The organism is Caulobacter endophyticus (assembly GCF_003116815.1).
GTDB classification, from domain to species: Bacteria; Pseudomonadota; Alphaproteobacteria; order Caulobacterales; family Caulobacteraceae; genus Caulobacter; species Caulobacter endophyticus.
The window spans coordinates 40,120-154,077 of the sequence record NZ_QDKQ01000023.1 but is presented as its reverse complement, the minus strand read 5'-3'; the positions used below and the strand labels follow the sequence as shown (position 1 = coordinate 154,077).

The window sequence follows — 113,958 nt, the reverse complement described above, 5'->3', positions numbered from 1 at the left end:
GCCGGTGGCGCGGCGCGAGATCGGGGTGTCGTCCTCGTCGTCGTGCGAATCATCGCGCATCAGCGCTTCGCGGTCGGCGACCGGGATCTGGTAGTAGTCCGGATGGATCTCGTTGAAGGCGAGGAAACCGTGACGGTTGCCGCCGTACTCGATGAACGCAGCCTGGAGGCTGGGCTCAACGCGGGTCACCTTGGCGAGATAGATATTTCCACGAAGTTGTTTGCGGGTCTGGCTCTCGAAATCGAATTCTTCAACCCGCGAACCGTCCACGACCACCACACGCGTCTCTTCGGCGTGGGCGGCGTCGATCAACATCTTCTTCGACATACAGGGAATCTCCACGGCGCGCGGCGGGCGCGAAGCCCGGGCGCCGATATGAAAGGAGGGCGCGCGCATCGCAGACCGCGACTTCGCCGGAGCGACGTTCGAAGGGCGGTTGCCAGAGGCGATCGGGTGCGGCGCAGCCCATGGGGTTTCGTTTGTTTCCTTTGACGCGCCGAATGGCGCGGATCGGATGACGCGTCGTCGCCGGGAACGGCCAGGACCCGACGCGGGCCCTTTTGGGCTCTGGCCGTCGAGACATCCGTCCCGCGCCGACCGTCGCCCGCAAACTCCAAAGTCCGGCGGTTCCGGCATGAGGGCGCTATGGACGCGTCCGACATTTGGGAACCACTCACGCAGGGCGCCATGTCTGACGACGTCGCTCCGCGCACGGCGCCACTTTAGCAACATCGGAAGACAAATGAAAAGCGCCGTGGAGCAACCGGCGAAATTGATGAAGTCGACGGTTTCCTTAACGGTTTCTCTACCCGCCCCGGGCGATATCCGTCATTGGTTTTTCAGGTAACGCCATTGGCTGGGCGGTAATGCGTAAGGTGGTCATCGGAGCAGCGAGAACGGGTTGGGCGAAGGCGGCCTTGATCGTCGGCGCGCTGGCGCTCGCCGGCGTGGCCGTCGCGACCGTCCAGGGCCCCGCGCCCGCCGCCGGCGTGCAGAAGGTCCGCTTCGGCGGCGACCGCGCCGAGACCCGAGTCGTCATCGACCTGGATCGCGCGGCCGTCGGCAAGCTGATCGGCGACGGCGCCGCGGCCAACCGGGTCGTGGTGGGCCTGCCCAATGTGACGGTTTCCGGCGACCTGCAGGGCGCGGGCCATGGCCTCGTCGACCGCTGGGTCATCGACGAGGCCGCCGGCGGCGCGCGCCTGTCGCTCGATCTGTCCTCCAAGGCCGTCGTCAAGCGCCGCTTCCTGCTGCCGCCCGCCGACGGCGCGACCGCCTTCCGCTATGTGATCGACCTGGCCGCCAGCGATCCGGCCTCGGCCGGCTCGGCCGTCATGCGCCCGACCACCGTCTCGACCCCGGCCAAGCCCTCGGCGCTGAAGCTGAAGAAGACGATCGTCATCGACGCCGGCCACGGCGGCAAGGATCCCGGCTCTGCCGGCGCCAACACCAACGAGAAGGACGTCACCCTGGCCGCGGCCAAGGCGCTGAAGGCCAAGCTGGAGAAATCCGGCCGCTTCATCGTCGTGCTGACCCGCGACACCGACACCTTCATCCCGCTGGAATCGCGTGTGCAGATCGCCCGCCGCTCCGACGCGGACCTGTTCATCTCTCTTCATGCCGACTCCGGGCCCGACGTCGGCACCCGCGGCGCCAGCGTCTACACCCTGTCGGAAAAGGGCGCCGAGCGCGCCGCGCGGGTGCTGGAAAAGGACGACTGGCTGATGAAGGCCAGCCTGCCGGGGCGTGACCGCGCGGTCGGCCAGATCCTGCTGGACCTGTCGCAGCGCGCCACCAAGAACCGCTCGGCCGCCTTCGCCGAGACCTTGCTGGAAAAGGTCGGCGACGAAACCGTTCTGCTGCGCCGCAGCCACCGCGACGCCGGCTTCATCGTGCTTCTGGCGCCTGACGTGCCAGCGGTGCTGCTGGAAATGGGCTTCATGACCAATCTCGAGGACGAGAAGCTCCTGAAAAGCCCTGCCGGCCGCGAACGCCTGATGGGCGCGGTCGCCAGCTCGATCGAAAGCTACTTCGCCGCCCAGACCCGGATCAGCGCTCGCTGAGGCCTTTCCTGCGCAACGCGGCAGCGGGAGATCAACAAGTCAAAACCAATCGTCATTCCGGAAGCCTCGAAGAGGCTATCCGGGACCCAGGGGGACCGGGCGCGGCATCTGGCCGCCCGCTCCATAGCGGTTGCCTGCGCGCTGCGGTGGCCCCTGGGTCCCGGCTCTGCGCTTCGCTGAGCCTGTCCTCGGGCGCGCTTCGCGCGACCCGGGGGGCCGGGATGACGATGTTTGGTGTTGGTCGAGCGGCCGGGTTCGGGGCGTACGTACGGAGCTTCGAGGTCGTGGTGCGGCGGGCAGGGGCGTTGGCGCCTCGCCCGATGCGGGTTACAGCCATCCTCTGGATGATTTGAGCGTGCGCATGTCGCGGCGCTCGACGGAGGCCGTGTGGACTTGAAGCCCGCCGAAAGATGGATCGCCATAGCCGGCGTCGCGGTGCTGTCGACGATCGCGGTGGCGGGTTTCGCCATCGCCATCTATGCCGCGTGGCTGTTCCACGACATGCCGGACGCTGGCGAACTGCAGGACTATCGTCCGCCGACCGCGACGCGCGTCTATGCCTGGGACGGCACCCTGATCGGCGAATACTCGAAAGAGCGCCGGATCTTCGTCCCCTACGACCAGATCCCGCCACAGCTGGCCCAAGCCTTCATGGCCGCCGAGGACCGCAACTTCTTCAAGCATGGGGGCGTCGACGTCGGCGGCTTCTCGCGCGCCATGCTCAAGAACGTCGGCAACGCCATGCGCGGCCGTCGCCTGGAAGGCGGCTCGACGATCACCCAGCAGGTGGCCAAGAACGTTCTGCTGACCAGCGACGCGACCGTCGGCCGCAAGTTCAAGGAAGCGATCCTGGCGCGGCGCCTGGAGCAGTCGCTCGACAAGCAGCAGATCCTGGAGCTGTACCTCAACGAGATCTGGCTGGGTTACCGTTCGTTCGGCGTCGGCGCGGCCGCCTACAACTATTTCGGCAAGTCGCTGCCGGAGCTGTCGCTGTCGGAAGCGGCCTATCTGGCGGCCCTGCCCAAGGGGCCCGACAACTACCACCCGATCCGCAACAAGGCCAAGGCCATCGCCCGCCGCAACTGGATCCTCGACCAGATGGCCGACCTGGGCTGGGTCAGCCGCGCCGAGGCCGAGAAGGCCAAGGCAGAGGACCTGGTGGTGCAGCCCGCGCCCAAGCGCGCGGCCTATGCCGACGCCGACTACTTCGTGGAAGAAGTGCGCCAGCGCGGCATGGCGACCCTGGGCGACCGGATCAGCGAGGGCGGCTATTACATGCGCACCACGCTGGACCCGACGCTGCAGACGGCGGCGCGGGCCTCGCTGATGGACGGCTTGGAAAAGTACGATCGCCGCCACGGCTGGCGCGGGGCCTGGGGCCATGTCGAGAGCCTCGACGAGGGCTGGGAGAAGGCTGCGGCCGCCAAGCGTCCGCCTTCGGAACGCCGGGGCTGGCGCGCGGCCGTGGTCACTTCGGCCGGCGGCGGGGTGCGTCTGGTCAAGGACGAGGGAGAGGGGAGCCTCACCGGTGAAGACATCGCCTGGGCCAAGGCCGGCAAGGGCCTGAAGGTCGGCGACCTGGTGTTCGTCGAGCAGGTGGCCGGAACCTCGTCCTACCGCCTCAAGCAGGTGCCGGCGGTCAACGGAGCCCTGGTGGCTATCGAACCCTATACCGGCCGCGTGGTGGCCCTGGTGGGCGGCTATTCGTTCTCGCTGTCGAACTTCAACCGGGCCACCCAGGCGATGCGCCAGCCCGGCTCGTCGTTCAAGCCGTTCGTCTACGCCACCGCGCTGGAGAACGGCTACACGCCCGCCAGCGTGATCCTGGACAGCGCCATCACCTTCAAGGGCGCCAACGGCCAGGACTGGAGCCCGGAGAACTACGAGAAGAAGTTCTACGGCGCCCTGCCGCTGCGCAAGGGCCTGGAGCGGTCGGTCAACGCCATGACCGTACGCCTGGCCCAGGGCGTGGGCATGAAGAAGATCATCGAGATGTCCAAGAAGACCGGCGTCACGCGCGACATGGCGCCGGTGCTGGCCATGGCGCTCGGGGCCGGCGAGACGACGCCGTTCAAGATCACGGCCGCCTATGCGCCGTTCGCCAATGGCGGCCGCCGCATCGAGCCGCACCTGATCGAACTGGTGCAGGACCGCGAGGGCAAGGTGATCTTCCGCGCCGACAAGCGCGACTGCCCGCGCTGCACCGCCGGCTTCAACGGCGACGAGAGCCCGCGCGTCACCGCGCCGGGCGAGCAGGTGATGGACCCGGTGACGGCCTACCAGATCACCTCGATGCTGCAGGGGGTGGTCCAGCGCGGCACCGCCGCCTCGGTCAGCCAGCTGGGCTATCCGCTGGCCGGCAAGACCGGCACGACCAACGAGTACCGCAGCGCCTGGTTCATCGGCTATTCGCCCGACCTGATCGTCGGCGTGTTCGTGGGCTTCGACGACAACCGCTCGCTCGGCGCGGGCGAGACGGGCTCGCAGGACGCCGTGCCGGTGTTCATCGACTTCATGAAGGTGGCGCTGAAGGACAAGCCCAAGACCGACTTCAAGCCGCCGAAGACCGCCAAGTTCGCCATGGTGCGCGGCATCCGCGAGGCCTTCCGCCCGGGCACCGAGCCCAAGGTGGCGGTCCCCACGCCGACTGGCGGGCCGATCTCCTATGGCGACGCCTGGCCTAATGGCGTGCCGACCGGCCAGCCTTCGCCGTCCGAGCCGCAGCCCAAGCAGCAGCCGAAGGCGCCAGACATCAGCGGGCTTTACTAGACCCGGCGCGGTTGCGCCGACGCCTTGTTGAAGTAGGAAGAAGAGCCGGCGCGGTTGCGCCGACTCCGGGCGCGGGCTATGTCCCGCGCCCTTCACCTTGTGTCACGGAGTTACGTGATGAGACCGGATGTCGAGGCCGCCGCGGCCGACATCGAGCAGTCCGTTGGACTGCTCAGGAGGCGTCTTTGACTGGGATGTCGCCCTTAGAAAACTCGATGAACTGAACGCGCGGGTCGAAGACCCGACGCTATGGGATCGCCCGACCGAGGCCCAGGCTGTGTCGCGCGAGCGCGCCAACCTGGCCGCCAAGGTCGAGGCCGTCCAAAGCATCGAACGCGACGTCAAGGACGCGCTCGAATACGCCGAGCTGGCCGACATGGAGTCCGACGAGGATTCCCTGAACGACGCCCGCGCCCAGCTGAAGGCCATCAAGGAACGCGCTGCACGCGCGGAACTCGAAGCCCTGCTGTCGGGCGAGGCCGACGGCAACGACGCCTATGTCGAAATCAACTCCGGCGCCGGCGGCACCGAGTCGTGCGACTGGGCCGGGATCCTGCTGCGGATGTACACCCGCTGGGCCAACGCCCACGGCATGACCACCGAGCTGGTCGAAGAGACCGATGGCGACCAGGCCGGCATCAAGTCGGCCACGCTGCTGGTCAAGGGTCCCAACGCCTATGGCTGGCTGAAGACCGAGGCCGGGGTGCATCGCCTGGTGCGCATCAGCCCGTATGACTCGAGCGCCCGTCGTCACACCTCGTTCGCCTCGGCCTGGGTGTATCCGGTGATCGACGACACGATCGAGATCGAGATCAATCCGGCCGACGTGCGCACCGACACCTACCGCGCCTCGGGCGCTGGCGGTCAGCACATCAACAAGACCGACTCGGCCGTGCGCCTGACGCACGCCCCGACCGGGATCGTGGTGGCCTGCCAGTCGGGCCGTTCGCAGCACCAGAACCGCGACGAAGCGTGGAAGATGCTGCGCGCGCGCCTTTACGAGGCCGAACTGCAGAAGCGTGAAGCCGCCCAGCAGGCGCTGCACGACCAGAAGACCGATATCGGCTGGGGTCACCAGATCCGGTCGTACGTCCTGCAGCCGTACCAGATGGTCAAGGATCTGCGCACCAACGTCGAAACCTCCGACACGGCCGGCGTTCTGGACGGCGATCTCGACGCCTTCATGGGCGCCTCGCTGGCCCAGCGGGTCGGCGCGACGCGGGACAGCGCCGAGGGCTGAAGCCTTTCGGTGACGCCTGAAACGACGAACGCCCCGGAGTGATCCGGGGCGTTTTCTTTGTCGGGCGGCTTCAGGAGAGGCGGGGCGGATCGCGGAAGAAGGCGTCAGCCGCCATTTCTTCGGGCGGGGCGCCGGGGGCGGGGTTCTTCACGCGGCTCGCCAGCCATATGAACAGCGGCGTTTCCAGCAGGAAAATCCCGCCGCTGAGGAGGTCCCAGGGCGGGGCGGTGTCGAGAAGCGCCATCCAGGCCCAGCCGGCGAGGCCCGAGGTGGCCAGGACTGTCACAAGCAGAAGCGCGATCCAGGCATAGGCCCGACCGCGCCGGAAGCGGCCGCGCCGCCGCAGAGATGCGCGCCATCCCATCTGCGGAGACGGCCAAGGCAAGGCCTTACCCGACCGGCTTGGCCGTCAGGGTCAGGTCGGCGACCGGAGCGGGCGCTACGGCCACCGGAGCGGCCTGCGGCGGGGCCTGGCGCTGGAACTTCAGGCTGCGGCCCTGGAAGAAGGCGCCGGTTTCCATGGCCAGCTGTTCGTGGGTGATGTCGCCGTCGACATAGGCGGTGCCGTAGAGACGGACCTGCTTGGCGGTGATCGCGCCGACCACGCGGCCGCGGATCTCGACGGCCTCGGCGTAGACGCCGCCCTCGACGTGGCCGGTCTCGCCGACGGTCAGGCGGCCGACGCGGACGTCGCCGCGCACCACGCCGTCGATCTGCAGTTCGCCGTCGCCGCTGACGCCGCCCTCGATGGTGATGTCCGAGGAGATCAGCGAGGCCACGCGCGGCGGGGCCTTGCGGATCTGGTCGACGGGGGCCGCGGCCGGAAGGGGCAGGGGCTCGATCTGGACGGGGGTCTTGGACCCCTTAGCCGGCTTGCTGAACATACTCGCCTGCCTTGAGGAAGCGGTTGGGGTTCTGGGCGCGACCGTTGACCCAGACCTCGTAGTGGAGGTGCGGGCCGGTGGAGCGGCCGGTGGAGCCCATGGCGCCGACGCGCTGGCCGATCACCACGCGCTGGCCGACGCGCACGGCGATGCCCTGCAGGTGCGCGTAGCGGGTCTTGAAGCCGCCGCCATGGTCGATCTCGACGGTGTTGCCATAGCCCGACCGCACGCCGGTGAACGAGATGACGCCCGGGGCGGTGGCCATGATCGGCGTATAGAAGGCGCCGGGGAAATCCAGGCCCGAATGGAAGGCCGGGCGGTGCGTGAACGGGTCGAAGCGGACGCCGTAGCTGCTCGACAGGGCCGGGTTGGCGGTCGGGCGGTTGAACGGCAGGCGCTGGGCCGCGCTGCTGAGCGAGCGCATGTCCGACATGTCGCTGGCGGCGCGATGGATGCGGGCGGCGAATTCCTCGTCGACGTCGAGCACGGCGGCCAGCGCGCGGGGATCCTTGGCCTCGATCAGCGGGCCGCCCAGCGAAGCGCCGCGGCCGGTGAAGCTTCCGGCGTCCAGGCCCGCCATCCGCATGGCCAGGCGCAGGCGCTCGGCCCGGCTCTTGGCGAAGCCCTCGGCGGCGTCGATCAGGCGCTCCTGGTCCATGCGGGTGGCCTGGATGCGCTCGACCGGCGAGGCGTCGGCCAGGGCGGGCTTGCTGACGGACAGGGCCTGGGCGGCGCCCGGCGCGCCCTTGAAGTCGCTGACCAGCATGGCAAGCGCGGCGTGGCGCTTCTCGACCGACATGGCCAGGTCGTCGAGCGAGCCGCTGGTGGCCGACAGCTGGGCGACGGCGCTGTTCAGGCGCGCCTGGCGGTCGGCGTTGAGCCGCTCGTAATAGGCCTTCTGCTTGAGGACGACCTGGTCGGTCTGGCTGACGGCCAGGGCGTTGACCAGCATGGCGGCCGTGCAGACGCCCATCCAGAGCGCCGCGGCGCCGACGCTGGCCGCGCAGGCCAGCTGCTTGTTGGTCGACAGGACGTAGCCGCGCATCTCGCCGCCGGAGCGGACATACAGATGGCGTTCGGGAAACAGACCTTCGAGGGTCTTACGCAGGCGGTGAAAATGCGCGATCGCCATACCCAGGAAACCCCCCAGTTTTCAAGGTCTGGGGGATATGCAACGAGAAAGCGGAAATGCGCAAGACTCTTCGCACCTGCGAAGGCGCGGATGGCCATGTTTCGACCATGAACCCGCGTCGATTAACCCGACACGAACGGGCTGGCTACACGTGACGCGCGAGAAGTGGCCGAAAAGCGAGCCTTTGCGGCTCCGGCGCCACAGTGGGGCTTGCACTCAGCCCTTCAGGCCCTGGGCGGCCTTCAGCACGGCCTTGACGTGGCCGGGGACCTTCACCTTGCGCCAGACCTCGCGGACGACGCCTTCGCGGTCGATCAGGAAGGTCGAGCGGTCGATGCCCATGTACTTGCGGCCGTACATGCTTTTCTCGACCCACGAGCCGTAGGCCTCGACGGTTTCGCCAAGCGTGTCGGAGCCGAGCTCGACGGTCAGGTCGTGCTTCTTGCGAAACTTGCCGTGGCTGGCGGCGCTGTCCTTCGACACGCCGATGACCACCGCCCCGGCCTTGGCGAATTCCTCGACCTCGGCCGAGAACTGCAGGGCTTCCGATGTGCAGCCGGTCGTGTCGTCCTTCGGATAGAAGTAGAGCACGACGTTCTTGCCCTTCAGCTCCGAGAGGCTGACGCGGCCGGTGTCGGTGGGCAGGTCGAAGTCGGGGGCCTTGTCGCCGGGGTTCAGCATCGAAGTTTCTCCAACAAGCGGGCCCAACATCACGTCACGGGCTTGGAACGCGTCATCCCGGAGCGGCCGCGACCGATCCGGGATGACGATACTCAATAGCTTCGCCGTCCGGTTAAACCGGTTTGACGAGCACGATCTTCTTCTTGCCCTGGCTGAGCTTGACGACGCCGTCGAGCAGGTCGGCGTTGGTCACCAGGCGGTCGCCGTCCTTCTCCTGAGCGTCGTTGAGGCGCAGGCCGCCGCCCTGGGCCAGGCGACGGGCCTCGCCGCGCGAGGCGGTCAGGCCGATGTCGGTGGCCAGCACGGCCAGGGCCACGCCCTCGGCCAGCACCGAGGCGGCGATCTCGACCGTCGGCAGGTCGGCCGACAGCTCGCCCTGCTCGAAGGCCTTCTCGGCCGTGGCGCGGGCGGTCTTGGCGGCTTCGTCGCCGTGGACCAGACGGGTGGCCTCGTCGGCCAGCACCTTCTTGGCGTCGTTGATCTGCGCGCCTTCGAGCGCTTCCAGTTCGGCGATCTTCTCCAGCGGCAGGTCGGTGAACAGCCTCAGGAAGCGGCCCACGTCGGCATCCTCGGTATTGCGCCAGAACTGCCAGTAATCGTACGGCGACAGGGCGTCGGCGTTGAGCCAGACGGCGCCGGCGGCGGTCTTGCCCATCTTGGCGCCCGAGGCCGTGGTCAGCAGCGGCGTGGTCAGGCCGAAGGCGGCCTTCTGGTCGACGCGGCGGGTCAGCTCGACGCCATTGAGGATGTTGCCCCACTGGTCAGAGCCGCCCATCTGCAGAACGCAGCCGTACTTGCGGTTCAGCTCCAGGAAGTCGGTGGCCTGCATCAGCATGTAGTTGAATTCGAGGAAGGTCATCGGCTGCTCGCGCTCGAGGCGCAGCTTCACCGAGTCGAAGGTCAGCATGCGGTTGATCGTGAAGTGCACGCCATAGTCGCGCAGGAACTGCACGTAGCCGAGCTTCGAAAGCCACTCGTCGTTGTCGACCATCACCGCGTCGGTGGGGCCCTCGCCGAAGGTCAGGAAGTTGGAGAACACCTTCTTGATGCCGTCGATGTTCGACTGGATCTGCTCGTCGGTGAGCAGCGGGCGCTGGGTGTCCTTGAAGGTGGGGTCGCCCACGCGGGTGGTGCCGCCGCCCATCAGGACGATCGGCTTGTGGCCGGCCTGCTGCAGGCGGCGCAGCATCATGATCTGGATCAGGTGGCCGACGTGCAGCGACGGGGCGGTGGCGTCGAAGCCGATGTAGGCGGTGATCGCGCCGGCGGCGGCCGCGGCGTCCAGCTCGTCCGGATGGGTGATCTGGTGGATGTAGCCGCGGCTCTGCATGGTCTGCAGGAATTCGGACTTGAAGCTCTGCGGCGCGGACATGGCTCGACTCTCTGTATCGCTGGCTCGCGCGTCTAGCACGGGCGAGGCGGTCTGTGGCGAGGGTTTCATCGATAGTCTCCTTGAAGGCTGCGGGCCGGAGACGTCGTCTTGGAGGGAGAAGGACGCATCGCCGGCCAGGTGGCGGTGCGTCGACATGACCGGTCGTGCGCCCGCTAGATCAGCGGGCGATAATAGGCGCGGGCACGGAGGGCCTTGGCGGTCATGGGGCCTAGCTACCCGAGGCGCGCCGTGGCAGTCAACGACCCCATGCGCATTCTCGGATTCATGACCGGCACCTCGCTCGACGCCGTCGACATGGCGGTGCTCGACACCGACGGCGAGGCGATCCAGGGCTTTGGCCCCAGCGGCGAACGCAAACTGCGCGAGGACACCCGCGCCGTCCTGCTGGAAGCCACCCGTCAGGCCTTGGCCTGGAAGCGGGGTGAGCCGGAGCCGGCGATCTTCGACTACGCCCGCTTCGAGGTGGCCGAGGAGCACTTCCACGCCGGCCAGAGCTTCCTGGCCGAGCACGGCTTGGCCTGGAGCGACTTCGAGCTGCTGGGCGTGCATGGCCAGACAGTGCTGCACGAGCGCCCCACGGCTGAGCGCGTAGGCCGGACGGTGCAACTGCTCGACGCCGAACGCCTGGCGCGGCTGACGGGAAGACCGGTGGCCTTCGACTTCCGCACCGCCGACGTGGCGGCCGGCGGGGAGGGCGCGCCGCTGGCGCCGATCTATCACGAGGCCAGGGCCCGGGCCTCGGGGCTGGCCGCGCCGGTGGCGGCGCTGAACATCGGCGGGGTGGCCAACATCACCCTGATCGGCGCGGACGGAAGCCTGCTGGCCTTCGACACCGGCCCCGGCAACGGCATGATCGACCTGATGCTGCAGGAGCGCGGGCTGGGCCGTTTCGACGAGGGCGGCCGTCTGGCGGCGGCGGGCGCGGTGGACGAGGTTGCGCTGAACAGCCTGCTGGCCAGCGCCTATTTCGCAGCGCCTGCGCCCAAGTCGCTGGACCGTTACGACTTCTCGCTGGATGCGGTGGCGCACCTGTCGGCGCAGGACGCGGCCGCGACCCTGGTGGCCTTTACCGCGGCGGCCGTGCTCAAGGCCTTCGACAAGAACGACGCCCCGCCCAGCGCCCTGATCGTCTGCGGCGGCGGGCGGCATAACCCCCAGATCATGGCGGCCCTGGCCGAGCGGATTCCAGTGCCGGTCAAGGCGGCCGAGGATTACGGCTGGCGCGGCGACGCCATCGAGGCCGAGGCGTTCGCGTATCTGGCGGCCCGCACGGCGCGGGGGCTGCCGATCAGCTTTCCGGGGACGACGGGGGTGGCGCAGGCGATGACGGGCGGGAGGATTGTGATGCCGTGATCCTTCTCCCTGGAGGGAGAAGGTGGCGGCCGAAGGCCGTCGGATGAGGGGTTAGGGACCGAGGATGGCGTGCCGGCACTCCGTCAAACAGCGTAACCCCTCACCCTCCCACGCTTCGCGCGGGCCCCTCCCTCTCCCTATGGGAGAGGGTAATCAGTGCAGCTTCAGCCGTCCCGCCACGCGCTGCTGCAGCAGCCGCGCCAGGGCCAGGGTGATGGTCTTGCCGACGCCGAGGATGGCCTTGTGGTGGGCCAGGTGCAGCGAGACGTAGAACCACTTGGCCACCAGGCCCTCGATGAAGAAGTTGGGGCCGCCGAGGCCGCCCATCAGGGCGCCGACGCCCTTGTTCTCGCCCAGCGAAACCAGCGAGCCGAAGTCCTTGTAGACATAGGGCTCCTCGACCCGCGCCTGACGCAGGCGGGCCAGCAGCACCTTGGCCAGGTAGCTGGCCTGCTGGTGGGCGGCCTGGGCGCGGGCCGGCACGAGCTTGCCGTCCTTCCACGGGCAGGCGGCGCAATCGCCCAGGGCCCATACGCCCGGCGCGGAGGTCTCCAGCCGGTCGTTGACCACGAACTGGTTCAGGCGATTGGTCTCCAGGCCAAGCTCAACATTGCTGTCGGCGGCCTTCACGCCGGCGGCCCAGACGATCAGGTCGGCCGGGATGTCGCCGACGCTGGTTTCCAGCCGGTCGGGATGGACGGCGATGACCTTGGCGCCGGTGCGCACGCGCACCCCCTTGCGCTCCAGGGCGACGGTCGCCTGGGCCGAGGTCTTCTCGGGCAGGCCGCCGAGAATGCGCGGGGCGGCCTCGACGATGGTGATGTCGAGACGGAAGCGCTGCTCGACGCCCAGACTCTCCAGCAACTCGCGATGGGCCTCCAGCAGTTCGGCCGACAGCTCCACGCCGGTGGCGCCGCCGCCGACGATGGCCACGCCCATGGTGCGCTCGGGCGCGAACGAGGCCTTCATGAAGGCGGCCAGCAGGCGGGTGTGGAAGGCCTCGGCGTCTTCGGTGCGCTCCAGCAGGTGGGCGGTCTGCGCGCCAGGCGTGCCGAACAGGTTGGAGCCGCTGCCGATGGCGATCACGCCCCAGGTGAAGGTGATCGAGCGCTCGGGAACGAGCACCGCGCCGTCCTTGCTGGTGATGGCCTTCAGCGTCAGGCGCTTGGCGACGGGGTCCAGGCCCGACAGCTCGCCAAGATGGAAGCTGAAATGGTTGGCGCGACCGAGGATCGGGTAGGACAGCCCTTCCTGGTGAACATCGAGCGTGCCGGCCGCCACCTCGTGCAGGCTGGGCTTCCAGATATGGAAGCCGGAGCGGTCGATCAGCAGGACGCGCTCCTTGCCCTCGCGGCGCCCGAGCTTTCGCCCGAGCTGGGCCGCCAGCTCCAAGCCGCCCGCGCCGCCGCCGACGATGACGATGTCGTAGTGCATGGCAGGCGATCTCCGCTGATAGCGATACCTACGGTCTTAGAACTTTGCGGCGGGGCTGTCTCGCAGTTGCGAAGGGGGCGATGGGGATTGGTAGGATTCTCTCCGCCTTCCCCGTATTCGCCTCCCTGGGCCTCGTGCCTAGGATCATGCCGGCAACAGCTCAGATCGTGGCCCTGCTTGCTCGATCTGAGCGGCGGAACGATGGGTCCTCGGCGAAAGGCCGAGGAAGGCGGAATAGGTTAGCCGGGGGAGGGGGGCGAGCGCCAAACAAAAAGCCCGCCCTCGTCGCCGAGAGCGGGCTCTTCGAACCTCGAAACCGTCCGGCCCTACGGGATCGGATTGGCTTCCAGGCGCTTGTCGATATAGCCGCCGACCGTCTGCTCGACGAAGGGGAGGTGCTCGGCCCAGAAGTGGGTGGCCTTGTCGACGACTTCGTAGTCGATGACGATGCCCTTCTGGGTGCGCAGCTTGGAGACGACGCGCTCGACTTCCACCGGCGGCACGACGGTGTCGGCGCCGCCCGTCAGGATCAGGCCCGAGGCCGGGCAGGGGGCCAGGAAGCTGAAGTCGTACATGTTGGTCGGCGGCGACACCGAGATGAAGCCGTCGGTTTCCGGACGGCGCATCAGGAGCTGCATGCCGATATAGGCGCCGAAGCTGTAGCCGGCGACCCAGGTCTGCGCGGCGGCGGGGTTGTTGGCCTGCAGCCAGTCGAGCGCGGTCGCCGCGTCGGCCAGCTCACCGATGCCGCTGTCGAACTCGCCCTGGCTGCGGCCGACGCCGCGGAAGTTGAAGCGCAGGGTCGCGAAGCCGCGCTTCATGAACAGGTGGTACAGCTGCACCGACACCGGATGATTCATGTGGCCGCCGGCCTTGGGGTGCGGGTGCAGGATCAGCGCGATCGGTGCATTGTCCGTCTTGCCCGGCGAGTAGCGGCCTTCGATACGGCCAGCGGCGCCGGTCAAAATCACGTCAGGCATTCATATCCCCGTCACGAGTTGGGGCGTCGGGGGCCAGGCCATTCGCCGCAAAGGGCGCATGGAATACTTGACCGCCGCGCTTGGTCTTCCTAAATCCGCATCGCGCGAAGCGCCCTTGCCGGGCGCGGCGCGAAGTCGCGGCTTGTAGCATACGCAAATGCGGTTGCGCGGGGAATCTGCAAGGGAGAGCGCGGGATGCGCCTGAGCACGAAGGGACGTTACGCCGTGATGGCCATGACCGACCTCGCCCGCAAGCAGGGCGAGGCGGAGGGCCGCGCGGTGGCCCTGGCCGAGATCGCCGCCCGCCAGCAGATCTCGCTTTCCTATCTCGAACAGCTTTTCGCCCGCCTGCGCCGAAAAGGCCTGGTGGTCAGCGCCCGCGGACCCGGCGGCGGCTATCGCCTGGCCGCCGAGGCTCGCGCCACCCGCATCTCCGACATCGTCATGGCCGTGGACGAACCCCTGCGCGCCACGCGCTGCGGCGTCGGCAAGAGCGGTCACAAAGGCTGCATGGCCGGCGGGGCCAAGTGCCTGACCCACGACCTGTGGGAGGAAATGGGCCGTCAGATCCATTCGTACCTGGCCTCGGTGACCATCGCCGACGTGCTGGAAGGGCGCCTGCGTCCGGAGGCGAAGGCCGCGGCGTGACCAGCAAGCCCGCCATCTATCTGGACTACAACGCCACCGCCCCGATCCGTCCCGAGGCGCGTGAAGCCGTGCTGCGCGCCTTCGAGCAGGCCGGCAATCCCAGCTCGGTGCACGCGGCCGGCCGCGCCGCCCGTGACGTGGTCGAGACCGCCCGCAGGCAGGTGGGCGAGCTGGTCGGGGTGGTCGCCGGTTCGGTCACCTTCGTCAGCGGCGGCACCGAGGCCAACGCGCTCGCCATCGAGAGCGCGGTTGCTTCCGGCGTAAAGCGCCTGGTGGTCAGCGCCATCGAGCATGACGCCGTGGCCGAGACCGCCGCCGCCGCCAGCGGTCTGCCCGTCGCCGTGCTGCCGGTCGACACGCAGGGCGTGGCCGACCTTTCCAGTCTTCCCGAGATGCTGGCGGGCGAGGACCGGACGCTGGTCTGCCTGATGCTGGCCAACAACGAGACGGGCGTCATCCAGCCGGTGGCGGAGGCTTCGGCGATCGTGCGCGCGGCCGACGGCCTGCTGCATGTCGACGCCGTGCAGGCGGCCGGCAAGATCGCCATCGATTTCTCGGCCCTCGGCGCCGACACCCTGGCGCTGTCTGCCCACAAGATCGGCGGGCCGCAGGGCGTCGGCGCTCTGGTGGCCGGCACGCGTGCCAATGTGGTGCGTCGCCAGCACGGCGGCGGCCAGGAGCGTGGCCGCCGTGCGGGCACCGAGAACGTCGCCGGGATTTCCGGCTTCGGCGCGGCGGCTGCGGCGGCCCTGCGGGACTTGCCCCAGGCGGCCGATCAGGGCATTTGGCGCGACGCCTTGGCCCAGCGGGTCAGGGACGCTGGCGGCGTGGTGCTCGGGGAGGGCGCTGGTCGCCTGCCTCAAACCCTTTGTCTGGCCGCCGAGGGCTTCGCCTCGCAGGTCCAGGTCATGAACCTGGATCTCGCCGGGGTGATGGTCAGCGCCGGCAGCGCCTGCTCGTCGGGCAAGGTCAAGGCCAGTCGCGTGGTCGAGGCCATGGGCCGTTCCGATCTCGCCCCGTTCGCGCTGCGCGTCAGCGGCGGTTGGGCGAGCACGGAAGCGGATTGGATTGTGTGCGGCGACGCCTGGCTCGCCGCCTGGAAGCGTATCGGCGCACGACGCCGGGAGGTGGCTTGATGGCCGCGGTCAAGGAAACGATCGACACCGTCGCAGCGCTCGAGAAATACGAGCACGGCTTTACGACCGATATCGACCAGGAGTTCGCCCCCAAGGGCCTCTCCGAGGACATCGTGCGCTTCATCTCGGCCAAGAAGGACGAGCCGGAGTGGATGCTGGAATGGCGTCTGGAGGCCTATCGCCGCTGGCTCGAGCTTGAAGAGCCGGACTGGGCCAAGGTCAGCTATCCCAAGATCGACTACCAGGACACCTACTACTACGCCGCGCCGAAGACCAAGGAAGGGCCCAAAAGCCTGGACGAGGTCGATCCCGAGCTGCTGGCCGTCTACGAGAAGCTGGGCATTCCGCTGAAGGAGCAGGCCGTGCTGGCCGGCGTCGAGGGCGCGCCGCGCTATGCGGTGGACGCGGTGTTCGACTCTGTGTCGGTCGTCACGACCTTCAAGAAGGAGCTGGCCCAGGCCGGCGTCATCTTCTGCTCTATGAGCGAGGCGATCCGCGAGCACCCGGAACTGGTCAGGCAGTACCTGGGCAGCGTCGTGCCGACCTCGGACAACTATTTCGCCTGCCTCAACAGCGCGGTGTTCTCGGACGGCTCGTTCGTCTACGTGCCGCCGGGCGTGCGCTGCCCCATGGAGCTGTCGACCTACTTCCGGATCAACGCCAAGGATTCCGGTCAGTTCGAGCGCACCCTGATCATCGCCGACAAGGGCGCCTACGTCTCGTACCTGGAAGGCTGCACGGCCCCGATGCGCGACGAAAACCAGCTGCACGCCGCCGTGGTCGAGCTCGTCCTGCTGGACGACGCCGAGATCAAGTACTCGACCGTCCAGAACTGGTATCCGGGCGATCCGGAGACCGGCAAGGGCGGCATCTACAACTTCGTCACCAAGCGCGCCGACTGCCGCGGCGATCGCAGCAAGGTGTCGTGGACTCAGGTGGAGACCGGCTCGGCCATCACCTGGAAGTATCCGTCCTGCGTTTTGCGTGGGGAAGGGTCCTCCGGAGAGTTCTACTCGATCGCCGTGACCAACGGCCATCAGCAGGCCGACACCGGCACCAAGATGATCCACCTGGGCGCCAATACGAAGTCGCGGATCGTCGCCAAGGGAATCAGCGCCGGCAAATCGACCAGCACCTATCGCGGCCTGGTTTCGGCCCACCCCAAGGCCAAGGGCGCGCGCAACTTCACCCAGTGCGACAGCTTGCTCATCGGCAAGACCTGCGCGGCCCACACCGTGCCGTACATCGAGGCCCGCAACGGCCAGTCGGTGTTCGAGCACGAGGCGACCACCACCCGCCTGTCGGACGACCAGCTCTTCTACTGCCAGCAGCGCGGGCTTAGCCAGGAAGAGGCCGTGGCCCTGCTGGTCAACGGCTTCGTCCGCGACGTGCTGCAACAACTGCCCATGGAGTTCGCCGTCGAGGCCCAGAAGCTCGTGGCGATTTCTCTCGAAGGATCCGTCGGTTAAATGCTTTCGATCAACAACCTCCACGCCCGCGTCGAAGACAAGCCGATCCTGAAGGGCGTCACGCTCGAGGTGCCAGCGGGCGAGGTGCATGCCATCATGGGTCCGAACGGCGCCGGCAAGTCGACGCTGTCCTACGTGCTGAGCGGCCGCGGCGGCTATGACGTGACCGAAGGCTCGGCGAGCCTCAACGGCGAGGACCTGCTGGAGCTGGAGCCCAACGAGCGGGCCGCCAAGGGCGTATTCCTGTCGTTCCAGTATCCGCTGGAGATCCCCGGCGTGCCGGCCCTGACCTTCATCCGCACCGCCGTGAACGCCCAGCGCCGCGCCCGCGGCGAGGACGAGATCGCCGCTCCGGCCTTCCTGAAGCTGGCCAAGGAAAAGGCCGCCTCTTTGAAGATCGACTTCGAGATGCTTAAGCGCGGCCTGAACGTTGGCTTCTCGGGCGGCGAGAAGAAGCGGATGGAAATCTTCCAGATGGCGATGCTGTCGCCGAAGTTCCTGATCCTTGACGAGACGGACTCGGGCCTCGACATCGACGCCCTCAAGATCGTCTCCGAAGGCGTAAACGCTTTGCGCTCGCCCGAGCGCGGCATGCTGGTGATCACGCACTACCAGCGCCTGCTCGACTACATCAAACCCGACCGCGTGCACGTGCTGGCCGCCGGCCGCATCGTCGCCTCGGGCGGTCCGGAGCTGGCCCTGCAGCTGGAAGCCGAGGGCTACGACAAGTACGTCGGGGCCGCCGCCTGATGAGCCTGGCCACCGCTCTCAAGACCGGCGATGTCACCGCGCTGCCGTCGCGCCGCGACGAGGACTGGCGCTGGACCGACCTGCGCGGCCTGATCCGCGCTCTGCCTGAGCCTGCGCCCAAGTTCGACGGCGAGGTTCCGGCCGGTCCGTTCGCGAACCTGACCGACGGCGAGATCCTGTTCGTAAACGGCCGCCATGTGGCCACCAGCGGGCAGGGCCAGGTCATGGGCCTGCGCTTCGTCGCGGCGACCGACAAGGCTTCGCAGGGCGCGTCCTACGCCCTGGTGGTCGAGCCGGGCGCCAGCCTGATCCTGCTGGAAAGCCACGAGGGTCGCGCGGGGGCCTATGTCACCGACGTCGCGCTCGACATCGCGGTGGGCGAGGGCGCGAGCCTGACCCGCATCGTGCTGGTCGAGGACGACGCCGAGGCCGTCAACGTGGTCACCGCCCGTGTCGACCTCGCCGCTGGCGCGATCTTCAACCAGACCGTCCTGACCGGCGGCGCGCGTCGCCAGCGGATCGAGACCCAGGTCGCCCACCCCGGCGCCCACGCCAATGTGCGTCTCGACGGGATCTATCTGCTCAGCGCCCAGCGCCACGCCGACCAGACCACCGTGGTCACCCACGGCGGGGTCGACGGCGTCACCAGCCAGCTGACCAAGGGCATGGTCGCGGACCAGGCCCGCGGCGTGTTCCAGGGCCGCATCATCGTCGCCGAAGGCGCCGACCAGACCGACGCGCGCATGGGCCACCATGCCCTGATCCTGTCGGACAAGGCCGAGATCGACGCCAAGCCGGAACTCTTGATCTTCGCCGACGACGTCTCCTGCGCCCATGGCAACACCATCGGCGCGCTAGACGAGGAGGCCGTGTTCTACGCCCGCCAGCGCGGCATTCCCGAACTGGAGGCTCGCTCCATGCTGACGGAGGCCTTCGTCGGCGAGGTGGTCGAGCGCATCGAGCACGACGGCGCCCGCGAAATCGCCGCCGCCTGGGTCGCCAGGCAGCTGGGACGCGGCGAATGAGCCTGATGTTCGACCTCGACGCGATCCGCGCCCAGTTCCCGATCCTGTCGCGGACGGTGCATGGCAAGCCGCTGATCTATCTGGACAGCGCCGCCAGCGCCCAGAAGCCCGACGTGGTGCTGGACGCCATGACCGGCCTGGCGCGGACCAGCTACGCCAACGTCCACCGCGGCCTGCACACGCTCGCCAACGAAACGACAGAAGCCTATGAAAAGGCTCGCGAAACCATCGCGCGTTTCATCAGCGCCGACGTCAATGAGATCGTCTACACCAAGAGCGCCACCGAGGCGGTGAACCTGGTGGCCGACACCTTCGGGCGTAGCCTGAAGGCCGGCGACGAGATCGTGCTGTCGGAGATGGAGCACCACGCCAACATCGTGCCCTGGCACTTCCTGCGCGAGCGCTACGGCGTCGTCCTGAAGTTCATTCCGGTGCTCGACGACGGCCGGCTCGACATGGAGGCCTATGCGGGCCTGCTGTCGGAAAAGACCAGGATGGTCGCCGTCACCCACATGTCGAACGTGCTGGGCACGGTCAACGACGTGGCCACGATCATCCGCCTGGCCCACGACGCCGGCGCGCCGGTGCTGCTCGACGGCTGCCAGGGCGTCGTTCACACCAAGGTCGACGTGAAGGCGCTGGGCGTCGATTTCTACGTCTTCAGCGGTCACAAGCTCTACGGCCCGACCGGCATCGGCGTGCTGTACGGCAAGGCCGAGCGCCTGGCGGCCCTGCCGCCGTACCAGGGCGGCGGCGAGATGATCGGCTCGGTCTCTCTGGACAAGATCACCTACGCCGATCCGCCGCACCGCTTCGAGGCCGGCACGCCAGCGATCCTGGAGGCCGTCGGCCTGGGCGCGGCCATCGAATGGCTGAACACCATCGACCGCGACGCCGCCCTGGCCCATGAGCATGCCCTCTACGAGCGGGTCGCGGCCCGGCTGGAAGGCGTCAACGGCGTGCGGATCCTGGGCACGGCCCCGGGCAAGGGCGCGGTGATGAGCTTCGTCGTCGAGGGCGCCCACGCCCACGACGTGGCCCAGGTGCTGGACCGCTACGGCGTGGCCGTGCGCGCCGGCACGCACTGCGCCGAGCCCCTGATGAAAAGGTTCGGGGTGACGTCGAGCGCTCGCGCTTCCTTCGCCCTATATAATACGCCTGCCGAGGCCGACGCGTTCGTGGACGCGCTGGACAAGGCCCGCAGCTTCTTCAGTTGAGCCGATGACCGACCAAGCCCCCGCCGCGACGGCCCTGTCCCAGGACGAGCTGAACCGCCTGACCGACCAGCTGATCGAGAAGCTGAAGACGGTGTACGACCCTGAAATCCCGGTCGACATCTATGAGCTCGGCCTGATCTACAAGGTCGACGTCAGCGACGAGAAGGACGTGGCCATCGACATGACCCTGACCGCGCCGGGTTGCCCGGTGGCCGGCGACATGCCGGGCTGGGTCAAGGATGCGGTCATGGAGATCGAGGGCATCCGGTCGTGCAATGTCGACCTGACCTTCGACCCGCCGTGGGACTCCTCGCGCATGAGCGACGAGGCCAAGCTGCAGCTGAACATGTTCTAAGGCAGGAGCCCGCCATGGAAGCCGCCGTCAGCCCCCGTCCGCGCCGCCCGCGTCCCAAGGTCGTCACCCTGACCGACGCCGCCGCCGCGCGCGTGAAGGAGATCATGGATCGCGCGGACCAGCCCTATGCGGGCCTGCGCGTGGGCGTGAAGAACGGCGGCTGCGCGGGCCAGGAATACGTCTTCGGATACGCCAAGGAAAAGGGCCCCATCGACGAGGTCGTCGAGGACAAGGGCGTCACCATCCTGATCGAGCCGAAGGCCGTGCTGTTCCTGATCGGCACCGAAATCGACTACGAGATCACCAAGCTGTCGTCGAAGTTCGTGTTCCATAACCCGAATGAAACCGACGCCTGCGGCTGCGGCGAGAGCGTGACCATCCAGCCGGCCCCCGAGGCTCTGGACGATTAGGATCTGGAGCGCGCCAGTACGCGCTCCAGCCGCCTCACCTGACTACTTCCTTTCGGCAGCCTTGGCTGCGTCCCACAGGGCGTCCATCTCGGCCAGGTCGGACTGGTCGGGCGTGCGGCCGTCCTTGGCCAGCTCGGCCTCGATGAAGGCGAAGCGGCGGGCGAACTTGGCGTTGGTGGCGCGCAGGGCGTCCTCGGGCTCGACGTCGAGCTTGCGGGCCAGGTTGGCGCAGACGAAAAGGATGTCGCCCAGCTCCTCGCGGGCCTTGGCCTGGTCGCCGGCGTCGATCTCGACCTGCAGCTCGGCCACTTCTTCGGCCAGCTTGGCCAGGACCTCATCGGTCGAGGGCCAGTCGAAGCCGACGCGCGCGGCCCGCTTGGTCAGCTTCACGGCGCGGGTCAGGGCGGGCAGGCCCGCCGGCACGTCGTCCAGCACGCCGCCCTTCTTCTTGGCCTTGCGCTCCTGGGCCTTCAGCTCTTCCCAGCCGGCCTTCTGGTCGGCCAGATCGTCATAGGCGTGGTCGCCGAAGACGTGCGGATGCCGGCGGATCATCTTGTCGGAGATCGACTGGGCCACGTCGGCCAGGCTGAACGCGCCTTGCTCCTGCGCCATCCGCGAATGGAACACGACCTGCAGCAGCAGGTCGCCCAACTCCTCCTTCAGGTCCGAAAGGTCGTTCCGCTCGATGGCGTCGGCGACCTCGTAGGCCTCCTCGATCGTGTAGGGGGCGATCGTGGCGAAGGTCTGCTCGATGTCCCACGGACAGCCGTCCCGCGGATCGCGCAGGCGAGCCATGATCTCGACGAGGGTGAAGAGCGGATGCTCCTCACTGGGCTGCAGAGGGCGCGGGGCTGGGGTCGGGGAGGCGGTCATGCGGGCTCGTCTGGGCGTTGGCTTCGGCCGCGTCGCGCGCGTCCAGTTGGGCGCGGATCTCGGCGTGGCGCTTGGCGTCCAGCGGATAGCGCACGATGATGACCGAGACCAGCACGCCCAGCGCGGCCGGGACCGCCGTGTAGAGCACGATCAGGGCGGTGTCGCCTTGGGCGCTGGGGATCTTCGGGTCGAAGCCCAGCTTTTCCAGCACCAGGAAGACGCCGATGGCCAGGGCGAAGCCCAGCTTCACCGTGCCGTTGACGATGGCGTAGAGCAGGCCGGTGCGGTCGACGCCCGTGTTCAGCCGCTCCTCGTCGCCGATGTCGGCCATCATCGAGCGCACCAGCAGCGGGGCCGCCGAATAGGGCAGGCCGGCCAGCACCAGCACCGCGACGCCATAGGCGTTGACGCCGTTGGGGGTGATCACCGCGGCGACCTGGAACACCGCGTACATGATCCCGGCGATCGCCAGCGAGGTGTGCTTGCCCATGGTCTTGGCGATCCACGGCCACAGCGGCGCGCCGGCCAGGGCGGCGACGAAATAGACCAGCAGCAGGATGCCCGCCTGATCCTTGGGGATGCCCTTGATGCGCTCGAAGAAGAAGAAGAACAGCGCCCCGCCGATGCCGGGCGCCAAGCCCATCAGCAGGTCGGCCGCCAGCAGCTTCTGGACCGTCGGGCTCTTCAGAAGGCCCAGATACTGCTTGAGGCCCGCTTCGTGGCGCTGGGCCGGCGCGGCCGGCTCGCCCACGACGACGCCGGCCAGCAGGGCGGTCAGCGGCATCAGCACGATGATGAACCAGCCCATGGCCTGCACGCCGGCGGCGTGGTCGCCCTTGAAGGCGAAGGCCACCAAAGGCGGCAGCAGCAGCACCAGGATCATGCCGACCACGTTGCCGGCGCTCCAGAAGCCGTAGATGCGCGATCTCTGCTGGTAGTCGGGCGACAGCACCGCTCCCCAGGCCGTCTGGGCCAGCACCGCCATCGAGAAGCCGATGTAGACGACGATCAGCCATGCCCACAGGAACACCGGGCCGATGCCGGGCTTGGCCATGAACAGCGCGTAGGACGCGGCCATCAGCAGCGGCACGCTGGCGGCCAGCCATGGGCGGAAACGGCCCCACTTGCTGCGGGTGCGGTCCATCAGGCCGCCCAGGATCGGGTCCAGGATGATGTCGGCCAGCCGCACCAGCAGGAAGGCCATGCCGACCACCGACAGCGAGAGGCCAAGCTCGCTGACATAGTATTCGGGCAGATAGACCACGAGCGGCAGGCCAAGCCCGGCCAGCGGCAGGGTCGGCGAGGCGTAGGCCGCCAGGACGGCGTTGGATCGTCGCGGCTCGGCGGCCATGTTCCACTCCCCGAGGAGCGTCTGCCGCTCCTTTTACTGAACGGCGATCAGACGCTGCGTCGAGGGTTCTGGCAAGCGACCGCCGTTCAGTCCTTGACGAACTGGCCGTCCTTGATGCGGCGGGCCAGTTGGTCGAAGGCGAGGCTGGCGTCGCTCCAGGTGGCCGCGTACTGGGCCTGCCAGACGTCGGTCTCGTACCAGCGATAGCGGATCGGCGTGCTGGCGCCGTCGGCCGACACGTACTCGCCCGAGATCCGCGCCCCGCCGTTGCCGAAGCTTTCCATCGACAGGCCGGGCTTGCTGGTCAGCTGCAGGGGCGTGGGGCGGTTGGGCACGGCGTCGTCGATCACCAGCCGCAGGCGGCCGCCCGAGGCGGTCAATCCGCCGGATCGCTTCAGCCGACGTTCGACGGTCCGCTTGAGGTCGCGCGCCAGGTAGTCGAACTCGCGCTGGCCCAGCTTGTCGACCTTGGCGGCGAGGTCGGGGCCGATGATCACCTCGACCTGCGAGACGGCGGGCGTGTCGGCCTGGGCGGCGCTCGCCGGCAGGAGGGAGGCCGCGGCGGCGGCGAAGAAGGCGAAACGCAGCAGGGCCAGCGCTCCTGATTGAACTGTTCGCTCTAGTTTGGACCCGTACCGGCCGTTGCGCCAGTCTTGCGATGCGAAAGCGCGAAGATCAGCCAGGCCAGCAGGGCCGAGGCCACAGAACCGGCCAGTACGCCGATCTTGGTCTCCTCGCGCAGCAGGGCGTCCTGGAAGGCCAGGTTGTTGATGAACAGGCTCATGGTGAAGCCGACCCCGCACAGCACGGCCACGCCATAGACCTGAGTCCAGGTCACGCCGGTCGGCCGGCGCGCCAGGCCAAGGGCGATGGCGCCGGCGCTGAACGTCATCACGCCGGCCTGCTTGCCGAGAAAGAGGCCCAGTGCGGCGCCCAGCGTGGCGGGCGCCGTCAGGGCCGAGGCGTCGAGCCCGCCCAGGGCCACGCCGGCGTTGGCGAAGCCGAACACCGGCACGATCAGATAGGCCACCCACGGGTTGAGGCCGTGCTCCAGCCGGTGTAGCGGCGAATGCCCGCCGCGCGAGGCGTCGAGCGGAATGGTCATGGCCAGCAGCACCCCGGCCAGGGTGGCGTGGACGCCCGACTTCAGGAACAGGAACCACAGCACGGCTCCCAGCAGCAGGTAAGGCCATAGCGTGGCGACCTTCAGCCTGTTCAGCGCGACCAGCACCGCCAGGACGCCGGCCGCGCCGCCCAGCGCCCACAGGGTCAGGTGGTCGGTGTAGAAGAAGGCGATGATCAGGATGGCGCCCAAGTCGTCGATGATCGCCAGGGCGGCCAGGAAGATCTTCAGAGCGCCCGGCACGCGCGGTCCCAGAAGCGACAGCACTCCCAGGGCGAAGGCGATGTCGGTGGCGGCCGGGATGGCCCAGCCGGCGCGGACGTCCGGCGCGTCGCGGGCCATGACGAGATAGACCAGCGCCGGCGCGATCATGCCGCCAAGCGCGGCGAAGCCGGGCAGGGCGCGGCGCGGCCAGGTCGACAGCTCGCCGCCCACGACCTCGCGCTTGATCTCCAGGCCGACGAGCAGGAAGAACACCGCCATCAGGCCGTCATTGACCCAGTGCTCGACCGACAATGGGCCGAGATAGGCGTGCAGGGCGTGGAAATAGCCGGACGCCAGCGGCGAGTTGGCCACCAGCAAGGCCGCGGCCGCCGCGATCATCAACAGCACGCCGCCGGCGGACTCGCTGCGCAGGAAATCGCTCAGGGCGGATACGGCGCGCGCCGGCATGGAGGCTCCTGGTCGGGATTCGTCAGGCGGCGATTTTGGCCGCTGGCGAAGCCTTGGGCCAGGAAAACCGGATCAGGGCAGTCCGGCGATGCGGGCGATGGCGGCGATATCCAGCGAGCGCTCCAGGATTTCGGCGATCTCGTCCAGCGCCGCGTCCACCCGCGCCGATTGGTCCTGGCCGTCGCTCGCCACGCCAAGCGGAGCGAGGAGGGCGGCTCGCGCCGAGGCCTTGTCGAACAAGCCATGGACATAAGCCCCGGCGATCCGGCCGTCGGCCGAAACCGCGCCGTCCGGGCCATGGCCGTCGATAGTCAGCAGCGGCCGACCGGTTCCGGGCCCGCTCGTGCGACCGACATGGATCTCGTAGCCCTCGAAGGCCGCGCCGCTCGCCAGGCGCCCCGTCACCGGCCGCACCGTCTTGTCGCCGGCCAGCACGGTCTCGACGTCCAGCAGGCCAAGGCCCGGCGCCGAGCCCGGCGTACCCTCGACCCCTTCAGGATCACTCACCGTGCGGCCCATCATCTGGTAGCCGCCGCAGACGCCCAGCACTCGGCCGCCTCGGCGGGCATGCGCCAGAATGTCGACGTCCCAGCCCTGAGTGCGCAGGAAGGCCAGGTCCGCCAGGGTCGCCTTGGTCCCGGGCAGGATCACCAGGTCCGTATCGGTGGGCAGCACGCCGCCGGGCGGCAGGAATTCGAGATCGACCGCCGGATCGGCCCGCAGGGGATCGAAGTCGTCGAAATTGGCGATCCGCGAAAGCATCGGCACGACCACCCTGGCCCGCCGGCCTTGCGAGGCCGCGAGCGGCCGCTCCAGCACCACGGCGTCCTCGGCCGGCAGGAAGCGCACCGGCGGCAGCCATGGAACCATGCCCAGGTCGCTCCAGCCGGTTCGGTGGAAGATATCCGTGCGCCCATTGTCGAACAGCGCCGGATCGCCCCGGAACTTGTTGATGATGAAGCCCTTGATCCGCGCCCTGTCGGCCTCGTCCAGGACGAGGTGCGCCCCGGCCAGGGCGGCGATCACATGGCCCCGGTCGATGTCGCCCACCAGGGTCACCGGAACGTCGGCGGCGTGGGCGAAGCCCATGTTGGCGATGTCGCCAGCGCGCAGATTGGTCTCGGCGGGGCTGCCCGCGCCTTCGACCAGAACCAGATCGGCCTCGGCGGCGAGCTGGCGATAGCTGTCCAGCGTGGTGGCCAGCAGGTCCGGCTTCAGTCCCTGGAACGCGCGGGCCTTGTAATTGCCGACCACCCGGCCCTGGACCACCACCTGGGCGCCGACGTCGCTCTGCGGCTTCAGCAGCACCGGGTTCATATGGACGCTGGCAGGCGTGCGGCAGGCGACCGCCTGCAGCGCCTGGGCCCGGCCGATCTCGCCGCCGTCGGCGGTGACGGCGGCGTTATTGGACATGTTCTGCGGCTTGAACGGCCGCACGACCAGGCCTTGATTGGAAAACAGCCGGCATAGCCCCGCGACAAGGGTCGATTTGCCGACGTCGGAGCCGCAGCCCTGGATCATCAAGGAAGCCATGCCCCCGCGCCTAAAGGCGTCAGCAGGTTCGGTCAATCGACGCCGCGACGCTGGCGCGCGGGCTCGGCGCGCTCTATATCGGCGGCCGCATGACCATCGATCACGACGCCCGCCTCCGGCGGCTGAAGTTTCGGGCCTGGCACCGCGGCTTTCGTGAAGCGGACCTCATTCTGGGGCCGTTCGCGGAAACGCATGGGCCGAGCCTGACCCCCGACCAGCTCGACGTGCTGGAAACCCTGCTCGAACAGTCCGATCGCGAGATCTACGCCTGGATCGTGGGCCAGGAGGCCACGCCCGAGGCGTTCGAAACCGAGATCATGGCGATGATCCGCAAGTTCCGCTTCGAGGCCCACGCCTCGCGGCCGCCCGGCGACGGCGCGTAAGGTCTTCGTCGGCGCCTGAACCCTTTGCATTCCGGCGGGTTGTTCCCCGCCAACAGTTGAAGAGCAGCATGGCCTACGACGCCAAACAGATCGCCAAGGCCGCCGGCGGCCTGACCCTGGCCGGCGCGCCCGAGGGCTTCGACGCCCTGGTGATGGCCGACATCGCCCGCGCCCGGGGCGGGCTGACGGCCTTCGTCGCCCGCGACACCGCCCGGGCCAGCGCCTTCGTCGACGCCCTGAAGTTCTTCGCCCCCGAGATCGAGGCGGTGCTTCTGCCCTCGTGGGATTGCCTGCCCTATGACCGCATCGGCCCCTCGGCCGGGGTGGCGGCCACCCGCATGTGCACCCTGCACCGGCTGGCCAATGGCCTGGGGCAGACCAAGCCGGCCATGCTGGTCGTCGCCGCGCCGGCCTTGCTGCAGCGCGTGCCGACCAAGGACGTCCTGCTGCGCGCCAGCTACGGCGCCAAGGTCGGCCAGTCGGTCGATATCAAGGACCTGGAGCGCTATTTCGCCGTCAACGGCTATGTCCGCGCCTCCACCGTCTCCGAGCGCGGCGAGTTCGCCATTCGTGGCGGCGTCATCGACGTCTATCCGCCGGCTTCGGAAGAGCCCGTGCGCCTGGACCTGTTCGGCGACACGCTGGAAAGCATCCGCGCCTTCGATCCGGAGACCCAGCGCTCGACCAAGCAGTTGAAGTCGATCGAACTGCTGCCGGTCAGTGAGGCCCTGCTGGACGCCGACGCGGTCTCCCGCTTCCGTGGCTCCTACGTGCGCCTGTTCGGCGCGCCGGGCGATGATGCGCTGTACGCCGCGGTCAGCGACGGCGGCCGCCGCGCCGGCATGGAGCACTGGCTGCCGCTGTTCTACGAGCGGATGGCGACCATCTTCGACTACCTGTCGCCCGGCGGCCTGGTCGGCGTAGACCACCAGGCCGCGGAGGCCCGCGACGAGCGCCTGGCGATGATCGCCGACGCCTACGACGCCCGCGCCGCCGCCGACCGCAAGTCGGCCTATCGCCCGCTGGAGCCGCACGCCCTCTACCTGACCGCCAAGGAGTGGGACGATGCGGTGTCCGACCGCCCGCACCGCCTGTTCACGCCGTTCCAGCCGCAGGGCCTGGACGTCGTCGATCTTGGGGCCAAGCACGGCCGCACCTTCGCCGCCGAGCGCGCCCAGGACAGCGTCAACCTGTTCGAGGCCACCGCCGACCACGCCAAGAAGCTGGCCGGGGAGGGGAAACGCGTCCTCTTCGCCTCGTGGTCGGAAGGCTCGTCCGAGCGCCTGGGCACGATGCTGGCCGACCACGGCCTGAAGAAGATTCCCTATGCCGGCTACTGGCAGGCGGCCAAGGCCAATGATCCCAAGGTTCCCCAGCGGGTCGTGCTGCCGCTGGACGCCGGCTTCGAGACCGACAGCCTGGCCGTCATCTCAGAGACCGACATCCTGGGCGACCGCCTGGCCCGCCCGCGCAAGAAGCGCCGCGCCGCCAATTTCCTCGCCGAAGCCAGCGCCCTGACGCCCGGTGACCTCGTCGTCCACATCGACCACGGGATCGGCCGCTACGAGGGGCTGAAGACCCTCGACGTGCAGGGGGCGCCGCACGACTGCCTCGACCTGATGTACGGCGGCGAGGCCAAGCTCTACCTGCCGGTCGAGAACATCGACCTGCTCACCCGCTACGGCGCCGACGGCGAGAACGTGCAGCTCGACAAGCTGGGCGGCGCGGCCTGGCAGGGCCGCAAGGCCAAGGCGAAGGAGCGCCTGCGGGTCATGGCCGAGGGCCTGATCCAGATCGCCGCCGCCCGCTCGCTGAAGTCGGTGGAAGAGACCGATCCGCCGTCGGGCGTGTTCGACGAGTTCTGCGCCCGCTTCCCGTACGAAGAGACGGACGACCAGCTCAACGCCATTCACGACGTGCTGGAAGACCTGTCGTCGGGCAAGCCGATGGATCGCCTGATCTGCGGCGACGTCGGCTTCGGCAAGACCGAAGTGGCCCTCCGGGCGGCCTTTGTGGTGGCCATGAGCGGCAAGCAGGTGGCGGTCGTCTGCCCGACCACGCTGCTGGCCCGCCAGCACTACAAGACCTTCAAGGAACGCTTCCAGGGCTGGCCGGTGAAGGTCACCCGCCTGTCGCGCCTGGTCACCGGCAAGGAAGCCGCCGACACCCGCGAGGGCCTGGCCAACGGCCAGCTGGAGATCGTAGTCGGAACCCACGCGGTGCTGTCCAAGCAGGTCGCCTTCAAGGACCTGGGCCTCGTGATCGTCGACGAGGAGCAGCACTTCGGGGTCAAGCACAAGGAAAAGCTGAAAGAGCTTCGCGCCGACGTGCATATGCTGACCCTGACCGCCACGCCCATTCCGCGCACCCTGCAGATGGCGCTGTCGGGCATCCGGGAGATGTCGATCATCGCCACCCCGCCGGTCGATCGCCTGGCGGTGCGCACCTACATCACGCCCTTCGACGCCGTTACCGTGCGCGAGGCCCTGCTGCGCGAGAAGTATCGCGGCGGCCAGGCCTATTACGTCGTGCCGCGCCTGAAGGACCTGGAGGACATCGAGAAATTCCTCCGCACCCAGGTGCCGGAGATCAAGTACGTCGTCGGTCACGGCCAGATGAGCGCCACCCAGCTCGAGGAGGTGATGACCGCCTTCTACGAGGGCCAGTACGACGTGCTTCTGGCGACGACGATCGTCGAGAGCGGGCTTGATATCCCCTCGGCCAACACCCTGGTGGTGCACCGCGCCGACATGTTCGGCCTGGCCCAGCTGTACCAGATCCGGGGACGGGTCGGCCGCTCCAAGGCCCGCGCATACGCCTATCTGACCACGCCCGCCGAAAAACAGATCACCCAGTCGGCCGAAAAGCGCCTGAAGGTGCTGCAGTCGCTCGACAGCCTGGGCGCCGGCTTCCAACTGGCCAGCCACGACCTGGATATCCGCGGCGGCGGCAACCTGCTCGGCGACGAGCAGAGCGGCCACATCAAGGAGATCGGCGTCGAGCTATACCAGCAGATGCTGGAAGACGCCGTGGCGGCCCTGCGCGAGCGCCAGGGCGCCGAGGCCCTGCTGGAGGACCGCGCCTGGTCGCCGCAGATCAACACCGGCGCCGCCGTGATGATCCCCGACGACTACGTGCCCGACCTGAACGTGCGCCTGTCGCTCTATCGCCGCCTGTCGGAAGCCGAGAAGGCCGCTGATCGCGAGGCTCTGGCCGCCGAGATGATCGACCGCTTCGGCCCGCTGCCGCCCGAGACCGACAGCCTGCTCAAGGTCGTCGGCATCAAGGGCATGTGCCGCGAGGCCAATGTCGCCAAGATCGACGTCGGCCCCAAGGGCGCGGTGCTGAGCTTCCGCAACGATGAGTTCGCCAACCCGCTGCCGCTGATGCAGTTCATCGGCAAGAACAGCCTGATCTGGAAGGCTCGCCCCGACCAGAAGGTCGTCGTAAAGGGCGAATGGGACACGCCGGCGCAGCGGCTCGACGCTGCCGAGAAGATCCTGACGCAACTTGTGAAGCTGGCGAAGGGGTAGGGAAGATGCTCCCCCTGAAGGGGGAGCTGTCGCGGAGCGACTGAGGGGGAAGGGACCGCGGTGTCAGCGATTGAACTAACCTGAGTAGTGACTTCCCCCTCCGGCCCTTCGGGCCACCTCCCCCTTCAGGGGGAGGATCTGAGGCGCCAGATTGTCGCAGCTTAACTACGGTTAACAGCTGATTAGGAATCGCCAGCCACAAACGAGGTTAACGGCTCGGGCTGCGGAGATTCTCTTATGAAGGCGTTCGGTCGGCTGACCATCGCGTGGAAGCTGGTGACGGTGGCGGGGCTGGCCATCGGTCTTCTGCTGATCGCCGCCGCCGTGGCGGTGTCGATGCACACCTCCAGCATCGTCGCGGGCCTTACGCACAACTACGCCGACGCCGTGGCCGACGACGCCATCGAGCAGATCCGCACCGAGATCGGCAAGGTCGAGGCCACCTCGCGCGCCACCGCCGGCTCGATCGCCGCGGCGCACATCGCCGGCGTGCGCGATCGCCGCGCCTACATCGAGATGCTGCGCCCGCAGGCTGACGCCACGCCGATCGTCATGGGCGCCTGGTTCATGGCCGCTCCCGATGCGCTGGACGGCAAGGACGCCGAGTTCGTCGGCCAGACCACCATGGGCTCGACCGCCCAGGGCAACTTCACCCCCTACTGGGTGCATAGCGACGGCAAGGTGATCTTCGAGCCCCTGAGCGAAGGCAACGAATACAGCCAGCCCTACTACACGGTCCCGCGCGACACCCGTAAGGCCGCGATCCTCGAGCCCTATCCCTATACCGTGGCCGGCAAGACGCAGCTGATGACCTCGGTCGTCTATCCGGTGCTGACCAACGGCCAGTTCCTCGGCGCCGAGGGCGTCGACCTGTCGCTGGACGGCGTCTCGCAGCGCCTGGAAAAGATGCAGCCCCTGGGCGGTGGCCGCGTGATGCTGCTGTCCTCGACCGGCAAGTGGGTGGCTCACCCGAACGCCGACCTGCGCACCACCGCCTATGCCGACGCGGGCGCCGACAAGGTCAAGGCCGTGCTGAGCGGCGGCGAGCCCGCGATCTTCGAAGGCGTCAAGGTCGGCGACGAGGAGATGGAGCGGATGGTCCGCCCCATCGCCATGCCCGAACTCAACACCACCTGGGCGCTGGTCATGGACGTGCCGCGCTCGGCCATCACCGGCCCGGCCGATCGCCTGGCCATGATCCTGTTCATCGGCGGCATGGCGATCACCGGCGCGGTGCTGCTGGCCCTCTTCCTGGCCAGCGCCAGCCTGGTTCGCCGTCCGCTGTCGGGCCTGACCCAGTCGGTCGACGCGCTGAGCGCCGGCCGCTACGACCAGCCGGTGCCCGGCGTGACCGGCGGCGACGAGATCGGCGCCATCGCCCGCGCCCTCGACGGTTTCCGCCACGACCTGGCCGACGGCCAGCGCCGTCGCGCCGAGCAGGAGGCCGAGCGCGCCGCCGCCGAAGCCGACCGCCAGCGCCACGCCGACGAAGCCGAAGCCTTCGCCAAGGCCCAGGCCGCCGCCGTCGCCACGCTGGGTCAGGGCATGGAGAAGCTGGCCGACGGTGATCTGATCTGGCGCATGCGCGAGGACGGCTTCTCGGGCGAGGCCCGCAAGATGCCGCGCGACTTCAACGCCGCCGTCGAGAGCCTGCAGCAGACCATGGCCGGCATCCTGTCGGCCGCCCAGAGCATCCGCGCCGGCTGCGCCGAGATCAGCCACGCCTCCGACGACCTGGCCCAGCGCACCGAGCGCCAGGCCGCGGGCCTGGAGCAGACCGCCGCCGCCCTCGACCAGATCACCGCCACGGTGAGGAAGAGCTCGGAAGGCGCCGAGCGCGCCCGTCTGCTGACCGAAAGCGCCAAGGCCAACGCCGAGAAGAGCGGCAAGGTCGTGACCGAGGCCGTACAGGCCATGGGCGGCATCGAGAAGTCGTCGCAGTCGATCACCCAGATCATCGGGGTCATCGACGAGATCGCCTTCCAGACCAATCTTCTGGCGCTGAACGCCGGCGTCGAAGCCGCTCGGGCCGGAGACGCGGGCCGGGGCTTCGCCGTCGTCGCCCAGGAAGTGCGGGCGCTGGCCCAGCGCAGCGCCGACGCCGCCAAGGAGATCAAGGGCCTGATCCGCGCCTCCACCGACGAGGTCGGCAAGGGCGTTCGCCTGGTCGGCGAGACCGGCGAAACCCTGCAGCAGATCATGGAGCAGGTTTCCGAGATCAACGCCCTGGTCGGCGAGATCGCGTCCTCGGCCAAGGAGCAGTCGGTCGGCCTCGCCGAGGTCAACACCGCCGTCAACCAGATGGATCAGGTGACCCAGCAGAACGCGGCCATGGTCGAGCAATCGACCGCCGCCGCCCACGCGCTCTCGACCGAGGCGAGCGAGCTGGAGCGCCTGATCGGCCGCTTCCAGGTCGGCGCCGAGATTCGCGAGCTGCATCCCCGCCAGGCGCCGCGCCAGCCCGCCGCCCCGCGTCGCGAGGCCTTCCGCGAGCGCTACGTCCAGGGAAGCAACGCCTTGAAGATCGCTCCGCAGTCGCGTCCGGGCGACTGGGAGGAATTCTAGGCCCGGCTTTGCCTCTCGCATTCGGCCATGGGCGCGCTATATCCGCGCTCATGGCTGAAGCTTTCAACGACAAGACCCTCTCCGCCGACAAGGCCGCCCGATATGCCGAGGTCGCCGAGGAGATCGCCTCCGTCCTCGACGGCGAGGCCAACCTGACCGCCCGCATGGCGACCGTGGCCTCGATGCTGGCCAACAGCTTCGACCACTACTTCTGGACCGGCTTCTACGTCGTCGATCCGGCCAAGGAGCGCGAACTGGTCGTCGGTCCGTACCAGGGCACGCTCGGCTGCCTGCGCATTCCGTTCGGCCGCGGCGTCTGTGGCGCGGCGGCCGCCACCGGCCAGACCCAGCTTGTGCCGGATGTGCACGCCTTCCCGGGCCACATCGCCTGCGACAGCCGCTCTGCCAGCGAGGTGGTGGTGCCGGTGTTCGACGCAGAAGGCCGCCTGCTGGCGGTGTTCGACGTCGATTCCGACCGTCCGGCGGCTTTCGACGAGGTCGATCAAGCCTGGCTGGAACGTATCCTGGGCGCAACTTTCGCCGCCTAGCGGCCCGGTGTCCGCCAGGCTGAACGTGACCTCAGCCTGGCCTCTCGATTGCAGCGAGCATTTCCATCATTCCCTAACCGAGCCGGTTTAGGACAGAGGTGGACATGTTGGACGTCGAGACCCTGCACCCCGCCGAACTGGCCCCCGCGGACATCGCCCTGTGGCAAGCGTTCGCGAAGGCCGATCCGGTCCTGGCCAGCCCGTTGCTGGGTCCGGACTTCGCCCTGGCCGTCGGCAAGGTGCGCGAGGACGCGCGGGTCGCGGTGATTCGTCGCGGCGGCGAGACGATCGGCTTCCTGGCTCACCATCGGCGTCCCGGCGGCGTGGCCCGTCCCATCGGCGCGCCGCTGTCGGACTATCACGGCCTGGTCGCCAAGCCGGGCGTCGTGATCGACGCGGCCCAGGTGCTGCGCGCCGCCGATCTGGCCGTGTTCCGCTACACCGGCCTCGTTGATCCCGCCAACGCCTTCCAGGCTGAGCCGGCCACGCCGGCCTATGTCATCGACACGCAGGGCGACGCAGCGGCCTATCTGGAGGCTGTCCGGGCCGGCAGTCCAAAGAAGATCAAGAACTACCGCCGCCTCGACAACAAGCTCGACCGCGAGATGGGCCAGGTGGTGCTGAAGGCCGGCGACGACAGCCAGGACGCATTCGACCAGTTGATCGCCTGGAAGCGCGAGCAGATCGCGCGCACCGGCGTGCACGACTTCCTGCGTCCGCAATGGACCCGCGATCTGTTCCAGACGCTGTTCGAGCAGCGCGAGGGCGATTTCAGCGGCCTGATGATCAACCTCTATGCTGGCGACCAACTGGTGGCGGGGCACTTCGGCATTCGCCAGGGGCCGATCTACCACCCATGGATCGCCTCGACCAATACGGCCTTCGCGGCCTGGTCACCGGGGCAGATCTTCTTTCTGCGCGCCATCGCCGCCATGCCGGGGCTGGGCCTGACCCGCTACGACCTGGGGCCCGGCGCTGACCACTACAAGCACTCCTATGGCCTGTCCCAGACCCTGATCGCCGATGGGGCGGCCACGGCCGCCAGCATGGCCGGCCGGGTGGCGGGATCGGTCGAGGGCGTCTGGGCCCTGGCCGGGGCCAACGGCGAAGGACCGGTTGCGCGCCTGCGCCGGCGCATGGACATCATCGCCAGCACCGAGCTGACCATGGGCGGCCGGGTGAAGGGCCTGGTCGACGCCGTCGCCGCCCAGGGCAAGCGCCGAAACGCGACGATGGAGGTCTGATGGCCAGCGTGACGATCATGATCCCGACCCAGCGTCGGCTCGGCGGCCTGGCCGTCGCGGCCCGCTCGGTGCTGGCCCAGACCGGGGTGGATCATTCCGAACTGGAACTCGTGATCGTCGACAACGATCAGGTCCCGTCCGCGCGCGATGTGGCCCAGACCCTCGCCGCCGAGGCGCCGTTCCCCGTCCACTACGTCCACGAGCCCCGCGCCGGGGTGGCCAACGCCCGCAACGCCGGCATGGCCAAGGCGTCCGGTGAGTTCGTCGCCTTCCTCGACGACGACGAAGAAGCGCCGACGGGGTGGTTGGCCGCGCTGCTGGCCGCCCAGCAGGCTTACGCCGCCGACGTGGTGTTCGGCCCGGTGCGCGCCCGCGCGCCGGAGGCCGTGACCAGCCATCGCGACTATCTGGAGCGGTTCTTCTCGCGCATCGGCCCCGGGCAGGCCGGGGTGATCGATCACTATTACGGCTGCGGCGACAGCCTGCTGAAGCGCGCGAGCCTGCCCGACCCCGTCGCCCCCTTCGCGGCCGAGCGCAACCATATCGGCGGCGAGGACGACATGCTGTTTGGCCACATGCGGGCCGCCGGCGCGGTCTTCGCCTGGGAGCCGGCGGCCTGGGTCTGGGAGGATCCCGTGCCCGACCGCCTGACCCTCGACTACACGATCCGCCGCGCCTTCGCCTACGGCCAGGGCCCCTCGGCCCACTGCGCCGCCGCCGTACCGCCCGACCGGGTGGGCGTGGCCCGCTGGATGGCCGTCGGCGTCGTCCAGGCCGCCCTGTTCGGGGCCGTGGCCGGCTTCAAGTGGCTGACCCGCGCCGGCGACCGCGCCGAATGGCTGGACCGCGCCGCCCGGGGCCTCGGCAAGACCCTCTGGTGGGGTCCCTTCAAGATCCATTTCTACGGACACTCGGCGTGAGGCTGGCGTCATGACCATCATCCACGACTGGACCCCCGAGAAGGCAAAGGCCTTCGGCAAGGAGAACCTCGTTTTCAAGCACGGGCTGCACGAGCGGCCGATGTTCGACGACGAAGGCCTGGCGCGCCTGCTCGACCGCTATCCGCGCGAGCTCCTGGGCGTCTTCACCATGGGCGAGGATCCCAAGGCCTGGACCACTTGGCGCAAGGGCTCGGCGGGAAACCTGTCGGGCGACCAGTTGCTGGAGGCCGCCAAGGCCGGCCGCATCTGGCTGAACCTGCGCCACACCAACGACCACGTCCCCGAATACGCCGCCCTGTGCGACGAGATCTTCGCCGAGAAGGAGGCGCAGGTTCCGGGCCTGAAGACCTTCAAGCGCGACCTGGGCATGCTGATCAGCAGCGCCAACGCCCAGGTCTTCTACCATCTCGACGTGCCGCTCGTGTCGCTGTGGCAGGTCCGCGGCGTCAAGAAGGTCTGGGTCTATCCGGTGGCCGACCCCTATGTGGGCGACCTGGCGCTGGAGAAGATCGTCCTGCGCGAGACCGCCGAACAGTTCGCCTTCGACCCCGCCTGGGACGCCGGCGCCCAGGCCGTCGAGATGACGCCCGGGACCATGGTCACCTGGAAGCAGAACGCCCCGCACCGGATCGAGAACGGCCCGATGCTGAACGTCTCGATCTCGATCGAATTCATGACCCCGCCGGCCCTGATGCGCGCCAACGTCATCTACGCCAACGGCGTGCTGCGCCGGCGCCTGGGCGCCAATCCCAAGGTGCAGGCTGGCTTCGGCCCGACGGCCCTGGGCAAGCTGGCCGTCGCCCGCGGCGCCAAGGCCCTGAACCTGCAGACCCCGCACGTGCGGCATCTACCGGTGACCTTCGGCCTGGACGCCGGGCGGCCGGGGGTGCTGGTGGAGCAGGCTTAGCGGGGCGACGACCCACGGGAGCGGGAAAAGCGCGTCAACTAACACTCATTCGCCTACCGCGCCGGTATTCGGGGGCAGTGCTGATCATTTCGACGGCAAGTGAAAAATCACCCGCAGCGCTGGCGATGTAGCGCTCGGCGTACGATATTTGAAGCGAGTTTGCGCGAACGACGTTGGCTTCCTTAAGGTCAATAGGCATCCCACTGTCGTAAGCCTCAAGAAGTGGAGTGACGGCTTCCATTGCTTTCTGGAGTACTTCTAAAAGCGCTCGCCCTGCGTCGGAGAGGCCGTTCGGCGACAACATCGCCATCGCATTAATCGCACGTATCCTGGACATCACTTCGTCGCGGTCCGCACGCGCTTTAGCTAAAATGGTTGGGCACCAGAAGTTCAGCTGAAAGCGGTTGGAAATGGGCAGGCCGATTTGAATGCCAACACAAGTAAGGCCAAGATTGCCGAAAAAATCGCTCGGTTCTAGGTTTTCTAAGGTGACAGGATTGTCGCCCAGAATAAATTGCTTTTCGATTGGGGCGCGGAAAAGTACTAGATCTTTTGTAGCGAAATGCCCGGCATATTCCGCCAGCTCAGTGGCAATTGACAATATTCCAAACCGCTTGCCATCGTCAGGCCTAATGTCCGAGGCCGCGTCGGATGTGGTCGCGCCGATCCGCGCGTTCACTGCTTCGGCGGCGGCGACCGCCATGGCGCGAGGTCCGGTACCGCGAATGAACTGAAGTGCTGCGAAGGTGGCTAGAGTTAGGCGATCAGCCTCGCTGAGCTGTGCTAGAGAACCGGTTTCCACGACACGCTCGATCAACGGCGCAGCCTTGGATTCAATCTCACTGATATACGCCTCAATCGACAACAGCCCTCCGGGCGTTTCCAATGCGTTGAAGTCTCCCTCCACCATAACGTCATTAATTGATGCGGCGAACGTGCGGCCGGAGTGTTTGTCAAAGACCTGAGTTTGAAAGCGACCTCGCTTCCGTTCGACGGCGAACCCTTTGAGGATGAAGCGCGGCACATAGTGGTGGCGGCGCGGCTGGGTCGCTGATTTCGTGTCTGGCATAGCTCGAGGCTAACATTGTTAGGGTTGGCGTGCCGCAGCGTCTAGCAATCCATTTGGCTCAAACTCAGCGAAAAGCGCCGCACCAGCCCTGTCTGATAAGTAAGCAAAAACTTCATTGCGATCTGGCGGACGAGCCGCGACCCACACCGCACACCATCCCGCCTTGCCCGCGCGGCCGGTTTGCCCCACAGCTTGGACACGATGAGTCAGGCGGTCACGATCGAACTGGGGGAGGGCGGCGCGCACGACGCCCGCGCCCTGCGCAATGCTTTCGGGTGCTTCACCACGGGGGTCACCGTCGTCACCACGCTGGGCGAGGACGGCCGCCGCGTGGGCCTGACCGCCAACTCGTTCACCTCGGTGTCGCTGGACCCGCCGCTCGCTCTGGTCTGCGTCGACCTGAAGTCGTCGAGCCTGCCGGCGCTGGACGCGGCCGGCCGCTTCGCCGTCAACGTGCTGCACGCCGACCACCAGGCCCTGGCGCGCCAGTTCGTGCAGAAGGGCACCGACCGCTTCGCCGGCGTCGAGACCGAGACCTGGCGCACCGGCGTGCCGATCCTGCCTGGTTGCATGGCCAATTTCGAATGCGAGACCCACCACGTCTTCGACGCCGGCGACCACCGGGTCTATGTCGGGCGGGTGGTCAAGCTGCGCTACGACCCCGACCACGAGCCCCTGGTCTACCTGCAGGGCCGGTTCCGCCGGGTGCACGTCGACGCTGAGTAGGGCGGGGAAGATTTTCCACGATACGCGCCGTTTATCGGATGCTAATGACGCCGAAAAACAGCGTTAGGGAGCGCATCATGCGAGATATCGCCCATTTCGTGAACGGCCAAGCCTTCAATGGCGCCTCGGGGCGCTTCGGCGACGTCTTCAATCCCAACACCGGCGAAGTCCAGGCCCGCGTCCAGTTCGCCACCGACGGCGAGATCGACGCCGCCGTGCAGGCCGCCGCCAAGGCGCAGATCGGCTGGGCGGCGACAAATCCCCAGCGCCGCGCCCGGGTGATGTTCGAGTTCAAGCGCCTGATCGAGCGCGACATGGCGAGCCTGGCCGAGATCCTTTCGTCCGAGCACGGCAAGGTCATCGCCGACAGCAGGGGCGACATTCAGCGCGGCTTGGAAGTCATTGAATTCGCCTGTGGAATTCCGCACATCCTGAAGGGCGAATATACCGAGGGCGCAGGCCCCGGCATCGACGTCTATTCGATGCGCCAACCGCTGGGCGTGGTCGCCGGCATCACCCCGTTCAACTTCCCGGCCATGATCCCGATGTGGATGTTCGGCATCGCCATCGCGGTCGGCAACACCTTCATCCTCAAGCCGTCGGAGAAGGATCCGACGGTTCCGGTGAAGCTGGCCGAGCTGATGATGGAGGCCGGCGCGCCCGAGGGCGTGCTCAACGTGATCCATGGCGACAAGAGCGCCGTCGACGCCATCCTGACCCATCCGCTGATCCGCGCGGTCAGTTTCGTGGGCAGTTCCGATATCGCCCATTACGTCTACCAGACCGGCACGGCGCACGGTAAGCGCGTCCAGGCCATGGGCGGCGCCAAGAACCACGGCATCGTCCTGCCAGACGCCGATCTCGACCAGGTGGTCAAGGACCTGTCGGGCGCGGCCTTCGGCTCGGCGGGCGAGCGCTGCATGGCCCTGCCGGTCGTCGTTCCGGTCGGCAAGAAGACCGGCGACGAGCTGCGCGAACGCCTGGTCGCCGAGATCGACACCCTGAAGGTCGGCGTCTCCACGGACGCGGCCGCCCACTACGGCCCCGTGGTCAGCGCCCAGCACCGCGCCAAGATCGCCGACTACATCCAGATCGGGGTCGCCGAGGGCGCCGAACTGGTGGTCGACGGCCGCGAGTTCCACCTGCAGGGCTTCGAGAAGGGCTTCTTCATCGGCCCGTCGCTGTTCGACGGCGTCACCAAGGACATGAAGACCTACCAGGAAGAGATCTTCGGTCCCGTCCTGCAGATGGTCCGCGCCGAAAGCTTCGAGGAGGCGATCGCCCTGCCGTCCGAGCACCAGTACGGCAACGGCGTGGCCATCTTCACCCGCAACGGCCGCGCCGCCCGCGAGTTCGCCGCCCGTGTGAACGTGGGCATGGTCGGAATCAACGTGCCGATCCCCGTGCCGGTGGCCTATCACACCTTCGGCGGCTGGAAGCGCAGCGCGTTCGGCGACACCAACCAGCACGGCGTCGAAGGCGTGAAGTTCTACACCAAGGTCAAGACGGTCACGGCCCGCTGGCCGGAGGGCGATGTGGAGGACAGCGCCTTCGTCATCCCGACGATGAAGTAAGGACAGGGCGGCGACGATGCGGCAGACCCGTCGAACCGTCGCCACCGGCTCCTCGCCAGCTTAACTCAGGCAAAAATCCGCGTGACTTGAGCTCGCCCACGAACCCGCCGGCCGCCGAACAGGCCCTACGGGCTTTCCGGAACGACGAGCGATAGGCGAGCGGCCCCAGCCTGCCTGCGCAGTTCCAGGGCGTCGCTCGTGGCCGCGCCGAACTTGGTGTTGTCGAAGATGCACCAAGTCTCGGCCGAGCCAATCTCGGATCGCAACTGTGTCGCAAGGTCTTCCAGCGCCTCGGGCGGATAAGCGCTCTCGTAGATCACCGGCGAGCCGTGCCAGCGGCGATAGATAAGGCCTGGCGCGCCGCCAGGCTCCGCCGCCCGCGGAACGATGGCGGGATCGGCCGCGACGCGAGCCACGGCGAACGAGGCCAGCAGGGTCTCGGCCTCCGGCGAGAACCATGTGGCGTGGCGAGGCTCCAGCACGGTCGCCGCATCGGTCCGACGGCGCCAATCGGCCAGGAACCGCTCGGCGGCGTCGGCGTCGAACCTGAGGCTGGGCGGCAGCTGGATCAGCAGCGGGCCGCGCCTAGCGCCCAGGCCGTCAGTCTCGTCCAGGAACCGCGCCACAAGGTCGTCGCAAGCGTGTAGCCGCTGCTCGTGGGTGATCGTCCTGGGCGCCTTTACCGCGAACCGGAAAGCCTCCGGCGTGCCGGCCGCCCAGCGCTCGTAGGTCTTGCGCTGGTGCGGCCGGTAGAACGACGAGTTGATCTCCACGCAGTCGAACACGGCCGCGTAGCGCTCCAGCCCGGTCCCGTTGGCCGGGAACGCCTCCAGGGCGCGCGGAAAACTCCAGCCGGCCGTGCCGATGCGGATGGTCATTCAGGGTCAGCGCGCGGCGCGGCGTTCAGGTTCAGTAGGTCCTTTCAGCCGGAGCGCGGCCGCCAGGCCAGCACCGTTGCGCCCTCTACGCCGATGCGTCGGCACTGGGCCTTCAGCGGACAGGCCCCGCATTTGGGGGCGTCGTGCGGGCACAGCATCTGGCCCAGGCCATGCTTCATCAGGCAGTGCAGTTCGAACAGGTCGTCGGCGGTCCAGGCGTCGGGCGCCAGGGCCATCAGGGCGTGGTAGCTGTGCGTGGGATCGCCGGGGCCAACCAGGCCCAGACGCTGGGCGGTGCGGTGGACGTGACTGTCGACCACCAGGTCGCGCATGGCGAGGCTGCTGAAGTTGAGCACGCTGGCGGCCACCTTCTGGCCAACGCCCGGCAGGGCGCGCAGTTCGTGACGGGCCTGCTCGATGGTGAGATTGCGTAGGTGGCTCAACGACAGCCAGCCAATGCGATCCTGGATCATCCTCAGGGCGATGGGCAGGCGACGGGCCTTGTCAGGCGCGTGTGTGACGTCGCCGATCAGGCCCAGCACCTCTTCCGGCTCGGCCGCGGCCAAGTCCTCCCAGGTGCGGAACGCCCCCTGCAGCCGCAGGAACGCCGCCCACGAGACGGCGTCCAGCGTGCGGTGGCTTATCGACGACTTGACCAGCTGCGAAACGGGGTCCATCCGCGCCTTGGGGCGCTGAGGCCCGAAAGCGGCCAGCAGGACGTCGCGCACGTCTTCGAGCGGCGACCGGGCCAGACAGAGGGACAGCTGCATGCGCTCGCCTCGCGTGAACATAATGAGAACATTATGTTCCTGGCCAGCGATTGTCGAGAGGGCTCAGCCCCGTCGGCGGGCGCGTCCCCACAGGACGGTGACACGGCGGCGCAGGCGCTGCAGGGCCACTAGCATGGGAGTCGGGGCCGGCGCGGTCTGCGGCCGCTCGTCGGCGGGAAGGTCGATCTGGGCGAAGCGGGCGATCAGGGCGCGCAACTCCGGCTCCTGCACCGCCAAGGCGGCCTCGACCGGCGTGACCCAGCGCAGAGTGCGCTGGCCCTTCTCGGGCCAGGTCGCGTGCTCGCCGGTGACCTTCATCGGATAGACGTCGACCTTGACGAGCCGACCCGCGCCGCTCTTCAGCCGCTTGAGGTACTCGTAGTCGCCGAAAGGGGTCTCAACGATCACCCCGTCGAGGCCTGCCTCTTCGTAGGCTTCCTGGGCGGCGGCCTGGTGGTCGAGCCGGTCCTTCATCGGCCAGCCCTTGGGGATCACCCAGCGCCGCGTCTCGCGCGACGAGACGAGCAGGATCTCAAGCCCGGCGCCTTGCGCGCGCCAGGGCAGGGCGGCGACCTGGCGACGCTTTCCGCCGCCTTTGGTCCCGCCGGTCTGCTTGACCGTCCCGTCCGTCACTGCATCCAGAACCCAAGATAGTAGAACGCCACGGCCATCAGCCCGGCCGCAGGGAGCGTGACGATCCAGGCCGTCACGATGTTCTTGGCGATACCCCAGCGCACGGCCGAAACGCGCCGCGATGCGCCCACGCCGACAATAGCGCCAGTGATCGTGTGAGTCGTCGATACCGGAACGCCCAGGTGGGTCGCAATGAACAAGGTGATCGCCCCGCCGGTCTCGGCGCAGAAGCCCTGCATCGGGGTCAGGCGGGTGATCTTGCTGCCCATGGTGTGGACGATGCGCCAGCCGCCGAACAGCGTGCCAAGGCCCATGGCCGCCTGGCAGGTGATGACCACCCAGAACGGAATGTAGCCCGGCTGGTGCGTCGCGCCGTGGGCGAACAGCAGGGCGGCGATGATGCCCATGGTCTTCTGCGCGTCGTTGCCGCCGTGGCCGAGCGAGTAGAAGGCGGCCGAGACGAACTGCAGCTTGCGGAACACCCGATCGGCCCAGAACGGCGAGCTCTTCAGGAAGGTCCACGAGACGATCAGCACCAGCAGCAGCGCCAGGGCGAAGCCGATCGTCGGCGAGACGATGATGCCCGCGGCGGTCTTGCCAAGGCCCGCCCACTGCACCGCGCCCAGGCCGCCGACCTTGGCCACCGAGGCGCCGACCAGGGCGCCGATCAGGGCGTGCGAGCTGGAGGAGGGGATCGCCGCCCACCAGGTGATCAGGTTCCAGCTGATCGCGCCCATCAGGGCCGCGAAGATCAGGCGGTCGCTGATGATGTGCGGATCGATGATGCCCGAGCCGACGGTCTTGGCCACGCCCAGCCCGACGAACATGAAGGCGATGAAGTTGAAGAAGGCCGCCCAGATCACCGCCCACTTGGCCGAGAGCACGCGGGTGGAGACGATGGTGGCGATCGAATTGGCCGCGTCGTGCAGCCCGTTCAGGAAGTCGAACGCCAGGGCGACGACCACCAGGAACACCAGGATGAGGAGCGTGGGGTCCACGGCGCGCGCTCTTTAGACCTGCTCGACCACGATGCCGCTGATGCGGTTGGCCACGTCCTCGAAGCGGTCGACGACCTTTTCCAGGTGACTGTAGATGTCGATGCCCACGATGAAGGCCATCGGGTCCTTGTCGCGGTGAGCCAGGAACAGCTCCTTGCGACCGATGTCGTACATCTGGTCGGCCTGTTCCTCGATCTGGGTGATCTTCACGGCCAGGTCCGAAAGGCGCTGGGCGTTGTTGCGCATCTTGGGCAGCAGCGACACGGCCTCGGCCGTCAGGTCGGCGGCCTGGACGATGATCTGGGCCATCGCCTTCATCTGCGGCTCGAAGGTGGTGACCTCGAACAGGCTGACCACCTTGGCGGTCTTACGCATCTGGTCGATGGCGTCGTCCAGCGACGTCGTCAGGTCCTGAATGTCGCTACGGTCGAACGGCGTGATGAAGCTGCGGCGGACGGCCTGCATCACCTGGCGGGTGACCTCGTCGGCCTCTTCCTCGTGCAGGTTCACTCGCGCGGTCGCGGCCTCGATGCTGTCGGCGCCGCTCATCAGGTCGCTGAGGGCCTTGGAGCCGGCCACCAGCGTCGCGGCGTGCTGAGCGAAAAGATCGAAGAACCGGTCTTCCTTGGGCATGATCGCCCGGAACAAACCCAGCATGTCGCTTCATCCTCTGTTCGAAGCGCGAACGAAAAACGCGGACGTCCGTACCGGGAGCATCCGCGCATTGGGCGGACCGGAACCACGGAAGCGGCGGGCTTTCAAGCCCTGCGTGAAACTTTTGTGACAAATCGCTGCTCGGCCGGGGCTGCGGCTCATCGCGCTCGGCAGGTTGCGAAGGTTGCGGCAAGATGACGCTCCACCTGCCGGAGTCGCGCGCATGGCCTACACCCTGACGGTCAACGGATCGGCCCACACCGTCGATACCGAACCCAGCACGCCCCTGCTGTGGGTGCTGCGCGACCTGCTGGACCTGGTCGGAACCAAGTACGGCTGCGGCGTGGCCCAATGCGGCGCCTGCACGGTGCATCTGGACGGGGTTCCAGTGCGCGCCTGCGTCACGCCCGTCTCGCGTGTCGGGACCAAGGCGGTAACCACCATCGAGGGGATCGCCGCCAATCCGGTGGGCGCCAAGGTGCAGGAGGCCTGGAAGAGCCTCGACGTGCCCCAGTGCGGTTACTGCCAGGCCGGACAGATCATGTCGGCCACGGCCCTGCTGGTCGCCACCCCCAAGCCGACGGATGCGCAGATCGACGCGGCGATGGACGGAAATCTCTGCCGCTGCGCCACCTATCCGCGGATCCGCAAGGCCATCAAATCGGCCTCCGGCCAGGCGGAGGCTTGAGCGCCATGAACGCCCCCGTGCTTTCCCGCCGTCTGTTCCTGGCCTCGTCCACCGCCGTCGGCGGCGGCCTCCTGCTGTCGTTCGATATCGGAAGCGAGGCCCAGGCCGCGGGCAGGGCCACGCTCAGCGCCTATCTGAAGGTCTCGCCCGACGGCAAGGCGACCATCGCCTCCAAGATTCCGGAAGTGGGGCAGGGCATGCGCACGGCCCTGCCGATGATCATCGCCGAGGAGCTCGACGTCGCCTGGGAGGACGTGGTCGTCGAGCAGGCCCTGGCCGACACCAAGGTCTACGGCCGCCAGGTCGCCGGCGGCTCGATGGCCACCACGCTGGAATGGGACGGCATGCGCCGGGTCGGGGCCGCCGGCCGCTGGATGCTGATCCAGGCCGCCGCCGGCCGGCTGAACGTTCCGTCCTCGGAGCTCTCCACCCAGCCCGGCCGCGTGGTCCACGCCAGCGGCCGCGAACTCTCCTATGGCGAGCTGGCGCAGGCCGCCGCCGCCATCGCCCCGCCTGATCCCAAGACCCTGACGCTGAAGGATCCCAAGGCCTTCCGCATCATCGGCAAGAGCCACGTCCAGACCGACAACGAGGCGATCGTCACCGGCAAGCCGCTGTTCGGCATCGACGTGCGCCTGCCCGGGATGGTCTACGCCACCTTCCTCAAGGCTCCGACCTACGCCGCCAAGGTCGCCGCCGCGGATCTCGCCGCGGCCAAGGCCGTGAAGGGCGTGCGCGAAGCCTTCGTGGTCGAGGGCGGAGCGGCTTTGGACGGCCTTCTGCCGGGCGTCGCCGTCGTCGCCGACAGCTGGTGGGCCGCCCGCCGGGGCCGCAACGCGCTCGAGGTCACGTGGGCCGACCACCCGACCAGCGCCCAGAGCACCGCCTCCCTGGCCGCGAAGGCCGCCGAGTTCGCCAAGGGGCCGCCCCAACGCACGGCCCGCGCCGATGGCGACGTCCCCGCCGCCCTGAAGGGCGCGGCCAAGATCGTCGAGGCCGCCTACGACTACCCCTTCATCGCCCACGCGCCGCTGGAGCCGCAGAACTGCACGGCCCACGTCAAGGACGGCAAGGTCGAGATCTGGGCCCCGACCCAGAACCCCGAGCCCGGCCGCGCCCTTGTCGCCAAGACCCTGAACGTCCCGCCCGAGAACGTCACCATCCACCTGATCCGCTGCGGCGGCGGGTTCGGGCGGAGGCTGGTCAACGACTACATGGTCGAGGCCGCCTTCATCGCCAGCAAGGTCGACGCCCCGGTCCAGTTGATCTGGACCCGCGAGGACGACATCCAGCACGACTTCTATCGCCCCGGCGGCTGGCACAACTTCACCGCCGGTCTCGACGCCAAGGGCGACCTCGTCGCCTGGCGCGACCATTTCGTCAGCTTCGGCGAGGGCGAAACCTTCGTGCGCTCGGGCGGCATGAATTCCAGCCAGTTCCCGGCCGGCGCGGTGGCCAACTACCAGCACGACGTCTCGGTGATGCCGCTGGGCATTCCGACCGGACCGCTGCGCGCGCCCGGCAACAACGCCTTCGGCTTCGTGATCCAGAGCTTCACCGACGAGGTGGCCCTGGCCGCCAAGACCGATCCCGTGGAGTTCCGCCGCAAGCTGTTGGGCCAGCCGCGCCTGATCGGTCCGCCCGATCAGAACGACAGCTTCCATACCGGTCGCATGCGCGGGGTGCTCGACCTCGTCGCCGAGAAGTCCGGCTGGGGCCGCAAGCTGCCCAAGGGCAGCGGGCTGGGCGTGGCCTGCCACTTCAGCCACCTGGGCTATGTGGCCGTGGTCATGGAAGTCTCGGTCGCGGAGGGCAAGGTCAAGGTCGAGAAGGCCTGGGTCGCCGCCGACGTCGGCCGCCAGATCATCAATCCCACCGGCGCCGACCACCAGGTGCAGGGCTCGATCCTGGACGCCATCGGCAGCACGCTGCACCAGAAGATCACCTTCGAGAACGGCGCGGCGGTGGAAAGCAATTTCGGCGACTTCCCGCTGCTGCGGATGAGCGAAGCCCCGCCGATCGAGGTGCACTACCTGCTCAGCGACAACCGCCCCACGGGCCTGGGCGAGCCGGTCCTGCCGCCGGCCCCGGCCGCCCTGTGCAACGCCATCTTCGCGGCGACCGGCAAGCGCATTCGCAGCCTGCCGGTCGGTGACCAGCTGGCCTGAGCCAAGGACCCGCGACATAGCGTCCCAAGGCCCCGCCTTGGCCTTGGGAGCCCTGTTTCTGAACGATGTTCTTAACCTTGTCGGCCGATCCTCGAAGCCTGATTTCGGGGAGCGGAAACATGGGCGAACACGTCGAGACGCTGGTGATCGGGGCCGGGGCCGCCGGGCTTTCGGCCGCCCACGCCCTGGCCCGCGCCGGCCGGACGGTGACGGTGCTGGAGGCGCAAGGCAGCGTCGGCGGCGCGGCCCGCACGCTGTCGTTCGACGGCTTCCGGCTCGACGTCTCGGGGCGCCGCCTGTCCTCGGCCGATCCCGCCATCCGCGCCTTCTGGACGGCGCTGCTGCCCGACGAGCTGGAAATCGCCCCCGGCGCCATGCGCCTGGAAGGCGAGGGACGCGCGCGCCGCGGCCAGCCCGGCGCGGCGCTCGGCGCCCTGATCAGCGCCAAGCTTCGCCCCATCGCCAGTTCCAGGACCCTCGGCGAGTGGCTGACCCGGCGGTTCGGCCGTCGCGTCGCCCGCCGCCTGGGCGCCTATGCCGAAAAGCTGTGGGCGCTGCGTCCGGAGGAAACCCCGGCTCAGCCGGCCTGTCCCAGCTTCCGGTCCGAGGCCGGCGTTCGGCCGCGCCAGGGCACGGGCCAGTTGTGGAAGGCCTGCGCCGAGACCATCGCCCAAGCCGGGGGCGAGATCCGTCTCGAGCGCCGGGTCGTTGGCCTGCGCCGTGACTGGACGACGAGCGTCTGGACGGTGTCGGCGCTTGGGCCCGATGGCTGCGAGGAAACCTTCACCGCCGACCAGGTGATCTCCACCATGCCGCTGCGCGAGCTGATGGGCGCCCTGACCCCGACGCCGATCAGCCTGTTCCATGCCTGCGAGCTGATGTACCGCGACCAGGTCACCGTCGCCTTCGCCGCCGAGCCGGGGCGCCGGCGCGCGCCGGCCCTGGCCGAGATTCACGGCGCGTCGATCAAGGCCGCGCGCGTGCGGGCGCTGGACGGCGAGGCCTTGGCGCTCGACTATTACTGCTTCGAGGGCGACGCCCTGTGGACCGCCGACGACGAGACCCTGGTCGCCCAGGCCTCGGCCGAGGCGGGTCGCCTGGGCCTGATTGCGCCGGGCTCTGTGCGCGCGGCCCGCGTCGTGCGCCAGCACAAGGTCCATCCGATCCATGACGAGGCCTGCGACGAGCATCTGAAGATGATCGGCCTGGACCTGCGCCTGCACTTCGCCGGCCTGCACTTGGCCGGACGGGCCGGAACCCACGGCGACAGCGCCGACGACCAGTCCATCCGCACCGGCCTCGCCGCCGCCGCCACGGTGCTGACCCGCGTGGTCGCCCCGGCGAGGATCGCGGCTTAAGGGGCGGGAAGGGGGAGCGGCTGGCCGATCGGGCCAGGTTCTCTCCGATGTTCCCACACCAGTAACGCCGCCTCCCTCGCCCCCGTGGCGAGGGCCCATGGGGGCAGATTCGCCGCCAAAGATCCCTTCCTGGAAGAGTGGTCGCCCGAAGGGCCGACAAGGGCCGCCGCGCGGCGGCTACGGCTTGGGCCGCCTGAAACCCCGCGCGCTCCAGCAGGCCAGATGCACGAAAGCATCTGCAAGGCCTATCGCGGCGACCATCGCCACCGCGCCGCAGACGATCACCACGACGATCGAAGACATGCCCGTTCTCCCAGCTTCGGCTCCAACGGCGTCGCATGTCCGGGGTTCCGGTTGATACCGGTCCCAATGGGGAGAAACCGGCTTTGAGGTTGACAACGTTGTCACGTTCGGCGCGACTACGCCGTACCGCGAAGACGGACAGGGGAGAGAAACACAGATGGCAGGCATGGGCGGCACGGCGCCGGCGAGCGGCGTCGGGAGCGGAAAAGGGCAGGCGCTGCTGCCCTTCGTGATTCTTCTATTCTTCGCCTGGGGCTTCTCGACCTGCCTGGTCGATCTCGTGGCCCCGGCGCTGAAGTCGCTGTTTTCGCTCTCCAACTTCGAGACGGGCCTCACCCAGTTCGCCTTCTTCATCGGCTATGCCGTCGTCTCGCTGCCGGCGAGCTTCCTGCTGGCCAAGGTCGGCTATCTGCGCACCGTCGTCGTCGGCCTGCTGATCATGATGGTCGGCTGCCTGATGTTCGCCCCGGCCGCCAACGCCGGCGTCTACGAGGGCTTCCTGGCGGCGCTGTTCGTGCTGGCTTCGGGCATCACCATCCTGCAGGTGGCCGCCAATCCGCTGGTCGCCATCCTCGGCAAGAGCGAGACCGCTTCGGCCCGCCTGACCTTCGCCCAGTTCCTGAATTCGGTCGGCACCTTCCTGGCGCCCTTCGTCGGCGCGGCTCTGATCCTCAGCCACATCGAGAAGGCGCCCGATCCGGCCACCCTGACCGCCGCCCAGCTGGCGGTCGTGCGCCACACCCAGGCCCAGGCGGTGCAGACGCCCTACCTGATCATCGCCGGCGTGCTGCTGGCGCTTGCAGTGCTGTTCTGGCTGCTGCGCAAGAATCCGGCCGCCCCGCGGGCCGAAAAAGCCGTCGGCGTAGGCGAGATGCTCGGCATGCTGAAATATCCACGCCTGGCCTTCGCCGTGCTGTGCATCTTCGTCTATGTCGGCGCTGAGGTGGCCATCGGCACCTACATGACCACCTACCTGACCCAGCCCAGCACCCTTGGCCTGACCCTGGCGAAGGCCGGCAGCATGGTCGCCTGGTACTGGGGCGGCGCCACCATCGGCCGCTTCTTCGGCTCGTTCATCCTGGCCAAGGTCTCGCCCGGCAAGGTGCTGACGGTGGCTTCGCTGGCCGCCATCGTGCTGATCGTGGTCTCGGCCTTCAGCACCGGTCCGCAGGCCGGCTACGCCCTGATCGCCATCGGCTTCTTCAACTCGATCATGTTCCCGACCATCTTCACCCTCGGCATCGAGGGTATGGGCCACCGCACGCCGCAGGCCTCGGGCCTGCTGTGCATGGCCATCGTCGGTGGCGCGCTGATCCCGCCGGCCACCGGCTTCCTGGGCGACCATTTCGGCCTGGGCCTGGCCTTCCTGCTGCCGGCGGCCTGCTATGTCATCATCGCCGCCTTCGGCTGGTCGGCCCGCAAGCCGGCGCCGGCGCTGTTCGCTCAGGATGAACTGGCGACGGCCCCGGCCGAGTAGCCGGCTCTAGAAACGGCCAGGCGTCCAACCGTCCGGCCCCGAGAGAAAGCGGCGGGGCGCCCAGCGCTCCGCCATTTTCGCGTCCAGCGCATGAGCGCTCGGCTCGCGCGCGGCGGGGTTCGCCCCGCGCCCGGTCGAGGCGTATTCGGCGTAGTAGGCCGTCTTGAAGGTGTCGGTCTTGCCCGGCGTCCATTCCCGCCAGCCCCTGGGCTGCAGGTCGGCGTCGATCCTGGTGCGCAGGAAGACGACGGTGGCGTAGGGGCGCCAGGCGCGGCCCAGCCACAGCTCGCCCACCTTCGGGTCGGCGGTGATCGTGCAGCGGTCGAAGACGTAGCCGCTGTCCTGTTCGGGGCTGCTCTTGCTCTGGGCGGTGATCATCACCGTGGCGTTGGCGATGCCATGAATCTGGCAGCGGTCGAAGACGGCCTTGCTGTCGCCGAAGATGAAGTCGACATGCCCCTCGATGTAGCAGTCGCGGAAGTACTGCCGGCTCGGCGGCCTGCCTTTGCGGCTGGCGGCGTAGAGCGTGTCCTGCGCGCCCAGCAGGCGCACCCTGTAGAGCTGGGCCCGATCGCCCATCAGCGCCAGGGCCACGGCCTGAGAAGGCTTGTCGTTATGGAGGTGGTAGTCGTTCTGGATGGTCAGGTTACGGGCCAGGAAATCGTCGCCCGCCACCGTGACGGAGGAGGATTTCAGCGTGCCGCCGACGGTGGCCGAGGCGTCGCCATAGACCAGCACCACGTCCTGCGGGCGCTTGCCCTTGCCGACCAGGCGTACGCGGTTGCGAGGAACTGACAGCTTCTCGCGGTAGGTCCCCGGCGCGATGGCGATCTCGCCGCCGGTGTCGGGCAGGGCGTCGATGGCGGCCTGCAGCGTGCGGTGATCGGCCTGGCCATCGGTCGCCACGGTCAGCCGTAGCGGCGCTGCGCCAATGAGAGCGGTTAGCGCCGTCGCGGCCAGCGTCAGACGTGCGACCAGACTTTGGTGGGCCATGCCTCTTCCTCCCGACATCTTTTCGCCAGGAGTATGACACCGGTAGACATCGCGCTAGTCGCGGCAAAAGAAAACGCCTCCGGCCCGGGGCCGAAGGCGTTTCTTCGTTTCGAATCTGGTCGTCGCTATAGCGCGCGGCGTCCGGCCAGCAGGTGGTAGATGGCCAGCACGATCACCGCGCCGACAGTGGCTACCAGCAGGCTGTAGAGGTTGAAGCCCGACACGCCCGAGGCGCCGAACTGGTTGAACACGAAACCGCCGACCAGCGCGCCGACGATGCCGAGCACAAGATCGACGAGCAGGCTGCCGCCGCTGCGGCTAACGAGCTTGCTGGCGATGAAGCCGGCCACGAGACCCAGAACGATCCAGGCGAGAATGGACATGAGCGCCTCCTGAACATTTCCTGGCGCGCCGCAGCGCGTCTGATGCAGAAGAAAGGCGCTTCCCAAGACTTCGTTCCGACACGATCGCGTGTATCGCCGGCGAATATAGGCCGGCCTCGCTTGGAACTTCTCAGCGCTTGCCGACGCGCTCCTGGATCACCGCCAGCAGCTTTTCCACCGGGCCGCGACCGAGCAGGATGAACAGGCCGGATCCGATGATCGCGCCGAACAGGAAGGAGAGGCTCATGGCGGCTCCGGAAGGTCGAGACAGGGAAGGGGGCGCGGTCACCCTAGGGAGCCCCCGCCGCGTTTACCATGTGACACGCCGCCGCCCCCAATTCCGACCGGACTGGTGGAGCTTGCAGTTTGGCTGGCGCCGGATCGCACAAAAACTGGTTCGACCGCCGCGCCCATATGCGCGAGCAGGAAATTGCAGTTTCGAAGCTAGGCGACACGTGTCGTCACCAAGCTTTCGGTGTTTCGTGAGTTGAACGGCGACTGATCACCGCCGAATGTGAGCAGGAACGACCCAATGGCCCAGGCGACAGCCCCCTCCAGCCGCTTCATCAGCGGCTTTGGCGTCCAGGTCCTCGCCGGCATGGTGGGCGGTCTGGCGCTGGGTCTGCTGGCCCGCCGGCTCGGCGTCGAGGACGGTCAGGCCGGCCACGCCCTGGCCGAGACCCTGCACCAGGTCGGGTCGATCTTCATCCAGCTTTTGCGCGTGCTGGTGCCGCCGCTGGTCTTCACGGCCATCGTCGCCAGCATCGCCAATCTGCGGGAACTGCAGAACGCCGCGCGGCTGGTCTGGAAGACGCTGCTGTGGTTCGCGATCACCGCCCTGATCGCGGTGGCCATCGGCATCACCCTGGGCGTCGTCCTGCAGCCGGGCGCCCATGCCGCCCTGGACGCCGCCACGGCGGCCGCCCCGCGCACCAACGGCTCGTGGCTCGACTTCCTGACCGGCCTGGCGCCGTCCAACATCCTTGGCCTCAACGCCTCGACCAAGGTCGGCGAGGCCGGCGCCAGCACCTCGCTCTCGTTCAACGTGCTGCAGATCCTGGTCATCGCCCTGGCGGCCGGCATCGCCGCCCTGCGGGTCGGTCCGGCCGGCGAGGGCTTCCTGGCCTTCAACGCCTCGGCGCTGGCCGTGGTGCGCAAGGTGCTGAGCTGGGTGATCCGCCTGACGCCGATCGGCACCGTCGGCCTGCTCGGCAACGCCGTGGCGCAATACGGCTGGACGACTCTGGGCCAGCTCGGCGCCTTCACCGGCGCGATCTATCTGGGCCTGGCTCTGGTCTTGTTCGTCGTCTATCCGATCCTGCTGACCGCCCACGGCCTGAACCCGCTGAAGTTCTTCGCCAACGCCTGGCCGGCCATCCAGCTGGCCTTCGTGTCGCGCTCGTCGATCGGCACGCTGCCGGTGACCGAGACCGTCACGGAAGGCGGCCTGGGCGTGCCGCGCGCCTACGCCGCCTTCGCCGTGCCGCTGGGCGCGACCACCAAGATGGACGGCTGCGCGGCCATCTATCCGGCCCTGTCGGCGATCTTCATCGCGCAGTTCTACCACCTGCCGCTGGGCCTGACGGACTACGCCCTGATCGTCGCCGTCTCGGTGCTGGGCTCGGCCGCCACGGCCGGCCTGACGGGCGCGACGGTGATGCTGACCCTGACCCTGTCGACCCTGGGCCTGCCGCTGGAGGGCGCGGGGCTGCTGCTGGCCATCGACCCGATCCTCGACATGGGCCGCACGGCCGTGAACGTCGCCGGTCAGGCCCTGGTGCCCACGCTGGTGGCTAAGCAGGAAGGCATTCTCGACCAGGCCGCCTACGACGCGGCGGCCGGCGTCGCGCCGGAAGGCGCCGTCACGCAGTCCTGACGAGTTCCGGGCGCGAACGAAGCCGCGTGGCGTCGCGCAGCGGCGGCGCTCCGAATAGTCGGCTGTACTCGCGGCTGAACTGCGAGGGGCTGTCGTAGCCGACGTTGTGTCCCGCCGTGGCGGCGTCCAGGCCCTGGGCCAGGATCAGTCGCCGCGCCTCCTGCAGGCGCAGCTGCTTCTGGTACTGCAGCGGGCTCATCGCCGTGACCGCCTTGAAGTGCTGGTGCAGGGCGGAGGGACTCATCCGAGCCTCGGCCGCCAGGATCTCCATGCGGAACGGCTGCTGGTAGTTCGTCTTCAGCCAGTGGATGGCGCGCGAGACCTGGCCAAGGCGGCTTTCGCAGGCGGCGATCTCGCGCAGGCGCGGTCCCTGGTCGGTGCGCAGCAGGCGATAGAGAATCTCGCGCTGGATCAGCGGCGCCAGCACCGGTATGTCGCCAGGGGTTTCGAGCAGGCTCACCAGCCGCACGACGGCGTCGAACAGTTCGGGCGTTGTGGCGCTGAGCGCCAGGCTGGGCGCCGGAGCGTTGCGGACGGGGCCCGGATCGATCTCGAGGATCAGCTCGTTCAGGCGGCGCGGATCGATGTCCAGGCGCACGCAAAGATACGGCGCTTCGGTGCTGGCCTCGATGACCTGGCCGACGACAGGCACGTCGACCGAGACGACGAGGAACCGGGCATGGTCGTAGATGTAGACCTCTTCGCCCAGCATCACCTGCTTGCGGCCCTGGGCGATGATGCAGACCGCGGCCTCGTGAACGCCGTGTACGGGCGGGCTGGGCTCGGACATCCGGGCCAGCCACATGCCGTGGATCGCGGTCGGGTGAACGCCGTCCGTCGCGACGGATCGTTCAATCGCCTCGGCCAGGGCCGGATGGCGAGGGCAGCCAGCCTGGGCCGGCGTTGACGTGATGAGCATGGCGGGAGGTTAGCGCAAACCCGCGCGGGCGCCCATGCGTGGGGCCTTGCTTTCGCAGGATCGTGCAAGAATTTCGGGCGATCATGCGCCCGGTCGCTGTCAGGGGTGGAGGATCAGCGACCGCGGCGTGGCTTCGAACCGCGACAGGCGGCCCAGATAGCTCATGCCCAGCAGCGAGGTCTCCAGGCCGCTTTCGATGACCAGGGCGTCGACATTGGCGACCTTTGCGCCGGCGATGGCGACGCTGCCCAGTTTCACGGAGGCGGCGCGGGTGCGGCCGTCGGCGGTGACGACGTCGTACTCGTAGTTCAGCTTGCTGAGGTCGATGCCCAACCGCTGGGCGTCGGCCTTGCTGAGCGAGACGGCGGTGGCGCCGGTGTCGACGAGGAAGCGGACAGCGCGGCCGTCGACCTTGGCCTCGGCCCAGAAGTGGCCATCGGGACCCTTGGTCAGTTGCGCGGCTCCGGCGTCGCCGAGCGTCGCGGCGGCCGCCGTGGCCGGGACGGTCTGGGGCGATTGGCGGAGCGTGCTGTCGAGCGTCGTCACGGCCTTGGCCGCGCCCACCGCCGACAGCGCACCGACAATCGCGATCGCCGTGAACTTGAACATCGAAGACACCCCGCCTTGCAGGCTTTTCGGCCGTTTCTACGACCCTTAGTCGCCACCATAGGCGGCAAGACGTTTGCAAGCGGTGAATCGAAAGTCGAATTTACTTGGTTAACAAGGTGTTGGCCATTTGGCCAATTAACTCGCCGTAACATTGCTGGGCGAACGTGTAATAAAGTTCATGGACTGAATTTAACTTCAAAGTCCAGGTCTCTGGCGGCATCTTTCTCTTCGTCGAACAGACGCTTCGGGGAGAACTTGGATGCAAACTCAGGGAATTCTTTTGAGAACCTGAAGTCCAATCAACTGCGCGCAACCGACTGGGCGGCCATCAGGCTTTCCATCGGATCGGGGCGAAGGGGCAGGGCGGCCATGATCGCCGCGCGCTCTTCGTTGCTGTAGCGCGACCAGCCAGCGATCTCCTGCAGGGTCCGCCGGCAGCCAAGACAGAAGCCGGACGCACCATCCACGGCGCACACCTTGATGCAGGGCGTGACGATGGGGCGGGGCGGTCGGCTTTCTGAAGTCATGACCGAATTTCGCCATCCGCGGCGTCGGGCGCAAGTCGCCAGACGCAATGCGGCCCTGCGCCCACACTTTTAATCCAGAGGGACACCGCCATGCGTATCGCCACTATTCTGCTCGCCGCCGCTTCGCTGACCGCCGCCGCCGCTCCGGCCCTGGCCGCCGAGCGCGTCACCGACGCCCAGTTCATCCATGCCAACCGCTGCCTGGGCCTGACCGAGGCCGAGGCGCTGGGCGAGGCCGATCCGGCCGCGCTGAAGCAGTTCATCAAGGATCAGCGCGGTGGCCGTCACACCTTCACTTCCGACCGCGCCGACACGGCCCGCAGCGACGCCAAGCGCGCCGCCTCCAAGGCCGACGAAGCGACCAAGGCGGCGCTGATCCAGGAACGCGACGTGACTTGCAAGGGTCTGATCGCCAGCTGAGGCGGCGCGAGGGGCGGTCTTCGGGCCGCCCCTTCGCACAATATCCGCGCCCTATGCGCTTGCATCGGGCGCGGACTGGCTTAAGTCGGCGGCCATGACCGCTTCCGCCGCCGCTTCGCCCTTCGCCGACATTCGCCGCCTGGCAGCCGATCTCCCGGCGCCGGGCGTTTTCGTACCGCCGGCCGACGGCGGTCGCCTGGCCGAGATCTCGGCCTGGCTGACCGCCTGGACCGGCCGCACCCCGCCGTCGGTCAACCGTCCGGTCGTGGCGCTGTATGCCGGCGCACGCCAGGGGATCGGTCCGCGCGGCTACGCCCGCGACCGGCTCGAGACCATCGCCGCCGGCGGCGCCAGCATCAGCCGCATGGCCGGGTCGCAGGGCGCTGGTCTCGAAGCCTTCGACCTCGCCATTGACCGTCCGACGCCGGACGCGCGCCAGAAGGCCTCGATGAGCGAGAAGGAATGCGCCGCCACCATGGCCTTCGGCATGGAGGCCCTGGCCAAGCAGCCCGACCTGCTGATTCCCGGCGTCATCGCCGCCGAAGCCCACCGCGACGCGGCCGCCATCGCCCTGGCCCTGTTCGGCGGCGAGGCTGCGGACTGGGCGGTGGGCGAGGTCGCCGCCGATGTCGCCGCCGCCGTGGAGCGTGCGCGCGGCGAGGGCGACCTTTCCGATCCGCTGGAAGCGCTGCGCCAGTTGGGCGGGCGCGAGACCGCCGCCGTGGCCGGCGCGATCCTCGCCGCCCGGGTGCAGAAGATCCCGGTGCTGCTGGACGGCTATGCGGCCAGCGCCGCAGCCGCCGTGTTGCATGCGATCGACCCCGACCTGATCGCCCATGCCGTGGCCGCGCACGTCGGCGGGCCGGGCCACGCCCGCCTTCTGGCCGCGCTGGGCAAGGCGCCGCTGGTTTCGCTGGAGATCGAGGACGAGGAGGGCGTCGGCGGCGTCTCGGCCCTGGCCCTCGTGCGCCTGGCCTGCGAGGTCCGCTAAGCGTGATGGGTGAACGACGTTTACGTTGACCTTCGCGTCATCTTTCCAAACGCTCGTTCGACCCCTATCATCCTCTCGAAACAACAAGACGCCGGCTCAGCCGGCCTGTTCGGGAGCGCGCTATGAACCTCGATTTTTCGCCCGAAGACCTGGCCTTCCGCGACGAGGTTCGCGCCTTCATCGCGCAGAACTATCCGGAAGGCCTGCGCGAACGCCAGGAAGAGGGCGAGGAGATGTCCAAGGAGGACTTCCTCTCCTGGCACCGAACCCTCGCCCAGAAGGGCTGGGTTGCGCCGGCCTGGCCCCAGAAGTACGGCGGCCCGGGCTGGACCTCGGTGCAGCGCTACATCTGGTCGGAAGAGACCGCCCGCGCCGACTGCGTGCCGATCCTGCCGTTCGGCATCAACATGGTCGGGCCGGTGATCTACACCTTCGGCACCCCTGAGCAGAAGGAACGCTTCCTGCCGCCGACCCTGTCGGGCGAGATCTGGTGGTCGCAGGGCTATAGCGAGCCGGGCGCGGGTTCGGACCTGGCGAGCCTCAAGACCAAGGCCGAGCGCTTCACCGGCGACGACGGCAAGGAATATTACCTGGTCAACGGCCAGAAGACCTGGACCACCCTGGCCCAGCACGGCGACTGGATCTTCTGTCTGGTTCGCACCGATCCCAACGCCAAGATCCAGGAAGGCATCTCGTTCCTGCTGATCGACATGAAGTCGCCCGGCGTGACCGTGCGCCCGATCATCACCCTGGGCGGCGAACACGAGGTCAACGAGGTGTGGCTCGAAAACGTCAAGGTGCCGGTCGAGAACCGCATCTTCGACGAGAACAAGGGCTGGACCTGCGCCAAGTTCCTGCTCGCCCACGAGCGTTCCGGCATCGCTGGCGTGGCGCGCTCCAAGCGCGGCATCGAGCGCATCCGCCAGATCGCCTCGACCGAGCTTGGCGACGACGGCAAGCCGCTGCTCACCGATCCGGACTTCAAGCGCAAGATCGCCGACCTCGAGATCGACCTGACGGCCCTCGAATACACCGAACTGCGCACCCTCGCCGGCGAGGCGGCCGGCAAGGGGCCGGGTCCTGAATCGAGCGTCCTGAAGATCAAGGGCACCGAGATCCAGCAGCGGATCACCGAACTGGCCCTTGAGGCCTCCGGCCACTACGCGGCGCCTTATTTCCGCGGCTTCCCGAAGGACGGCGACAACGCCCATCCGATCGGGCCGGACTTCGCTCACCGCGCCGCGCCGACCTATTTCAACGTCCGCAAGACGTCGATCTACGGCGGCTCCAACGAGATCCAGCGCAACATCATCGCCAAGATGGTGCTGGGTCTCTGATCCCTTCTCCCTCCTCGCCGGGAGGGAGGCTCGCAATCCTATCAATCATGCCCCTAGCAGGCCGAGCGGAACGCCGCCTCGGGGCCAGCAAGAACAAGGACTTCAGGGATGGACTTCAACTTCACCGAAGAGCAGTCGATGGTCCGCGACACGGTCGCGAGCTTCCTGCAGGACAAGTACGACTTCGAGACCCGGCGCAAGATCGTCGGCTCCGAGGCTGGCTGGCGGGCCGACTACTGGCAGGCCTTCGCTGAGGAGCTTGGCATCCTGGGCGCCTCGTTCAGCGAGGAGCTTGGCGGCCTGGGCGGCGGCGCGATCGACAACATGATCATCATGGAGGAGTTCGGTAAGGCGCTCGTCATCGAGCCTTATCTGGGCACCGTCGTCATCGGCGGCGGCTTCATGAAGCACTCGGGCTACGCGGGCGCGGCGTCGGTGATCGAGGGCATCGTGGCCGGCACGACCACCATCGCCTTCGCCTATGCCGAGCCGCAGGGGCGCTACACCTGGAGCGACCTGAAGACCACGGCCAGAAAGGACGGCTCGGGCTGGGTCCTGAACGGCCACAAGGCCGTCGTGATCGGCGCGCCGTTCGCCTCCCACCTCGTGGTGACCGCCCGCACCGGCGGCAGCCAGCGCGAGGCGTCGGGCGTGTCAGTGTTCCTGGTCGACAAGACCCTGCCGGGCGTCGTCACCCGCGACTATCCCACCGTCGACGGCGGCCGCGCCTCGGAAATCTATTTCGAGAACGTTTCGATCCCCGCCGACGCCCTGATCGGCAATGAGGGCGGCGGCCTGCCGCTTGTCGAGAAGGTGATCGACGAGGCCACCGCCGCCAGCCTGGCCGAAGGCGTGGGCGTGCTGCGCAAGCTGCACGAGGGCACGCTGGACTACGCCAAGCAGCGCAAGCAGTTCGGCCGCGCCATCGCCGACTTCCAGGTGCTGCAGCACCGGATGGTCGACATGTTCATCGAGCTGGAGCAGTCGGTGTCGATGACCTACATGGCCACCATCAAGCTCGAAGAAAGCGACGCCGAGCGCGCCAAGGCCGTTTCGGCCGCCAAGGTGCGTATCGGCCGGGCCCTCAAGTTCGTCGGTCAGAACGCCATCCAGATTCACGGCGGCATGGGCATGACGGACGAGCTGTCCATCGGCCATTACTTCAAGCGCGGCACGATCATCGAGGGCCTGTTCGGCTCAGTCGACCATCACCTGCGGCGCTACGAAGGCCTGTCGTTCGGCGCGGCGGCCTGACGCCGCCCACTGAGGATTTTGGTTTTCGACATGAGAGCGCCCGCGTCACGCCGACGCGGGCGGTCTTTCTCCTTGGAGCGCCACTTTCGCCGCCCAGCCGGAACGGGTGCGACCGTTCAACGCAGCAGACCACCCGATGGACTGCACGGTGAACACGATGCTCCGCCCCGAAATGCTCCTGGGCCTCTCGCCCGAAAAGCTGGCCGACACGCTGGAGGCGATGGATTCCAGCGCGCGCCTGCTGCTGGACCAGGCGCGCGAGGCCAAGGCCCGGGCCGACAAGCTGGAGACCGCGCTTTCGCTGCTGGTCGGCGTGGTGGCCAATGATCCCGGGCTGGAGGAAAGCTTCGCCCTGCAACGGATCGCGGGCCAGCTGCGGCTGTGCGCCGACCTGCCGGAACTGGCCGCCGAGCTGGTCGGCTGCGAGGCCGAGCGCATCGAGCCGGTGATGCTGCGCGCCGCCGCCAACATCATCGCCTCGGCCGGCAAGCCGGGGCAGGGCGACATAGTCCCGGCCGTCGATCTACCAGAGCGCGACGGTGCGACGCTGCACTGATCCATGCGTGAGCGGAGAGTATCCGAAACCCTCTTTCAGGTGCTCTTCAAGTCGATCGTCAGTGCGCGGACATCGTCCTGGTTCGGAATATTTCACTTGTCACGCAGCGGCGCCGGCGCATCCTTGCGGTGACGCGCTGACGACTAGGAGGGTGCGAGCCCGTGTAAGCCGCGCGCGTCTCTTTCTGGCTGGGCCGGTCGCGGAGCCGGTCCCGTAACACGTGGGGCGTCTTAGGAGGCCCCGGGCTGGTCAAGGAGACGCCGCCATGAACGTAACGAGATGAGCCACGCCATGCTGTCCTTCGCCCTGATGGGCGGGCTGCTCGTCGGGCCTCGGCCAGGCGTCGCCAAGCCGCCTCAGCAGTCAGCGCCGCCCAAGACCTCCGACAGGAAGTAGAGTGCAAAAGAAAACGCCATCCCGGACGGGCCAGGATGGCGCTGAATTCCGCGATTTGGAAGAGGCTTATGGCTTGGCGGCCGTGTTGCACTCTTCGACGCCCGCGGCGTCTAGCGCTTCGCCTCGCCAAGTGAAGGCCGAAACGGCGCCCAGCTCGGCCACCACCTTGCGGCAGCTGCGAACGGCGGGCAGGGCCTTCACGGTCGGAGCCTTGCAGACCGTTCCGGTGCAGCGCCACATCGCGCCTTCCAGGATCAGTTCGGCCTTGGCCGGCGGCGCTTTCAAAACAAGCATGGCGCCTTCCGAAGGCGCGGCCTGTGCCACGCCCACGAGGGAAGCTGCGGCGAGACCGCCGAGCAGAAGCATACGCATGGACATCTCCTATCCCCGCGTCCTAGTTATAAGTGGACGCTGATCACATTGTTCGTTGTTATTGAAAACTAAGTCAATCGCCGAACGTCGATCTCGCGGTTGCGATCAACGTCCAATCCCCAAGCCAGCAAGGCCGGCGTGACGTCTTCGGCGGCTTCCACAGACACCCAAGCGCTGGTCAGGGCGGGCGGGGTCAGGCCCCGATCGATGGTGTGCTTGAGCAGGGCGAAAAGCGGGTCCCAGAAGCCGTCCGGATTGTGGAACACGATCGGCTTGCGATGCAGGTCCAGCCGCCGCCAGGACAGCAGCTCGATGATCTCTTCCAAGGTGCCGATGCCGCCAGGAAGCACGACGAAGGAGTCCGAGCGCTCGAACATCAGCATCTTGCGCTCATGCATCGAGGTGACGATCACCGTCTCGACGTCGTCGAACGGCTTTTCGCGGCCGCGCAGGAATTCGGGGATGATGCCCAGCACCTTGCCGCCGGCCTCGTGCGCGCCGCGCGCGGCCTGGCCCATCAAACCCACGCCGCCGCCGCCATAGACGAGCTTGAGGCCCGCGCGGGCGAAGTCGCCGCCGATCTTGTGGGCGGCCTCCAGATAGGCCGGATCGGCCGTGTTCGAAGAGCCGCAGTAGACGCAGACCGACCCCAGGCGGCTAGACAGGTCGGGCATCGTCGTCCACTCCAACAAAAGAAAAGGCGCGGCTCCCGTCGGGAAAGGCGCGCCATGGCGTTTAGGGTCCAGGCCAGCTTGGCCGGCCCAGGATTTGGAAGGTCCATGATCGGGATTCGCAAGGCTGCTTTCAAGCCATGGCCGCTGGCCTTGATCCTCGTTGCGGTCCTGGCGGCCTGCGGCGAGGACGGGCGACGCGACTGGGGCCGCACGGCGCCCGCCGCCCAGCCGGCTCGCGACCCCGAAGCGGCCTATCTGGCGCCGCCCAAGGTGGTGACCGCCGCGATCCAGGGCGGGGGCGTGACCCTGACCGGATCGGCCGCCGCCGGGGCCACCGTGCGCCTGGGTTCGCCGAACGGCGAGGCCACCAGCGCCGAGGCCGACGCCTCGGGCCTGTGGCGCGTGGCGCTGAGCGGCGCCGCCGCGCCCCGGTTGTTCGGCCTGTCCATGACCCGTGAGGGCCGCACCGTGCAGGCCGAGGGCTATGTGCTGGTGACGCCGGAAGGAGCGGTGGCGCTGTTGAAGGCCGGGGGCGGCTCGGAGCCCCTGGCCGGCCCCTCCGATTCCCTGCGCATCCTGGCGATCGACTACGACCAGGACGGCGGAGCGGTGATTTCCGGCGTGGGACGTCCCGGCGCGGGCTTTGGCGTACGTATCGACCGCGTCACCCAGGCCGAGGCCAAGGTCGACGCCCAGGGGCGCTTCAGCTTCTCGCTGCCGCGGCCGCTGGCTCATGGCGAGCACGCGGTGCAGGTTGCCGGCGAAGGCGGCGAGGATCTGGTGCGGGTCGTCGTCTCGCCGTCGGGGCCGCTGACCACGCCGCCGCTGCATGCCGAGCGCCTGGACGGCGCCTGGCGGGCCGACTGGATGACGCCCGGCGGCGGCCTGCAGACCACGGTGCTCTATTCGCCCGGAGCGTCGCGGTGAGAGGCTTCGCCTCTGCCGGCCGCGACAGCGCCCGAACCGCCCCTGAAGCCGCCAAGCCCGTTTCCGGCTGGGCGGCGCTGGCCGAACTCCTGCGCCTTGTTCTGCGGTCGCGCGCGCCGGGCCTGACCTGGCGGCTGATCGCGGCGCTGGCCCTGACCTTCGCCGGCAAGGCGCTGGGCGTGGCCGCGCCGCTGCTGCTGGGCGCGGCGGTCAACAGGCTGACGGCCGGACAGGGCGCGGCCACGCAGGTGACCCTCTCCTTCGCCGCACTGGCGCTGGGCTGGGCCGGAGTGCGGTTCATCGCCGCCGCCGCGCCGCAGGCGCGGGACGCGGTGTTCACGCCGGTGGCCCAGGCCGCCCAGAACCGCGCCGCTACCGAGACCTTCGCCCACGCCCTGTCGCTGTCGATCGACTTCCACCAGACCAAGCGCACCGGCGCGCTCTCGCGGACCATCGACCGTGGCGCGCGGGCCATGGATTTCCTGATCCGCGGGCTTGTCTTCAACATCGCCCCGACCATCGTTGAGCTGATCCTGGCCGCCGCCGTGCTGGCGCGAGCCTATGACTGGCGGTTCGCGGCGACGGCCATCGTCACCGTGGTGATCTACGGCGTTCTGACCTTCTCGATCTCCAACTGGCGGATCGCCCATCGGCGCGAACTGAACGAGGCCGACGCCGAGGCCGCCGGGCGGGCCGTCGACGCCTTGCTGAACTACGAGACGGTCAAGACCTTCGGGGCTGAGGATCGGGCCGTCGGCGCCTATGAGCGGGCCCTGTCGACCTATGGCGCGGCGCAGATCAAGGCGACCAACTCCCTTTCGCTGCTCAACGTCGTGCAGTCGGCGATCATGAGCGTGGGCCTGGCCGTGATGGCCGTGCTGGCCGGCTCGGAAGCCGCCCACGGCCGCATCGGCCCAGGCGACATCACCGCCGTCGTGCTGATCCTCGTCAATCTGTATCAGCCGCTGAACTTCCTGGGCTTCGCCTATCGCGAGATCCGCCAATCGTTCATCGACATGGAGGCGATGATGGAGCTGCGCCAGCAGGGCGCGGACGTGGCCGATGCGCCGGACGCCGTCGACCTGCCGCCGGCGGGCGATCGTCGGGGCGGGGCGGTGGCCTTCGAGGACGTCTCGTTCCGGCATGGCGCGCGCTCGGACGGGCTGAGCGACGTCAGCTTCGCGGCCGCGCCGGGCCAGACGGTGGCCATCGTCGGCCCGTCGGGCGCAGGCAAGACGACGCTGGTGCGACTGGCGTTGCGGATGATCGATCCGCAGGGCGGCCGCGTCACGCTGGACGGCCATGACCTGCGCGCCATCAGGCAGGCCTCGCTGCGCCGGGCCGTGGCCCTGGTGCCGCAGGACGTGGCGCTGTTCAACGACACGATCGCCGCCAACATCGCCTTCGGCCGTCCAGATGCGACCGAGGAAGAGGTCTGGGCCGCGGCCCGTTCGGCCGAGCTCGGCGACTTCATCGGCAGCCTGCCGGAAGGCATGGAGACCAAGGTCGGCGAACGCGGCCTGAAGCTTTCGGGCGGCGAGCGCCAGCGGGTGGGCATCGCCCGCGCGCTGCTGGCGGATCCGCGCGTGCTGATCCTCGACGAGGCCACCAGCGCGCTCGACAGCCGCACCGAGGCGGCGATCCAGGCGACGCTGCGCAAGGCCAGGGAAGGGCGCACGACCCTGGTCGTGGCCCACCGGCTGTCGACCATCGCCGACGCCGAAGAGATCCTTGTTCTGCGCCGGGGCAAGGTGGTCGAGCGAGGCCCTCACGCGGCCCTGCTGGCCGCCGATGGCGAGTACGCGGCCCTTTGGCGACGGCAGACGCGCGGCAAGGTCGCGGCGACCTAGAACCTGCCATTGGCAGGCTCCAGGTTTATGCTGGGACGCGCGCCCGGGCGGGTTAGCCGCATGCACCTAACCCTGGCGCGCTCTAGCCGATCGGCTATACCGGCGCTTCGCAACATCTGGAGGCCGCCTTGCGCTATCTGCACACCATGGTCCGCGTGAAGGACCTCGACGCTTCGCTGCGCTTCTACTGCGAGGGCCTGGGCCTGCAGGAAATGTACCGGATGGAGAACGAGAAGGGCCGGTTCACGCTGGTCTTCCTCGCCGCGCCGGGCGACGCCGACAAGGCCAAGGAGAAGAAGGCCCCGCTGGTCGAACTGACCTTCAACTGGGACCCGGAAGATTATCAGGGCGGCCGCAATTTCGGCCACCTGGCCTATCAGGTCGACGACATCTACGCGGCCTGCCAGCGCCTGGCCGACCTGGGCGTGACCATCAATCGCCCGCCGCGCGACGGCCACATGGCGTTCGTGCGCTCGCCCGACGGCATCTCGGTGGAGCTGCTGCAGGACGGCCACCTGGAGCCGGCCGAGCCGTGGGTCTCGATGCCCAATACCGGCGCCTGGTAGAAAGACGAAGGCCCGCCGGACCGGCGGGCCTTTTCCTGGTTCAGCGACGCGAGCCGAAACGGTTGGCGCGGGCCACGTTGGACCTGAGGTCCGAGAAGCTGGCGGCGACCGTGGGGTAGTCGTCCGGCAGGCCCCACTTTGAGCGATACTCCTCCTCGGTGAGGCCCAGGCTGTTGAGGTGGCGCTTCAGCGAGCGATAGCGGCGGCCGTTCTCGAAGCTGACGATGGCGTCCTGGGTGATGCTGGCGGCGATCTCGTCGGCGTTTGGGCGCTCGAGGGGCTCGCTGGCGGGAGTCGAGAACACCGCCTCCAGCGCCGCATAGGTCCGGGCGGCAAGATCGGGCAGTTCATCGGCCGAGACGATGTTGTTCTGCAGGTAGGCGCAAAGCACCTGGGCCGCCACGTCGGCGGCGCGTTCCTGGGCCTTGTTCATCGAAGGTCTCTGAGCGTCTTCAAACGAAAAAGAACCCCGGGGCCGAGCGGACTCGGCCCCGGGGCGACTGGGTGAGGTCAGTGGGCGCCGGCGGCCCGCAGCCGTTCGCCGAACACGCAGGCGTTGGGCAGCTCGACCTTGGAGCCTGTGCGCTCCTTACTCTTGACCCACTCGCTCAGCACCTCGGTCGTGGTGTGGTCGAGCACGGTCAGGGCGCGGGTGTCCAGGCGGACGACGCCGCCGTCTGGAGCCGCGTCCAGGGCCTTGGTGATCTTCGGCAGCTGCACGAAGGTCGCCGCGCCCTCGAGGCGGATTTCCTGGTCCTTCTCGCCGACGTTCTGCTGGGCGATCTTGAGGCGCATGCGCTTCAGGTTCGGCAGCAGCTCGACGATGGTCAGGGCCAGGCCCACCAGCACGCCGGTCAGCAGGTCGGTGGCGACGACCATGACGAAGGTCGCGGCCCAGATCAGCGCCGGCAGCAGGCCGTAGCGGGCGAACAGGTGGCGGACGTGGTCCAGGCTGACCAGCTTCCAGCCAGTGACCACCAGCACGCCGGCGAGGGCGGCGCTGGGAACCTGACGCAGGACGAAGGGCAGCAGGGCGACGAAGGCCAGGATCCAGACGCCATGCAGGATGGCCGAGGCGCGGGTGACGGCGCCAGCCTGGACGTTGGCCGAGCTGCGCACGATCACGCCGGTCATCGGCAGGGCGCCGACGAGGCCGCACAGCAGGTTGCCGACGCCCTGGGCGCCAAGCTCCTTGTTGTACTTGGTGCGCGGACCATCATGCATGCGGTCGACGGCGGCCGCCGACAGCAGGGTCTCGGCCGAGGCGATGAACGCCACCGCCACGGCGGTGAGGATGATCATCGGATCGGCGAGCTTGGCGAAGTCGGCCATGCCCGGGATGGCGATCGCGCCGGCGATCGATTCCGGCACGGCGATCTTCTGCACGTCGAGACCAAAGCCCATGGCCACGAAGGTGCCGGCCAGCACGCCCAGAAGGGCGCCGGGAACCAGCTTCAGCTTGGCCGGACGGATCTTCTCCCACAGCAGGATCGAACCGATGGTGACCACGCCGACCAGCAGGGCGGCTTCGGCGGCGCCGAAGGTCGACACCGACAGGCCGGTGATCGCGCCCGGGATGGCCAGCAGGTTTTCCAGGCCGTTGGCGCGCGGCTTGTCGCCGAACAGCACGTGGAACTGGCCCGCGACGATCAGCACGCCGATGCCGGCCAGCATGCCGTGCACGACGGCCGGCGAGATGGCGCGGAACCACTGACCCATGCGCAGGGCGCCGGCGGCCAGCTGGACGAGGCCAGCCAGCACCAGGATCGGGCCGAGGGTCGACAGGCCGTGCTTGGCGACGATCTCGAACACGATGACGGCCAGGCCAGCGGCGGGGCCGCTGACCTGCAGGGGCGAACCGGCGAGGGCGCCGACGACGATACCGCCGATGATGCCGGTGATCAGGCCGCGCTCGGCCGGAACGCCCGAGGCGACGGCGATGCCCATGCAGAGGGGCATCGCCACGAGGAACACGACGATGGAAGCCGTCAGGTCACGCGAGAAGACCGCGCCGAACCCTTGCTTCGCGCCGTTCGGGGAGGAAACGGCGGAGTCGCTCATTCGGCCGCGATGCCCAGATGGTTGGCGGCGACCATGCGCTTGGCCGGACGCTGCGCGACGGGCAGGGGCTGGCCTTCACGGACCAGTTCGAACTGGCCGCTGTCGCCGTTGTAGGCCTGGATCTGGCCGGTCTCGATCTCGAAGAACCAGCCGTGCAGGGTCAGCTCGCCCTTGGCGATGGCGGAGGCCACCGACGGGTGGGTGCGCAGATGATTGATCTGGACCACGACGTTTTCCAGCGACAGGGCGCGGGTCGTGCCGTGCTCGTCCAGGCCGTGATAGGCGTTGCAGACCACGCTGTGGGCGGCGTGGGCGTGGCGCAGCCAGGCGGCGACGTTGGGCATCTTTTCGAGAGCGGCCGGGTTCGAGAACGCCTTCATGGCGCCGCAGTCGGAGTGGCCGCAGACGACGATGTCACGCACGCCCAGCGCCATGACGGCGTATTCGACCGCCGACGAGACGCCGCCGTTGGCCTGGCTGAACGGCGGCACGATGTTGCCGGCGTTGCGGCAGACGAACAGGTCGCCGGGATTGGCTTGGGTGATGAGCTCCGGCACGACCCGCGAGTCGGCGCACGAGATCATCAGGGCCGAGGGGCTCTGGCCATGGCTGGCCAGGCGCTCGTACAGCGCGCTTTGAGCCGGGAAGACTTGGCCGCGGAAAAGGGCGGCGCGTTCGAGAAACTGTTCCAAGAGGAACCTCCATGCGATGGCCGCGGCGTCCGGGGAAAGGGGTAACGGACGCCGCGGCGCGCGCGGCCTGAACCGCCACGCAACATGGAAGGTGGGTTTCCGTCTTTGCTGCGTCGCAGCGGGTTTTGTGACAAAGGGTTTCCGAGACGGGGCTTTCTCGTGGTGGGTCGGGGCGTGGGCTCGGCCCGTTCTCCCATGCGCTGCCCCTGAAGGGGGAGCTGTCGGCGAAGCCGACTGAGGGGGAAGGGACTGCGGCGTCGGGGATGTGCTGAGCGCATCAGGAACTTCCCCCTCCGGCCCGTCATCAAGATGCTCCCCCTGACGGGGGAGCTGTCGCGGAGCGACTGAGGGGGAAGTGCTTGCTGCCGCTGCGGATGTGCTGAGCGCATCAGGAACTTCCCCCTCCGGCCCTTCGGGCCACCTCCCCCTTCAGGGGGAGGATCTTTGGGCGCGACTTCGCAGTCTCCCGCGCGATGGCGCGTTAGTTCGGGGAGGCGCGGAGCGGCCGGGCGGAGCCCGGAGACCGTGTGTTTGTTTAGCGTTTCGGCTTCGTCGACCGCTCCGCCGCATCATTTGTCTCGGAGGGGCCAGAGGCGCGGGTGATGTTTCAACCCAAGGGCCAGCCTTTCCCCCGGACGGGCAGGACCAATAGCCCCGCGGTGATCCGGCGCGGCCTCGGCTGATCCTGTTAGGCCGGTTTGACGATCCCGGCCCTGTCGACCCGCAAGCTTGTCCAGGAAGGCTTCGCAGGGCCCCGGATCTATCCACGGACAGACCCTATCCCGCCTTCCCGATACGCGCCTTGCGGCCCCGCTCGATGCGGTCCTCGCCACGCTTGGGCCGGTACCAAGAGCCCTCCCCATGGCGGGGACGGCTTTTATTATGACCCAGGGCTGAGCGCGTCTGATAAGTTTGGGTGAGAAAGTTGCAAGGGTTTGGATTGGTTGGGTTCTTTGACGAACTCGCCGTGGATGGAGCGGCGTCTATCCCCGTCCGGCCCTCAAATCCGTCCAATCCCAGCGAAAGCGGGATTGGACAAGTGGGGGGGCGTTAGAGCGCAGGCAGCCGGATCTCCGCCCGCAGGCCGCCTTGCGGGCGGTTGCGGAGGACCAGTTCGCCGTCCTCGCGCTTGAGGATCTGCTGGACGATGGTCAGGCCAAGGCCCAGGCCCCCGGTGTTGCGGGCGCGGGCGCTGTCGAGGCGGTGGAAGGGTTCCAGCACGTGGGCGAGTTCGGCCTCGGGGATGCCGGGCCCCTTGTCCTCGACCGCGAGAATGACCAGCCGGCCCTCGCGGCTGAGGGTCAGGGCGGCCTCGCCGCCGTAGTGCAGGGCGTTCTCGACGATGTTGCTGATGGCGCGCTTGAGCGACAGCGGGCGGGCGCGCACCGGCAGGTGCTCGGGGCCGTCATAGGTGGCGATGCGCTCGGAGTCGGTGGCGTCGTCCACGAGGGTCATGGCGATGGCGGCGATGTCGGTGCGGCGCGGCGGCTCGGGATCCTCCTGGCCACCGAGGTAGGCCAGGAGGGAGTCGAGCATGCCGGTCATCTCGTCGACATCGGCCTCCAGCGCCTCGCGGGCCGAGGTCTCCGAGACGAAGCCGGCGCGCAGGCGAAGGCGCGCCAGCGGCGTGCGCAGGTCGTGGCCGACGGCGGCCAGGGCTTCGGTGCGGGCCTGAAGCAGGCCGGCGATGCGGTCCTGCATGGCGTTGAAGGCCTGGGCCACCAGCTTGAGGTCGCCGGCCCCGGTCTCGGCCACCCGCACCCGCGCGCCCTGGCCGACCTTGTCGGCGGCCTCGGCAAGCGCCCGCAGCGGACGGCTGAGATTGCGCAGCACCAGGGCTGCGGCGGTGATGACGCCCAGGCCCAGGATGAAGGCCGAGCCGACGCTGCTGAGCAGCACCGCCCAGGGCGCGGCCCGGATCTTGGTCTTCATCGTCAGCCAGGTGCCGTCGCGCATCTTCAGCGCCACCTTCAGGTGGGTGTCGCGCGGCAGGGTGCGGTCGATCTCGGCGTTCATCCGCAGGTCGCGGCGGGCCAGGCTGGGTTCTGCGGCGCGGAACTGGTCCTTGAGCTTGCGCTCGGCCGAGCGTTCGCGGTCGACCAGATGGGGCAGGGGCGTCCACTCCAGCTGGCTGAAGCGGCTGGAAAGCCCGGCGGCGCGCGCGGCGCGTTCGTTCTCGGGACGGGTCTCGATGATCGCTTCTGCGGTCACCAGCTGTTCGGCGGCGCGCTGAACCTGGTTGTCGCGATTGGGGTAGATGCGGCTGTTCTCGAACAGGATCGAGCTGCCGATGAATTCGAGAGCCACGGCCAGCATCAGGACCAGGGTGACCTGGCCGACCAGACGCTGCGGCCATAGCCGCAAAGGCTTCATCGGCGCTCCACCTGCGCGGTGAAGATGTAGCCGATCCCGCGGACCGTGCGCAGCAGCGACTCGGCCTGGCCGCTGACGGCCAGCTTGCGGCGAAGGCGGCTGACCAGCACGTCGATGCTGCGGTCAGAGGCGTCGGAGATGCGGGCGCGCGACATCTCCAGCAGGCGCTCGCGGCCGATCACCCGCTGAGGCGAGGACAGGAAGGCCAGCAGCAGGTCGAACTCGGCGCCGGACAGGTCGACGAAGGCGCCGTCGGGCGACAGCAGCTCGCGGCGCCCCGGATCGAGCTGCCAGCCGGCGAACACCATCTGCTGGGCGCCGCGCGGCTGGCTGGCCTGGGCCCCGCCTTGAGTGCGGCGCAGGATGGCGCGGATGCGGGCGATCAGCTCCTTCTTGCTGAAGGGCTTGCCGATATAGTCGTCGGCGCCGAGCTCCAGGCCGATCAGGCGGTCGCTCTCGTCGTCGCGCGCGCTGAGCATGACGATCGGCACGTCGCTTTCCTTGCGCAGGCTGCGGCAGAGCTGGAAGCCGTTGCTGCCCGGCATCATCACGTCGAGCAGGATGATGTCGACCGTGTTGGTCTCCAGCACGCGGGCCATCTCGCCGCCGTGCGCGGCGCTGAGCGGCTGGAAGCCCTCTTCGCGCAGCAGGCGCATCAGGAGGGTGCGCAGTGCGGGATCGTCCTCGACGATGAGCACGGTCGGGGCCACGGGCGCTGTCGCCAGCTCCCGCTGCAGGGCGTTCATACCGGAGCCTGAGGAATCCATACGACTGGGCTATCTAGGAACGAAGTGGCCGCTAGCAAGGTAGAAAGCGGCGATTTCCCACCGACTTCAACCCCTTGCCAGGCCAGACTGCATCGCTCTCTGAAAAAGGGACGCCCTCGCGCGCACTTCGGGGGAAGAGGACTCGCGCGAGGGCCGACCGCCGAAACGGTCGTCTTGGATGCCGGGCGCCCTTAGGCGGCGCGGCAGATGTCGGAAACGGCGGTGCGGACGGCGCTTTCCTGCGACGCGGCGGCGTCGACCGAGTGGAACACGACGCGGACCACGCCTTGCTTGGCCTTGGCGGTGGCGACGTCGTCACGCTTGGCGAGCTCGACGGCGGCCGGGGCGGCGCAGGAAGCGGCGGCGGCGATCTTCACGGTGCGCTTCTGAAGGTTCTTCTTGGCGACTTCTTCGGTGAAGGTCAGGCCGTGGCCGGCCGGACCGGCCAGGGCGGGGAAAGCGACGAGGCCAGCGGCCACGCCGAGAACAGCAGCGAACTTCATGATGGAAAACTACTCCGGTACGGGGACGCGACGGCTCAGCCGCCGGTAGCGGTGTCGGCTTGCGCCTGGACGGCGGGGAGGGTCGCGCGATAGGCCTCGACGCTGTTCAGCAGGCCCGTGATCTCGGCCTGGGTGATGGCCGTGCGGTGCTCGTAGCCCTTGGGGGACTTGAACTTGAAGCCCCAGGCCTGGGGCCTGGCGGCGACCTTGCGCAGTTCGTCCTCGCCGATCGAGAAGGCGACTTCTTCCGTGCAAAGCTCGGGCGCTTCGAACAGGAAGCATCGGCCGGCGTTGTCGCGGATCTTGATCGCCTGGGTCTGGACCGGCCAGGCCGAGGTCTCGTAGGCCACCGTGTCGTACTCGCGCATCGAGCCCTGGTACATCAGGGTCTGGCGGACTTCGTAGCGCGTCGCGCCCGTGCGCTTGTCGACGACGGCGCGCAGGTAGTTGTCGTTCGACGGATTGCGGAACAGGCCCTTGCCGGTCTGGAAGCCGGCCTGGGTCGAGACCACGGTCTCGACGTCGAGCTGGTCGTCGATGACCTGGGTCCTGGCCTGGAAGTGATCGACGCCGAGAGCGACCTGCTTGGCAGGCAGCTTCACGGTTTCGGCGACGGCCGCGCCGCCGATGGCCAGACCGCCCAGGGCGGTCAGGGCCAGCAGGCGATTGCGGGTCTTGGTCATAGTGTTCTCCTGTGAAGCCGCGGGCCGATCCCTCGTTCGGCGGGCGCTTCCGACAGGTTCAAAGGTGGAGAGCCCGCCTTGCGGCTGTGCATCTCGTTCGTGACAAAGCATTGCGGCGCGTCATTCGAGGCGCCGGCGCCTCAGAAAGCGGCTGATCCCAGGTAGCCCAGGCCCGTGGCCCGGTGGATCGCCTGCGCCCGTCCGGCCACTCGCAGCTTCAGGGCGGCGTTCTGGACGTGGAAGCGGACCGTGGGCCCGGAGATGCCGATGATCTGGCCGATGTCGGCGTCGGTCTTTCCGGCCGCCGCCCATTTCAGGCACTGGATCTCGCGCTTGGTCAAGCGGACCAGCGGAGCGTCGTCGGCCAGGCCGTCGCGATAGGTCGACACCAGGCGCAGGGCCGCGCCGAGCAACTGGTCGGTGCGGGCGGCGTAGAGAGCCGGCAGGTCGGGCAGGGGCTCGGCGCTGGCCCAGACCACGGCCCCGATCACCCCGCCGGTCAGGTAGGCGGGGGCGATGATGGCCGCGGCCACGCCGAAATCCTCCGCCGCCTCGGCCACGGGAATGGCCTCAAGCTTGGGCAGCGGCCGCCAACTGGAAAAGCGGCCCTGGTGGTAGAAGAACGGCTCGGCGGCGTAACGGGCGGCGAGGATGAAGGGCGCCCGCAGCGCGAAGGACCGGTCGCGCCAGTAGCGCAGGCCGGCGTCCAGCCACTCGAAGGTGGTCTCGGCCAGGGGCAGCCCGTCCGCGCCGAGCATCGGCTCCGGACTGGAGATGTCGGCGCTGGCGGCGATATAGGGCAGGCCGATCTCGACGCCGAGATCGCGCACGCGCAAGGCCAGGTCCATGACCCGCGCCAGATGATCGGCCGCTTCCCCCGTCGTCGCCGTCATGCGGGCGCTCTTTCCCTATCGGTTCCGATAGCTTGCGCACCGGGCCCCGGCTTTCGCAAGTTTCCCCGACGTTGGAGCGGAGCGTGCGCGTGGACCTGGAACTGTCGCCTGATGACCTGGCCTTTCGGGACGAGGTGCGCGCCTTTCTGGACGCCGAGCTGACCCCTGAACTGCGCGAAGCCGGGCGGCGGATGACCAGCGTCTTCTGCGACAAGCACCACAGCCTGGCCTGGCAGAAGATCCTGCATAGGCGCGGCTGGGTCGCGCCGACCTGGCCGGTCGAGTATGGCGGACCAGGCTGGAGCGAAATCCAGCGGCACGTCTTCCAGGCCGAATGCGCGTTCGCCGGCGCGCCGGGCCTGGCGCCGATGGGGCTGCGGATGGTGGCGCCGGCGATCATGCGGTTCGGCAGCCCGGAGCAGAAGGCGCGCTACCTGCCCAGGATCCTGTCCGGCGAGGACTATTGGTGCCAGGGCTATTCGGAGCCTGGAGCCGGCTCGGACCTGGCCTCGCTGCAGATGAAGGCGCTCGCCGACGGCGACGACTATGTGCTGAACGGCTCAAAGATCTGGACCACCCACGCCCATTGGGCCACGCACATGTTCTGCCTGGTGCGCACCTCCAGCGAGGGCAAGCCGCAGGCGGGCATCACCTTCCTGCTGGTCGAGATGGACCGGCCGGGCATCCGCGTCGACCCGATCCTGACCCTGGCCGGCGAGCACGAGGTCAACCAGGTGTTCTTCGACGACGTCCGCACCCCCAGGGCAGACCGGCTGGGCGAGGAGAACCAGGGCTGGACGGTGGCCAAGCACCTTCTGGAGTTCGAGCGGGGCGGGGGCTACGCGGCGGGGCTGGAGGCGGGGCTTGGCCGGCTGCGCCAGGCGGGCGTGGCTGACGATCCCGACCAGAGACGACGGCTGGCCGAGGCGGAGATTGCGGCCCTGGCCATCGACGTCACCGAGCGGCGCGTGCTGAGCGCCATCGCCGGCGGCGCCAATCCGGGACCGGCCTCGTCGATCCTCAAGGCGCAGGGCTCGGAAGCCTTGCAGCGGCAGGACGAGCTGGCGGTGGCGCATCTGGGCGCGTGGGCGGCCGTGCATCAGCCAGCGGCGCGCGAGGCGGGCTCGAACGAGGCGCTGATCGGCCCCGAGCACGGCCGCACCACGATGGCCCGCTACCTCAACAACCGCGCCGCCTCGATCTATGGCGGCTCCAACGAGATCCAGCGCGACATCATCGCCAGGCTGGTGCTGGGGCTGTGAGGCGGCGCGTCCTTCGAGGCCCGCCGCCTAGGGCGCCTCGAAGGACGCACAGCCCAGGACGTCGACCCTATCAGTTCCGATAGCTTGCTAGAGGGGCGGGCGACCCGCACGCTCCGATAGAGCCAGCGTCCAATGAAGGCGCGGCCGGAGGGAGGTTTCGCATGCAAGGACCACTGCGCCTGGCGCTGACGTTCGGGGTGTCGGCCCTGGCCCTGTCGATGGCCGCGCCCGTCTGGGCGCAGGCCCCGGCCGCCAAGCCCGCTCAGGAAGAGAAGGACAGCCTGGCCATCGAGACGGTCGTCGTCACGGCCCAGCGCCGCGAGGAAGCGGCCAACGACATCGGCATGCCGATCCAGGCCTTCAGCGGCCAGACCCTGCAGCAGCTGCGGGTGACCGATCCCAAGGACCTGTCGACGGTGACCCCCAGCTTCACGGTCAGCCAGAGCTACCAGGGCGTGCCGACCTACACGCTGCGCGGCATCGGCTTCAACACCATCAATCTGTCGGCCACCTCGACCGTCGGCACCTATGTCGACGAGGTCGCCTACGCCTATCCGTTCATGAACACCGGCCCGATGTTCGACCTGGAGCGGGTCGAGGTGCTGAAAGGCCCGCAGGGCACGCTCTACGGCCGCAACACCACGGCGGGCCTGGTCGACTTCGTGACCAACAAGCCGACCGAGGACTTCGAGGCGGGGCTGACGGCCGAGGCCGGCAACTATAAGACCCGCAACTTCGAAGGCTATTTCAGCGGTCCGCTGGGGCAGAAGGTTCAAGCCCGGATCGCCTTCCGGGCCGAGCACAGCGGCAAGGGCTGGCAGGTCAGCAACAGCCGCGACGAGCGCCTGGGCGAGGTGGACCGCCAGGGCTGGCGCCTGTCGCTGGCCGCCCAGCCGAGCGAGAAGGTGGATATAGATTTCTCCTACGCCGGCTGGCGCAACCGCTCCGACACGGTGGCCGCCCAGGCGATCGGCTTCACCCCGGCGACGGCGGCCAGTCCGTTCAACGCCGCGGGCCTGGTCAGCTATGTGGCCGCGAACAGGCCGACCAAGGGCAGCCAGGCCGACTGGGCGCCGCTGTCGGTGCGCGGCGCCGACGCCGGCACGGGCCTGGGAATCGGTGATCCGGCCGAGGAGGACGACCGCTTCGACGCGGCCAAGCTTCGGCTGTCCTGGCACCTTTCCGACGACGTCAGCCTGATCTCGCTGACCAGCTACAACAAGCTGCGGCGCGATGCGGTGTTCGACTGGAGCGGCGCGCCCTACGAGATCCTGGTGCAGAAGGCGCATGGCGACATCGAGTCCACGGCCGAGGAACTGCGGCTGGAGGGGCGCACAGAGAAGGGGTCATGGCTGGTCGGGGGCTATATCGCCCACGACGAGATCCTGGACATGAACCGCACGATCCTGGGCCAGAACGCCAATGTCGGCCTGATCAGGTTCTACGGATCGACCCTCCTGGCCACGCCCTTCAACAGCGGCGGCTATACCGCCCTGCAGATGAGCCAGGCGTTCCGCACCTACGAGGACGTCGGTAATATCGAAACCGACACCTGGAGCCTTTTCGCCAACGCCGACAGGGCTTTGACGGAAAGTCTGAAGCTGACCGTCGGCCTGCGCTACAGCCAGGACAAGCAGCACTATGTCGGCTGCTCGCGCGACTTCAACGGCAACATGCTGCCCAACGTCAATGTCGTGAACCGGGCGCTGTTCTTCAGCGTCTACGGCCTGGTGGCGCCGATCACGCAGGGCTCGTGCAACACCTTCGATCCGGCCACGGCCAGCTTCGGCTTCGTGCGCTCGACCCTGGACGAGGATAACTTCGCCTGGCGCGCAGCGCTGGACTGGCAGGCGTCGGACGACGTGCTGGTCTACGGCTCGATCTCGCGCGGGGCCAAGGCGGGCGCGACGCCGATCAACGCGGCCAACATCTCGACCCAGAACGCTCCGGCGCGGCAGGAGCTGCTGACAGCCTACGAGGTGGGCGTGAAGGCGGCGCTGTTCCAGCGGCGCGTGCAGGCCAATCTGGGCGTCTTCTACTACGACTACACCGACAAGCAGCTCAGCGTGTCGTTCGCCGACCCGATCTATACGGCCCTGTCGCGCCTGGCCAACGTGCCCGAAGGCATGGCCAGGGGCCTGGACGGCGACATCACCTGGCGCGCGACCAAGTCGCTTACCTTCCTCGCCTCGGCGACCTGGCTGCACACCGAGGTCCAGGGCTACACCGGCATCAACGGCGCCGGTCAGCCTCAGGACTTCGACGGACGGCCCTTTTTATACAGCCCGAAGTTCCAGGGCGGCCTGACGGCCCTGTTCGACCACGACCTGGCCAATGGCCTGAAACTGCAGGCGGCGCTGAACGGGCGCTGGCAGGGCAAGTCGAGCGCGGACCTGGAGGGCAATCCGCTGTTCGTCATCGACAGCTATGGCCTGCTGAACGGCAGCATCGGCATCTCATCGCCTGACAGCGGCTGGGAGCTGTCGCTGTGGGGCCGCAACCTGACCGACGAATACTACTGGACGGCGGTCAGCAGCAACGCCAACACGGTGGTGCGCTTTGCCGGACGCCCGCGCACCTGGGGCGCGGCGCTGAGCTGGCGGTTCTGAAGGGAAAGGCGCGACGCCGGCGGTCGATCGCGTTAAGGTCGCAGGGCTTGCCGCCTCCAGCCGCCGGACCGCCATGCCCTACGATCTGACCGCCGATCACGGTCCGGAGACAGCCGTGGCCGAATTCGAGGCCGGGCCTCTACGCTATCGCGCGGAGGTTCGTGTCACGCCGGCGGGTATCCTGGCGGTGGGCGCGCTGCTGAGCGGCGTGCTGCTCTCGACGGCGGTGATCATCCGGGCGTCGAGGGCGGCGGCCGGACGACGCTGACCTGAACGGGACTTGCGGGCTCGCTCCCAACGGTCGGTTTGTTACCTCCCACCCTCCCATGGCTTCGCCATGGTCCCTCCCTTTCTCAAAGAGGGAGGGGCTTTCAGGCCGGCGGGCGGGCGGTGAAAGCCCAGCGAACGTTCTGGCCCGGCTGCAGGGTGGCGGAGTCGACATAGGCGTGGCCGCAGCGGTCGTCGGCCTTGCGGTAGGCCAGTTCGACCAGGCCGCCGCTGGAGCCGAGCACCGAGGCGCGGGCGCGGTGGCCGCAGCGCAGGACGAGCTCGACGGTGTCGCCGTCCGCCACGGGAAAGGGCGTCTTCTTGGGTTTGCGGCTAAGCATGGCGGGAGTTCCGAAAGCTGAGGCGCCGGATCCCGGCTCACGCCTTGCGAGGCGAAAACCGGGATCCGGAGCGGGTACGACCCCACGATCGGCCTTTCAGGATTAACCACGCCTGAACAGCGGCTTAAGGCCGCAGTCTGACCTGATGGGCCAGTCGGTAGAGGGCCGGCAGCACCAGGAGGGTGAGCAAGGTGGACGAGACGATGCCGCCGATCACAACGGTGGCCAGCGGTCGCTGCACCTCGGCGCCGGCCCCGACGTTGAAGGCCATGGGCACGAAGCCGAGGCTGGCCACCAGGGCCGTCATCAGCACCGGCCTTAGCCGCGCCAGAGCGCCCTCACGGATCGCCTGATCCAGCTCCATGCCGTCCTGGCGCAGCGAGCGGATGAAGCTCAGCATCACCACGCCGTTCAGCACCGCCACGCCCGAAAGGGCGATGAAGCCGACCCCGGCCGAGATCGACATCGGCAGTCCGCGCAGCAACAGGGCCGCGACGCCCCCGGTCAGGGCCAGGGGCGCGCCGGAGAACACGATGGCCGCGTCCTTGGCCGAGCGGAACAGGGCGTAGAGCAGGCCGAAGATCAGCAGCAGGGCGGCCGGAACCACCAGCTGCAGCCGCCTGGCCGCCGAGATCAGCTGCTCGAACGTGCCGCCGTAGGTGATCCAGTAGCCGGGCGGGACCTCGACCTCGGCGCCGACCTTCTGCCGCACCTCGTCGACGAATGAGCCCAGGTCGCGGCCGCGGACATTGGCGGTGACCACGACGCGGCGCTTGCCGTCCTCGCGGCTGATCTGGTTGGGACCGATCACCGTCTGGATCCGCGCGACGTCTTGCAGGGGCACGAAGCCGCGCGGCTGGTCCAGCGAACCGGGCAGCGGGATGCGCAGCCGGCCGACGTCGTCGACCTTGCCGCGCTCGCTTTCGGGCAGGCGCACGACCACGTCGAACCGCCGGTCGCCCTCGAAGACCTGGCCTGTGACCGTGCCGCCGATGGCGGTGGCCACCACCGACTGCACGTCGTCGACATTGAGGCCGAGGCGGGCGAGGGCGGCGCGGTCGGGGGTGATCTGCAGGACGGGCAGGCCGGTGACCTGCTCGACGCCGACGTCCTGGGCGCCGGAGACGCCCTCGACGACCGCGCCGATCTTTTCGCCGACCGCCAGCAGCTGCTCGAGATCGTCGCCATGGACCTTGATCGCCACGTCGGCCCGCACGCCCGACAGCAGTTCGTTGAACCGCATCTGGATCGGCTGGGTGAACTCGTAGTTGCTGCCGGGGACCTCGGCCACGGCCGCCTCCAGTTCGGCCACGAGCTTCGTCCGAGGCTTTCCCGGATCGGGCCAGTCCTTGCGGTCCTTCAGCAGGATGAAGGTGTCGGCCACCGAGGGCGGCATCGGGTCGGTGGCCACCTCGGCGGTGCCGATCTTGGCCACCACCCGCTCGACCTCGGGGAAGCGGGCGATCCGCTTCTCCAGCGCCGCCTGCATGGCCACCGCCTGGGAAAGACTCGTGCCGGGGATGCGCATGGCGTGCATGGCGATGTCGCCCTCGTCGAGGCTGGGGGCGAACTCCGACCCCATGCGCGAGGCGGTGAAGGCCGCCACCACGACCAGCACCGCCGCGCCGGCCACGAAAGGAATGCGCAGCCGCAGGGCCGTCTCCAGGGCCGGCTCATAAAGGCGGCGGGCGCCGAGCATGATGCGGCTTTCCTTCTCCTCGACCTTGCCGGTGACGAACATGGCCACGGCCGCGGGAACGAAGGTCAGGGACAGCACCAGGGCAGCCGTCAGGGCGATGACAACGGTGACAGCCATCGGGTGGAACATCTTTCCCTCCACCCCGGTCAGCGCGAAGATCGGCACATAGACCAGCGTGATGATCAGGATGCCGAACAGCGAGGGTCGGATCACTTCGCCAGCGGCCGAGGCCACCAGGGCGAAGCGCTCGTCGCGGGTCGGCAGGCGGCCCTGGCGGTGCTGGGCTTCGCCCAGGCGCCGCAGGCAGTTCTCGACGATGATCACCGCGCCGTCGACGATCAGGCCGAAGTCCAGCGCCCCCAGGCTCATCAGATTGCCCGAGACCCCGGCCTGGACCATGCCGGTGATGGTCAGCAGCATCGACAGCGGGATGACCGCCGCCGTGATCAGGGCCGCGCGGATGTTGCCCAAGAGCAGGAACAGCACCACGACGACCAGCAGGGCGCCTTCCAGCAGGTTCTTCTCGACCGTGGCGATGGCGCGGTCGACGAGGTCGGTGCGGTCGTAGATCGGCTTGGCCGTGACGCCGGGCGGCAGGGCCTTGGCGGCCACCTCCAGGCGGGCGGCGGCGGCGCGGGCCACGGTGCGGCTGTTCTCGCCGACCAGCATGAAGACGGTGCCCAGCACCACCTCCTGGCCGTTCTCGGTGGCCGCGCCGGTGCGCAGCTCCTGGCCCAGCCCCACGTCGGCGACGTCGGCCACGCGTATGGGCGCGCCATTGCGACTGGCGACGATCACCGCCGACAGGTCGGCGATGCCCGCAGCCTGGCCGGGCACGCGCACCAGCACCTGCTCGCCGTAGCGCTCCAGGTAGCCGGCCCCGACATTGGCGTTGTTGCGCTCCAGCGCCGCGACGACGTCGGCCATGGTCAGGCCGTAGGCCGAAAGGCGCGCTGGAATGGGCGTGACGTGGTACTGTCGCTCGAAACCGCCGATGGTGTTGACCTCGGTCACCCCCGGCGTGTTGCGCAGCTGGGGCCGGATCACCCAGTCCTGCAGGGTGCGCAGGTCTTCGGGACCCCAGGCCTTGCCGTCGGGGCGGCGAGCGCCGGGCTTGGCCTCCACGGTGTACATGAAGATCTCGCCCAGGCCTGTCGATATGGGCCCAAGTTCCGGCGTCAGGCCCGGCGGCAGCTGACCGCGCGCGCTCTGCAGCCGCTCGCCGACCAGCTGGCGGGCGAAGTAGATGTCGGTTCCGTCCTCAAAGACGACGGTGACCTGGGAAAGGCCATAGCGCGAGATCGAGCGGGTGTATTGCAGGCCCGGCAGGCCGGCGATGGCCGTCTCGACCGGGAAGGTGACCCTCTGCTCGGCCTCCAGCGGCGAGAAGCCGGGGGCCTCGGTGTTGATCTGCACCTGGACGTTGGTGATGTCGGGCGTGGCGTCGATGGGCAGGCGCTGGAAGCTCCAGACCCCGACGGCGATCGCGACGGCGACGAGCGCCAGCACGACCCAGCGCAGCCGGATCGCGGCGGCGACGATATGTTCGAGCATGACCTTCGCCTCCCTCAGTGATCGTGGCTGGCGCCGGACTTCTCGATGTCCGCGCGGATCAGGAAGGCGCCGTCGACGACATATTCGGCGCCCGGCTTGAGGCCCGAGAGCACCTCGGTCCATTCGGGCGTCTGGCGGCCGATCTGCAGCATCCGCACCTCGTAGGCGTCCCTGACCTTGACGAAGACGACCTGGAAATCGCGGAAGCGCTGGATGGCCTTGGTGCGCACGGCCAGCGGCGCGGTCTGGGCGCCGACCTGGAACGAGCCCTCCACGCCCATGCCGGGCCGAAAGGCCCTGTCGGCGCCGCCGGGCAGGTGGACGTGGGCCAGCAGGGTCTGGCTGACCAGGTCGGCGGTCGGCAGAACGGCCTCGACCTGCGCCGTCAGGCGGGTGTCGCCCGACAGGCTGCGGACCTCGACCGGCTGGCCGACACGCACCTTCTCGGCGTCGCGCGGATAGACGAAGAACTCGGCGTGCAGCTTGGTGGGGTCGGCGATCACGAAGATCGGCCGCTCCATGGCCACGTCGCCGACATTGAGGTTCTTCTCGATGATCACGCCGCTGATCGGGGCGGGGATGGAGTAGGTCTGCAGGCTTTCGCTGGACTCCACGCGCGCCAGGACCTGGCCCTTGCGGACGCTCGTGCCCAGCTGGCCGGAAAGGCTCATGATCCGGCCCGGATACCAGGCGCGCACCTCGCCCTTGCCCTCGGGCGTGATCTCGACCCGGCCGGCCATGTCGACCAGCTGCGCGATCGGCGCGGGACCGGCGACCTCGGTGCGCACGCCGCCGGCCTTGGCGGCCTGCGCCGAGATGGTCGTGCGGCCCTCGTAGGACTCGTAGCGCCAGTTGCTGGTCCTGCCGCCTTGCACGGCGGACACGGCCACGTCGAACGAATGCGGCTCGGTCACGACGCCCTGGCCGCGCAGGTAGTCGCCCTCGGGCTTGAAGGAAAAGCGGTTCACCTCGCCGTCGAGACGGGTGAGGGCGATGGACAGCTGGATCTGGCCCGGCGCCAGCGGCCTGTCCTTGCGGTAGGCGTAGACGCGGAACTCCGGCTCGACCCCGTCCTCGAAGATCGTGATCTCGATGGCAAGGTCGCCATCCTGAAGCATGCGGCCGCCGTGGGGGCCGCGCTTTTCGGCCTCTTCGGCGGCGTGGTTCTCCGGCTTGGCCGGTGCGGGGCCGCAGGCGGCGAGGATAAGGGCGCCGGCGATCGCCAGGGCCAGGGGCGCGGAAGCGCGCATGAAGCGGCGGATCATCGGGCGGGCTCCGAAGCGGCAGGGATCAGGCGCGCGTGGGCGCCGGTCAGGCGGTCGAGCTGGGCGCGGTCGACCTGGAAGGCCTTCAGCACGGCCAGGCGCCGGGTCCTGGCCTCGATCAGGGCCTTCTGGGCCTCCAGCACGTCGAGATAGGAGAAGCCGCCGCGGTTGAAGCCGTCGCGGACGAGGGCGACCGTGCGGGCGTTGGCCGGCACGATCTCGTCCTGGATGCGGCGGGTCTCGGCGGCCTTCTGGGCGAGGGCGGCCTGGGTAGCGGCGATCCTGCGCTCCAGCACGCTGCGCGCGCCGGCCAGATCGAGATCGGCGGCCTGGCGCTCGGCGCGGGCCTGGTCGATGGCGCCGCGGTTGGCGTCATGGCGGCCGAGCGGGATCGACCCGCCGACCACGGCGGCCACGGCCCCGTCGTCGTTGAGGTAGCGCAGGCCGGCGCGCCAGGTGGGATCCTGCACGGCCTTGCTCTCCTCTACGCGAACGCGGGCGCCCGCCAGGTCGCGCTGGGCGTCGAGCAGGGCCAGGTCGACGGCCGAGGCTGGACCGGCCACGCGGCCGGCGACCGACAGGTCTTCCAGCGCCGCGGCGTCGATCTCGATCTCGCCGCCGCCCCAGTAGGCGCAGAGAGCCCGGCGCGCGTCGGCGGCGCGGGTCTGGGCCTGGGCCAGGACAAGACGGGCCTCGGCGACCTGGGCGTCGGCGCGGGCGCCGGCGAACAGCGGGTCTCGGGCGGCCTTCACCCGCCGCGAGACCTCGCCGCGGGCGCGTTCGGCCAGGGCCAGACGGTCGGCGGCCAGGGCGGCCTCGGCCTGCGCGAAGACGGCCTCGACCCAGGCGAGATCGGCTTCATGCAGCAGGTCGAGCACGCGGACGTCGTCGCGCAGGCGGGACAGGGGGATATCGCCCCGGGCCAGGGCCATGCGGGCGGCGCGCTTGCCGCCGCGCTCGCGGGTCTGCTCGTAATAGAGCGTGGCCTGGGCGCGATCGATCTGGGAGTAGGGGCCAGAGCCCGCCAGGTCCTCGACGTCGATCCCGACGACGGGATTGGGGCGCACGCCGGCCTGGCGCACGCCGGCCTCGGCGGCGGACAGCCGGGCGGCGAGGGCGGGGCGGGCCGGATCGGCGGCGGCGACGCGTCCAAGCGCGTCGGACAGGCTCAGGGGCGCGGCTTGCAGGGCCACGGGCGTCGCCAGGGCGAGCGCCGTGGCGAGCAGCCAGGACCGCGCGCGGCGGCCTTGGATAGCGGATAGCATGGATGATCCTCGAAACAGGTCGGAGCGCGGCCCGACGGCCGCGCGGCTTCAGGCGACGTGTGCGAGGGGGTCCTTGGGCGGGCGTTCCTGCTGCGGGGCGCCGATGCTGGTCAGCCGCTGCTGGGCGAGCGCCCAGAGGTCGTCGTCCACATGACGGGCAGCCGGGCGCGGCAGGCCTTCGAGCGAGCCGAACACCGAAGGGGTGTCGTGGTGATGGTGGTGGTGGTGCGGCGCGACCGGATCATCGCCCAGGCCGTCGGCCTCGATGATCGAGGCGTCGAAGCGGACGTCGATGGCGGTCAGGCGGCCCTGATAGACGTGGTCGTGATCTTCGTCGAGCGCGGCGACCGCGCCGGGCGGGCCATGCAGGGCGCGATCGAGGCTGGTCATCGGCGCCTGGACGACGAACACGGCGACGAGCATGCCGGCCAGAGCCGCCATCCATCGTCCCATCCGATCGCCCGCGGCAGAAACCACCGATCGCCCCAGAAACCCGGGGCCAGCCGCCCCGAAGCAGGCCCAATGTCGTCGCTCCGCGAACCGTTCGCAAGCGCGGCGATGATCTTACGTAGCCGAGGCTCCGGTCGACGGGGTCTTGGGGATGAGGAAGCGGGGCAGCAGACTGGCCACGACGCGGCGGCCCGTGCCGTCGGGCAGGCTCAGCATGTCGCGCAGGGGCGGGCCGATCAGGGCCTCGCCGAAGGCGCTGAGCGCGATGAACAGCACGGCAGCGCCGACGCCCTCGCGGGCCTGGGCGTCCTGGGCGCCCATCTTGTCGGCGATGGCCTCGACCAGGTTCTGGACGGCCGCTCGGACGGGTTCGAGGTGCGACAGGTCGCCCGACAGGGTGATCCACGCGGCCAGGCGACCCGCGCCACCGGTGTCAAATGCGTCGAAAACCGCGTTGACCAGTTCGAGCGGCGCACCCTCGTCGGTCTTCAGGCGGGCGATGGCTTCGTCCAGCGCCTGGGTGAGGTCGGAGACCATCGAGCCCATCAGCGCCGACTGCAGGCCGGCGGCCGAACCGAAGTGGTGGATGAGGTTGGCGTGGGTCACGCCGATCTCGCCGGCGACGGCAGACAATGTCACGGCATCGGGTCCGCCCCTCAGCAGCAGGGCGCGCGCGGAGGCGATCGCTTCGCGGCGCGCTTCTTCGGGCACGCGGCGTCGACGGCGGGTTGCGCTTTTCTCAATTGACATCGATGTAAATGACATTCATGTAGATAAGGCTTTTTCCTTAGGCTCCAACAAGGGGAACCGCAAGTGCAAGCTGCGCCGACCGCGCCCGTACTGCGCCCAGTTCACGGCCAGAATCGTCAACCTTCCCATGCGGCGCCTCGCCGCATCCAGCCCGTCCGGGCCATGCGGGCCTTCGGCCGGCTGGTGGCCGACAAGGAGGACACGCGGCAGGTCTTCGAGATCATGAACGCCCTGGCCGGCCGTTCGATCGAGTGGGGTTACCAGCGCCTGATGGATACGCCGCAGGGCGGCATCCAGGCCTATCAGCAGGTCGAGCTTTCCGACCGGCTGCAGGATCGTGACTGGCTGGCGGGGTTTCCCGAAGGCACGGTGGGCGCGGCCTATCTGGCGTTCATCGACAGCCGCAACCTGTCGGCCTACGGCTTGGCGGCGGAGAGCAACAAGGTCGCCGACACCGAGATCGAGGCGGCTCATCCGCGGGCCTGGTACGCCCGCCGCATCCGCGACGTGCACGACATCTGGCATGTGCTGACCGGCTACCAGACCGACGCCCTGGGCGAGGCCTGCGTGGTCGCATTCTCGCTGCCCCAGACCCGCAGCACCGGCTTTGGCCTGATCGCCGCCGGGGCCGCGGTGCAGTTCATGCGGGCCCGCACCGGCCATCCGTGCGGACGGGCCGTGCTGCAGGCCTGGCGCAATGGCCGCAAGGCCTCGTGGCTGCCGGGAGAGGACTACGAGGCGCTGATGGCCGAGCCGCTGGACGCCGCGCGAGCCCGCCTGCGCATCCCGCGGCCGACGCTCTACGAGCGCGTGCCGCCGCAAACGCGCAACGCCTATCTGGGAGGCCAGGCATGACCCGGCTTCTCGCGGGCCTGGCCTTGGCGGCCTCTGCTCTGGCCGCGCCAGCCCTGGCGCAGGACGCTGGCCTGACTGGCCGCTGGCGCACCTCGGCCGAGAACGGCCTGGTGGCCATCGAGCGCTGCGGCGAGAGCTATTGCGGCCGCCTGAAGGACGCCAAGCCGCTGCGCGCCGATCCCGATCAGCGGGATGTGCGCAATCGCAAGACCGAGCTTCGCGCGCGCCGCCTGAAGGACCTGACGGTGCTGGCCAATTTCACCGGCGGCCCGAGAATCTGGTCCGGCGGGCCGCTCTACGACCCGGAGACGGGGCAGGGCGCCTCGACCGGCACCTTGACCTTGCTGGATGACGACACCCTGGCGGTGAGGGGCTGCATCGCCCCGCTGCTGTGCCGCACCCAGACCTGGAAACGCGTGCGCTGAGCGCCGCTCAAAATGAGTAACCGGGCGGTCCGCCGGCCGCCCTCGCGTTCCGAGTAACCGACTTTGACACAAGCCGACGGGGGCCGCCCCGCCGGTCGGGGGATTGCGACCATGCTGATCTGGATTGGCGCGCTTGCGCTCATCGCTTTCGTGCTGACCTTCGTGCAGGCCAGGGCCGTGCTCTGGGCCGCAGCGACGGCCATATGGATAGCCGCCGGCTTCGCCACGGGGCTGATCGGCTCGACCACGACGCTGGTGCTGGCCGCGATCGCCGCGCCGATCGCGGTGCTGACGACCTTCCGGCCGCTGCGAGCCGCGGTGCTGTCGGCCCCGGCCATGAAGGCCTTCGCCGGGATCATGCCGCGCATGAGCCCCACCGAGCAGGCCGCCGTCGAGGCCGGCAACGTCTGGTGGGACGCCGAGCTGTTCGCCGGCAAGCCCGACTGGAAGCGACTGCTGGCCACGCCCGCGCCGAAGCTGTCGCCCGAGGAGCAGCGCTTCCTCGACATCGAGGCCGAGCACCTGTGCGATCTGTCGAACGACTGGGAGAGCACTTCGGTCTGGCAGGACCTGCCGCCGGCCGCCTGGGAGTACGCCCGCGACAAGGGCTTCCTGGGGATGATCATTCCCAAGCGCTATGGCGGCCTCGGCTTTTCGGCCTACGCCCACAGCCAGGTGGTGCAGAAGCTGTCGACCCGCTGCTCGGCCGCGGCCGTGTCGGTCATGGTGCCCAACTCGCTGGGCCCGGCCGAACTGCTGCTGCATTACGGCACGGACGCCCAGAAGGATCACTACCTGCCGCGCCTGGCGCGGGGCGACGAGATCCCGTGCTTCGCGCTGACCAATCCCTATGCCGGCTCTGATGCGGCCTCGATCACCGACACCGGCGTCGTCTGCCGGGGCGTGTGGAACGGCCGCGAGACGCTGGGCTTCCGCGTCAGCTGGCGCAAGCGCTACATCACCCTGGCGCCGATCGCGACGGTGATCGGCCTGGCCTTCCGCGCCGTCGATCCCGACGGCCTGCTGGGCCAGGGCGCCGAGCCCGGCATCACCTGCGTGCTGCTGCCGCGCGACCATCCGGGCGTCAATATCGGCCGCCGCCACTGGCCTCTGAATGCGGTGTTCCAGAACGGCCCGATCACCGGCGACGACGTCTTCGTGCCGATGGAGATGGTCATCGGCGGCCAGCCCCAGGTGGGCAACGGCTGGCGGATGCTGATGGAATGCCTGGCCGCCGGGCGCGCGATCTCGCTGCCGTCGTCGAACGTGGGCATGTCCAAGCTGGCGGTCGGCATGGTCGGGGCCTACGTGGCCATCCGCCGGCAATTCAACATGCCGATCGGCGCCTTCGAGGGCGTGCAGGAGCCGCTGGCCCGCATGGCCGGCCACCTCTACGCCTCCGACAGCCTGCGCCAGCTGGCGGCCGCGGCCCTGGATCAGGGCGAGAAGCCGTCGGTCGTGTCGGCCATCGCCAAGTATCATGTGACCGAGCGGGCCCGGATCGTCGTCAACGACGCCATGGACGTGGTCGGCGGCAAGGGCGTCTGCATGGGTCCGGGCAACTTCCTGGCCCGCGCCTACCAGCAGATCCCGATCGCCATCACGGTCGAGGGCGCCAACATCATGACCCGCACCCTGATCATCTACGGCCAGGGCGCGGTCCGCTGCCATCCCTACGTCCTGACCCTGATGCGCACCGCGCAGAGCCAGAACCTGAAGGATTTCGACGCGGCCCTGTTCGGCTATGCCGGCTTCCTGTTCCGCAACCTGGCCCGGGCGAGCGCCTTCGCCGTGACCGGCGGATTGCTGATCGGCAGGCCGGCGGGGGCCGCGCCCCAGCTTGGCCGCTACTACCGCGCCGCCACCCGCTTCTCGACCCTGCTGGCCCTGGCTTCGGACCTGTCGATGGCCACCGTCGGCGGGGCGCTGAAGCGCAAGGGCGCGCTGACCGGGCGGCTGGGCGACATCCTCTCGCAGCTGCTGATCCTGTCGAGCGCGCTCAAGCGCTTCGAGGACGAGGGCCGCCCCGCCGAGGACCTGCCGCTGGTGCACTGGGCCGCGCAGGACGCCCTGGCCCGGGCCAGCGAGGCTTGGCGGGCGCTGCTGGCCAACCATCCCAGCCGCGTCGTCGCCTTCGTGCTGGGCGCGGTCGGCGTCGGCCTGACCCGCGCGGGTCCCGACGACCGGGTCTCGGCCGACGTCGCCGGCCTGATCCAGCGCCATGGTCCGGCGCGCGAGCGCCTGCTGGCCGGCTCGTGGACGCCGCGCATCGAAGTGGACCCGATCGCCGCCACGGCGGCCGCCTTCGACCTGCATCCGAAGATCGAGGCCGTCGAGCGTCGCCTCAAGCCCGAGATCGCCTCGGGGCGCATCGCCCGCGCGCCACAGAACCTGACCCTGCTGGACGCATGGGCCGGCGAGGTCGAGGCCAGGGGCCTGATCTCGTCCGAAGAGCGCGATCTCTTCGCCCGCTTCGCGGTGCTGGCCGACATGGCCATCCAGGTCGACGACTTCCCGCAGGACTTCGGCCTGGCCGAGGGCCTGACGCGCCGGGGCGGCAAGCGCGCCGCCAAGCGCGAAAAGGTGACCCAATGACCGACCGTTACCTGGAGTTCGCCAATAGCGGCCTGGGCGGCTGGATGGTCGGCGCCCTGGGCCTGCCCAAGCCCGCGCCGCTGCAACGGCGCGCCGAGGCCGGGGCCGTCGCGGTGCAGCCCCTGCTGCTGGAATCGGCCGGGAGCGGCCGGATGACCCCTGTCCTGGAGCGCGTCGCCAGCGTCTCGGGGGCGCCCCTGCGCAGGCGCTGGTCGAGCGACGAGCGCTACGGGGGCTTGATCTTCGACGCCTCCGACTGCGTGGACGTGGCCTCGGCCCGGGCGCTTTACGGCTTCTTCCACCAGGCGGTGCGCTCGGTGGCCGAGCACGGCCGGATCGTGGTGATCGGTGTTCCGCCCGAGACGACGGCGACCGCCGAGGCCGAGGCGATCCAGCGGGGACTGGAGGGCTTCGTCCGCTCGCTGGCCAAGGAGGCGCGGCGCGGCATCGGGGTGCAACTGCTCTATATCGCCCCCGGCGACGAGGAGGCCGCGGCCAGCACGCTGGACTTCCTGCTGTCGCCGCGCTCGGCCTATGTGTCGGGCCAGGTGGTGCGGGTGGCCGCGCCCGGGGTGTCGGGGGACGCCAGGCTCGGCCATGCCGGCCGGCACGTGCTGGTCACCGGCGCCTCGCGGGGCATCGGCGAGGCGATCGTACGATTGTTCGCGGCCGAGGGCGCGCGGGTCACGGCTCTGGACGTGCCGGCCGCGCGCGAGGACCTTGAAGGCCTGGCCGACGAACTGGGCGTCAGGCCGCTGGGTCTGGACATCACCTCGCAGGAGGCTGCTGCGGCCCTGGTGACGGCGGCGCGGGCGGCGGGCGGCTTCGACGTGGTGGTGCACAACGCCGGCATCACCCGCGACCGCACCCTGGCGCGGATGGACGCCCGCGAGTGGGACAGCGTGATGGCCGTCAACCTCGGCGCGCCACTGGCCCTGACCCGGGCGCTGCTGGAGGCCGACGCGATCCGCCGCAACGGCCGCATCATCGCCGTCTCGTCGCTGAGCGGGGTGGCCGGCAACATGGGCCAGACCAACTACGCCCTGTCCAAGGCCGGCTGGATCGGGGCCGTGCGCCGCCTGGCCCGCGACGGCCTGGGCGAGGGCGTGACCATCAACGCCGTGGCCCCAGGCTTCATCGAGACCCGCATGACCGCCGCCATCCCCTTCGCCATCCGCGAGGCCGGGCGGCGGATGAACAGCATGGGGCAGGGCGGCAGCCCGGTCGACGTGGCCGAGACCATCGCCTGGCTGGCCCATCCGGCCAGCGGGGGGGTCAACGGCCAGGTGGTCCGCGTCTGCGGCCAAAGCCTGCTCGGGGCCTGACCATGACCACCGATCTGGCGCAGCCGGTGTCGACCCTGACGCTGGCGGGCGGCGCCCTGCGCGGTCTGCTGCGTCGGGGCGGGGGCGAGGGGCTGCCGGACACGGCGCTGCAGGCGGACGCCTGGCTGCGGAGCGAGGCGATCGGCGCCTACGCCCAGGCCTGCGGCTTTCGGCTGGATGGCGGCGTTCCGCTGACCTTCCCCCACATGCTGGCCTTTCCGCTGCAGATGCGGCTGATGCTGGCGAGCGACTTTCCCTATCCGGTGATGGGGCTGGTCCACCTGTCCAACCGCGTCCGCCAGCACGCGTCGCTGAAGGCGGGCGAGAAGCTGGCGATCACGGTGCGGACCGGCGAGCTGCTGGCCCACGACAAGGGCCAGGCCTTCTCGCTGGAGACCACGGCCGCTCGCGACGGCGCGGTCGTCTGGGAAGGAACCAGCGTCTATCTACGCCTGGGCAAGGCGGGGCGCGGAAATCCCGCGCCGAGCGTCGACGCCGGACCTGCCGACATACCGGTCGAGGCCTGGCCGTTGCCGGCCGATCTTGGCCGCCGCTACGCCAGGGTCTCGGGCGACGCCAACCCGATCCACACCTCGGCGCTCGGCGCGAAGCTGTTCGGCTTCAGTCGGCCCATCGCCCACGGCATGTGGGTCAAGGCCCGGGCCATAGCGGCCCTGACCGATGGGCGGGCCGTCGAGGCCGGCGAGGTCGAGGTCTCGTTCCGCGCGCCGGTCTTCCTGCCCGGCCATATCCAGCTGCTCGCGGGTCCTGACGGGGCCGAGCGCGCCTTCGAAATCAAGGACGCCCAGGGCGCGCGCACCCATCTGCGCGGCCGCCTGAGCCTCAAGCCACAGGACCCTCCATGCTGACCCTGCCCGCGCCGCGCCGCGTCGCCATCCTCGGCGGCAGCCGCATTCCCTTCGCGCGCTCCAACACCGCCTACGCCGACGCCTCCAACCAGGACATGCTGACGGCCGCCCTGCAGGGCCTGGCCGATCGCTTCAACCTGCACGGCCTGCGCCTGGGCGAAGTGGCGGCCGGCGCGGTGCTCAAGCACTCGCGCGACATCGCCCTGACCCGCGAAAGTCTGCTGTCGACCACCATCGGCCACGACACCCCGACCTATGACGTCGTGCAGGCCTGCGGAACGGGACTTGAGGCGGCGATCCTGGTGGCCAACAAGATCGCCCTGGGCCAGATCGACGTCGGGATCGCCGGCGGCGTCGACACCACCTCGGATGCGCCGATCGCGCTGAACGAGGGCTTCCGCAAGGCTCTGCTGGCGGCCAACCGCGAGAAGACCAACGGCGGCAGGATCAAGGCCCTGCTGGGCGCTGGCCTGACCGCCCCGTTCAAGCCCGAGCCGCCACGCAACGCCGAGCCGCGAACCGGGCTCTCCATGGGCCAGAGCTGCGAGGTCATGGCCAAGCATTGGAATATCCCGCGCTCCGAGCAGGACGCCCTGGCCGTGCGCAGCCACCAGCGCATGGCCAAGGCCTATGCCGACGGCCTGTTCGACCACCTGGTGGTCCCGTTCCGGGGCCTCAAGCGCGACAACAACCTGCGGCCTGACATCGACCCGGCCAAGATCGCCGCGATGAAGCCGGTGTTCGATCGCGAGCACGGCACGCTGACGGCCGCCAACTCCACGCCCCTGACCGACGGCGCCTCGACGGTGCTGCTGGCCAGCGAAGAGTGGGCCAAGGCGCACGGCCTGCCGGTCCTGGCCTGGCTGCGGGCCGGCGAGACGGCGGCGGTCGACTTCGTCAAGGGCGACGAGGGGCTGCTGATGGCGCCCGCCTACGCCGTGCCGCGCATGCTGGGCAAGCTGGGGCTCAGACTGCAGGACTTCGACTACTACGAGATCCACGAGGCCTTCGCCGCCCAGGTGCTGTGCACGCTGAAGGCCTGGGAGGACGAGGACTACGCCCGCACACGGCTGGGCCTGGATCGCGCGCCCGGCGCCATCGACCGCGAGAAGCTGAACGTCCACGGCAGCTCGCTGGCCGCCGGTCACCCGTTCGCCGCCACCGGCGGACGCATCCTGGCGCATCTGGCGACGATGCTGGACCGCAAGGGAAGCGGCCGGGGCCTGATCTCGATCTGCGCGGCCGGCGGCCAGGGCGTGGTTGCGGTGATCGAGAAATGACCGACGCCCAGACCCTCGCCGCCGACGCCGCTCGCCTGTGGGCGGAGCGTTTCTGGACCCGGTCCTATCGCGCCGACGTGCCGCCCACCATCGATGACGAGCTGGCCCTCTGGCGCTCGGTCGGCGAGCTGTTCGAGGCCGACGCCGGCCGATACGCCGAGCGCACCGGCTTCGTCAGCCTTGGCGCTGGCGTCACCTACGGCCGGGCGCTGAGCGAGGCGAAGGCCTTCGCCGCCTGGCTGCAGTCGGTCGGCGTGCGGCAGGGCGAGCGCGTGGCGCTGATGATGCCCAACTGCCTGCAGTATCCGGTGGCCCTGTTCGGGACGCTGATGGCCGGCGCCGTGGTGGTCAACGTCAACCCGCTCTATACGCCGCGCGAGCTGCACCACCAGCTGGAGGACAGCGGCGCGGTGGCCATCGTGGCCATGGAGATGTTCGCCCACACGCTGGAGCAGGCCATCGAAGGCACGGCGATCCGCCATGTCGTCGTCACCGCCATGGGCGACATGATGGGCCCGGCCAAGGGCGCAGCGGTCAACGCCTTGATGCGCCACGTCGAGAAGCTGGTTCCGAAGTGGCGCCTGCCCGGCGCGCTGCGCTGGCCGGCGATGATGCGCAGGGCGCGGCAGCTGAAGCCGACGCCGGTCGAGATCCGCCCCGGCGACCTGGCCTTCCTGCAATATACGGGAGGCACCACCGGCGTGGCCAAGGGGGCCATGCTGACCCACCGCAACATCATCGCCAACGTGCTGCAGGGCCGGGCCTGGATCATGACCCAGATCCCCGCCGACCAGGCGGTGGGCAATGTCACGATGCTGCCGCTCTATCACGTGTTCTCACTGACCGCGAACCTGCTGATGTTTGTCGGCGTGGGCGGGCGCAACATCCTCATCGCCAATCCGCGCGACGCCAAGCGGGTGGAGTGGGTGCTGCGCAACGAGCGCTTCACGGGGCTTACGGGTCTGAACACCCTCTTCACCAGCCTGCTGAACAACGAGGCCTTTCGCGGCCGCGATTTCTCGGACCTGCGCCTGACCATCGCCGGCGGCATGGCCACCCAGCGGGCCGTGGCCGAGGAGTGGCAGGACGTCACCGGCGCGCCGGTGATCGAGGGCTACGGCCTGACCGAATGCTCGCCCGTGGTCTGCATCGGCTATGTCGACATCGACAACCCCGAGACCATGGGCTTCGACGGCACGGTGGGGCTTCCGGTGCCGTCGACCGAGGTGCGCATGCGCCGCGAAGACGGCTCGTGGTGCGGCGTCGACGAGCCGGGCGAGCTGTGCGTGCGCGGGCCGCAGGTGATGAAGGGCTACTGGAACCATCCCGACGAGACGGCCAAGGTGCTGTCGGCCGACGGCTGGCTAGCCACGGGCGATATCGGGGTGATGCAGGCCGACGGCCGCGTGAAGCTGCTGGACCGCCTGAAGGAAATGATCCTGGTCTCGGGCTTCAACGTCTATCCCAGCGAGATCGAGGACGTGGTCGCCGCCCACCCGCTGGTCGAGGAAGTCGCCGCGATCGGCGTGCCCGATCCGGTGCAGGGCGAGCGGATCAAGATCGTCGTGGTGCGACGCTCGCCCGAGCTGACGTCCGAGGCGCTGGTCGCCCACTGCCGCGAGCGGCTGACGGCCTACAAGGTGCCCAGGATCGTGGAGTTCCGCGCCGACCCGCTGCCAAAGACGCCGGTCGGCAAGGTGCTGCGGCGGGAGCTCAAATAGCCCCCGCCGTCGCCTGGCGCGGCGCCGTCCGCGTCAGCACCAGCCCGAACACCGCCGCCAGCGGGAACATCAGCACGCCGTAGACGGCGGCCGGCAGGCTCATCTCGGGTCGCTGCAGCACCGACTGGGCGACGACGATGGCCAGGGCGGCGTTGTGCAGCCCCACTTCGAAAGCGCTGGCGATCGCCTGATCGCGGGACACGCGAAGCAGGCGCGGAACCACGAAGCCGACGCTCAGGCTGAGCAGGCAGAAGGCGACGGTGACGCCGGCCAGGGCCAGCACCTCGTCCTTCAGCGTCGCTAAATTGGCGGCGACCGCCGCGCCGATCAGCAGGGTCAGGAACGCCACTGAGACCACTCGCACCGGCCGGTCCATGGCGTCGGCGAAAGCCGGGCGCAGGCGGCGCACCAGCATGCCCAGCGCCACGGGGCCTAGCACTACAAGGAACACCTCGACGGTCTTGGAGAAGCGCAGGCCGATGCTGAGCTCGCCCGGCTGGAACCAGGCCACCGACAGGTTGACGACGATCGGCAGGGTGGCGACGGCCAGGATCGAGTTGATCGCCGTCAGGCTGATGTTCAGCGCCACATCGCCGCGGAAGAGGTGGCTGTAGAGATTGGCCGCCGTGCCGCCCGGCGAGGCCGCCAGCAGCATCAGCCCGACCGCCGTCTCCGGCGGCAGGCGAAACAGCAGGGCCAGGGCGAAGCCGATCACCGGCAGCACCAGCAGCTGGCAGGACAAGGCCACGACGGCGGCGCGCGGCCGGCGGCCGACCCGCGCGAAGTCGGCGGGCGTCAGGCTGAGGCCCAGGCCGAACATGATCAGGCCCAGGGCCGCGGGCAAGGCGACCGTGGTCAGCGGCGAGGCGAGGGCGTCGGCGTCCATGGCTCAGACCGCTCCCGCCAGGGCCCGGCCGGCGGTCAGGCCCGAGAAGATGCAGCCGCCCAGGAAGGTGCCCTCCAGCGCGTTGTAGCCGTGCAGCCCCCCGCCGCCGAAGCCCGAGGCCTCGCCGGCCGCATACAGACCTTCCAGCACCTGGCCGTCGGGCGTGAGCACGCGGCCCGCAAGATCGGTTTGCAGCCCGCCCAACGACTTGCGGGTCAGGACGTGCAGCTTGACCCCGATCAGCGGGCCGGCGGCCGGATCCAGGATCCGGTGCGGCTTGGCCGTACGGGCCAGCCGGTCGCCGAGGGAGCGGCGGCTGTTGTGGATGCCCATCACCTGCAGGTCCTTGGCGAAGGGATTGGCCATCTGGGCGTCGCGGTCCTCGATCTGCCGGCGGATCAGGGCGGGATCGAGCAGGGGCGCGGCAGTCAGGGCGTTCATCTTGCCGACCAGTTCCTCGAGATTGGCCGAGACCACGAAGTCGGCGCCGTTGCGCTTGAAGGCGTCGACCTCGGGCGGCGCGCCCTTGCCCAGACGCGACTTCAGCAGCGACAGGCGGCGACGGTTGGTAATGTCGCCGTTCTGCTCGGAACCGGAGAGAGCGAACTCCTTTTCCAGGATCTTCTGGCTGACGATGAACCAGGAGTGATCGTGCTCGGCCAGGTCCGGCGTGGTGCGCAGATAGCGGAGGGTGGCGACGGTGTCGTAGCCGGGCAGGGCGGGGAAGGGCAGGCGTCGCCCCAAGGCGTCGAACCACATGGACGAGGGCCCCGGCAGGATGCGGATCGCGTGCCTGGGCCAGATCGGATCCCAGTTCTGGACGCCCTCGACATAGTGCCACATACGGTCGCGGTTCACGAGCCGCGCGCCGGCGCCGGCCGCGATGTCGAGCATCCGTCCGTCGACATAGGCGGGCACGCCGGTGATCATGCTCGCGGGCGGCCTTCCCAGTCGCTCGGGCCAGTGGCGGCGGACCAGGTCATGGTTGCCGCCGATGCCGCCGGTGGCGAGCACGACGGCGCCGGCCTTCAGGGTGAAGTCGCCGACGATCTTCCGGTTGGACGGCGCCCCGCGCGGCGCGTCGTCGGGCGCCAGCACGCTGCCCGAGACGCCGGTGACACGGCCGCCCTCGACGACCAGGGCGTCGACGCGATGGCGGTGATGGAATGAAAGTCGGCCCCGGCCGGCGGCCTCCCGGGCGCGATCGGCGAAGGGCTCGGACACGCCGGTGCCGGTGCCCCAGGCGACGTGGAAGCGGGGAACCGAGTTGCCGTGGCCCAGGGCCTGGCCGGCGCCGCGCTCGGCCCAGCCGACCATCGGGGTCAGCGAGATCCCGTGCCGGCGCAGCCAGTCGCGCTTGCCGCCGGCGGCGAACTCCACATAGGCCCGTCCCCAGCGGATCGCCCATTCGTCCTCGGGCAATGCGCCGTCCAGCCGGTCCCAGTCGGCGCTGCCCAGCCAGTCGCGCCAGGCCAGATCCAGGCTGTCGCGAATGCCCAGGCGCCGCTGCTCGGGAGAATTGACCAGGAACAGGCCGCCGAACGACCAGAAGGCCTGACCGCCCAGGTTGGCGGCGTTCTCCTGGTCGACCAGGGCCACTCGCTTGCCCGCCTGGACCAGTTCGTTGGCGGCGACCAATCCGGCCAGCCCGCCTCCGACGACGATGACGTCAGCGTCCATTCCTTGCCCTCCCGTGCGGCGCAGACAATGTCTATTTTTACAGCGATGTAAATATTAATTCGGCGTCATTGGGAGCGCTACGTAGCCGTACGGAACTTACGTCAGGGAACTGAACATCGGTGTAAGTAATGTATTGACATGCTAGTGAATAGGTAGATCGTACAACCCAACCGTCGGCGCGTCCGCCAATGCCGTCGGAGATTGATTTGGGGCGGGGGAAACGTTCGTCGGCCTGGACGGAGAGCTGGGTCGGGGTAGGGGAGGAAATAGCATGGCTTCAAAGCCCTGCGTTCGCGCGCGTCTGGCTGTAACCGCGTCGATTTTTGCGCTCGCCGCCGGGGCGGGCCAGGCTTTCGCGCAGGAAGCGACCCAGGTCGAGGACGTCATCGTCACGGCCCAGAAGCGTGAAGAGTCGATCCAGCAGGTGCCGATCGCCGTCTCGGCCCTGTCTTCGGAAGCGCTGAACGAGATGAAGATCGAAGGCGGCTCGGAACTGGTCCGGGCCGTGCCGAACGTCTCGTTCTCCAAGGCCAACTTCAGCATGTACAACTTCTCGATCCGTGGGGTCGGGACCAAGGCGATCTCGGCCAGCAGCGACCCTGCCGTCGCCGTGAGCTTCAATTCCACCCCGCTGATCCGCAACCGCCTGTTCGAGCAGGAGTACCTGGACGTCCAGCGCGTGGAAGTGCTGCGCGGTCCCCAGGGCACGCTGTATGGCCGCAACGCCACCGGCGGCGTGGTCAACATGATCCCGAACCTGCCCAGCCATAAGTTCGAGGGCTTCATCAAGGGCGAGGCGGGCAACTACGACAGCCGCCGCATGCAGGGCCTGGTCAACGTGCCGCTAGGCGAGGCCTTCGCCGTTCGCCTGGCCGGGTCGATGACCAAGCGCGACGGCTTCGACTACAACAGCTTCAACGACACGCACGTCAACGATCGCGACCTGTGGTCCACGCGCCTGTCGCTGGCTTTCGAGCCGAACGACCGCTTCCGCAGCAACCTGATCTGGGAGCACTTCGAGGAAGACGACCAGCGTTCGCGCACCGGCAAGCAGCTCTGCACCACCGATCCGGGCCCGACCTCGATCGGCGGCGTGGCCATCACCTCGCAGGTCGTCCGCAACCGCCTGAGCCAGGGCTGCCTGCCCGGTTCGCTCTACAGCGACGCGGCCTACGGCGTGCCCAACGGCGGCGCCTTCGCCCACGTCTTCCTGGCCAGCATGAACTACGGCTACACCGCCGACCGGCAGGCCGTGTACGCGGTGAACCCGGGCGTCAACCCGTATGCCGGCCTGACCCAGTCGCGGGACCTGCGCGAGATCGCCACGAGCTACGACCCGATCTTCCGCGTGAAGAACGATGTCTATCAGTTCAACATGGAGTTCGATCTCAGCGACAATCTGAAGCTGATCTCGCAGACGGCCTACGCCAAGGACGACTACTACTCGTCGCAGGACTACAACCGCTTCGTCTCCAATCCGATCTTCAACAGCTCGGAAGGCCTGTACGACGTCCTGGGTCGGCCGATCGTCGCGCCGACCACCCCGACGCCCGGCGGCTACTACAACGATCCGCAGCTCGGGCGTTCTAACCGGATGCTCTCGGTCGACCTGAGCCGCTCGGATAACCGCCAGTGGACCCAGGAACTGCGCCTGCAGTCGTCCTACGAGGGGCGCTTCAACTTCAGCCTGGGCGCCAATTACATCGACTTCAAGTCGAACGACGACTACTTCGTCTTCAACAACCTGTTCTCGTTCCTGGCGGAGTACTACTACAACGTCGTGATCGGAGCGCCGTCCAACCTGGGCCGCCAGACGCAGCCTTGTACGCCGGCGACGACCAAGGAATGCATCTACGTCGATCCGACCTCGCTGGATAACCTGGCGGGCGACGGCCACAACTACTTCCGCAGCAAGAACCAGATCCACACTCGGTCGTGGGGCGTCTTCGGCGAGGCCTATTTCGACCTGACGCCAGAATGGCGACTGACGGCCGGCCTGCGCTACACCGACGACCGCAAGGTCAGCACGCCCTATCCCAGCCAGTTGCTGCTGGGCGCGGACCGCGGCAATCCGGGTCAGCTTTCGGGCGGCTATGTCAGCCGCGACTATCCGGCTCTGCCCGACATCGACCAGCAGTGGGACGCGGTCACCGGCCGCCTGGTCGTGGACTGGAAGCCGCAGCTGAGCTTCACCCAGGACACCCTGGTCTACGCCTCGTTCTCGCGAGGCTACAAGGGCGGCGGCGCCAACCCGCCGCGGGTCGATATCAACCCCGCCGTGATCCAGTACCAGCCGTTGGCCCAGACCTTCGATCCCGAATACGTCAACGCCTTCGAGATCGGCACCAAGAACACCCTGGCCGGCGGCGCCCTGCGCCTGAACGCCACGGCGTTCTACTACGACTACAAGGACTATCAGGTCTCGCAGATCGTCGACCGGATCTCGCTGAACGAGAACTTCGACTCGCGCACCTGGGGCCTGGAGCTGGAGACGATCTGGCGTCCCAACCGCAATTTCCGGATGGACGCCAACCTCGGCTACCTGAACACCAGGATCGACGATGGCGAAGGCTCCATCGACGTCATGAACCGCACCCAGGGCAACGCCGACTGGACGGTTCTGCGGCCGTGGCTGCAGGTTCCGTCGAACTGCGTGGCCCCGACCAGGCACGTCCAGACGATCCTGCAACGCAACCTGCCGGCGGACACCACGGTGGCGGCGCTGCAGGCGCTGTGCGGCGGCTCGCTGCGGACGGGGACGTTCAACCCGAACTTCACCTCGAACCTGCCGTTCTGGCGCATCTACGGCTTCACCTACGACCCGCTGACCGAGGCGCCGAACGGCGGCCGGGGCTTCAACGCCGACCTGAGCGGCAACGAACTGCCCAACGCCCCGAACTGGACCGCCAACGTCGGCGCCCAATACACCTTCTTCAAGGACGACTGGGAGCTGACGCTGCGCGGCGACTACTACTACCAGGGCAGCAGCTATGCGCGGGTCTACAACACCACCTACGACCGCCTGAAGGCGTGGGACAACGTCAACGTCTCGGTGACGCTGGAGAAGCCCGCCGACGGGCTGATCTTCCAGGCCTACGTCAAGAACCTGTTCGACAAGACCCCCATCACCGACAGCTTCACCAACAGCGACGACACTGGCCTCACGGCCAACGTCTTCACCCTCGATCCCCGTCTCATCGCGGTCAGCGTGTCAAAGCGCTTCTAGGCTTATCTCGGCGCCTCGCCGCCCTGGAAACGGGGCGGCGACTTTTTCACCCGACGCTCCTTGCCGGAGCGCCGGGCGTTGGCGTCTTACTCTTTATATCATATTGAAGTTATTGATTTTTTCATTTGACTCCCTTGTGACGCGAAGGTTGTAATCAGGGCGCTCCCGGATGAGGAGTTGCAAAAGAACAACTGAGAGGAAGACGTCATGTTGAAGAGCGCTTCTGTTCTGGCCGCCACCGCCGCGGCCGCCCTGCTGGCCCTCGCCGGCCAAGCCAACGCCGCCCCGGTCCTGGGCACCTTCTCCCCGACCAGCCTGTCGAACATCAATCTGTCGGGCACCCTGAACCTGCAGCAGACCACCACGGCCGACTGCGTGACCAGCCTGAACGCCAACATCACCAGCGCCACCACCGGCAACGTGAACAGCGGCAGCTTCTCGGGCGGCACCTGGGTGTGCGGCATCCTCGTCGCGCCGTCGGGCTTCCCGTGGAGCCTGCAGCCCTATCACGACTCCTCGACGGGCAAGGACTACATCAAGGTGACCGGCATCTCCGCCACCTCGATCGCCGGCACCTGCTCGGGCGACGTGTTCGGCGAGTGGGATGACACCCTCCAGCGGATCACCTTCACGGGCGCGACGATCCCCGGCTCGCCGAACGCCTGCGTGATCAACGGCTACCTGACGTCCAACAAGACGGTCATCGTCAACCCCTGAGGACAGGGGGCGGACTTATAATCCCCTCTACCCCTCGACTCGCCGGGGGCCTTCGGGCCTCCGGCGTTTTCCTTTCAAGACGCCTTCGAGGCCCACATGCTCGCCGCGACTGCGGTTCGCCTCACGCCCAATCATCAAGCAGAGAGCAGCATGCTGAAGCGTTGCGTCCTTCTCGCCTGCCGCCTGGCCAGTTCAGCGGCACGATAACATCGGCCACGTTCTCGTCCGGCGGAGGCTTATATATCTGGACCTGTGGCTTCATCCTGACGCCGACGAGCGCCCCGTGGTTCATCGACCTCGACACTTACTCCATATTTCCGGTCAGGATCACCAATTTCGGATACCACCATCCCGTGGGCCAGTGCCAGGGCACGCTCTCAGCGCACAATCAGAACCTGACCGCACCGCCCGTCGACGGCCAATATATAGGTTTCAACAGCTTCTCGAGCGGCATTCCGGGCTCGCCGGGCTTCTGCCAGATCGACGGCATGCTCACCTACAGCACCACGGCGCCAATCTTTCCCTGAAGGCCCGCGGGATCCGGAGCCCAGCCGCTCCGGAGAAGTGGGGAACGCCGTGCGCGGAACCAGCTAACCCCAGGACGCATCAGCTATCGCTGGCGCCGTGATCCCTGGCTGGTATGGGGCTGCATGATCTGGGGAATGCCCCGGGGTGCGCCCCTCAGCCAGATGCCCTGAGCTCTTCCCGGACATGCCCGTGCTTGACGGCGGGAGCGGTCCGGCCGACCGTCCGGGAAACGGGGGAGGGCAGCAGCCATGTCGTCATCGAAGCGCGGATTAGCGAAGGCCCTGGGGCTGGGGGCGCTTGCCCTGGGGGCATGGCTGGCCGGAGCCGCCCAAGCCCAGACCCAGACTCCGCCATCGACGGACGGCATCTACGGCGTCTGGCGCAATCCCAAGGGCAGCGTCCATGTGGAGATCAAGCCGTGCGGGCCGGAGGTCTGCGGCTATGTGGTCTGGGCGAATGACGAAGCGCGCACCGACGCGCGCAAGGGCTCGGGCGGCGAGCTTCTGGGGCGACAGCTGCTGAGGGACTTCTCGCCCGGGGACAAGGGCGAATGGCGCGGCAAGGTCTTCGCGCCGGATATCAACATGACCTTCTCGGGCCGGGTTCTGGTGCTGGACGCCGGCAAGCTGCGGGCCAGGGGCTGCGTGCTTGGCAACTTCCTCTGCAAAACCCAGGTCTGGACCCGCGTCGCCTGAGGGCGACGCGGGAGACCATTTCACTTCAGATCAGGCGCTAGTCTTGGCCTTGGCGTGAAGCCGGCGACGGCGGTCGAGGCTGAGTGCGATCAGCGTCGCCACCGCACCCGAGGCCAGGTAGAGGCCGATGGCCGGCAGACCCCAGAAGGTGGCGAGCGCCAGGGCGGCGAGGGGCGCGAAACCGGCGCCGACCAGCCACGACAGGTCCGACACCACGGCCGAGCCGGTGTAGCGGTACTTGCGCAGGAAGCCGGAGCTGACCGCGCCCGAGGCCTGACCGAACGAAAGGCCCAGGATCGCGAAGCCGGCGACCACGTAGATGGTCTGGCCAACGCTGCCGGCGTCGAGCAGCCACGGCGCGGCGAGGCTGAACACGCCGATCAGCACGGCCGAGAGGGCCAGCTGGTTCTGGCGGCTGATGCGGTCGGCGATCCAGCCCGAGGCCATGATGCCCACCACGCCGACCAGGGCGCCGGCCAGTTCGATGCGCAGGAAGTTCAGCGCCTCGCCGCCATCGTCATGCAGCGACACCCACGACAGCGGGAACACCGTGACCAGGTGGAACATCGCGAAGGTGGCCAGCGGGGCGAAGGCGCCGATCAGCACGTTGCCGCCCTGGGCCTTCAGCAGGCTGGTGATCGGCACGGGGCTGAGCTGGCCCTTCTCGAACAGCTTTCCGAACTCCTCGGTGGCGACGATGCGCAGGCGAGCGAACAGGGCCACGACATTGATCGCGAAGGCCGCGAAGAACGGGTAGCGCCAGCCCCAGTCGAGGAAGTCGGCCGAGCCAAGGCTGGCGACGAAGTAGGCGAAGAGGCCGCTGGCCAGCATGAAGCCGAAGGGCGCGCCCAGCTGCGGGATCATGGCGTACCAGCCACGCTTCTTCTCAGGCGCGTTGAGAGCCAGCAGCGAGGCCATGCCGTCCCAGGCGCCGGCCAGCGCCAGACCCTGGCCGATGCGGAAGGCCGCCAGCGCCCAGATCGACAGGACGCCGGCCGTGGCGTAGCCCGGCAGGAAGCTGATGGCGGCCGTCGAGCCGCCGAGCAGGAAGAGGGCGATGGTCAGCTTCACGCCGCGCCCATAGTTGCGGTCGATGGCCCCGAAGATCGCCGAGCCGATCGGCCGGGCGACGAAGGCCAGCGAGAAGATGGCGAAGGAGCAGAGCACCCCCGTCAGCCGGTCGACGAAGGGGAAGAAGAGCTGCGGAAACACCAGCACCGAGGCGATGGCGTAGACGAAAAAGTCGAAGAATTCCGAGGTCCGGCCGATGATCACGCCGATGGCGATCTCGCCGGGGCGCACCCCCTTGTGATCGGCATGCAATCGCCGTGCGTCACGCTCTAGGCCCGATGACGTCGGAATTGCGAAATCCTGGTTCATGCAGCTACGCGCCTATTCCTGTTGTTTTCGTCCCAAACTCTTTTCAGCCGCCTTTTCGACGGTCTGAGTCCGAGCATGAGACCAACTTACCCTTCCTGGCAAACGTCTTGAGGCCTCTTCGGCTCCGCTCGAAGAACACGGCTTCGTGTGCTAAGGCTGCCCCTAGGACAAATGGTCCAATGTCACGCACTGGCGGACTGGCTTAACGGCGCCGCCAACGTCCGTAGTCCAGGTCCCTCATGACACCGAGTTCCTTGAAGAAGCTCGCCCTGCTGCCCGTGCTGCTCCTGCTGAGCGGCTGCGACTGGGTGGTGATGAACCCGTCCGGCGACATCGCCGCGCAGCAGCGCGACCTGATCATCCTGTCCACCGTCCTGATGCTCGTCATCATCGTCCCGGTGATCATTCTCACCCTGTTCTTCGCCTGGAAGTACCGGCAGTCGAACACGGCGGCCAAGTACGACCCCGAGTGGCACCACTCGACCAAGCTCGAGATCGTGATCTGGGCCGCCCCGCTGGTGATCATCATGATCCTGGGCGCCGTGACCTGGACCAGCACCCACCTGCTGGACCCGTATCGTCCGCTGGACCGGATCGCGCCGGGCCGCAGCGCCGAAGGCGTCAAGCCGCTGAAGGTGCAGGTCGTCGCCCTCGACTGGAAGTGGATGTTCATCTACCCCGAGCTCGGCATCGCCACGGTCAACGAACTGGCCGCGCCGGTGGACACCCCGATCGACTTCGACCTGACGGCCTCGTCGGTGATGAACTCGTTCTACGTGCCCGCCCTGGCCGGTCAGATCTACGCCATGCCCGGCATGCGCACGAAGCTGCACGCGGTCATCAACAAGCCGGGCGTCTATGACGGCTTCTCGGCCAACTACAGCGGCGAAGGCTTCTCGCACATGCGCTTCAAGTTCCACGGCATGAACCGTGCGGACTTCGACAAGTGGGCGGCCGACGTGCGCAAGAGCAACGACCGTCTCGACGGCACGCGCTACCTGGTCCTGGAAAAGCCCAGCGAGAAGGTTCCGCCGCAACGCTTCGCCTCGGTCGAGGCCGGCCTGTTCGACAAGGCGGTCAACCGCTGCGTCGAGCCGGGCAAGATGTGCCAGCACGACATGATGGCCATCGACAAGTCGGGCGGCCTGGGCATGGAAGGCGTCTACAACGTCACCACGCTCGAATACGACAAGCGGACCCGGCGCGGGGAGGGCGGCATCCGCTCGTTCATCGCCGCGCTCTGCGCCCCCAAGTCCGCGCCCGCCGAAGCGCGCTGATCAAGCCTAGAGATCATTCATGTCCCCGGACCTCGTAAAAACGATCTTCGGCCGTCTCACATGGGACGCCATTCCCCTTCACGAACCCATCCTGATCGGCACCTTCGGGGTCGTCGCCCTGGGTGGGATCACCGTCCTGGCCGCCCTGACCTATTTCAAGGTCTGGGGCTATCTGTGGCGTGAGTGGCTGACCAGCGTCGACCACAAGAAGATCGGGGTGATGTACATCATCCTGGCCATCATCATGCTGCTGCGCGGCTTCGCCGACGCCCTGATGATGCGCGCGCAGCAGGCCATCGCCTTCGGCGACGCGGCCGGCTACCTGCCGCCGCACCACTACGACCAGGTCTTCACCGCCCACGGCGTGATCATGATCTTCTTCGTGGCGATGCCGTTGATCACCGGCCTGATGAACCTCGTCGTGCCGCTGCAGATCGGCGCCCGCGACGTGGCCTTCCCGTTCCTGAACAACTTCAGCTTCTGGATGACGGTCGGCGGCGCGATCACCGTGATGCTGTCGCTGTTCGTCGGCGAGTTCGCCCGCACCGGCTGGCTGGCCTATCCGCCGCTGTCTGGATTGGCGTACAGTCCAGACGTAGGGGTCGACTACTATATCTGGTCACTGCAGATCGCGGGCGTGGGCACGACCCTGTCGGGCATCAACCTGATCGTCACGATCGTGAAGATGCGCGCCCCGGGCATGAGCCTGATGAAGATGCCGGTGTTCACCTGGACCTCGCTGTGCAGCAACGTCCTGATCGTCGCCAGCTTCCCGATCCTGACCGCCGTCCTGGCCCTGCTGTCCTCGGACCGCTACCTCGGCACCAACTTCTTCACGAACGACTTCGGCGGCAATCCGATGATGTACGTGAACCTCATCTGGATCTGGGGTCACCCCGAGGTCTACATCCTGGTGCTGCCGGCCTTCGGCGTGTTCTCGGAAGTTGTCTCGACCTTCTCCAGCAAGCGCCTGTTCGGCTACAGCTCGATGGTCTACGCCACGGTCGTCATCACGATCCTGTCGTACCTGGTGTGGCTGCACCACTTCTTCACCATGGGCTCGGGCGCCAGCGTGAACTCGTTCTTCGGGATCACGACGATGATCATCTCGATCCCGACAGGGGCGAAGATCTTCAACTGGCTGTTCACGATGTACCGCGGCCGCATCCGCTTCGAAGTGCCGATGCTGTGGACCGTGGGCTTCATGGTCACCTTCGTCATCGGCGGCATGACCGGCGTCCTGCTGGCCGTTCCGCCCGCCGACTTCGTCCTGCACAACTCGCTGTTCCTGATCGCCCACTTCCACAACGTGATCATCGGCGGCGTGGTGTTCGGCATGTTCGCCGGCATCGTGTACTGGTTCCCGAAGGCCTTCGGCTTCAAGCTGGATCCGTTCTGGGGCAAGCTGTCGTTCTGGTTCTGGCAGATCGGCTTCTTCTTCGCCTTCATGCCGCTCTACGTCCTGGGCCTGATGGGCGTGACCCGTCGCGTCAGCCACTTCGAAGACCACAGCCTGCAGATCTGGTTCGTGATCTCGGCCTTCGGCGCCGTACTGATCCTGTTCGGCATCATCTCGTTCGTGATGCAGATGGTCGTCGGCTTCATGAAGCGCGAACAGTACGCCGACAAGACGGGCGACCCCTGGGGCGGCCGTACGCTGGAGTGGTCGACCTCGTCGCCTCCGCCGGCCTACAACTTCGCGTTCACGCCGGTGATCCACGAGATCGACGCCTGGCACGACATGAAGCAGCGTGGCTACCAGCGGCCGACGACCGGGTTCATCCCGATCCACATGCCGAAGAACACTGGCGCGGGCGTCGTCCTGGCCGGGATCTCGGTGGTCGTGGGCTTCGCGATGATCTGGCAGATCTGGTGGCTGGCGGTGATCTCGTTCGTGGCTCTCGTGGCCTCGGCGATCATCCACACCTTCAACTTCAAGCGTGACTACTACATTCCGGCCGAGGAGGTCGTCCGCATCGAGGACGCCCGCACCGAAGCCCTGCGGAGCCTCGCGTAACCATGGCCCACGCCCAGACCCTGACCGAGGCGGACGAAATCCGCTTCCACACGACCGAGGAGCACCATCCGGAGAACGGGACCCTGCTGGGGTTCTGGATCTACCTGATGAGCGACTGCCTGATCTTCGCGGTGCTCTTCGCCTGTTACGCCGTGCTCGGCCGCAACTATGCGGCCGGCCCCTCGGGGGCGGATCTGTTCGATCTGCCCATCGTGGCGGTCAACACCGCGCTGCTGCTGTTCTCGTCGATCACCTACGGCTTCGCCATGATCTCGGCCCAGGCCAAGAAGGTGAAGCCGACCCTGGCCTGGCTGGCCGTGACCGGCCTGCTCGGTCTCGGCTTCCTGTCGCTGGAACTGTACGAGTTCAACCACCTCATCCATGAGGGCGCCGGTCCCCAGCGCAGCGCCTTCCTGTCGTCGTTCTTCGTGCTCGTCGGCACCCACGGCCTGCACGTGACCTTCGGCACCATCTGGCTCGTCACCCTGATGGTCCAGGTCGCCAAGCGCGGCCTGGGCGTCGAGATGAAGCGTCGCCTGATGTGCCTGTCGATGTTCTGGCACTTCCTCGACGTCATCTGGATCGGCGTCTTCTCGTTCGTCTACCTGCTCGGAGTCCTGAAATGAGCGCGGCCAGCCACGACGCGCACCACGCGCATGACGACCATGAGCACGGCGAAGGCGGCGCTCACGGTACGCTGAAGGACTACGTGATCGGCTTCGTGCTGGCGGTGATCCTCACCGCCATCCCGTTCTGGCTGGTCATGGCCGACGTGCTGCCCAGCCACCAGATGACCGCCGTGGCGGTCATGGGCCTGGCCGCGATCCAGGTCATCGTCCACATGATCTACTTCCTTCACATGAACTCGCGTTCGGAAGGCGGCTGGACCATGCTGGCCCTGGTGTTCACCCTCATCATCGTGGTGATCACGCTCGCCGGCTCGATGTGGGTGATGCACAACCTCGACACCCACATGATGGCGCCGGCGCCGCACGAAATGCGGGAAGTTCCGTGACGAAGTCCGGCGGCCGAGCCGTCCGGACGACCGCCCTGGTCGGGCTCTGCCTGGCCTTCACGGCGGTCTTCCTGGCGCTCGGCGGCTGGCAGGTCCAGCGCAGGGCCTGGAAGCTCGACCTGATCGCCCGGGTCGAGCAGCGCATCCATGCAGAACCCGCCCCGCCGCCTGGTCCAGGCCGCTGGGCGGGGATCTCGCAGGCCAGCGACGGCTATCGCCGCCTGCGCCTGACGGGACGCTTCCTCCACGACCGCGAGACCCTGGTCCAGGCCGTGACGACCGAAGGCCCCGGTTTCTGGGTCATGACCCCGCTTTCCACCGACCAGGGTTTCGACGTCCTGGTCAACCGCGGCTTCGTCTCGGCCGAGCGCCGCGCGCCGGGCGCGCGCCTCGCCGCCCAGGTCGAAGGTCCGGTGACCGTGGTCGGCCTACTGCGCCTGACCGAGCCGCACGGCGGCTTCCTGCGGACCAACGCCCCGGCCGAGAACCGCTGGTACTCCCGCGACGTCGCCGCCATCGGGCAGGCGAGGGGGCTTTCCAACGTCGCTCCTTATTTCGTCGACGCCGACGCTGCGCCCAATCCCGGCGGCTGGCCGATCGGCGGCCTGACGGTCGTCAAGTTCCCCAACAGCCACCTCGTCTACATGCTCACCTGGTTCGGCCTGGCGCTGCTGACCGGCGGAGCGGCCGTCTATGTTCTGTTCGACGCGCGCAGGAACCGGGGTAAAGAGACCCCATGACGCCTACCACCCGCATCCTGATCGCCGGCATGTCGGGCTGGCTTTCGGGAGCGCGGGCCGCGGACAACGCGGCGGGCCCCGCCGACGCCATCGCCCGCCAGAACATGCTGCAGCTGATCCACCTGCGCTGGATCGCCGTGGTCGGTCAGGTGGTGACCATCCTGGCGGTGCATTTCAGCCTGGGCTTCCACCTGCCGCTGGCGGCGATGATGCTGGTGCTGGCGGTACTGGTGGTGCTGAACCTGTTCAGCCTGCTGCGCTTGAAGAGCGCCAAGCCGATCGGCCCCTACGACCTGTTCCTGGCCCTGGCGCTCGACTCCCTGGCCCTGACGGCCCAGCTCTATTTCAGCGGCGGGGCGACCAACCCGTTCACGACACTCTACCTGCTGCACGTGATCCTTGGGGTGGTGCTGCTGGAGGTCTGGGCGACCTGGGCGATCGTGTTCCTGACCAGCTTCTGCTTCCTGCTGCTGGTGGCCGCCAACCGGCCCGTGATCGCCACGGGGCTCAGCGACCAGGCGTTCTTCGGCCTGTTCATCATGGGTATGATGATGGGCGTGGTTCTGGACGCGGTGCTGCTGGTGACCTTCGTCTCGCGCATCAACAGCAACCTGCGCCGCCACGACGCCCACCTGGCCGAGCTGCGCCAGCGGGCGGCGGAAGAGACCCACATCGTCCGCATGGGCCTGCTGGCCTCCGGCGCCGCGCACGAGCTAGGTACGCCGCTGGCGACCCTGGACGTCATCCTGGGCGACTGGCGCCGGATGAAGGTGTTCGCCAAGCATCCGGAGCTGGCCCAGGAGCTGGAGGACATGCGCGGCGAGGTCAAACGCTGCAAGGACATCGTCACCGGGGTGCTGCTGTCGGCCGGCGAGGCCCGCAGCGGCGAAGTGCGGGCCAGCACCCTGCGGGCTTTCCTCGACGAGGTGGTCGACGAGTGGCGGGCCACCCGCGATGGCGAGGTGCTGACCTACGCGCCCGACCTTTCCGGCGTCACGCCGATCGTCGCGGAATCGACGCTGAAGCAGGTGATCCACAACGTGCTGGACAACGCCCGCGACGCCTCGCCCCAGGCGGTGCGGATGAGCGCGCGCGTCACCGACGGCTGGATCGTCGTCGTGGTCGAGGACCAGGGACCGGGCTTCACCGCCGAGACCCTCGACAACCTCGGCACGCCCTACAATTCGACCAAGGGCAGGGCAGGGGGCGGTCTTGGCCTCTTCCTGGTGGTCAACGTGCTGCGCAAGCTGGGCGGGGAGGTGGCTGCGGCCAACCGTTCCGAGGGCGGCGCCCGCGTCGTGCTGAGCCTGCCCCTGGCGTCGCTGCAGATCGGGAGGCGTCATGCCCGCTGAACGCAAGCTGATCATCGTCGAGGACGACGAGAAGTTCGCCGCCACGCTCAAGAAGTCGTTCGAGCGCCGGGGCTACCAGGTGGCGCACGTCCATGGACTGGACGAGGCGCTGGTGGCGCTGGAGACCTTCACGCCGCGCTACGCCGTGGTCGACCTGAAGCTGGCCGGGGAGTCGGGCCTGGCCTGCGTGCAGGCGCTGATCGCCCGTGATCCGGAGATGCTGATCGTGGTGCTGACGGGCTTCGCCAGCATCGCCACGGCGGTCGAGGCCATCAAGCTCGGGGCCTGCCACTACCTCGCGAAACCCTCGAATACCGACGACATAGAGGCCGCGTTCGAGAAGCGCGAGGGCGACGCCGGGACGGCGATCGGCGAGCGGGCCACCTCGATCAAGAACCTGGAATGGGAGCGGATCCACCAGACCCTGGTCGAGACCGACTTCAACATTTCCGAGACCGCCCGGCGCCTGGGCATGCACCGCCGCACCCTGGCTCGCAAGCTTGAAAAGCGCCGCATCACCTGAAGCCACAATACGGCCGCGCTTTTATTTACAAAAAAGTACATAACAGCCCTTGCAACTCGCGGCTGTGATGCGGCTGGATGGCCCCGATGTCCTGGTTGCTTATCCTGTCCGCCTTGCCCGCCGCCGTCGCGAGCGACGCCCCTGCCGGCGACCAGGTCGTGACGCGTGGGGCGTCAGGAGGCCCCGCGCAGGCGGTCGTCGAGGGCGGGGCGGTGCAACTGGACGGCGTCGAGGTGCTGGCGCGGCGCGGCGCGGCGCGGGTAGCGCCCGAGACGGAACTGGGCGCGGACGAGATCGACGCGCTGGACGCCTACGATATCGGCGAGGCGCTTGACCGGATCCGCAAGGCCTATGGCCTGGACGAAGCGCCCGTGGTGATCGTGAACGGCCGCCGCGTGCTCAACCCCGGCGACTATATGGGCTTTCCGCCCGACGCCCTGACCCGCGTCGAGGTGTTGCCGCAGCAGGCGGCGGGCGAGTACGGGGCCGAACCCGGGAAGCGGGTCGTCAACCTCGTCCTGCAGAAGAACTTCCAGAGCCGCGACGGCCAAGCAGGCGCCAATACGCCGACCGCCGGCGGCCGGGTTTCGATGACCAGCGACGTGCGCCGCTCGGCCATCGCCAACAACGACACCACCCAGTTCGGACTGCGAGCCGCGCGCGACACCTCGCTGCGCGCCGACGAGCGTTCGGACTACCTGCGAGCCAAGCCGGGCTCCGAGGGGGTCACCCTGCGGCCGGCGACCCAGAGCGTGGGGGCCAACCTGTCGATGAACCGGTCGCTGGGCGACTGGGCGGTCTCGCTGGGCGGCAATGGCCGAGCCCAGCGCGATCGAACGTTTTCGCGCGTCAACGGCGAGCTGGTCGAAACCCGACGTCAGCAGCAGGGCCTGAACGTCACGACCGGCGTCACTGGCGAGCTGGCCGGCTGGACCGTGCGGGCCGGACTCGACGGCCAGATGTCCAGGGCGGAGCAAGAGGGACTGACCAACAGCGTCAACCGCAATCGCGGCGTCACGCTCAACCTCGGCGGCGATCGCGCGCTGCTGACCCTGCCGGCCGGTCCGGTGAGGGCGAACGTCTCGGGCACGGCCAGCCACAGCACCTCCAGCAACACCCGCGAAGGCGTGCGGACCGAGCGTACAGTCGAAAGTGGAGAGCTGCGGGGCACGCTCAACGCGCCGCTGCTGCGCGCCATGCCGGGTGAGGAGGGCTTCCATCTGGGCGACGCGACCCTAAGCCTGGGCGGAGCGCTGCGCCGGCAGACGGGATCGGACGGCGGGGGAGGGGTGAACGGCAGCCTTTCGTGGAGCCCCAGGCCGCTCGTCAGGCTGAACGGGTCGTGGTCGCGAAGCTACGAGACGCCCTCGAGCGCCCAACTGTTCGAGCCCGACTTCTATGGCGCGCCGATCGTGGTCTACGATTTCCGGACCGGTCGCTCCGTCGAGGTTCTGCCGCTGTATGGCGGCAATCCCGGGCTGCGGCCGCAGACAAGCAACACCTACTCGCTCAACGCCTCGGCCGGGCCGGTGACCCGATGGGGACTGACCGGCGGGATCAACTACCAGGGCAGCAAGACGACCGACGGGATCGGTGCGCTGCCGACCCTGACGCCCGCCGTCGAGGCGGCCTTCCCAGAGCGCTTCCAGCGCGACGCCGACGGCGTGCTGACCGGCATCGACCAGCGGCCGATCAATCTGGGCTCTATGGAGACCCGCAACTTCTCGTCCAACTTCACTTTCAGCCTGCCGACCAAGCCGGGCGCAAAATCTCCCCGCGACATATTGTCCTGGCGGGTGTCGCTGAACCATTCGGTGCAGCTGAAGAGTCTGACCGTCATTCGGGAGGGCTTTCCCGTGCTGGATCGTCTGGTCGGCGACGGCGGCGGGGTGTCCAAGCAGCGCCTTTCGGCCTCTCTGGACGGGCGGCGCGGCAAGTGGAGCCTCAGCACATCGGTCAACTGGAACGAGGGCTATCGCATCCGGCGCGAGCGGGGCGTCGACGGCGCCGACGACCTGGTGATGGGAGACTTCACCCGCGTCGACCTGCGCCTGGGCTACACTTTCGACCCGCCGGCGAGCGCCCAGGCGGCCGGCGCCAGGCGGCGGAGCGGCCTGAGGCTTGGGGTCGATCTGGAAAATCTGCTCGACGCCAGGCAGCAGGCCCGCAGAGGCGACGGCCTGCCCGCGCCGGGCTATGGGCGCGACGAGCAGGACCCGATCGGGCGCCAGATCCGAGTGTCCTTGCGCGGCCGCTTCTGATCGGGCGAGTTTTTCTCGTTTCTACCTGGGCGAAGCCCCAGTTCATCTAAATGATCTGAATTGTCGCGATCAATTTCGGCAGGCGCTTAAATATACGCCGTAATGCATTTGGCATCACGACTTGTCATTGCTATGGCCAAGCTATTGACGGGAACCCAATCTAGGCAGATCGCTAGCCGCTGTTTCGCTTCGCGTAGGCGCTGCGCGCTCCGGGAATGCCTTCGACCGACGACGGGATAGCGAACATCTGCATCCCGAAAAGCGACCACGAGCTTCAGGATCCACGCGTACGCCTCCGACGCCGACTTCGGACCCGGCATCCGTTTCCCCCGTCGACGTTGTGATCGAGGCCTTCGTTTGGATCGCGCGGACGAGCCCAGAGGGCACGCGCGCGGAGCGCTCGGGAGCAAGTCATGGCCGACATAGACATCACCACACCAGGCAGTTCGACAACCGTAAACGGCGTGGTCATCACGCGCGGCGACGCGATCGGTTCGGGCACCGGCAACTACGACCCGTTCCTGGCCATCCGCGACAACGACGGCAACGAGAACGGCTTCAACACCGACGCCAGCGGCGTGCTCAACACCGACCAGAGCAAGACCAGCAGCCTGACCTTCAACCAGATCCCCATCCGGGTGATCAACGGCGTGCAGTACCTGGAATTCCGGCTGGACCTCAACGAGACCAACGAGAATCCGTACACCGCGCTGAACGCGATGAAGATCTACTACTCGTCGGCCCCCGCCACGGGCGCGGACTACGTCGCCGGCACGCAGGAACTGGACGCCGACTTCACCAAGATCTTCGATCTCGACGCCGGCGGCGACAAGACGCTGCTGATGGACGCCCACTCGTCGGGCAGCGGCAATGACGACTACATCTTCTACGTGCCGGTCTCGCTGTTCGGCGGCGCCGACCTGAGCACCGCCTACATCACCATGTACGCCGAGTTCGGCCGCCCCGGCACCACCTACGGCGCCGATGACGGCTTCGAGGAATTCAACACCGAGAAGGCCGCCATCATAAGCGGCGTGAAGTTCCTCGACGCCGATGGTGACGGGGTGCAGGACGCCGGGGAAGCTGGCCTTGGCGGCTGGACGATCTTTGTCGACGAGAACAAGAACGGCGTGCTCGACGCGGGTGAACGCTCGACCGTGACCAAGGCCGACGGCTCGTTCCAGATCGGCGGCCTGCCGTTGTCGCTGGGCACGGTCCAGGTCGACGAGGTGCTGCAGGAAGGCTGGACCCAGACGACGGGCGCCTTCGAGACCGTGACCCTCGCGGAGGCCACCACCTACAACGTGCAGATCGGCAACCAGCCGATCCCGCCCCAGGTGGACGTCGTCAAGACGGCCGGCGCGCGCACAGATGGTGACGGCAACGGCGACGACGCCGGCGATACCCAGGTCTTCAACTTCACGGTCACCAACACCGGCACGATCAAGCTGCTGAACGTCACCCTGATGGATGACAACGGCACGCCTGGAAACACCGCCGACGACATCGCGGTCACCCTTGCCGGCCTGACCGACCAGGACGGCGACGGGCAGGCCGACGACCTCGCGGTCGGCGCCTCGGCCACGGGCAGTCTGCTGCACATGTTCAGCCAGGCCGAGATCGAGGCCGGCGGCTACACCAATACCGGTACGGCCACGGGTTCGTCGGCCAGCGGCCTTTCCGTCTCCGACAGCGATCCAGAGACAGTGACCCTGACCCGCAATCCGGCGTTGAACATCACCAAGGACGCCAGCGTCCCCGGCGGCACGGCCGACGCGGCCGGCGAGCAGGTCAGCTACACGATCACAGTAGCCAATACCGGCAACGTGATGCTGGACGGCGTCACCGTCACCGACCCCTATGCCGACGCAGGTTCGATCATGCGCGGCGCCGACCTGGTGGGCGACAACGACGCCCTGCTGGAGGTCGGTGAAACCTGGAGCTACACCGCCACCCATACGGTCACCCAGGCCGAGATCGACTCCAATGGCGGCGGCGACGGCGCTCTTGAGAACACCGCCACGGCCGACTCCAACCAGACCGGCCCCGACACCGACGACGCCAGCGTGCCCGTCGATCGCCGGCCCAGCCTGAACATCACCAAGGACGCCACCGTCCCAGGCGGTACGGCCGACGCGGCGGGCGAGCAGATCAGCTACGTCATCACCGTGGCCAACACCGGCAACACCACGCTCGACGGCGTGACGGTGACCGATCCCTATGCCGACGCCGGTTCGATTATGCGCGGCGCCGACCTGGTGGGCGACAATGACGGCCTGCTGGAGATCGGTGAAACCTGGAGCTACACCGCCACCCACACGGTCACCCAGGCCGAGATCGACTCCAATGGCGGCGGCGACGGCGCGCTTGAGAACACCGCCACGGCCGACTCCAACCAGACCGGCCCCGACACCGACGACGCCAGCGTGCCCGTCGACCGCCGGCCCAGCCTGAACATCACCAAGGACGCCACCGTCCCAGGCGGTACGGCCGACGCGGCGGGCGAGCAGATCAGCTACGTCATCACCGTGGCCAACACCGGCAACACCACGCTCGACGGCGTGACGGTGACCGATCCCTATGCCGACGCCGGTTCGAT

The 113,958-nt window shown here is 68.4% G+C and carries 99 protein-coding genes and 3 pseudogenes (1 of these 102 only partly in view); 58 read left to right on the top strand and 44 right to left on the bottom strand.

Annotated elements, in window-relative coordinates:
• Positions 1-327: the 5' end (the start) of an Rne/Rng family ribonuclease gene (locus DDF67_RS04840; RefSeq protein ID WP_109099794.1), read on the bottom strand. It extends 2,382 nt beyond the left edge of the window; the window shows 327 of its 2,709 coding nt (coding positions 1-327); the start codon lies at positions 325-327; its stop codon lies beyond the left edge, outside the window.
• Between the two features lie 539 nt (positions 328-866).
• On the opposite strand from DDF67_RS04840, the gene DDF67_RS04830 reads away from it, so the two are divergent.
• The 3 genes from DDF67_RS04830 (at position 867) to prfB (ending at position 6,072) form a co-directional block, all read left to right on the top strand.
• Positions 867-2,063, top strand: a complete 1,197-nt coding sequence (locus DDF67_RS04830; RefSeq protein WP_109099793.1) for an N-acetylmuramoyl-L-alanine amidase family protein — start codon at positions 867-869, stop codon at positions 2,061-2,063.
• 387 nt (positions 2,064-2,450) lie between these two features.
• Entirely contained in the window at positions 2,451-4,832 is a 2,382-nt protein-coding gene (locus DDF67_RS04825) for a penicillin-binding protein 1A (protein ID WP_109099792.1), read from the top strand.
• A gap of 117 nt (positions 4,833-4,949) precedes the next feature.
• A protein-coding gene (gene prfB, locus DDF67_RS04820; RefSeq protein ID WP_109099791.1) for a peptide chain release factor 2 occupies positions 4,950-6,072 on the top strand; the annotation gives its coding sequence in 2 pieces (ribosomal slippage) (positions 4,950-5,018 and positions 5,020-6,072; 1,122 coding nt in all).
• 70 nt (positions 6,073-6,142) lie between these two features.
• Here prfB and DDF67_RS04815 read toward each other — a convergent pair.
• From DDF67_RS04815 to tyrS, 5 genes are all read right to left on the bottom strand, one after another.
• Positions 6,143-6,358 (bottom strand): hypothetical protein, encoded by a 216-nt coding sequence (locus DDF67_RS04815; protein WP_146197955.1) that lies wholly within the window; start codon positions 6,356-6,358, stop codon positions 6,143-6,145.
• A 103-nt stretch (positions 6,359-6,461) separates the two neighbouring features.
• A complete protein-coding gene (locus DDF67_RS04810) occupies positions 6,462-6,956 on the bottom strand; it encodes a bactofilin family protein (protein ID WP_109099789.1) in 495 nt (164 codons plus the stop codon).
• Entirely contained in the window at positions 6,937-8,088 is a 1,152-nt protein-coding gene (locus DDF67_RS04805; RefSeq protein WP_109099788.1) for a peptidoglycan DD-metalloendopeptidase family protein, read from the bottom strand. Before DDF67_RS04805 ends, DDF67_RS04810 begins: the two co-directional genes overlap by 20 nt.
• Before the next feature lie 216 nt (positions 8,089-8,304).
• Entirely contained in the window at positions 8,305-8,769 is a 465-nt protein-coding gene (locus DDF67_RS04800; RefSeq protein WP_109099787.1) for a peroxiredoxin, read from the bottom strand.
• Between the two features lie 112 nt (positions 8,770-8,881).
• Positions 8,882-10,210 carry a tyrosine--tRNA ligase gene (tyrS, locus tag DDF67_RS04795; protein ID WP_199229151.1) on the bottom strand — a complete coding sequence of 443 codons (1,329 nt, stop codon included), beginning with the start codon at positions 10,208-10,210 and terminating at the stop codon, positions 8,882-8,884.
• Between the two features lie 198 nt (positions 10,211-10,408).
• Here tyrS and DDF67_RS04790 point away from each other — a divergent pair, with 198 nt between their 5' ends.
• Positions 10,409-11,515, top strand: coding sequence for an anhydro-N-acetylmuramic acid kinase (locus DDF67_RS04790; RefSeq protein ID WP_199229150.1), 1,107 nt, complete (start codon positions 10,409-10,411; stop codon positions 11,513-11,515).
• A 68-nt stretch (positions 11,516-11,583) separates the two neighbouring features.
• A pseudogene (locus tag DDF67_RS26380) lies at positions 11,584-11,665 on the top strand (hypothetical protein); the annotation flags it as partial.
• A 3-nt stretch (positions 11,666-11,668) separates the two neighbouring features.
• Here the strand turns inward: DDF67_RS26380 and DDF67_RS04785 are convergent.
• Entirely contained in the window at positions 11,669-12,949 is a 1,281-nt protein-coding gene (locus tag DDF67_RS04785; RefSeq protein ID WP_109099784.1) for an NAD(P)/FAD-dependent oxidoreductase, read from the bottom strand.
• Between the two features lie 326 nt (positions 12,950-13,275).
• Positions 13,276-13,929, bottom strand: coding sequence for an alpha/beta hydrolase (locus DDF67_RS04780; protein ID WP_058348333.1), 654 nt, complete (start codon positions 13,927-13,929; stop codon positions 13,276-13,278).
• 195 nt (positions 13,930-14,124) lie between these two features.
• Between DDF67_RS04780 and DDF67_RS04775 the strand changes: the two genes are divergently transcribed.
• From DDF67_RS04775 to DDF67_RS04740, 8 genes are read left to right on the top strand one after another with little or no spacing between them, the layout of a single operon-like run.
• Positions 14,125-14,577, top strand: coding sequence for an Rrf2 family transcriptional regulator (locus tag DDF67_RS04775; protein WP_109099783.1), 453 nt, complete (start codon positions 14,125-14,127; stop codon positions 14,575-14,577).
• The gene (locus DDF67_RS04770; RefSeq protein ID WP_109099782.1) at positions 14,574-15,713 is read left to right on the top strand and encodes a cysteine desulfurase family protein; all 1,140 of its coding nucleotides are present in this window, start codon (positions 14,574-14,576) and stop codon (positions 15,711-15,713) included. Before DDF67_RS04775 ends, DDF67_RS04770 begins: the two co-directional genes overlap by 4 nt.
• Entirely contained in the window at positions 15,713-17,182 is a 1,470-nt protein-coding gene (sufB, locus tag DDF67_RS04765) for a Fe-S cluster assembly protein SufB (protein WP_109099781.1), read from the top strand. Before DDF67_RS04770 ends, sufB begins: the two co-directional genes overlap by 1 nt.
• On the top strand, positions 17,183-17,932 hold the full coding sequence (gene sufC, locus DDF67_RS04760) for a Fe-S cluster assembly ATPase SufC (RefSeq protein WP_109099780.1): 750 nt from the start codon (positions 17,183-17,185) through the stop codon (positions 17,930-17,932).
• Entirely contained in the window at positions 17,932-18,957 is a 1,026-nt protein-coding gene (gene sufD / locus DDF67_RS04755) for a Fe-S cluster assembly protein SufD (RefSeq protein ID WP_109099779.1), read from the top strand. The genes sufC and sufD overlap by 1 nt, the downstream gene beginning before the upstream one ends.
• Positions 18,954-20,174 (top strand): aminotransferase class V-fold PLP-dependent enzyme, encoded by a 1,221-nt coding sequence (locus tag DDF67_RS04750; protein ID WP_109099778.1) that lies wholly within the window; start codon positions 18,954-18,956, stop codon positions 20,172-20,174. The genes sufD and DDF67_RS04750 overlap by 4 nt, the downstream gene beginning before the upstream one ends.
• Positions 20,175-20,178: 4 nt before the next feature.
• Complete coding sequence (locus tag DDF67_RS04745; RefSeq protein ID WP_109099777.1) at positions 20,179-20,529, top strand: SUF system Fe-S cluster assembly protein; 351 nt, start codon at positions 20,179-20,181, stop codon at positions 20,527-20,529.
• Between the two features lie 14 nt (positions 20,530-20,543).
• Complete coding sequence (locus tag DDF67_RS04740) at positions 20,544-20,939, top strand: HesB/IscA family protein (protein ID WP_109099776.1); 396 nt, start codon at positions 20,544-20,546, stop codon at positions 20,937-20,939.
• Between the two features lie 42 nt (positions 20,940-20,981).
• On the opposite strand, the gene mazG is transcribed toward DDF67_RS04740, so the two are convergent.
• From mazG to DDF67_RS04715, 5 genes are all read right to left on the bottom strand, one after another.
• Positions 20,982-21,812, bottom strand: coding sequence for a nucleoside triphosphate pyrophosphohydrolase (gene mazG, locus DDF67_RS04735; protein ID WP_109099775.1), 831 nt, complete (start codon positions 21,810-21,812; stop codon positions 20,982-20,984).
• Positions 21,766-23,163 (bottom strand): MFS transporter, encoded by a 1,398-nt coding sequence (locus DDF67_RS04730; protein ID WP_109099774.1) that lies wholly within the window; start codon positions 23,161-23,163, stop codon positions 21,766-21,768. The genes mazG and DDF67_RS04730 overlap by 47 nt, the downstream gene beginning before the upstream one ends.
• A gap of 86 nt (positions 23,164-23,249) precedes the next feature.
• The gene (locus DDF67_RS04725) at positions 23,250-23,660 is read right to left on the bottom strand and encodes a hypothetical protein (protein WP_233247541.1); all 411 of its coding nucleotides are present in this window, start codon (positions 23,658-23,660) and stop codon (positions 23,250-23,252) included.
• A 122-nt stretch (positions 23,661-23,782) separates the two neighbouring features.
• A complete protein-coding gene (nhaA, locus tag DDF67_RS04720) occupies positions 23,783-24,958 on the bottom strand; it encodes a Na+/H+ antiporter NhaA (RefSeq protein ID WP_109099773.1) in 1,176 nt (391 codons plus the stop codon).
• 72 nt (positions 24,959-25,030) lie between these two features.
• Positions 25,031-26,491 carry a cobyric acid synthase gene (locus DDF67_RS04715; protein WP_109099772.1) on the bottom strand — a complete coding sequence of 487 codons (1,461 nt, stop codon included), beginning with the start codon at positions 26,489-26,491 and terminating at the stop codon, positions 25,031-25,033.
• An 89-nt stretch (positions 26,492-26,580) separates the two neighbouring features.
• Between DDF67_RS04715 and DDF67_RS04710 the strand changes: the two genes are divergently transcribed.
• The 7 genes and pseudogenes from DDF67_RS04710 (at position 26,581) to DDF67_RS04680 (ending at position 36,612) form a co-directional block, all read left to right on the top strand.
• Complete coding sequence (locus DDF67_RS04710; RefSeq protein WP_109099771.1) at positions 26,581-26,874, top strand: FAD assembly factor SdhE; 294 nt, start codon at positions 26,581-26,583, stop codon at positions 26,872-26,874.
• Positions 26,875-26,942: 68 nt separating this feature from the next.
• On the top strand, positions 26,943-30,407 hold the full coding sequence (gene mfd, locus DDF67_RS04705) for a transcription-repair coupling factor (RefSeq protein WP_109099770.1): 3,465 nt from the start codon (positions 26,943-26,945) through the stop codon (positions 30,405-30,407).
• A 237-nt stretch (positions 30,408-30,644) separates the two neighbouring features.
• The gene (locus tag DDF67_RS04700; RefSeq protein ID WP_109099769.1) at positions 30,645-32,972 is read left to right on the top strand and encodes a methyl-accepting chemotaxis protein; all 2,328 of its coding nucleotides are present in this window, start codon (positions 30,645-30,647) and stop codon (positions 32,970-32,972) included.
• 50 nt (positions 32,973-33,022) lie between these two features.
• Positions 33,023-33,520, top strand: a complete 498-nt coding sequence (locus DDF67_RS04695; protein ID WP_109099768.1) for a GAF domain-containing protein — start codon at positions 33,023-33,025, stop codon at positions 33,518-33,520.
• 104 nt (positions 33,521-33,624) lie between these two features.
• Positions 33,625-34,764: a GNAT family N-acetyltransferase gene (locus DDF67_RS04690; protein ID WP_109099767.1), complete on the top strand. Its 1,140-nt coding sequence runs from the start codon at positions 33,625-33,627 to the stop codon at positions 34,762-34,764.
• Positions 34,764-35,252, top strand: a pseudogene (locus DDF67_RS26375) (glycosyltransferase family 2 protein); the annotation flags it as partial. The gene DDF67_RS04690 and the pseudogene DDF67_RS26375, both read left to right, overlap by 1 nt.
• Positions 35,253-35,599: 347 nt before the next feature.
• Positions 35,600-36,612 (top strand): annotated as a pseudogene (locus tag DDF67_RS04680) (hypothetical protein).
• 34 nt (positions 36,613-36,646) lie between these two features.
• On the opposite strand, the gene DDF67_RS04675 reads toward DDF67_RS04680, so the two are convergent.
• Positions 36,647-37,681, bottom strand: a complete 1,035-nt coding sequence (locus DDF67_RS04675; RefSeq protein ID WP_109099764.1) for a DUF4238 domain-containing protein — start codon at positions 37,679-37,681, stop codon at positions 36,647-36,649.
• A gap of 201 nt (positions 37,682-37,882) precedes the next feature.
• Here DDF67_RS04675 and DDF67_RS04670 point away from each other — a divergent pair, with 201 nt between their 5' ends.
• Both DDF67_RS04670 and DDF67_RS04665 read left to right on the top strand, forming a co-directional pair.
• The gene (locus DDF67_RS04670) at positions 37,883-38,407 is read left to right on the top strand and encodes a flavin reductase family protein (protein WP_109099763.1); all 525 of its coding nucleotides are present in this window, start codon (positions 37,883-37,885) and stop codon (positions 38,405-38,407) included.
• Between the two features lie 77 nt (positions 38,408-38,484).
• The gene (locus tag DDF67_RS04665; protein WP_109099762.1) at positions 38,485-39,981 is read left to right on the top strand and encodes a CoA-acylating methylmalonate-semialdehyde dehydrogenase; all 1,497 of its coding nucleotides are present in this window, start codon (positions 38,485-38,487) and stop codon (positions 39,979-39,981) included.
• Positions 39,982-40,106: 125 nt separating this feature from the next.
• On the opposite strand, the gene DDF67_RS04660 is transcribed toward DDF67_RS04665, so the two are convergent.
• The 5 genes from DDF67_RS04660 to DDF67_RS04640 form a co-directional block, all read right to left on the bottom strand.
• Positions 40,107-40,859 carry a DUF72 domain-containing protein gene (locus DDF67_RS04660; protein ID WP_109099761.1) on the bottom strand — a complete coding sequence of 251 codons (753 nt, stop codon included), beginning with the start codon at positions 40,857-40,859 and terminating at the stop codon, positions 40,107-40,109.
• Positions 40,860-40,903: 44 nt separating this feature from the next.
• A complete protein-coding gene (locus tag DDF67_RS04655; protein WP_109099760.1) occupies positions 40,904-41,629 on the bottom strand; it encodes an endonuclease III domain-containing protein in 726 nt (241 codons plus the stop codon).
• 63 nt (positions 41,630-41,692) lie between these two features.
• Complete coding sequence (locus tag DDF67_RS04650) at positions 41,693-42,262, bottom strand: NUDIX hydrolase (RefSeq protein ID WP_109099759.1); 570 nt, start codon at positions 42,260-42,262, stop codon at positions 41,693-41,695.
• Positions 42,259-43,260 (bottom strand): inorganic phosphate transporter, encoded by a 1,002-nt coding sequence (locus DDF67_RS04645; protein WP_109099758.1) that lies wholly within the window; start codon positions 43,258-43,260, stop codon positions 42,259-42,261. Before DDF67_RS04645 ends, DDF67_RS04650 begins: the two co-directional genes overlap by 4 nt.
• Before the next feature lie 12 nt (positions 43,261-43,272).
• A complete protein-coding gene (locus tag DDF67_RS04640) occupies positions 43,273-43,917 on the bottom strand; it encodes a DUF47 domain-containing protein (protein WP_109099757.1) in 645 nt (214 codons plus the stop codon).
• A gap of 220 nt (positions 43,918-44,137) precedes the next feature.
• On the opposite strand from DDF67_RS04640, the gene DDF67_RS04635 reads away from it, so the two are divergent.
• From DDF67_RS04635 to DDF67_RS04625, 3 genes are all read left to right on the top strand, one after another.
• Positions 44,138-44,602, top strand: a complete 465-nt coding sequence (locus DDF67_RS04635; RefSeq protein ID WP_109099756.1) for a (2Fe-2S)-binding protein — start codon at positions 44,138-44,140, stop codon at positions 44,600-44,602.
• 5 nt (positions 44,603-44,607) lie between these two features.
• The gene (locus tag DDF67_RS04630; RefSeq protein WP_109099755.1) at positions 44,608-46,770 is read left to right on the top strand and encodes a xanthine dehydrogenase family protein molybdopterin-binding subunit; all 2,163 of its coding nucleotides are present in this window, start codon (positions 44,608-44,610) and stop codon (positions 46,768-46,770) included.
• Positions 46,771-46,889: 119 nt separating this feature from the next.
• Positions 46,890-48,128 (top strand): FAD-dependent oxidoreductase, encoded by a 1,239-nt coding sequence (locus tag DDF67_RS04625; protein WP_158277988.1) that lies wholly within the window; start codon positions 46,890-46,892, stop codon positions 48,126-48,128.
• 177 nt (positions 48,129-48,305) lie between these two features.
• Here DDF67_RS04625 and DDF67_RS26225 read toward each other — a convergent pair whose 3' ends face one another.
• Positions 48,306-48,431: a hypothetical protein gene (locus DDF67_RS26225; protein ID WP_269845436.1), complete on the bottom strand. Its 126-nt coding sequence runs from the start codon at positions 48,429-48,431 to the stop codon at positions 48,306-48,308.
• 229 nt (positions 48,432-48,660) lie between these two features.
• On the opposite strand from DDF67_RS26225, the gene DDF67_RS04620 reads away from it, so the two are divergent.
• Positions 48,661-49,908 carry a sugar MFS transporter gene (locus tag DDF67_RS04620; protein WP_233247540.1) on the top strand — a complete coding sequence of 416 codons (1,248 nt, stop codon included), beginning with the start codon at positions 48,661-48,663 and terminating at the stop codon, positions 49,906-49,908.
• Between the two features lie 6 nt (positions 49,909-49,914).
• Here the strand turns inward: DDF67_RS04620 and DDF67_RS04615 are convergent, their stop codons facing one another.
• On the bottom strand, positions 49,915-50,901 hold the full coding sequence (locus tag DDF67_RS04615; RefSeq protein WP_109099752.1) for a pectinesterase family protein: 987 nt from the start codon (positions 50,899-50,901) through the stop codon (positions 49,915-49,917).
• A 125-nt stretch (positions 50,902-51,026) separates the two neighbouring features.
• On the bottom strand, positions 51,027-51,284 hold the full coding sequence (locus DDF67_RS04610; protein ID WP_101713103.1) for a GlsB/YeaQ/YmgE family stress response membrane protein: 258 nt from the start codon (positions 51,282-51,284) through the stop codon (positions 51,027-51,029).
• A 532-nt stretch (positions 51,285-51,816) separates the two neighbouring features.
• Between DDF67_RS04610 and DDF67_RS04605 the strand changes: the two genes are divergently transcribed.
• A complete protein-coding gene (locus DDF67_RS04605; protein WP_109099751.1) occupies positions 51,817-53,160 on the top strand; it encodes a dicarboxylate/amino acid:cation symporter in 1,344 nt (447 codons plus the stop codon).
• Here DDF67_RS04605 and DDF67_RS04600 read toward each other — a convergent pair.
• The 3 genes from DDF67_RS04600 to DDF67_RS04590 form a co-directional block, all read right to left on the bottom strand.
• The gene (locus DDF67_RS04600; RefSeq protein WP_109099750.1) at positions 53,147-54,079 is read right to left on the bottom strand and encodes an AraC family transcriptional regulator; all 933 of its coding nucleotides are present in this window, start codon (positions 54,077-54,079) and stop codon (positions 53,147-53,149) included. The two genes, DDF67_RS04605 and DDF67_RS04600, sit on opposite strands and share 14 nt — an antisense overlap.
• A gap of 99 nt (positions 54,080-54,178) precedes the next feature.
• Positions 54,179-54,697: a TIGR02281 family clan AA aspartic protease gene (locus DDF67_RS04595; RefSeq protein WP_109099749.1), complete on the bottom strand. Its 519-nt coding sequence runs from the start codon at positions 54,695-54,697 to the stop codon at positions 54,179-54,181.
• 290 nt (positions 54,698-54,987) lie between these two features.
• Positions 54,988-55,215: a DUF1289 domain-containing protein gene (locus tag DDF67_RS04590; RefSeq protein ID WP_109099748.1), complete on the bottom strand. Its 228-nt coding sequence runs from the start codon at positions 55,213-55,215 to the stop codon at positions 54,988-54,990.
• Between the two features lie 90 nt (positions 55,216-55,305).
• Between DDF67_RS04590 and DDF67_RS04585 the strand changes: the two genes are divergently transcribed.
• The 5 genes from DDF67_RS04585 to DDF67_RS04565 all read left to right on the top strand — a co-directional run bounded on the left by DDF67_RS04585 (position 55,306) and on the right by DDF67_RS04565 (position 59,773).
• Positions 55,306-55,635, top strand: coding sequence for a hypothetical protein (locus DDF67_RS04585; RefSeq protein WP_109099747.1), 330 nt, complete (start codon positions 55,306-55,308; stop codon positions 55,633-55,635).
• Between the two features lie 94 nt (positions 55,636-55,729).
• The gene (locus DDF67_RS04580) at positions 55,730-56,626 is read left to right on the top strand and encodes a nicotinate-nucleotide--dimethylbenzimidazole phosphoribosyltransferase (RefSeq protein ID WP_109099746.1); all 897 of its coding nucleotides are present in this window, start codon (positions 55,730-55,732) and stop codon (positions 56,624-56,626) included.
• A 122-nt stretch (positions 56,627-56,748) separates the two neighbouring features.
• Complete coding sequence (locus DDF67_RS04575) at positions 56,749-57,963, top strand: acyl-CoA dehydrogenase family protein (protein ID WP_101717316.1); 1,215 nt, start codon at positions 56,749-56,751, stop codon at positions 57,961-57,963.
• Positions 57,964-58,071: 108 nt separating this feature from the next.
• Entirely contained in the window at positions 58,072-59,217 is a 1,146-nt protein-coding gene (locus DDF67_RS04570; protein ID WP_109099745.1) for an acyl-CoA dehydrogenase family protein, read from the top strand.
• Between the two features lie 157 nt (positions 59,218-59,374).
• A complete protein-coding gene (locus DDF67_RS04565) occupies positions 59,375-59,773 on the top strand; it encodes a hypothetical protein (RefSeq protein WP_233247539.1) in 399 nt (132 codons plus the stop codon).
• Between the two features lie 462 nt (positions 59,774-60,235).
• Here the strand turns inward: DDF67_RS04565 and DDF67_RS04560 are convergent, their stop codons facing one another.
• Both DDF67_RS04560 and DDF67_RS04555 read right to left on the bottom strand, forming a co-directional pair.
• A complete protein-coding gene (locus tag DDF67_RS04560) occupies positions 60,236-60,541 on the bottom strand; it encodes a CC_3452 family protein (RefSeq protein ID WP_109099744.1) in 306 nt (101 codons plus the stop codon).
• 68 nt (positions 60,542-60,609) lie between these two features.
• Complete coding sequence (locus DDF67_RS04555; protein WP_109099743.1) at positions 60,610-61,215, bottom strand: LOG family protein; 606 nt, start codon at positions 61,213-61,215, stop codon at positions 60,610-60,612.
• A gap of 105 nt (positions 61,216-61,320) precedes the next feature.
• Between DDF67_RS04555 and DDF67_RS04550 the strand changes: the two genes are divergently transcribed.
• The 3 genes from DDF67_RS04550 (at position 61,321) to DDF67_RS04540 (ending at position 64,558) form a co-directional block, all read left to right on the top strand.
• Positions 61,321-62,142 (top strand): Ig-like domain-containing protein, encoded by an 822-nt coding sequence (locus DDF67_RS04550; RefSeq protein ID WP_109099742.1) that lies wholly within the window; start codon positions 61,321-61,323, stop codon positions 62,140-62,142.
• Positions 62,067-63,992 carry an ABCB family ABC transporter ATP-binding protein/permease gene (locus tag DDF67_RS04545; RefSeq protein WP_109099741.1) on the top strand — a complete coding sequence of 642 codons (1,926 nt, stop codon included), beginning with the start codon at positions 62,067-62,069 and terminating at the stop codon, positions 63,990-63,992. Before DDF67_RS04550 ends, DDF67_RS04545 begins: the two co-directional genes overlap by 76 nt.
• Before the next feature lie 128 nt (positions 63,993-64,120).
• Complete coding sequence (locus tag DDF67_RS04540) at positions 64,121-64,558, top strand: VOC family protein (RefSeq protein ID WP_109099740.1); 438 nt, start codon at positions 64,121-64,123, stop codon at positions 64,556-64,558.
• A 40-nt stretch (positions 64,559-64,598) separates the two neighbouring features.
• On the opposite strand, the gene DDF67_RS04535 is transcribed toward DDF67_RS04540, so the two are convergent.
• The 8 genes from DDF67_RS04535 to DDF67_RS04495 all read right to left on the bottom strand — a co-directional run bounded on the left by DDF67_RS04535 (position 64,599) and on the right by DDF67_RS04495 (position 72,530).
• Entirely contained in the window at positions 64,599-64,991 is a 393-nt protein-coding gene (locus tag DDF67_RS04535; protein WP_199229149.1) for a MucR family transcriptional regulator, read from the bottom strand.
• Positions 64,992-65,068: 77 nt separating this feature from the next.
• On the bottom strand, positions 65,069-66,619 hold the full coding sequence (locus tag DDF67_RS04530) for a SulP family inorganic anion transporter (protein ID WP_109099739.1): 1,551 nt from the start codon (positions 66,617-66,619) through the stop codon (positions 65,069-65,071).
• Positions 66,616-67,311: a carbonic anhydrase gene (locus tag DDF67_RS04525; protein WP_109099738.1), complete on the bottom strand. Its 696-nt coding sequence runs from the start codon at positions 67,309-67,311 to the stop codon at positions 66,616-66,618. The genes DDF67_RS04530 and DDF67_RS04525 overlap by 4 nt, the downstream gene beginning before the upstream one ends.
• Positions 67,312-68,361: 1,050 nt before the next feature.
• Positions 68,362-69,684, bottom strand: coding sequence for an ATP-binding protein (locus DDF67_RS04515; protein ID WP_109099736.1), 1,323 nt, complete (start codon positions 69,682-69,684; stop codon positions 68,362-68,364).
• Entirely contained in the window at positions 69,681-70,430 is a 750-nt protein-coding gene (locus tag DDF67_RS04510; RefSeq protein WP_058349953.1) for a response regulator, read from the bottom strand. The genes DDF67_RS04515 and DDF67_RS04510 overlap by 4 nt, the downstream gene beginning before the upstream one ends.
• Before the next feature lie 212 nt (positions 70,431-70,642).
• Positions 70,643-70,954 carry a hypothetical protein gene (locus tag DDF67_RS04505; protein WP_109099735.1) on the bottom strand — a complete coding sequence of 104 codons (312 nt, stop codon included), beginning with the start codon at positions 70,952-70,954 and terminating at the stop codon, positions 70,643-70,645.
• 35 nt (positions 70,955-70,989) lie between these two features.
• The gene (locus tag DDF67_RS04500) at positions 70,990-71,637 is read right to left on the bottom strand and encodes a hypothetical protein (RefSeq protein ID WP_109099734.1); all 648 of its coding nucleotides are present in this window, start codon (positions 71,635-71,637) and stop codon (positions 70,990-70,992) included.
• 140 nt (positions 71,638-71,777) lie between these two features.
• Positions 71,778-72,530 (bottom strand): helix-turn-helix transcriptional regulator, encoded by a 753-nt coding sequence (locus tag DDF67_RS04495; RefSeq protein WP_109099733.1) that lies wholly within the window; start codon positions 72,528-72,530, stop codon positions 71,778-71,780.
• An 89-nt stretch (positions 72,531-72,619) separates the two neighbouring features.
• Between DDF67_RS04495 and DDF67_RS04490 the strand changes: the two genes are divergently transcribed.
• From DDF67_RS04490 to DDF67_RS04480, 3 genes are all read left to right on the top strand, one after another.
• The gene (locus tag DDF67_RS04490; RefSeq protein ID WP_109099806.1) at positions 72,620-73,792 is read left to right on the top strand and encodes an acyl-CoA dehydrogenase family protein; all 1,173 of its coding nucleotides are present in this window, start codon (positions 72,620-72,622) and stop codon (positions 73,790-73,792) included.
• 161 nt (positions 73,793-73,953) lie between these two features.
• Positions 73,954-76,401, top strand: coding sequence for a TonB-dependent receptor (locus tag DDF67_RS04485; protein WP_109099732.1), 2,448 nt, complete (start codon positions 73,954-73,956; stop codon positions 76,399-76,401).
• Positions 76,402-76,474: 73 nt separating this feature from the next.
• Positions 76,475-76,669 (top strand): hypothetical protein, encoded by a 195-nt coding sequence (locus DDF67_RS04480; RefSeq protein ID WP_109099731.1) that lies wholly within the window; start codon positions 76,475-76,477, stop codon positions 76,667-76,669.
• 103 nt (positions 76,670-76,772) lie between these two features.
• Here the strand turns inward: DDF67_RS04480 and DDF67_RS04475 are convergent, their stop codons facing one another.
• The 6 genes from DDF67_RS04475 to DDF67_RS04450 form a co-directional block, all read right to left on the bottom strand.
• Positions 76,773-77,009 carry a hypothetical protein gene (locus tag DDF67_RS04475; RefSeq protein ID WP_109099730.1) on the bottom strand — a complete coding sequence of 79 codons (237 nt, stop codon included), beginning with the start codon at positions 77,007-77,009 and terminating at the stop codon, positions 76,773-76,775.
• Positions 77,010-77,133: 124 nt separating this feature from the next.
• Positions 77,134-80,262: an efflux RND transporter permease subunit gene (locus tag DDF67_RS04470; protein WP_109099729.1), complete on the bottom strand. Its 3,129-nt coding sequence runs from the start codon at positions 80,260-80,262 to the stop codon at positions 77,134-77,136.
• 14 nt (positions 80,263-80,276) lie between these two features.
• Positions 80,277-81,527, bottom strand: a complete 1,251-nt coding sequence (locus tag DDF67_RS04465; protein WP_109099728.1) for an efflux RND transporter periplasmic adaptor subunit — start codon at positions 81,525-81,527, stop codon at positions 80,277-80,279.
• A complete protein-coding gene (locus DDF67_RS04460; protein ID WP_109099727.1) occupies positions 81,524-82,792 on the bottom strand; it encodes a TolC family protein in 1,269 nt (422 codons plus the stop codon). Before DDF67_RS04460 ends, DDF67_RS04465 begins: the two co-directional genes overlap by 4 nt.
• A 48-nt stretch (positions 82,793-82,840) precedes the next feature.
• Entirely contained in the window at positions 82,841-83,233 is a 393-nt protein-coding gene (locus tag DDF67_RS04455; protein ID WP_109099726.1) for a hypothetical protein, read from the bottom strand.
• Between the two features lie 123 nt (positions 83,234-83,356).
• Positions 83,357-83,992, bottom strand: a complete 636-nt coding sequence (locus tag DDF67_RS04450; protein ID WP_109099725.1) for a TetR/AcrR family transcriptional regulator — start codon at positions 83,990-83,992, stop codon at positions 83,357-83,359.
• A gap of 162 nt (positions 83,993-84,154) precedes the next feature.
• Here DDF67_RS04450 and DDF67_RS04445 point away from each other — a divergent pair, with 162 nt between their 5' ends.
• The 7 genes from DDF67_RS04445 to DDF67_RS04415 all read left to right on the top strand — a co-directional run bounded on the left by DDF67_RS04445 (position 84,155) and on the right by DDF67_RS04415 (position 93,062).
• A complete protein-coding gene (locus DDF67_RS04445) occupies positions 84,155-84,847 on the top strand; it encodes a Coq4 family protein (RefSeq protein ID WP_109099724.1) in 693 nt (230 codons plus the stop codon).
• The gene (locus tag DDF67_RS04440) at positions 84,844-85,272 is read left to right on the top strand and encodes a DUF2147 domain-containing protein (RefSeq protein ID WP_109099723.1); all 429 of its coding nucleotides are present in this window, start codon (positions 84,844-84,846) and stop codon (positions 85,270-85,272) included. The genes DDF67_RS04445 and DDF67_RS04440 overlap by 4 nt, the downstream gene beginning before the upstream one ends.
• Positions 85,273-85,383: 111 nt before the next feature.
• Positions 85,384-87,867 (top strand): acyl-CoA dehydrogenase, encoded by a 2,484-nt coding sequence (locus DDF67_RS04435; protein ID WP_109099722.1) that lies wholly within the window; start codon positions 85,384-85,386, stop codon positions 87,865-87,867.
• A complete protein-coding gene (locus tag DDF67_RS04430) occupies positions 87,864-89,192 on the top strand; it encodes a 3-oxoacyl-ACP reductase (RefSeq protein WP_109099721.1) in 1,329 nt (442 codons plus the stop codon). The genes DDF67_RS04435 and DDF67_RS04430 overlap by 4 nt, the downstream gene beginning before the upstream one ends.
• A 2-nt stretch (positions 89,193-89,194) precedes the next feature.
• A complete protein-coding gene (locus DDF67_RS04425) occupies positions 89,195-90,061 on the top strand; it encodes a MaoC/PaaZ C-terminal domain-containing protein (RefSeq protein WP_109099720.1) in 867 nt (288 codons plus the stop codon).
• Positions 90,055-91,341: an acetyl-CoA C-acetyltransferase gene (locus DDF67_RS04420; RefSeq protein WP_109099719.1), complete on the top strand. Its 1,287-nt coding sequence runs from the start codon at positions 90,055-90,057 to the stop codon at positions 91,339-91,341. Before DDF67_RS04425 ends, DDF67_RS04420 begins: the two co-directional genes overlap by 7 nt.
• Positions 91,338-93,062, top strand: a complete 1,725-nt coding sequence (locus DDF67_RS04415) for an AMP-binding protein (RefSeq protein ID WP_109099718.1) — start codon at positions 91,338-91,340, stop codon at positions 93,060-93,062. Before DDF67_RS04420 ends, DDF67_RS04415 begins: the two co-directional genes overlap by 4 nt.
• Here DDF67_RS04415 and DDF67_RS04410 read toward each other — a convergent pair.
• Positions 93,055-93,948, bottom strand: a complete 894-nt coding sequence (locus DDF67_RS04410) for a bile acid:sodium symporter family protein (protein WP_109099717.1) — start codon at positions 93,946-93,948, stop codon at positions 93,055-93,057. The two genes, DDF67_RS04415 and DDF67_RS04410, sit on opposite strands and share 8 nt — an antisense overlap.
• Positions 93,949-93,951: 3 nt before the next feature.
• Complete coding sequence (locus DDF67_RS04405) at positions 93,952-95,628, bottom strand: FAD-binding dehydrogenase (RefSeq protein WP_109099716.1); 1,677 nt, start codon at positions 95,626-95,628, stop codon at positions 93,952-93,954.
• A gap of 271 nt (positions 95,629-95,899) precedes the next feature.
• Between DDF67_RS04405 and DDF67_RS04400 the strand changes: the two genes are divergently transcribed.
• The 4 genes from DDF67_RS04400 to DDF67_RS04385 all read left to right on the top strand — a co-directional run bounded on the left by DDF67_RS04400 (position 95,900) and on the right by DDF67_RS04385 (position 100,794).
• Positions 95,900-98,854 (top strand): TonB-dependent receptor, encoded by a 2,955-nt coding sequence (locus DDF67_RS04400; RefSeq protein ID WP_109099715.1) that lies wholly within the window; start codon positions 95,900-95,902, stop codon positions 98,852-98,854.
• Between the two features lie 207 nt (positions 98,855-99,061).
• Positions 99,062-99,571, top strand: coding sequence for a protein activator of alkane oxidation PraB (locus DDF67_RS04395; protein ID WP_109099714.1), 510 nt, complete (start codon positions 99,062-99,064; stop codon positions 99,569-99,571).
• 161 nt (positions 99,572-99,732) lie between these two features.
• Positions 99,733-100,098 carry a hypothetical protein gene (locus tag DDF67_RS04390; RefSeq protein ID WP_109099713.1) on the top strand — a complete coding sequence of 122 codons (366 nt, stop codon included), beginning with the start codon at positions 99,733-99,735 and terminating at the stop codon, positions 100,096-100,098.
• 249 nt (positions 100,099-100,347) lie between these two features.
• Entirely contained in the window at positions 100,348-100,794 is a 447-nt protein-coding gene (locus tag DDF67_RS04385) for a DUF2147 domain-containing protein (protein WP_109099712.1), read from the top strand.
• Positions 100,795-100,824: 30 nt separating this feature from the next.
• On the opposite strand, the gene DDF67_RS04380 is transcribed toward DDF67_RS04385, so the two are convergent.
• Positions 100,825-102,174 carry an MFS transporter gene (locus DDF67_RS04380; protein ID WP_109099711.1) on the bottom strand — a complete coding sequence of 450 codons (1,350 nt, stop codon included), beginning with the start codon at positions 102,172-102,174 and terminating at the stop codon, positions 100,825-100,827.
• A gap of 239 nt (positions 102,175-102,413) precedes the next feature.
• Here DDF67_RS04380 and cyoA point away from each other — a divergent pair, with 239 nt between their 5' ends.
• The 9 genes from cyoA to DDF67_RS04335 all read left to right on the top strand — a co-directional run.
• Complete coding sequence (gene cyoA / locus DDF67_RS04375) at positions 102,414-103,451, top strand: ubiquinol oxidase subunit II (RefSeq protein ID WP_109099710.1); 1,038 nt, start codon at positions 102,414-102,416, stop codon at positions 103,449-103,451.
• Between the two features lie 19 nt (positions 103,452-103,470).
• Positions 103,471-105,468 (top strand): cytochrome o ubiquinol oxidase subunit I, encoded by a 1,998-nt coding sequence (gene cyoB, locus DDF67_RS04370; protein ID WP_109099709.1) that lies wholly within the window; start codon positions 103,471-103,473, stop codon positions 105,466-105,468.
• A gap of 2 nt (positions 105,469-105,470) precedes the next feature.
• A complete protein-coding gene (gene cyoC, locus DDF67_RS04365; RefSeq protein WP_109099708.1) occupies positions 105,471-106,094 on the top strand; it encodes a cytochrome o ubiquinol oxidase subunit III in 624 nt (207 codons plus the stop codon).
• Complete coding sequence (gene cyoD, locus DDF67_RS04360) at positions 106,091-106,483, top strand: cytochrome o ubiquinol oxidase subunit IV (protein WP_109099707.1); 393 nt, start codon at positions 106,091-106,093, stop codon at positions 106,481-106,483. Before cyoC ends, cyoD begins: the two co-directional genes overlap by 4 nt.
• Entirely contained in the window at positions 106,480-107,223 is a 744-nt protein-coding gene (locus DDF67_RS04355) for an SURF1 family protein (protein WP_109099706.1), read from the top strand. The genes cyoD and DDF67_RS04355 overlap by 4 nt, the downstream gene beginning before the upstream one ends.
• Positions 107,220-108,575 carry an ATP-binding protein gene (locus DDF67_RS04350; RefSeq protein WP_109099705.1) on the top strand — a complete coding sequence of 452 codons (1,356 nt, stop codon included), beginning with the start codon at positions 107,220-107,222 and terminating at the stop codon, positions 108,573-108,575. The genes DDF67_RS04355 and DDF67_RS04350 overlap by 4 nt, the downstream gene beginning before the upstream one ends.
• Complete coding sequence (locus tag DDF67_RS04345; protein WP_109099704.1) at positions 108,565-109,098, top strand: response regulator transcription factor; 534 nt, start codon at positions 108,565-108,567, stop codon at positions 109,096-109,098. Before DDF67_RS04350 ends, DDF67_RS04345 begins: the two co-directional genes overlap by 11 nt.
• Positions 109,099-109,184: 86 nt before the next feature.
• A complete protein-coding gene (locus DDF67_RS04340; RefSeq protein WP_146197954.1) occupies positions 109,185-111,359 on the top strand; it encodes a TonB-dependent receptor domain-containing protein in 2,175 nt (724 codons plus the stop codon).
• Positions 111,360-111,772: 413 nt separating this feature from the next.
• The coding region (locus DDF67_RS04335) for a DUF7507 domain-containing protein (protein WP_146197953.1) at positions 111,773-113,958 on the top strand (2,186 nt) is incomplete at its 3' end.

What these genes read in the sequence shown, in the direction of transcription:
- DDF67_RS04640 (WP_109099757.1), bottom strand. Translation starts at nt 43,917, where the DNA reads ATGCTGGGTTTGTTCCGGGCGATCATGCCCAAGGAAGACCGGTTCTTC.
- DDF67_RS04710 (WP_109099771.1), top strand. Translation starts at nt 26,581, where the DNA reads ATGACCATCGATCACGACGCCCGCCTCCGGCGGCTGAAGTTTCGGGCC.
- DDF67_RS04405 (WP_109099716.1), bottom strand. Translation starts at nt 95,628, where the DNA reads ATGGACGCTGACGTCATCGTCGTCGGAGGCGGGCTGGCCGGATTGGTC.
- DDF67_RS04435 (WP_109099722.1), top strand. Translation starts at nt 85,384, where the DNA reads ATGCTGATCTGGATTGGCGCGCTTGCGCTCATCGCTTTCGTGCTGACC.
- DDF67_RS04775 (WP_109099783.1), top strand. Translation starts at nt 14,125, where the DNA reads ATGCGCCTGAGCACGAAGGGACGTTACGCCGTGATGGCCATGACCGAC.
- DDF67_RS04345 (WP_109099704.1), top strand. Translation starts at nt 108,565, where the DNA reads ATGCCCGCTGAACGCAAGCTGATCATCGTCGAGGACGACGAGAAGTTC.
- DDF67_RS04395 (WP_109099714.1), top strand. Translation starts at nt 99,062, where the DNA reads ATGTTGAAGAGCGCTTCTGTTCTGGCCGCCACCGCCGCGGCCGCCCTG.
- DDF67_RS04830 (WP_109099793.1), top strand. Translation starts at nt 867, where the DNA reads ATGCGTAAGGTGGTCATCGGAGCAGCGAGAACGGGTTGGGCGAAGGCG.
- DDF67_RS04420 (WP_109099719.1), top strand. Translation starts at nt 90,055, where the DNA reads ATGCTGACCCTGCCCGCGCCGCGCCGCGTCGCCATCCTCGGCGGCAGC.
- DDF67_RS04495 (WP_109099733.1), bottom strand. Translation starts at nt 72,530, where the DNA reads ATGACGGCGACGACGGGGGAAGCGGCCGATCATCTGGCGCGGGTCATG.
- DDF67_RS04410 (WP_109099717.1), bottom strand. Translation starts at nt 93,948, where the DNA reads ATGGACGCCGACGCCCTCGCCTCGCCGCTGACCACGGTCGCCTTGCCC.
- DDF67_RS04675 (WP_109099764.1), bottom strand. Translation starts at nt 37,681, where the DNA reads ATGCCAGACACGAAATCAGCGACCCAGCCGCGCCGCCACCACTATGTG.
- mfd (WP_109099770.1), top strand. Translation starts at nt 26,943, where the DNA reads ATGGCCTACGACGCCAAACAGATCGCCAAGGCCGCCGGCGGCCTGACC.
- DDF67_RS04740 (WP_109099776.1), top strand. Translation starts at nt 20,544, where the DNA reads ATGGAAGCCGCCGTCAGCCCCCGTCCGCGCCGCCCGCGTCCCAAGGTC.
- DDF67_RS04450 (WP_109099725.1), bottom strand. Translation starts at nt 83,992, where the DNA reads ATGTCAATTGAGAAAAGCGCAACCCGCCGTCGACGCCGCGTGCCCGAA.
- DDF67_RS04455 (WP_109099726.1), bottom strand. Translation starts at nt 83,233, where the DNA reads ATGGCGGCTCTGGCCGGCATGCTCGTCGCCGTGTTCGTCGTCCAGGCG.
- cyoB (WP_109099709.1), top strand. Translation starts at nt 103,471, where the DNA reads ATGTCCCCGGACCTCGTAAAAACGATCTTCGGCCGTCTCACATGGGAC.
- DDF67_RS04585 (WP_109099747.1), top strand. Translation starts at nt 55,306, where the DNA reads ATGCGTATCGCCACTATTCTGCTCGCCGCCGCTTCGCTGACCGCCGCC.
- DDF67_RS04730 (WP_109099774.1), bottom strand. Translation starts at nt 23,163, where the DNA reads ATGGCCGCCGAGCCGCGACGATCCAACGCCGTCCTGGCGGCCTACGCC.
- DDF67_RS04665 (WP_109099762.1), top strand. Translation starts at nt 38,485, where the DNA reads ATGCGAGATATCGCCCATTTCGTGAACGGCCAAGCCTTCAATGGCGCC.
- DDF67_RS04485 (WP_109099732.1), top strand. Translation starts at nt 73,954, where the DNA reads ATGCAAGGACCACTGCGCCTGGCGCTGACGTTCGGGGTGTCGGCCCTG.
- nhaA (WP_109099773.1), bottom strand. Translation starts at nt 24,958, where the DNA reads ATGCCGGCGCGCGCCGTATCCGCCCTGAGCGATTTCCTGCGCAGCGAG.
- DDF67_RS04785 (WP_109099784.1), bottom strand. Translation starts at nt 12,949, where the DNA reads ATGCACTACGACATCGTCATCGTCGGCGGCGGCGCGGGCGGCTTGGAG.
- DDF67_RS04430 (WP_109099721.1), top strand. Translation starts at nt 87,864, where the DNA reads ATGACCGACCGTTACCTGGAGTTCGCCAATAGCGGCCTGGGCGGCTGG.
- cyoD (WP_109099707.1), top strand. Translation starts at nt 106,091, where the DNA reads ATGAGCGCGGCCAGCCACGACGCGCACCACGCGCATGACGACCATGAG.
- cyoA (WP_109099710.1), top strand. Translation starts at nt 102,414, where the DNA reads ATGACACCGAGTTCCTTGAAGAAGCTCGCCCTGCTGCCCGTGCTGCTC.
- DDF67_RS04590 (WP_109099748.1), bottom strand. Translation starts at nt 55,215, where the DNA reads ATGACTTCAGAAAGCCGACCGCCCCGCCCCATCGTCACGCCCTGCATC.
- DDF67_RS26225 (WP_269845436.1), bottom strand. Translation starts at nt 48,431, where the DNA reads ATGTCTTCGATCGTCGTGGTGATCGTCTGCGGCGCGGTGGCGATGGTC.
- DDF67_RS04425 (WP_109099720.1), top strand. Translation starts at nt 89,195, where the DNA reads ATGACCACCGATCTGGCGCAGCCGGTGTCGACCCTGACGCTGGCGGGC.
- DDF67_RS04600 (WP_109099750.1), bottom strand. Translation starts at nt 54,079, where the DNA reads ATGCTCATCACGTCAACGCCGGCCCAGGCTGGCTGCCCTCGCCATCCG.
- tyrS (WP_199229151.1), bottom strand. Translation starts at nt 10,210, where the DNA reads ATGAAACCCTCGCCACAGACCGCCTCGCCCGTGCTAGACGCGCGAGCC.
- DDF67_RS04475 (WP_109099730.1), bottom strand. Translation starts at nt 77,009, where the DNA reads ATGCTTAGCCGCAAACCCAAGAAGACGCCCTTTCCCGTGGCGGACGGC.
- DDF67_RS04605 (WP_109099751.1), top strand. Translation starts at nt 51,817, where the DNA reads ATGGCCCAGGCGACAGCCCCCTCCAGCCGCTTCATCAGCGGCTTTGGC.
- DDF67_RS04750 (WP_109099778.1), top strand. Translation starts at nt 18,954, where the DNA reads ATGAGCCTGATGTTCGACCTCGACGCGATCCGCGCCCAGTTCCCGATC.
- sufC (WP_109099780.1), top strand. Translation starts at nt 17,183, where the DNA reads ATGCTTTCGATCAACAACCTCCACGCCCGCGTCGAAGACAAGCCGATC.
- DDF67_RS04790 (WP_199229150.1), top strand. Translation starts at nt 10,409, where the DNA reads ATGCGCATTCTCGGATTCATGACCGGCACCTCGCTCGACGCCGTCGAC.
- DDF67_RS04560 (WP_109099744.1), bottom strand. Translation starts at nt 60,541, where the DNA reads ATGCGTATGCTTCTGCTCGGCGGTCTCGCCGCAGCTTCCCTCGTGGGC.
- cyoC (WP_109099708.1), top strand. Translation starts at nt 105,471, where the DNA reads ATGGCCCACGCCCAGACCCTGACCGAGGCGGACGAAATCCGCTTCCAC.
- DDF67_RS04380 (WP_109099711.1), bottom strand. Translation starts at nt 102,174, where the DNA reads ATGAACCAGGATTTCGCAATTCCGACGTCATCGGGCCTAGAGCGTGAC.
- DDF67_RS04565 (WP_233247539.1), top strand. Translation starts at nt 59,375, where the DNA reads ATGCTCCGCCCCGAAATGCTCCTGGGCCTCTCGCCCGAAAAGCTGGCC.
- DDF67_RS04460 (WP_109099727.1), bottom strand. Translation starts at nt 82,792, where the DNA reads ATGCTATCCGCTATCCAAGGCCGCCGCGCGCGGTCCTGGCTGCTCGCC.
- DDF67_RS04715 (WP_109099772.1), bottom strand. Translation starts at nt 26,491, where the DNA reads ATGGCTTCCTTGATGATCCAGGGCTGCGGCTCCGACGTCGGCAAATCG.
- DDF67_RS04340 (WP_146197954.1), top strand. Translation starts at nt 109,185, where the DNA reads ATGTCCTGGTTGCTTATCCTGTCCGCCTTGCCCGCCGCCGTCGCGAGC.
- DDF67_RS04550 (WP_109099742.1), top strand. Translation starts at nt 61,321, where the DNA reads ATGATCGGGATTCGCAAGGCTGCTTTCAAGCCATGGCCGCTGGCCTTG.
- DDF67_RS04630 (WP_109099755.1), top strand. Translation starts at nt 44,608, where the DNA reads ATGAACGCCCCCGTGCTTTCCCGCCGTCTGTTCCTGGCCTCGTCCACC.
- DDF67_RS04625 (WP_158277988.1), top strand. Translation starts at nt 46,890, where the DNA reads ATGGGCGAACACGTCGAGACGCTGGTGATCGGGGCCGGGGCCGCCGGG.
- mazG (WP_109099775.1), bottom strand. Translation starts at nt 21,812, where the DNA reads ATGACCGCCTCCCCGACCCCAGCCCCGCGCCCTCTGCAGCCCAGTGAG.
- DDF67_RS04580 (WP_109099746.1), top strand. Translation starts at nt 55,730, where the DNA reads ATGACCGCTTCCGCCGCCGCTTCGCCCTTCGCCGACATTCGCCGCCTG.
- DDF67_RS04615 (WP_109099752.1), bottom strand. Translation starts at nt 50,901, where the DNA reads ATGGCCCACCAAAGTCTGGTCGCACGTCTGACGCTGGCCGCGACGGCG.
- DDF67_RS04635 (WP_109099756.1), top strand. Translation starts at nt 44,138, where the DNA reads ATGGCCTACACCCTGACGGTCAACGGATCGGCCCACACCGTCGATACC.
- DDF67_RS04690 (WP_109099767.1), top strand. Translation starts at nt 33,625, where the DNA reads ATGTTGGACGTCGAGACCCTGCACCCCGCCGAACTGGCCCCCGCGGAC.
- DDF67_RS04510 (WP_058349953.1), bottom strand. Translation starts at nt 70,430, where the DNA reads ATGAACGCCCTGCAGCGGGAGCTGGCGACAGCGCCCGTGGCCCCGACC.
- DDF67_RS04670 (WP_109099763.1), top strand. Translation starts at nt 37,883, where the DNA reads ATGAGTCAGGCGGTCACGATCGAACTGGGGGAGGGCGGCGCGCACGAC.
- DDF67_RS04805 (WP_109099788.1), bottom strand. Translation starts at nt 8,088, where the DNA reads ATGGCGATCGCGCATTTTCACCGCCTGCGTAAGACCCTCGAAGGTCTG.
- DDF67_RS04385 (WP_109099712.1), top strand. Translation starts at nt 100,348, where the DNA reads ATGTCGTCATCGAAGCGCGGATTAGCGAAGGCCCTGGGGCTGGGGGCG.
- DDF67_RS04800 (WP_109099787.1), bottom strand. Translation starts at nt 8,769, where the DNA reads ATGCTGAACCCCGGCGACAAGGCCCCCGACTTCGACCTGCCCACCGAC.
- DDF67_RS04465 (WP_109099728.1), bottom strand. Translation starts at nt 81,527, where the DNA reads ATGATCCGCCGCTTCATGCGCGCTTCCGCGCCCCTGGCCCTGGCGATC.
- DDF67_RS04780 (WP_058348333.1), bottom strand. Translation starts at nt 13,929, where the DNA reads ATGCCTGACGTGATTTTGACCGGCGCCGCTGGCCGTATCGAAGGCCGC.
- DDF67_RS04535 (WP_199229149.1), bottom strand. Translation starts at nt 64,991, where the DNA reads ATGAACAAGGCCCAGGAACGCGCCGCCGACGTGGCGGCCCAGGTGCTT.
- DDF67_RS04810 (WP_109099789.1), bottom strand. Translation starts at nt 6,956, where the DNA reads ATGTTCAGCAAGCCGGCTAAGGGGTCCAAGACCCCCGTCCAGATCGAG.
- DDF67_RS04440 (WP_109099723.1), top strand. Translation starts at nt 84,844, where the DNA reads ATGACCCGGCTTCTCGCGGGCCTGGCCTTGGCGGCCTCTGCTCTGGCC.
- DDF67_RS04530 (WP_109099739.1), bottom strand. Translation starts at nt 66,619, where the DNA reads ATGAGCGACTCCGCCGTTTCCTCCCCGAACGGCGCGAAGCAAGGGTTC.
- DDF67_RS04445 (WP_109099724.1), top strand. Translation starts at nt 84,155, where the DNA reads ATGCGGGCCTTCGGCCGGCTGGTGGCCGACAAGGAGGACACGCGGCAG.
- DDF67_RS04570 (WP_109099745.1), top strand. Translation starts at nt 58,072, where the DNA reads ATGGACTTCAACTTCACCGAAGAGCAGTCGATGGTCCGCGACACGGTC.
- DDF67_RS04500 (WP_109099734.1), bottom strand. Translation starts at nt 71,637, where the DNA reads ATGACCAAGACCCGCAATCGCCTGCTGGCCCTGACCGCCCTGGGCGGT.
- sufB (WP_109099781.1), top strand. Translation starts at nt 15,713, where the DNA reads ATGGCCGCGGTCAAGGAAACGATCGACACCGTCGCAGCGCTCGAGAAA.
- DDF67_RS04505 (WP_109099735.1), bottom strand. Translation starts at nt 70,954, where the DNA reads ATGAAGTTCGCTGCTGTTCTCGGCGTGGCCGCTGGCCTCGTCGCTTTC.
- DDF67_RS04700 (WP_109099769.1), top strand. Translation starts at nt 30,645, where the DNA reads ATGAAGGCGTTCGGTCGGCTGACCATCGCGTGGAAGCTGGTGACGGTG.
- DDF67_RS04350 (WP_109099705.1), top strand. Translation starts at nt 107,220, where the DNA reads ATGACGCCTACCACCCGCATCCTGATCGCCGGCATGTCGGGCTGGCTT.
- DDF67_RS04575 (WP_101717316.1), top strand. Translation starts at nt 56,749, where the DNA reads ATGAACCTCGATTTTTCGCCCGAAGACCTGGCCTTCCGCGACGAGGTT.
- DDF67_RS04695 (WP_109099768.1), top strand. Translation starts at nt 33,023, where the DNA reads ATGGCTGAAGCTTTCAACGACAAGACCCTCTCCGCCGACAAGGCCGCC.
- DDF67_RS04515 (WP_109099736.1), bottom strand. Translation starts at nt 69,684, where the DNA reads ATGAAGCCTTTGCGGCTATGGCCGCAGCGTCTGGTCGGCCAGGTCACC.
- DDF67_RS04555 (WP_109099743.1), bottom strand. Translation starts at nt 61,215, where the DNA reads ATGCCCGACCTGTCTAGCCGCCTGGGGTCGGTCTGCGTCTACTGCGGC.
- DDF67_RS04610 (WP_101713103.1), bottom strand. Translation starts at nt 51,284, where the DNA reads ATGTCCATTCTCGCCTGGATCGTTCTGGGTCTCGTGGCCGGCTTCATC.
- DDF67_RS04400 (WP_109099715.1), top strand. Translation starts at nt 95,900, where the DNA reads ATGGCTTCAAAGCCCTGCGTTCGCGCGCGTCTGGCTGTAACCGCGTCG.
- DDF67_RS04480 (WP_109099731.1), top strand. Translation starts at nt 76,475, where the DNA reads ATGCCCTACGATCTGACCGCCGATCACGGTCCGGAGACAGCCGTGGCC.
- DDF67_RS04660 (WP_109099761.1), bottom strand. Translation starts at nt 40,859, where the DNA reads ATGACCATCCGCATCGGCACGGCCGGCTGGAGTTTTCCGCGCGCCCTG.
- sufD (WP_109099779.1), top strand. Translation starts at nt 17,932, where the DNA reads ATGAGCCTGGCCACCGCTCTCAAGACCGGCGATGTCACCGCGCTGCCG.
- DDF67_RS04655 (WP_109099760.1), bottom strand. Translation starts at nt 41,629, where the DNA reads ATGCAGCTGTCCCTCTGTCTGGCCCGGTCGCCGCTCGAAGACGTGCGC.
- DDF67_RS04470 (WP_109099729.1), bottom strand. Translation starts at nt 80,262, where the DNA reads ATGCTCGAACATATCGTCGCCGCCGCGATCCGGCTGCGCTGGGTCGTG.
- DDF67_RS04415 (WP_109099718.1), top strand. Translation starts at nt 91,338, where the DNA reads ATGACCGACGCCCAGACCCTCGCCGCCGACGCCGCTCGCCTGTGGGCG.
- DDF67_RS04745 (WP_109099777.1), top strand. Translation starts at nt 20,179, where the DNA reads ATGACCGACCAAGCCCCCGCCGCGACGGCCCTGTCCCAGGACGAGCTG.